The following is a 112,834-nucleotide window of genomic DNA, read 5'->3' on the forward strand; positions in this document are numbered from 1 at the left end:
GCGCCCACACTTATCGGCTGTTAATTTTTAAAGAGCAATCTGCGAGGAACTTCGTGTTTCCCGGCAGCGCTGCGTTTTCAGCAGCAGAGAAGCGAAATTATGAACCGTGTTTCGCAGCTCGTCAACAACTTTTTACACTACATCGTTGCGACTGCGGGGCTCAACTTCCAGGCCAGCCGCGCGCCCGACACTGCAGCACACCACCAGCTTTGCTTCCCTCTCCCGCGCCGCGTTTCCGTTAGCGCGAAAGAGGCGTGATTCTAAGCACCCGCCCTCATCCACGCAAGCCCTTTGTGAAAATATTTTGAAAAAGCCCCCGTGCGCTGACGCGCACGGGGGCTGGGGCTCGGCGGGCCGCCGGTGGCCATCGACCACAAGGGGGCCGGCGACACTTCCCTCTATATATAGACGCTCATTACTTGCCGCCCACCGCGGTCTGCAGTTGCTCAATCGGCACCGCGTCGGCCATCGCCGTGTATCCAGCGTCGCTCGGATGAATACCGTCGCCACTATCGAATCGACGCTGCAGCACGCTCGGGCGCGCCGGATCGCGCAGCACCGCGTCGAAGTCCACTACGCCGTCGAACCCGCCACCGCTCCGGATCCACCGGTTCACCTCGAGCCGGATCGCCTCGCGCCCCGCCGGCAGCCCGGCCGGCGTCAGCGTCGCGCCGAAGACCTTCACGCCCTGACGGTGCGCCGCGTCGATCAGTCGGCGGTAGCCGTCAATCAGCGATGCAGCCGTGACTTGCGTATGCGGGTGGTCGCAATCGAGCCCCGCGCGCGGCGGCATCGCCGCAAAGTTGATGTCGTTGATCCCGATCAGCACGATCGCCGCCTTTACGCCCGCGCGCGACAGCGCATCGCGCTCGAACCGCGACGCCAGCGACGTGCCATAGCAAGCCGAATCGCTGAGCAGCCGGTTTCCGCTGATCCCGAGATTCGCGACGCCGATCGATTCCGCGCCCGAGGCGGCCAGCCGACGCGTCAGTGCGTCCGGCCAGCGGCGGTTCCGGTTCACGCTCGAGCGCAGCCCGTCGGTGATCGAATCGCCGATCGCGGCTACGCTTGCGCGCGCGGAACCGGTCTCGACCGCGAGCTCGGTCACCCATGCAAATTGGGTAAAGCGGGTGCGGAACGCGGCAGCCCCCGGATCACTCACGTGCTCGCCCGGCACCGACACATAATTGAACTGGTTCGACACGCGGTGCCAGACCGTCATCCGCTGGTTCGGCCCCATCTGGAGGCTGATCGCATACGGCTGCCCGGCCCTGACGTCGATCCCCACCGGATCGCTTTCGAGTTCCTGGCCCGGCGCAAGCGTCACCGACACCTTGCCGCCGAACCGGACCGGCGCGGCCGCATCGCCGGACAGCGCCGCGCCTTCGCCAGCGCGCGCGACGCTCGCCGCCTCGACGACGAGGGGGGAACGACCGTATGCATTGCTGACGCGGATCCGTGCGGCGCGCCCCGACACTGTCGGATAGACGATCTGGCGCACGGTGCGACCGGCGACGTCGGGCGCGCGATAAAGCGGCGGCGGTGCGGCAAGGTCGGGAATCGGCTGCAACGCGGTCGCCCACGCGGCAACCCATCCCGCCGGCGCGGCCGAAGCCGACGCCACGAGCGGCGATACAAAAGCGGCCGCACCCAGCACGGCCGCGGCGATACTGCTTCGGAATGACATCGGCAAAATCCTCGTCGGAAAGCGGGCATTGTGCCGCAGAAGGCGCGGCTCCCGCGTGCCGGCCGCCATCACGCAGCACCATCGCGCCCCGATGTCCCTCGTTTACCCGAGTCTTTCCGCAAATCCGCAAGAAATTTATTAACCGACCGGTCGGTTGGTTTATACTTCGCACACATTCAACCGGACGAGAGCCTCGCCATGTACACGCAATCCCTCGACATCCCCGGCAACGTCGCGCCGCTCGACGCCGCAGCCGAGTCGCCCGAGCAGGCGCGGTTCGATGCGGTCATGGCCGCCGACGGCAAGATCGAACCGCAGGACTGGATGCCCGACGCCTATCGCAAGACGCTGGTCCGCCAGATCTCGCAGCACGCGCACTCGGAAGTCGTCGGCATGCTGCCGGAAGGCAACTGGATCTCCCGCGCGCCGAGCCTGAAGCGCAAGGCGATCCTGCTCGCGAAGGTCCAGGACGAAGCCGGCCACGGCCTCTATCTTTATAGCGCGGCCGAAACGCTCGGCGTATCGCGCGATTCGCTGATCGACGCGCTGCATGCCGGCAAGGCGAAATACTCGAGCATCTTCAACTACCCAACGCCGACCTGGGCCGACGTCGGCGTGATCGGCTGGCTGGTCGACGGCGCCGCGATCATGAACCAGATCCCGCTGTGCCGCTGCACGTACGGCCCGTACGCGCGCGCGATGATCCGCGTGTGCAAGGAAGAATCGTTCCACCAGCGCCAGGGCTTCGACGCACTGCTGTCGATGATGAAGGGCAGCGACGCGCAACGCGCGATGGTCCAGCAGGCCGTGAACCGCTGGTGGTGGCCGGTGCTGATGATGTTCGGCCCGAGCGATGCCGATTCGGTCCACAGCAACCAGTCCGCGAAATGGGGCATCAAGCGGATCACGAACGACGACCTCCGGCAAAAATTCGTCGACGCGACGGTCGACCAGGCGAAGGTGCTCGGCGTGACGCTGCCCGATCCCGACCTGAAGTGGAACGAAGCACGTGGCCACCACGACTACGGCACGATCGACTGGGACGAATTCTGGCGCGTGGTCAACGGCGACGGCCCGTGCAACAAGGAACGCCTCGCGACCCGCGTGAAAGCGCACGAGGACGGCGCATGGGTGCGCGAAGCCGCCCTCGCCCACGAAGCAAAGCGCCGCGCGCGCGCCGAACAGCACGCCGCCTGAGCGGCACACCATCGAATTCAGGATTCAGGAGAAAGTGATGAACAAGGAATGGCCGATCTGGGAAGTGTTCGTGCGCAGCAAGCAGGGGCTCGACCACAAGCATTGCGGCAGCCTGCATGCCGCCGACGCGTCGATGGCGCTGCGCATGGCGCGCGACGTCTACACGCGCCGCCAGGAAGGCGTGAGCATCTGGGTGGTGCCGTCGTCGGCGATTACCGCGTCGGATCCGAGCGAGAAGGCCGAGCTGTTCGAACCGGCGGGCGACAAGATCTACCGTCACCCGACGTTCTACACGCTGCCCGACGAAGTCAACCACATGTAACGCCCGCGCCATGACGATCACGCCCGAACACCTCTCCTACGTGCTGCGACTCGCGGACAACACGCTGATCCTCGGTCAGCGCAATGCCGAATGGTGCGGCCATGGCCCGATCCTCGAGGAAGACATCGCGCTCACCAACATGAGCCTCGACCTCATCGGCCAGGCACGCATGCTGTATACGCATGCGGCCGAACTCGAGCGCCAGCTCACCGGCGCGACGAAGACCGAGGACGACTACGCGTACTTCCGCACCGAGCGCGAGTTCGCGAACTTCACGCTCGCCGAACTGCCGCATTACGGCCCGCTCGCCGGCACCGCGCACGCCGACAAGGACTACGCGGTGACGATCGTGCGCAACTTCCTGTACTCGGCGCTGATGCTGCACGTGTGGAGCGCGCTGGAAACGTCGACCGACACGCAGCTCGCCGCGATCGCCGCGAAATCGGTGAAGGAAACCCGCTATCACGTGCAGCACGCACGCGAGTGGCTCGTGCGCCTCGGCGACGGCACCTACGAATCGCACCGTCGCGCGCAGGACGCGCTCGACTACCTGACGCCGTATACGCGCGAATTCTTCGCCGCCGATGCGATCGACGACGCAGTCGCGGCCGAAGGCATCGCCCCGGCACCGGCCACGCTCGAAGCGGCGTGGCGCGCGGACGTGGACGACGCGCTCGCGGAGGCGACGCTCACGCTGCCGGCCCCCGTGCAGCACGTGACGACCGGCAAGCAGGGCGAGCATTCGGAACACATGGGCTACCTGCTCGCCGAACTGCAAAGCCTCGCACGCCAGCACCCCGGCGCGACCTGGTAACCCCGACACCACGGAGCCCGACGATGTCCGTCCAGACCGCCCCCGCCAACGCCGTGCCTGCCGCGCGCCGCGACGATCCGCTGCTCGCCCGCGCATGGGACGTGCTCGAAGCCGTGCCCGATCCCGAGATCCCGGTCGTGTCGATCCGCGAGCTCGGCATCCTGCGCGACGTCCGCCGCGCGGACGACGGCCAGCTCGAGGTCGTGATCACGCCGACCTACTCGGGCTGCCCGGCCATGTCGCAGATCGCCGAAGACATCGCCGCCGCGCTGCAGGCCGCCGACCTGCCGCCGCACCGGATCGAGACGGTGCTCGCGCCCGCGTGGACGACCGACTGGATCACACAGGAAGCGCGCGACAAGCTGCGTGCGTACGGCATCGCGCCGCCGGTCGGCCAATGCGGCACCGCCGCGCCGCGCGAAAACGTCGTGCGCTTCGTGCCGCGGCCTGTCGCGGCGCCCGCGTGCCCGCGCTGCGGCTCGGCACGCACCGAGCGTCTCGCGCAATTCGCGTCCACGGCCTGCAAGGCGCTGTATCGCTGCGTCGACTGCCGCGAACCCTTCGACTACTTCAAACCCTACTAATCGATATGGCGACCCCGCAATTTCATCCGCTGCGTATCCGCGACGTGCGGCCCGAGACCGCCGACGCCGTGACCGTCTCCTTCGACGTGCCGCCCGAGCTGCGCGACGCGTACCGCTTCACGCAGGGCCAGTTCGTCACGCTGAAGACCCACATCGACGGCGAGGAAACGCGCCGCTCGTATTCGATCTGCGTCGGCACGACGGACTACGACCGTGACGGCGAACTGCGCATCGGCATCAAGCGCGTACGCGGCGGCCGCTTCTCGAACTTCGCCTTCGATACGCTGAAGCCCGGCCACACGATCGACGTGATGACGCCGGACGGCCGTTTCTTCACGCACCTGAACGCCGACCACGGCAAGCAGTACGTCGCGTTCTCCGGCGGCTCCGGGATCACGCCGGTGCTCGCGATCGTGAAGACGACGCTCGAACTGGAGCCCCGCAGCACGTTCACGCTGATCTACGGCAACCGCAGCGTCGACGCGATCATGTTCGCGGAGGAGCTTGAGGACTTGAAGAACCGCTACATGAACCGCTTCGTCCTCTATCACGTGCTGTCGGACGACCAGCAGGACGTCGAACTGTTCAACGGCGTGCTCGACCAGGCGAAATGCGCGGAATTCCTCGGCACGCTGACGCCGGCCGACGCGATCGACGAAGCGTTCATCTGCGGCCCGGCGCCGATGATGGACGCGGCGGAAGCCGCGCTGAAGGCAGCCGGCGTGCCGCAGGCGAAGGTGCACGTCGAGCGCTTCGGCACGCCGCTGCCGCAAGCCGGTGCGCCGGTCGTCGAAATCACCGACCAGACGCCGGCCGCCGACCTCGAAATCGTGCTCGACGGCAAGAAGCGCAAGCTGCGGCTGCCGTACGAAGGCGTGAGCCTGCTCGATATCGGCCTGCGGGCGGGCCTCGCGCTGCCCTACGCGTGCAAGGGCGGCGTGTGCTGCACGTGCCGCGCGAAGGTGCTCGAGGGCGAAGTGCGGATGGAGAAGAACTACACGCTCGAGGAGCATGAAGTGAAGGACGGCTTCGTGCTCACGTGCCAGTGCCACCCGGTCAGCGACAAGGTCGTCGTGAGCTTCGACGAGCGTTGAGCGACGTCGCGTCGCGGCGCCGGACGGTTTCTCGCCGTCACACATCTCGCTTACACTAGGGGCCGCCGGCCGGCTGGACATCGCAACGTCCGCCCGGCCGGCGGTTTTCTTTTGTTGACGACAGGCCGATGAGTACCATTCATGTGATTCAGGGCGGCACCGCCGCCGCGTCGCTGCACGAGGCACTCGCGCAAGCCGGGCGCGACGAGCATGTGGTCGGATTGCTCGACGATCTCGGCGTCGGACCGCTCAAGGGCGCCGACGAGACGCCCGACACGCGCGCAGCCTTCTGGCAGCGCGTGCTCGGCGACCAGATTCCCGACTGGAACGCAGAGATCGAAGCCGAATTCGCACGCCTCGACCAGCTGGCGACGGAGACGGGCCAGGTGGTGGTGTGGCATGCGCCGAGCGTCGGCGACAAGCTGCTGCTGCGGCGCGTCGCCTATCACCTGCGCAATGTCCCGCAACGCCTGAACGAAGTGCGGCTGTCGGCCGCCGACCTCGATCCGGCGCAGCGCGCGTCGCTGTCGCGCACCGACCAGGCATGCGCGACCGGCATGTTCTCGCCCGCCGAACTGGCGCGCAAGCGTCCGGTGGCCGCGCCGATCTCGGTGCTGCGCATCGGCCGCCTCGCGCTCGAATGGCAGGAGGCGAAGCACCAGAACGCCGAACTGCGCTACTGGGTCAGCAACACGATCAAGAGCGGCCACTATGAAGAACTCGACGCGCTGATCCTCGCGCGCGCGGAAACCGACTGGCTGCCCGCGCGGCGCCTCGTCGGCAGCATCATGGCCGACGCCGATCGCGGCGGGCTGTTCGTCAGCGACTCGATCGCCTGGTGGCGCTGCCGCGAACTCGCGGCGGCCGGCCGGCTCGAGCTGCAGGACGACACGCCCGACGCCCTCTCTTCCACGCAGGTGCGCGCGGCCCGCGCGGCCGCCACGCACCGCTAATCTTCCGCATTCGACCATGGCCCGTACCCGAGCGCCCGACCACGAATCCCAGCGCGAGCAGATCCTCGATCTGGCCGCCGACAAATTCGCGCAGACGAGCTATCCGAGCACGTCGATGTCCGATCTCGCGACCGCGAGCGGCACGTCGAAAGCACGCCTCTATCACTATTACGAGAGCAAGGAAGCGATCCTGTTCGACCTGCTCGACCGCTACACGAAACGGCTGATGCTGATCATCGCCGAGGTCGAAGGGGCGAGCCAGCGGCGCGGCCTCAGCGAGCGCGACGCGTTCGCGGAGCTCGTGCGCGCGTTCCTCGCCGAATACGAGACATCGCACAGCCGCCACGTCGCGCTGCTCAACGACGTGAAGTATCTCGAGGACGCGCAGCGTGAAATCGTGCTCGACCGCCAGCGCGACATCGTCGCGGCATTCACGCGACAGCTGGCGCGCGCGTACCCGGACCGCATCTCGAAGGAAAACCAGACTTCCGTGACGATGATGGTGTTCGGGATGATCAACTGGACGTTCACGTGGCTGAAGCCCGGCGGCCGCCTCGGCTACCGCGACTTCGCCGAGCAGGTGATCGACCTGATCGAACGCGGGCTGTCGACGGCCGCCTGATTGCCGCGCAGCAGCAAGCGTTGCGCGACGGGCACACTGCGACCGCCCGCCGCGCGTTTCATATGATGAATTTTAAATCCATTTAAAATCAAATAGATAGCAGATTAACTAAGCGGATTTAGAATTCATCCTCCAGCTCAAACATCGTTAAATACGGGTTTTCCCCAATCCGAGGGCTGACGGTCGGGTAAAATGCTGCTGCATTGCACAACCCGCTGTACGGTCACACATTGAGGAACCCACGATGAACACGCGATTCAACGGCTCTGCCGATGTCGTCGGCACCGCCGGTACTGCGCCGGTTCTCGTCAGGGAACTGGCTTCCAAAGACCGTGAGCAGATGCTCACCCACTTTCTCTCGCTCGACGAAGAGGACCGCCTGCTGCGCTTCGGCCAGATGGTGCCCGACCACGTGCTCGAGAACTATGTCCGCACGATCGACTTCGGTCGCGACACCGTGTTCGGCGTGTTCGACCACGACCTCGAACTGATCGGCGTCGGCCACCTGGCCTACCTGCCGGCCGAGGGCGACAAGCGCACGGCCGAATTCGGCGTGTCGGTGCTCGAAAGCGCACGCGGCCGCGGTGTCGGCTCGAAGCTGTTCGAACGCGCGGCGATCCGCAGCCGCAACACGCACGTGACGACGCTGTACATGCACTGCCTGTCGCGTAACGCGACGATGATGCACATCGCGAAGAAATCCGGGATGCGGATCGAGTATGCGTACGGCGAAGCCGATGCGTACCTGTCGCTGCCGCCGGCCGACCACTCGACGATCATCGCCGAGATGCTGCAGGAGCAGGCCGCGGTGTTCGACTACGCGATGAAGCGCCAGGCGCGCCGCACCACGAAGTTCATCGAATCGCTGATGCCCGCCGCCCTGACGGCGTAACGTCAGCCAGCCGGGCCGCGCCTTCCGCGCGCCCGGCCCCTCCCTCCCCGCCGCGCAACTAGCGCACCGACCGAATCGGCAACGCCGTCGTCTCCTTGAAGCATTCGAGCGAAAAGCTCGTCTTCACGTCGATCACCGACGGGTGATGCAGCAAATGCTCCTGCACGAAGCGGGAGAAATGCGCCATGTCCTCGACCTGCACGCGCAGCAGGTAATCCATGTCCCCCGTCATCGCGTGGCACGCGACCACTTCCGGCCAGGTCTGCACGGCCGCGCGAAACAGCTCCGCATGGGTCGCGCCCGCGCGCGCCGACGTTTCGTCGACCCGTACCGGCGCCAGGCCGCCGCGTTTCTCGAGCCGCACGCTCACGTACGCGAGCAGGTCGAGCCCGAGCTTCTGCGGATTCAGCAGCGCGACATAACCGGTGATCACGCCGATCTCCTCGAGCCGCCTGATCCGCCGCAGGCACGGGCTCGGCGACAGGTTCACGCGCTCGGCGATCTCCTGGTTCGACAGGCGCCCGTTCTCCTGAAGAATCGCGAGAATCCGCCGGTCGATGGCATCCAATTCGGCGCGCGCCATCTTCTGCCCTCCAATGATTATTTCAAGACTGGAAATTGCGCCATCGTAGGTCCGGGCGATCAAGTTCGCAAGTTTACGCTCGCGACTGCCCGCTACACTCTGTCGCACGTACCGATTCGTCGCGCACGCCGCCGCGTGTGCCACGTTCGACATCGAACCAGGCCGGACAGGCGCACGTCGCCGCGGCCGATCGCCCCCACAGGAGACACGCCATGCAGATCCCGAACTGGGACAACCCCGTCGGAACCGACGGCTTCGAATTCATCGAATACACGGCGCCGGACCCGAAAGCGCTCGGACAGCTGTTCGAACGGATGGGTTTCACCGCGATCGCGCGCCACCGCCACAAGGACGTGACGCTGTACCGCCAGGGCGACATCAACTTCATCATCAACGCCGAACCCGATTCGTTCGCACAACGCTTCGCGCGCCTGCACGGCCCGTCGATCTGCGCGATCGCGTTCCGCGTGCAGGACGCCGCGAAGGCGTACAAGCGCGCGCTCGAACTCGGCGCATGGGGCTTCGACAACAAGACGGGCCCGATGGAGCTGAACATCCCGGCGATCAAGGGCATCGGCGATTCGCTGATCTACTTCGTCGACCGCTGGCGCGGCAAGAACGGCGCGCAGCCGGGCGCAATCGGCGACATCAGCATCTACGACGTCGACTTCGAGCCGATCGCCGGCGCGAACCCGAACCCGGTCGGCCACGGCCTCACCTATATCGACCACCTGACGCACAACGTGCATCGCGGCCGCATGCAGGAATGGGCCGAGTTCTACGAGCGCCTGTTCAACTTCCGCGAAGTGCGCTACTTCGACATCGAAGGCAAGGTGACGGGCGTGAAGTCGAAGGCGATGACGTCGCCGTGCGGCAAGATCCGCATCCCGATCAACGAGGAAGGCTCGGATACGGCCGGCCAGATCCAGGAATACCTCGACGCATACCACGGCGAAGGCATCCAGCACATCGCGCTCGGCGCCAGCGACATCTACCGGGCGGTCGACGGCCTGCGCAGCAAGGAAGTGAAGCTGCTCGACACGATCGACACGTATTACGAACTGGTCGACCGCCGCGTGCCGAACCACGGCGAATCGCTGGACGAACTGAAAAAGCGCAAGATCCTGATCGACGGCGCGCGCGACGATCTGCTGCTGCAGATTTTCACCGAGAACCAGATCGGACCGATCTTCTTCGAGATCATCCAGCGCAAGGGCAACCAGGGCTTCGGCGAAGGCAACTTCAAGGCGCTGTTCGAATCGATCGAGCTCGACCAGATCCGTCGCGGCGTCGTGCAGGACAAGGCCTGACGCATCCGGCGGGCGGCTGCCCCGGGGCAACCCGGCAACCCGCCCGATCCGGCGGCACAAAGAAAAAGGGCGGGAATCCGAGGATTCCCGCCCTTTTTGCATTCCGGCGCGGCCCGCCGGCCGCGCGAACGGATCAACGCGCGTTCGCCTTCGACGCGACGGCACGCTCGGCCGACGGCTGCGCGACGGCGTCCTGGGCCGGCGCGATCTGCTGCATCTGCGCGCCGGCTGCCGCCAGTGCGCTCGCGCCTCGCGCGTGCACCGGGCCGGTCATCGAGAAAAACGCGGCGGACACGATCAGGAAACTCTGGATATGACGTGTGTTCATTGCACCTCCTGTAAAACTGCCGGCGCCTCCCCGATGCGTCGAAACAGACCGACGCGACCGGGCACCTCCGGCAGGCCGACAAGATTAACGGCATTTGCGCGCAGATGAACGCGGCCTTACATGCTTTTACATGATGTAACGCATGATTCAGCCCCTCTTTTACGGTGCGCCGCCGCGGTTCTCCCCGCATTGCAACCGATGGGCGGCGGGTTTGCCCCAGTGCTACCATCGCTTAAAACCGGCGAACATGCCGGCCACTGCCGACGCATCCAAAAGATGCCGACGCAACCGAAGTTTTGGTGATCCCAGACCGGGTGGAGGAGACAGTTAATGAATGCCCCGCTAGACGCAGACCAACGCGCGTCGCTAGAAGCCGCGCTGAAGTCCGTCACGCTTGACGACAAATACACACTTGAGCGCGGTCGCGCGTACATGAGCGGCATCCAGGCCCTCGTGCGCCTGCCGATGCTCCAGCAGGAACGCGACCGCGCCGCCGGTCTCAATACGGCCGGCTTCATCTCCGGCTACCGCGGCTCGCCGCTCGGCGGCCTCGATCTGTCGCTCTGGAAAGCCAAGCAGCACCTGGCGGCCCACCAGATCGTCTTCCAGCCCGGCCTCAACGAAGATCTCGCCGCCACCGCCGTGTGGGGCTCGCAGCAGGTGAACCTTTACCCCGGCGCGAAGCACGACGGCGTGTTCGGCATGTGGTACGGCAAGGGCCCGGGCGTCGACCGCACCGGCGACGTCTTCAAGCACGCGAACTCGGCCGGCTCGTCGCAGCACGGCGGCGTGCTGGTGCTCGCCGGAGACGACCACGCGGCGAAATCGTCGACGCTCGCGCACCAGTCCGAACACATCTTCAAGGCCTGCGGGCTGCCCGTGCTGTTCCCGTCCAACGTGCAGGAATATCTCGATTTCGGCCTGCACGGCTGGGCGATGAGCCGCTACTCGGGCCTGTGGGTCGCGCTCAAGTGCGTGACGGACGTGGTCGAATCGTCGGCATCGGTCGACATCGACCCGCATCGCACCGAGATCGTGCTGCCGACCGACTTCATCCTGCCGGAAGGCGGCCTGAACATCCGCTGGCCCGACCCGCCGCTCGTGCAGGAAGCGCGGCTGCTCGACTACAAGTGGTACGCGGCGCTCGCCTATGTGCGCGCGAACAAGCTCGACCGCATCGAAATCGATTCGCCGAACGCGCGCTTCGGGATCATGACCGGCGGCAAGGCCTACCTCGACGTGCGCCAGGCGCTGACCGACCTCGGCCTCGACGACGAAACCTGCGCGCGGATCGGCATCCGGCTCTACAAGGTCGGCTGCGTGTGGCCGCTCGAAGCGCAGGGCGCCCAGGCGTTCGCGCGCGGCCTCGACGAAATCCTCGTCGTCGAGGAAAAGCGCCAGATCCTCGAATACGCGATCAAGGAAGAGCTGTACAACTGGCCCGACGGCCAGCGGCCGCGCGTGTTCGGCAAGTTCGACGAAAAGGACGGCGCCGGCGGCGAATGGTCGGTGCCGATGGGCAACTGGCTGCTGCCCGCGCACTACGAGCTGTCGCCCGCGATCATCGCGAAGGCGATCGCGACGCGCCTCGAGAAGTTCGAGCTGCCGTCCGACGTGCGCGCGCGCATCGCCGCGCGGCTCGCGGTGATCAACGCGAAGGAAATGGCGCTCGCGAAGCCGCACGTGCAGACCGAGCGCAAGCCGTGGTTCTGCTCGGGCTGCCCGCACAACACGTCGACCAACGTGCCGGAAGGCTCGCGTGCGATCGCCGGCATCGGCTGCCACTACATGACCGTGTGGATGGACCGCAACACGAGCACCTTCAGCCAGATGGGCGGCGAAGGCGTGCCGTGGATCGGCCAGGCGCCGTTCACGGACGAGAAGCACGTATTCGCGAACCTCGGCGACGGCACCTATTTCCACTCGGGCCTGCTGGCGGTGCGCGCGGCGATCTCGTCGAAAGCGAACATCACCTACAAGATCCTCTACAACGACGCCGTCGCGATGACGGGCGGCCAGCCGGTCGACGGCGTGCTGACGGTGCCGCAGATCACGCACCAGCTCGCGTCGGAAGGCGCGAAGAAGATCGTGATCGTCACCGACGAGCCGGAGAAGTACGACAGCCAGAAGGCGCTGCTCGCGCCGGGCGTGCCGATCCATCATCGCGACCAGCTCGACGACGTGCAGCGCGAGCTGCGCGAGATCGAAGGCACGACGATCCTGATCTACGACCAGACCTGCGCGACCGAGAAGCGCCGCCGCCGCAAGCGCGGCACGTATCCGGATCCGGCGAAGCGCGTCGTGATCAACGACGCGGTGTGCGAAGGCTGCGGCGACTGCTCGGTGCAGTCGAACTGCCTGTCGGTCGAGCCGCTGGAAACCGAATTCGGCACGAAGCGCCAGATCAACCAGTCGAGCTGCAACAAGGATTTCTCGTGCGTGAAGGGCTTCTGCCCGAGCTTCGTCACGGTCGAGGGCGGCCAGTTGAAGAAGCCGAAAGCCGTGTCGGTCGACGGCAACGCACTGCCGCCCATTCCCGAACCGACGCTGCCGGACATCGACCGCGCATACGGCGTGCTCGTCACGGGCGTCGGCGGCACGGGCGTCGTCACGATCGGCGCGCTGCTCGGGATGGCCGCGCACCTGGAAAACAAGGGCGTGACCGTGCTCGACGTCACCGGCCTCGCGCAGAAGGGCGGCGCCGTGATGAGCCACGTGCAGATCTCGCACGCGCCGACCGACATCCACGCGACGCGGATCGCGATGGGCGAAGCCGACCTCGTGATCGGCTGCGACGCGATCGTCACGGCCGGCGACGAGTGCACGTCGCGGATGCGGCACGACGCGACGCGCGTGGTCGTCAACAGCGCGCAGACGCCGACCGCCGAGTTCATCAAGAACCCGAACTGGGCGTTCCCGGGCCTGTCCGCCGAGAACGACATCCGCGCGGCGGCCGGCGAAGCGGTCGACTTCATCGACGCGAACCGCTTCGCGGTCGCGCTGCTCGGCGACGCGATCTACACGAACCCGTTCGTGCTCGGCTACGCATGGCAGAAAGGCTGGCTGCCGCTCACGCTCGTGTCGCTCGTCCGCGCGATCGAGCTGAATGCGGTATCGGTCGAGAAGAACCGTGCGGCATTCGACTGGGGCCGTCGCGCCGCGTACGACCTGGCGAGCGTGAAGCAGGCCGCGGCCGGCGACGCGCGCCCCGCGCAAGGCGCCACGGTGATCGCGCTGCACACGAAGAAGGCGGTCGACGCACTGATCGCGAAGCGCGTGGAATTCCTCACCGCGTACCAGAACGCCGCGTATGCGGCGCGCTACGCGGCGTTCGTCGACAAGGTGCGCGCCGCCGAGCGTGCACTGGCGGATGGCGACACGGTGCAGGAGCAGCTGACTGAAGCAGTCGCCCGCAACCTGTTCAAGCTGATGGCGTACAAGGACGAATACGAGGTCGCGCGGCTGCAGTCCGATCCCGCGTTCCTCGCGCGCCTGTCCGCGCAGTTCGAAGGCGACTGGAAGCTGAAATTCCACCTCGCGCCGCCGCTGTTCGCGAAGACGGACGCACACGGCCACCTGGTGAAGAAAGCGTACGGCCCGTGGATGATGACGGCCTTCCGCTGGCTCGCGAAGGCGAAGTTCCTGCGCGGCACGGGGCTCGACCCGTTCGGCCGCACCGAGGAACGCCGCTCCGAGCGCGCGCTGATCGGCGAGTACGAAGCGCTGATCGACGAAGTGCTGGCCAGGCTGAACGCGGCCAACCGCCCGCTCGCCCTCGAGCTCGCGGCGCTGCCGGACGGCATTCGCGGCTACGGCCACGTGAAGGAGAACAACCTGCGCGCGGTACGCCAGAAGTGGAGCACGCTGCTCGCGAAGTGGCGGGCGCCGGCAGGCGGCCAGTCGCACCAGCAGGTCGCGTGACGGCCGGCCGACGGGCGCGGGCATTCGCGGTTCGAACGCCCGCCCCGGCCGGCGATTCGCAATAAAAAAACGCCACGGAACGCAGGTTCCGTGGCGTTTTTCCTTGCGCCGCGCCTGAAGCGCGGCACACGCGGGCGTGGACTTACTTCGTGTTCACGTTCGCGGCGGCAACGGCCGTCATGTTGATGATCCGGCGCACGGTCGCAGCCGGCGTCAGGATGTGGACCGGCTTCGCCGCGCCGAGCAGGAACGGACCGACCGTCACGCCTTCGCCGCCGACCATCTTCAGCAGGTTGTACGCGATGTTCGCCGCTTCGACGTTCGGCATGATCAGCAGGTTCGCTTCGCCCGACAGCGTCGTGCCGGGGAACGCCTGCTTGCGGATCATTTCCGACAGCGCCGCGTCGCCGTGCATTTCGCCGTCGACTTCCAGGTTCGGCGCACGTTCGACGATCAGCTTGCGGGCCTCGCCCATCCGGCGCGACGACGCCGACGGCGCGCTGCCGAAGTTCGAGTTCGACAGCAGCGCGGCCTTCGGCGTGATGCCGAAGCGCTCGATCTCGGCCGCGGCCTGGATCGTCATGTCGGCGAGCTGTTCGGCGCTCGGCAGCTCGTTCACGTACGTGTCGCACACGAACAGGTTGCGGCCCGGCAGCATCAGCAGGTTCATCGCGGCGAAGTGCTCGGCGCCCTTCGCGCGGCCCAGCACCTGCTCGATGAACTTCAGGTGGCTGTGGAACGTGTCGATCATCCCGCAGATCATCCCGTCCGCATCGCCCAGGTGCACGAGCATCGTGCCGATCAGCGTGTTGAACTTGCGCATCGCGGCCTTCGCGACTTCCGGCGTCACGCCGTCGCGCGCGCCGATCTCCTGATACGCCTGCCAGTAGCGGTGGTAGCGCGCATCGTCTTCCGGATCGACGATTTCGAAATCGGTGCCGGCCTTGAGCTTCGAGCCGATCTTCTGCAGGCGCATGTCGACGACCGACGGACGGCCGATGATGATCGGCTTCGCGATCTTTTCCTGCAGCACGAACTGCGCGGCGCGCAGCACGCGCTCGTCTTCACCTTCGGCGAACACGATGCGCGCCTGCTTCTGCTTCGCGGTCGCGAACACTGGGCGCATCACCATGCCAGTGCGGTAGACGGTCGCGCCGAGCTGCTCGCGGTAGGCGTCCATGTCCTGGATCGGACGCGTGGCGACGCCCGAATCCATCGCGGCTTGCGCGACGGCCGGCGCGATCTTGATGATCAGGCGCGGATCGAACGGCTTCGGAATCAGGTAGTCCGGCCCGAATTCGAGCGAGTGGCCTTCATACGCCTTCGCGACTTCCTCGCTCTGGTCGGTTTCTTCCGCCAGTTCGGCGATCGCGCGCACGCACGCGAGCTTCATTTCTTCCGTGATCGTCGTCGCGCCGACGTCGAGCGCACCGCGGAAGATGAACGGGAAGCACAGCACGTTGTTGACCTGGTTCGGGTAGTCCGAACGGCCGGTCGCGACGATCGCGTCCGGGCGCACGGCCTTCGCGTCTTCCGGGCGGATTTCCGGTTCCGGGTTCGCGAGCGCCAGGATCAGCGGCTTGTCGCCCATCGTCTTGACCATGTCCTGCTTCAGCACGCCCGCGCTCGAGCAGCCGAGGAACACGTCCGCGCCGACGATCGCGTCGGCGAGCGTGCGTGCGTCGGTGGTCGCCGCATAGCGCTGCTTCGACGGATCGAGATTGCCGCGCCCTTCGTAGATCACGCCCTTCGAATCGGCGACGAGGATGTTCGACTTCGTCAGGCCGAGATTGACCAGCAGGTCCAGACACGCGATCGCCGCGGCGCCCGCGCCCGAGCACACGAGCTTCACTTCGGCGAGCTTCTTGCCGACGACCTTCAGGCCGTTCAGGATCGCGGCCGACGCGATGATCGCGGTGCCGTGCTGATCGTCGTGGAATACAGGGATCTTCATGCGCTCGCGCAGCTTCTGCTCGATGTAGAAGCATTCCGGCGCCTTGATGTCCTCGAGGTTGATGCCGCCGAGCGTCGGCTCGAGCATCGCGATCGCCTCGACGAGCTTGTCGGGGTCGGATTCCGACAGTTCGATGTCGAACACGTCGATGCCCGCGAATTTCTTGAAGAGGCAGCCCTTGCCTTCCATCACCGGCTTCGCGGCCAGCGGGCCGATGTTGCCGAGGCCCAGCACGGCCGTACCGTTCGTGATGACGCCGACGAGGTTGCCGCGCGACGTGTACTTCTGCGCATCGAGCGGATCGGCGTGGATCGCTTCGCACGCAGCGGCGACGCCCGGCGAATACGCGAGCGACAGGTCGAGCTGGTTCGACAGCGGCTTGGTCGGGGTGACCGAAATCTTGCCGGGTTTCGGATTCTGGTGATAGGCGAGTGCCGCCTGCTTCAGTTGTTCGTCCATGATTGACCTGCGAGAGACATGCGAAATATTGACGGTTCAGTACACAGCACCTTGGGCCGCGTCTGCTTGAATCGAGGGGATGGTCGACTGCGAGACGGCACGCAGCGCGCCGGGTCGGCACGCCATCGAACCTTGGCGGATGGCAAGAGGAAAGTACAAAGTACTGAACGATTTCTAAGGGTCGCCTAGTGTACACCCCCTAAATGACCTCCGTTGGTGCAGCGCCGCATCCTCCGCATCAGCGCGAGCGGTCCCGCCCCGTTTGTTTCGCCGGTGGTGAGCCGAGCGGCGAACCCGCGTGAATTCCGCCGAAAACCGGCCTGAATCGGGTAAAATAGCCGGCTACGCGCGCAGCGATGCGATTGGCCCTCCGATCGCGCCCCGGCCCCCAGGGCAGGTTCCCCTTGCTGCGCCACCGGGCCCGCGCCCGCTCTTCGCTCATCACCCAAGGAATGCCCATGACAGGCTACGATCGTCAGTCGATCTCGGATACGACCGCCAAAATCCTGCTCGAAGTGCAGGCAGTGCACTTCAACGCAGAAAAACCGTTCATCTTCACGTCCGGCTGGGCAAGCCCCGTCTATATCGACTGCCGCAAGCTGATTTCGTATCCGCGCGTGCGCCGCGCGCTGATGGAAATGGCAGAAACGACGATCACGCGCGACATCGGCTTCGAGCAGATCGACGCGGTGGCGGGCGGCGAGACGGCCGGCATCCCGTTCGCGGCATGGATCGCGGACCGGATGATGGTGCCGATGCAGTACGTGCGCAAGAAGCCGAAGGGTTTCGGCCGCAACGCGCAGATCGAAGGCCATCTGGAAGAAGGCTCGCGCGTGCTGCTCGTGGAAGACCTGACGACCGACAGCCGCAGCAAGATCAACTTCGTCAACGCGCTGCGCACCGCGGGCGCGACCGTAAACCACTGCTTCGTGCTGTTCCACTACGACATCTTCAAGGAAAGCGTGTCGGTCCTGAAGGACATCGACGTCGACCTGCACGCGCTCGCCACGTGGTGGGACGTGCTGCGCGTCGCGAAGGCTTCGGGCTACTTCGAGACGAAGACGCTCGACGAAGTCGAGAAATTCCTGCACGCACCGGCCGAGTGGTCGGCGGCGCACGGCGGCGCGACGGCCCCGAAGGAATGACGCCGCGCCGGCCCGCAGGCCGGCGTCCTGGCTGAACAAGCCGCCCGCTTCATCGCGGGCGGTTTTTTTGTCCGCCGATTCGCGCAGCAAACGATCGCGACCATGGGTCGCGGCGTGCATCGCTCATCGAACCCTAATGCTAGACTTGATCCATCGTCGCCATCAGCTGCGCGGGCAACGCACAACGCCAACAACGCCGGAAGCATCGATCCGGCCCACGTGACGGGAGAAGCGCCATATGCGTGTGGATCGCCGGATCACTCCGCCTGCGCCATCGGGTCGCCCGTCGCCGTTCCTTGCCGCCCTCCTCGCTCTCTTCGCCCACCTCGTCCTCCTTTATGCCGCCGCGTTCGCCGCCGTGCCCGCGCATGCAGAAGGCGCGTTCACCGTGACGAGCGACGACCTCACGCCGGGCGGGCGCGTCCGTGCCGCGAACGTGTTCGACCGCGGCGACTGCAAGGGTGGCAACCACTCGCCGCAGCTCGCCTGGCACAACCCGCCGCCCGGCACGCGCGGCTACGCGGTCACGATCTTCGATCCCGACGCGCCGGGGCACGGCTGGTGGCACTGGGCCGTGGCGGGCATTCCCGCGACAGTCACGAGCCTGCCCGCCGACGCGAGCGCATCCGGCTTCCTGCGGCGCATCGGTGCAAGCGAAGCGCGCAACGACTTCGGAATCGACGGTTACGGCGGCCCGTGCCCGCCGCCCGGCAAGCCGCACCGCTACGTGGTCACCGTCTACGCGCTGAAGGGTGACGACCTGCGCGTCGCGCAGGGGCGCCCCGCGCCGATGTTCGAGCACGAGATCGGCACGCTGGCGATCGGCACCGCGCAACTCACGGTCAACTACGGGCAATAACGGGTGACGGGTGACGGGCACCCGGCGGCGGGCATCGCCCCCTGCCGCGCGCCGCCGCGATTGCCTGCCGCCGCGCACTGGCGTACTCCGGGCGTATTCCGCGCCCGCGTGTTTTCGCGTCATTTCGGCTTGCTAGACTCGTCGTCACCGGTCGCGGCGCCACGCCGCGCATCCGTCGCGTCGCCGGCCGGCGACGCGTGACCCGGCGTGCCGCAACGGCCGCCGTTCCCGTTCCTTTCCGGAGAACGCCTCATGTCGAACATCGTCATCGTCTATCACAGCGGCTACGGTCACACGCAGAAACTGGCCGAGGCCGTTCACGCGGGCGCGCAGGACGCCGGCGCGACCGTGCGCCTGCTCGCGGTCGGCGACGTCGACGACGCGGGCTGGGCCGCGCTCGACGCGGCCGACGCGATCGTCTTCGGGGCACCGACCTACATGGGCGGCCCGTCGGCGCAGTTCAAGCAATTCGCCGATGCAACGTCGAAAGCGTGGTTCACGCAGAAATGGAAGGACAAGATCGCCGCGGGCTTCACGAACTCCGCGACCATGAACGGCGACAAGTTCTCGACGATTCAATACTTCGTCACGCTGTCGATGCAGCATGGGATGGTGTGGGTCGGCACGAGCCTGATGCCGGCCAACTCGAAGGCGGCCACGCGCAACGACATCAACTACCTGGGCGGCTCGACGGGCCTGCTCGCGCAGTCGCCGGCCGATGCGACGCCCGACGAAGGCCCGCTGCCGGGCGACCTCGAAACCGGGAAGGCATTCGGCCGGCGGGTCGCCGAAGCGACGGCCCGCTGGGTCGCCGGCCGCGGCTGAGCACGCGCCGGCGAGCGCGCCGGTGTGCGTCAAAGGGACACAAGACGGCCCGCCGGCCGTCTTTTTTTTCGACCCGCGCGATGCAGGCCCGCCGGATGACGTCTTAAAATGGCGGATTCAGGGCGCGGGCCCCGTTTCATTCAGTGAGAGCGAAATGAGCACCAAAGTTTTTGTCGACGGCCAGGAAGGCACGACCGGCCTCAAGATCTTCGAATACCTGTCGGCACGCAGCGACATCGAGATCCTGCGCATCGATGAAGCGAAGCGCAAGGACGTCGAAGAGCGCCGCCGCCTGATCAACGCGTCGGACGTCACGTTCCTGTGCCTGCCGGATGTCGCGTCGCGCGAATCGGCGTCGCTCGTCGAGAACCCGAACACGACGCTGATCGACGCGAGCACCGCGTTCCGCACCAGCGCCGACTGGGCCTACGGCCTGCCGGAACTGACCCGCGCGCAGCGCGATAAGATTCGCACGTCGAAGCGCATCGCGGTGCCGGGCTGCCATGCATCGGCCTTCGTGCTCGCGATGCGTCCGCTCGTCGATGCGGGCATCGTCGCACCGACGTTCGCCGCGCACAGCTACTCGATCACCGGCTACAGCGGCGGCGGCAAGTCGATGATCGCCGACTACGAAAGCGCGGCGCCGGGCGGCAAACTCGCGAGCCCGCGCCCGTACGCGCTCGGCCTCACGCACAAGCACCTGCCGGAAATGGCCGCGCACACGGGCCTCGCGAACCCGCCGATCTTCACGCCGATCGTCGGCCCGTTCCTGAAGGGCCTCGCGGTGACGACCTACTTCACGCCCGGGCAGCTCGCGAAACGCGCGACGCCGCAGGACGTGCAGCGCGTGTTCGCCGAGTACTACGCGGACGAAGCCTTCGTGCGCGTCGCGCCGTTCGATGCGGACGCGAACCTCGACGGCGGCTTCTTCGACGTGCAGGCGAACAACGACACGAACCGTGTCGACCTGTTCGTGTTCGGCAACGAAGAGCGCTTCGTCACGGTCGCGCGCCTCGACAACCTCGGCAAGGGCGCATCGGGCGCCGCAATCCAGTGCATGAACCTGAACATCGGCGCGGCCGAGGATGCGGGTCTCAAACGCTGATTCAACATCGCATGCAATGCAAAGCCGGCCACTGGCCGGCTTTTTATTTACCGGTATCACGCAATATATAAAAAAATTACCGATCGCGCATTTACAAATATTTACAAGCTTTCGATTGCGCGATTACCAGTGAATTAATTCCACCCCCTCTTTATCCAGTCAATCCCGAATAGGGATAAACCGGATACCGACCGCTTTAAACGCTGCCGTTATACGTAGGAAGGCTCTTCGCCGGCCTGTCCGGCGTCGCACATTCCCCTCTCCGGCAGCTTCAGGCAGCCTGTCGCACGTTTTAATTCTTACTGAATACCGTGTCAGACAAGGATTCAAAACACGATGCCCGTTTCAATCGCCTTTTTTAGACGGGTTCATCAATTGACAGCAAAAATCCAGGCAGCGACATTAGCTCGCACAATTAAACGATTGGAGACAGCGGCATGTCGCACGCCTTATCGAAGGGGGTGGCAACGGCCTTTGCCATTGCCCCTTTCCTGGTTGCATGTGGTGGGGGGGACGGCGGCGCACCCGCGCCGATCAATGCGCCCCAATGTTCCGGATCGAGCTGCGGCACGCAAGGGCCGCCGCCTTCGCAGCCCGTCAACGGCGCGCTGTGCCCGGCCAACGCGGACATCGTGAAGAGCACGTACCTCGGCGGCGCCGGTAGCGGCGAGATCGTCAGCGTCAACATCGACGCCGTGGCGATGACCTACACGCTCAAGTGGCTCGAATCGCCGATTCCGCTCGCGACCGGCACGGTCACGCCGAGCCGCGCCGGCACGACGATCACCGGTGCGGTCATGCACCCGCCGACCGGCACGCTGCCAACCGCCGAGCAGACGCGCTGCGCGTTCATCCTCACGCCGGGCACGGGCAAGGCGCCGGGCGGCGCCACGTACTCGACGGCCGCCGACTTCAACCGGGCGAACCCGCCGATGCTGCTGGTCGGCATGGGCGTCGCGGGCGGCGGCATTCCCGGCGCGACGATCCAGTACGACGGGCTGACGATCGCCATCGGCCCGATCGTGGTGGCAAAGGACGTCGGCAAGGTGCCGAACCGTCACTTCGACTTCTATCCGTTCCTCGGCTTCGCGAACACGACGACCGACCTGTCGAAGCTGCCGGGCACGTACAACGCGCTGATCTACCACCTGGTGCCGTCGGGCGACTACGCGACGAAAGGCACGAACTCGAGCGAGACGTTCGATGCGAACGGCGCGTGCACGTCGAGCGGCGCGGGCGGCTGCCAGACGACCGGCGACCCGTGGAAGACGAGCGCGAACGGCGGCTACTTCGACAGCACGAAGGCGCCGCAGACGCTGCCGCAGACGCAATTGCCGATCGTCGGCGCGACCGGCAAGTCGGCCACCGCGCATATGGTGATCGGCCAGCTCAACGGCGCGACGGTGCCGGTGATCGTGCGTACGGGCAACGTGAACCTCGGCACGCCGCCGCTGCATACCGACGCGCAGGTCGACGACGAATCGGGCATCGCGGTGCTCGGTGCGGCAACGGCGATCCAGTCGGGCGCGATCGACGGCGGCTACGCGGGCGCGGACTCGAACTTCAAGTACACGGCGGCCCTGATCCGCGGCAGCAACGCGTCGTTCATCAACCCGAGCACGCAGGTCGAGGAAGACGGCTTCTCGCTCGACTACGGCCAGGCGACGCCGGGCCTGCTGAACGCGACGACGACGCCGAAGCCGCCGCCCGGCACGAACTACCCGTCCGCAACTGGCGTCGTGATCGCGACGGGCGGGCTGTACGCGGCGCTGATCCAGGGCACGGTGAACGGCGGCGTCACGTCGACGTCGGCGAACTCGACGACTTCGTCGACACCGTACTTCGGCGTGGGCGCGCAGATCAGCAAGTAGCGGACGAGGACGCGACGGCGGGCTGGCCGCCGTCGCGTGACGCACGAGCGCGCGGCACGGCGCAAGCAGGACGAGCACAAGCAACAGAAGCGGCCGACAGGGAGCTGGCCGCCGCACAAGACAAATCTGGAGGAGCAACATGAAGCGCAACCTCATTCTGGCGGCGGCCCTTGCCGCCCCCCTTCTTTCTGCCTGCGGCGGCAGCGGCAGCGGCGGCGACAATCCGCCCCCGCTCGTCGAAGACCGGCTCTGCCCTGCCTCGCTCGACTACACCACCGTGTTTACGGGCGGCGCGGGCAGCGGCGAGCTCGCCAAGGTCCAGCTCGACACGACCAAGATGACCTGGCAGGTCACCTATGTCGAATCGCCGGTTCCGCAAACGACCGGCACCGTCGTGCCGACCCGCGCGGGCACCGTCGACAGCGGCACGCTCACGCAGGAAACGCTGCTGCCGACCAACAAGCTGAACCAGTGCGCATTCCGCCTGAACGGCGCGAGCCTCGATCCGTCGCGCCCGGCGCGCATCTTCGTCGGCATGGGCGTCGCGGGCGGCACGATTCCCGGCAAGGAGATCCAGTTCAACGGCGTGCTCGGCCAGGCCGCGGTGCCCGACACGAAATTCCCGTACTACCCGTTCATCGGCTTCTCGTCGATCGAAACCGACATCACGAAGGTGGCGGGCACGTACAGTCACACGGGCTTCGGTGAAGTGCCGTCGCAGAACTTCGCGCCGGCATCGATCGACGCGAAGGTGACGATCAACGCCGACGGCACCTGGACCAAGTGCGACTCGACCGGCCAGTTCGCCGGCGGCGCGTGCACGCAGCGAGGCACGAACTTCGTGCAGTCGGCGGACGGCAGCGGCGCATTCCAGTCGAACAACTATGCGAGCCAGCTGAAACCGACGCTGTCGACGACGCCGCAGGGCAAGGCCTTCATGATCGTCGGCAAGCTGCGCAACCAGCTCGTGCCGATCCTCGTGCGCACCGGGGTGGCGAACCCGAACCCGACGCCCGACAGCAACGGAGTGCCGGGCCTCACCGCCGACGACGAATCGAGCATCTCGATCCTCGCGCCGCAGACGGCCATCGCGGCCGGTTCGCAGAACGGTGAATACATCGGCGTCGACAGCCAGTTCGATTACCGGACCACCGCGCTGATCGACAAGCAGGCCACGCTGCTCGATCCGTTCCAGCCGTCGCAGGCATCGCTCGCGACCGCGCTCGACCTGGACTACACGCAGAAGGTGCCGGGCACGGTCACGACAATCCACACGGGTTCGGGCAGCACGTCGCCGACCGGCAAGTTCATCTTCTCGGGCGGCGTGTTCGGTTTCCTCGACAACGCGGGATCGACGCCGTATTTCACGATCGGCGCATTCGTCCAGTAAGCGGAGGGAAATGCCGTGATGAAGAAAACCCTTCTCTGCGCGGCGGCCGGCGCCGCCGTGCTGGCGCCGCTCGCGGCGCACGCGCAGAGCGCCGGCAGCAACGTCGTCACGCTGGGCTGGTTCCACGTGATGCCGCAGCAGAGCAGCACGCCGATGACGACCAACGTCGCACCGACACCGATCAACACGCCGCTGCGGCTGCCGCCGTCGTTCACGTCGCCGGGCACCGGGCTGCACACGAGCGGCGCCGACACCGTCGGCCTGACGGTCAGCCACTTCCTGACCGACCACATCGCGGTCACGTCGGTGGCCGGCGTGCCGCCGGTGTTCAAGGTGTCGGGCCAGGGCACGATCAGGCCGCCCGGCCCGGCCGGCGCGCTCGGCACGCAGAACATCGGGCTCGCGTCGGTCAACCCGATCGTGAAGAGCGTGCGGCAGTGGAGCCCGGCCGTGCTGCTGCAGTACTACTTCGGGCAGGCCACGGCGAAGTTCCGGCCGTTCCTCGGCCTCGGCGTGTCGTACAACTGGTTCAGCGACCTTCAGCTCAACACGAACTTCATCAAGCAGACCCAGGACAACCTCGGCGCGATTCTCGCGGCGGGCGCGGGCAAGCCGGGTACGACATCGGTGGAGGCGAAGGCGTCGTCGTCATGGCAGCCGGTGTTCAACGCCGGCCTGCAGTACAACATGACCGAGCATTTCGGGCTGATCGCGTCGGTGACGTACATCCCGCTGAAGACGACGTCGACGGTGACGATCAAGGCGGCCGACGGCACGGTGCTCTCGGAATCGAAATCGGACCTGAAGGCTGACCCGATCATCAGCTACGTCGGGATGACGTACAAGTTCTGAGCGCCGCGACGGACGACGCATGGCATGCCGCGGAAAATCGCAGGCAAAAAAAAGCCCGCCTAAGAGGCGGGCTGAATCCATATCAGAGGAGACATGGAGGAGACAGGTGCAATTCTAGCGAATCGGTTTCCGCAATGCAACATTTCCGTAGAGAAAATACGGACTTTCCCTCGAATGCCGACTCTAGATCGCCTTCACTGCATCTGACCCCACCCTGTTTTCCCGGTCGAGCACTTCGCCGAGCGCATCGCGCAGCAGCGCGACGGGCCGCACCAGCCGGCCCGGCAGCGCGCCGTGCACGATCCACACGTTGATCCGCGTCTCGAGTCCCGCCGTTTCCACCACCCTCAGCGCGTCGCGGTGCGCGCTGCGCGCCAGCGCGTTCGGCGCGGCGATGCCGATGCCCGCGCCGCGCGCGACGAGCGACAGCTGCAGCTCCGAGCCGAATGCCTCGACCGCGACGTCGAACGGCAGCCCGGCCGCGCCGAGCGTGCGGCTCAGCGCCGAACGCATCCCGCAGCCGTCCTGGCTCAGCACCCACGGAAAACGCGACAGCATGTCGATCGACAACGGGCCGTCGGGCAGCGGAAAGTCGCGCGCGGCGACGAGCACCGTCGGCTGGGTGCCGAGCAGCGTCGACGTGAACGTATCGGGCAGTACCGAACTCGCCGGCACCATCACGGCCGCGACGTCGAGCGTGCCGCGCTCGACGCCCTGCATCAGCGCCGGCGACCAGCCGGCCGTCACGCGCAGCGTGAGGCGCCCGAACGCGTCGCGCAGCCGGTCGATCGGCTGCTCGAGCGCCAGCTCGGACAGGAACGGCGGCACGCCGATGCGCAGCTCGCCGGACGGCTCGCTGTCCGGCGCGCCCGCCGCCATCAGCTCGTCGACCGCGCCCAGCACGTTGCGCGCGAGCGCGTAGACGTCGCGCCCGGCGGCAGTCGGCTTCAGTGGCTTGCTTTGCCGTTCGAGCAGCGACATGCCGAGCAGCGTTTCGAGATTCTGCACGCGCCGCGTCAGGCCCGGCTGCGTCAGGTGGAGCTTCGCGGCCGCGGCGACCATCGACCCGCTGTCGACCACCGCGACGAACGCCTGGAGATCACGCGTATTCAAAACAAACTCGCATAATCATGTTAGAGATATTTCAATTGTCGCATAAACATCAGACACCTACGATGGGGACTCCTTCGACTCACTCGCCAGGCTTCCGATGAACTGCCCCGCCAACCCTTGCCCCGCCGCCGTCCGCATGCCCGAAAGCACGCCCGCCGGCACGCCGCCCGCGTTGAGCGCGGGCATGACGCTGTTCTTCGCCGCGACGGTCGGCGTGATCGTGATGGACCTGTTCGCCGCGCAACCGCTGACGGGCCCGATCAGCGCCGATCTGCATCTGCCGCCCGGCCTTGCCGGCCTCGTCGCGATGTTGCCGCAGCTCGGCTACGCGGCCGGGCTCGTACTGCTCGTGCCGCTCGTCGACCTGCTCGAGAACCGCCGCCTGATCGTCGCGACGCTGGCCGCATGCGCGGCTGCACTCGCGCTGCCCGCATTCACGCGCTCGGGCACCGTGTTCCTGCTCGCCACCCTCGTGGCCGGTGGCGCATCGAGCGTGATCCAGATGCTCGTGCCGATGGCCGCGTCGATGGCGCCCGAGGCGCAGCGCGGCCGCGCGGTCGGCAACGTGATGAGCGGGCTGATGCTCGGCATCCTGCTGTCGCGGCCGCTCGCGAGCCTGATCGCGGGCTCGGCAGGCTGGCGTGGCTTCTATCTGCTGGCCGCGCTTGCGAACGCTGCAATCGCCGTCGTGCTGGCCCTGTGCCTGCCGTCGCGCACGCCGTCGATCACGGCCGGCTACCGCGCGCTGCTCGCGTCGATGGGGCACCTGCTGGCCGACGAGCCGGTGCTGCGCCGGCATGCGCTGTCGGCCGCGCTCGCGATGGCCGCGTTCAGCGCATTCTGGACCGCGGTCGGGCTGCGGCTCGCGCAGCCGCCGTTCGGCCTCGACCTGCACGGGATCGCATGGTTCGCGTTCGCCGGCGCGAGCGGCGCGATCGTCACGCCGCTCGCGGGCCGCGCCGGCGACCGCGGTCACGGGCCGGCCGCGCAGCGGATCGCGCACGGCACGATGCTCGTGGCGCTCGCCCTGCTCGGGATCGCGGGTGCGGGCTGGTTCGGCTTCGACGCGCACGCGCATCGCGGCCTCGCGCTCGCGCTGCTGGCCGGCGGCGCGGCGCTGCTCGACGCGGGCGTGATCGTCGACCAGACGATCGGCCGCCGCGCGATCAACCTGCTGAACCCGGCCGCACGCGGCCGCCTGAACGGGCTGTTCGTCGGGCTGTTCTTCATCGGCGGCGCGCTCGGCGCGGCGCTCGCAGGCAGTGCGTGGGCGTGGGGCGGGTGGAGCGCGGTGTGCGGCGTCGGGTTCGCGTTCGCCGGCGCGGCCGCCGTCTTCGGGCGCTCGGCCGGACGCGGCGCCGGCACAGCGGCGTTGACTCGCCCGCGCGCGTGAAGCGAGCCCCAAAAAGCGGAACGCCCCGCCCTCTCACGAGGGACGGGGCGTTCGGCGCACCGGTGTCGGATCGAAATCAGTGACGGACCAGCGCCATCATCGCACCGAAGCCGACGAACAGCCCGCCCGTCAGCCGGTTGAAGATCTTCGCAACGCTCTGGCTCTTCAGCGTCGCGCCGATGCGCGTGCCGAACGACGCGTAGACGAGATACCAGCTCACCTCGATCACCGCGAACGTGACGACGAGAATGCCGAATTGCGGCAGCGTCGGCTCGGCCGCGTTGATGAACTGCGGCAGCAGCGCGGCCGCGAACAGGATCGCCTTCGGGTTGCTGCCCGCGACCAGGAAACCGTTGCGGAACAGCACTCCGCGCGATCCCGGCGTGGCCTGGCGCGACACGGTTTCGACGTCGGCGGCAGGCTGCTCGTCGTCCACGCGTGCGCGCCATGCCTTCACGCCGAGGTAGATCAGGTAGGCCGCGCCCGCGAAGCGCAACGTGTTGAACATCGCCGGCCAAGCCTCGAGCACGGCTCCGAGGCCCGCCGCCGACACCGACAGCATCAGCACCAGCGCGGAGAGGCAGCCTGCCATCGTCCATGCCGAACGCCGCAGCCCGTGGCGCGCGCCGTGCGTCATCACCAGCAGCATGTTCGGGCCCGGAATCGCCGACACGACGAACACCGTCGCCACGAAAAGCCACCACGTATGCAAGTTCATGAACGCCTCTGCCTCGATGCAAGGAAAACGAAACGTCGATTATGCCGGTGCGCCCGACTTCTGTCGCGGGGCGGATCAGCGGCCCGCGCGGCGCAGCGCGACTTCGCCGAGCACCGCGAAATCCTGTTCGCCGCCGCCGTGCGCAAGCGCGTCGAGCAGGTTGTCGCGCACGACGCTCGCCACCGGCAGCGGCACCGACACGGCGTCGCCGGCTTCCAGCGCCAGGCGAACGTCCTTCAGCCCGAGGCGCGCCTTGAAGCGCGCAGGCTCGTAGCGCCGCTCGGCGATCATCGAGCCGTAACCCTCGTAGACGGGCCCCGGAAACACGCTGCCGGTGATCACGTCGAGGAAGTCGCGCATCGCGACGCCGTGCGCGCCCAGCAGCGCGGACGCCTCGCCGAGCGTCTCGATCGCCGACGCGAGCGTGAAGTTCGCGGCGATCTTCGCGACGTTCGCGTGCTGCGGCAGCGAACCGAACCGCCAGGTCTTCTGGCCGATCGCGTCGAACAGCGGCTGCACGCGGTCGATCGCCTCGGCCGGGCCGCCCGCCATGATCGTCAGGCGCGCGGCGGCCGCGACATCGGGGCGCCCCATCACCGGCGCGGCGACGTAATGGATGCCGCGCGACGCATGCGCGTGCGCGAGCGATTCGGCCAGCGCGACCGACACGGTCGCCATGTTGACGTGGATCAGCCCGCGCGGCGCCTGCGCGAGCAGCGCATCGTCGAAGATCTCGCGCGCGGCGGCATCGTCGGCCAGCATCGAGAACACCGCGTCGCCGCGAAACGCGTCGGCCGGCGTGTCGACGATCTGCGCGCCGACCGCGGCCAGCGGCTCGGCGCGCTCGCGCGACCGGTTCCAGACCCGCACCGTGTGTCCGGCCTTCAGCAGGTTCGTCGCGATTGCCTGCCCCATTTCGCCCAACCCGATAAATCCGAGATCCATTTCCCGCTCCTTCGCTCCGTGAAGCGGGGAGTTAAACACAGATGCGGGGTGCCTGCAGGGCACGCGGCCGGCCATGCGCGGTGCCATACTGCGCGCATGGCGATCGCGACCTTCCGCTTCCACGACGAACTGAACGCGTTTCTCCCGCGCGCGCAGCGCGACCGCGCGTTCGGGCACGCCTGCGCGCGCGACGCGACGGTGAAGCACGCGATCGAGGCGCTCGGCGTCCCGCATACCGAAATCGGCCGGCTGTGCATCAACGACGCGCCGGCCGCGCTCGACCGGCCGCTCGACGACGGCGACCGGGTCGAAGCCTTTCCGGAGCGCGCGCAACCGGCAGCCCGCGGAGTCGCCGCGCCGCCACCGGGGCCATGGCGCTTCGTCGCCGACGCGCATCTCGGCGGCCTCGCGCAACTGCTGCGCCTCGCGGGCTTCGACACCTGCTACGACAACCACTACCGCGACGACGAACTGGCGGCGCTCGCCGCGCGCGAGGGCCGGATCGTGCTGACCCGCGACCGCGAGCTGCTCAAGCGGCGTGCGGTCGAGCGCGGCTGCTACCTGCACGCGCTGCAGCCGGCCGACCAGCTGCGCGAACTGTTCGAGCGGCTCGATCTCGCGCCGCACATGCACCCGTTCCGGCTATGCCTGCGCTGCAACGCCCCGCTGCATCCGCTCGACGCGGCCGCCGCCGCGCCGCGCGTGCCGGCCGGCGTCCGGCAGCGGCACCGGCGCTTCGCCGCGTGCGACGTGTGCCGGCGCGTGTTCTGGGAAGGCTCGCACTGGCGGCGCATGCGCACGGTGGTCGACGCGATGCGCGCGCCGCCGCCCGTCCGGCTCGACGAACCGGGCGAATCGGGCGAATCGGGCGCCTGAAAAAACAAAACCCCGCATGCCGGAGCATGCGGGGTTGGCCGACCGATGACCGGCAACGCCGGCCGTGGCGGCGAGCCGCTCAGTTCTGCGTGCCTGCGTCGTTCGTGCCGGCGGCCGATGCGGCTGCAGCCTTCGCCTGGCCCTTCTTCGAACCGTGGTGCTTCAGCTGGTGCTTCGGCTTGCTGTGATCCTTCTTGGCGGGTGCGGCAGCCGACGTGTCGCCTGCCGGTGCCGATGCTGCTTCCTGTGCGAATGCCGAAACCGATGCGAGCGCGAATGCTGCAGCGATGATCGAAGCGAGCGTCTTCTTCATTGTTCTTCCTTTAGCGGAGAAAAAATCAAACGTACCGGTAAGTAAAGATGCGAGGCATTCGCATCGGAGCCCCAGGCCGCGAGGCCGGCTTCCGCCGTTCCGTCGCGACAAAACCTGACGCACTGGTTCCATAACGCACCGCATTCGCGGCGAGTTGACACGTTGCTTGCACCCTTCGGGTTTCCCCGGAGGCGTACCCGTATTTCCCTGTCCGTGACCGGTTCGGCCGCCGCCGCCGCCGCGCCGCAAACGCGCTCGCACGCCGCCGGGGCGACGCTTATACTGGCGTCCATCCGTCCCTTTCCCCGGAAACCGGATCGCGGCCGGCCCCAATACCCATACGGGGCCGCCGCCGTCTCGAGGCGCTCAAATTGCCCGATCACAATCTGGACAAACTGAAGATCGACCGGCGTCCGCTCGCATCGGCGCCCCGCCCGCGCCGGTGGCCCCGCTATGCGGCCGCCGCCGCGATCGTCATCGTCGCGATCGCCGCCGGCCTCGCGCTGACCGGCCGGCCGGCCGTCGATACCACCACCGTCACGTCCGCCTACCCGTACCAGAACGACACGCAGCTCAATGCGACCGGCTACGTCGTGCCGCAGCGCAAGGCCGCAGTCGCGTCGAAGGGCCAGGGGCGCGTCGAATGGCTCGGCGTGCTGGAAGGCACGCGCGTGAAGAAGGACGAAATCATCGCGCGGCTCGAAAGCCGCGACGTCGAGGCGTCGCTCTCGCAGGCGCTCGCCCAGGTGAAGGTCGCCCGCGCGAACCTCGGCGTGCAGCAGGCCGAGCTGAAGGACGCCGAAATCGCGTTCCGCCGCACCGCGGCGCTCGCGCCGAAGGGCGCCGTGCCGGCCGCGCAGCTCGACATCGACACGGCCCGCGTGAACAAGGCGCGCGCATCGCTCAGCAGCGACCAGGCCGCGATCGCGTCCGCCGAGGCCAACGCGCAGGCCGCGCAGGTCGCGGTCGACCAGACGGTGATCCGCGCGCCGTTCGACGGCATCGTGCTCGCAAAACACGCGAACGTCGGCGACAACATCACGCCGTTCTCGTCCGCGTCGGACAGCAAGGGCGCGGTCGTGACGATCGCCGACATGGACACGCTCGAGGTCGAGGCCGACGTCGCCGAATCGAACATCGCGAAGATCCGCGCCGAGCAGCCGTGCGAGATCCAGCTCGACGCGCTGCCCGACATGCGCTTCGCGGGCCGCGTGTCGCGCATCGTGCCGACCGTCGACCGCTCGAAGGCCACCGTGCTCGTGAAGGTGCGCTTCGTCGACCGCGACGAGCGCGTGCTGCCCGACATGAGCGCGAAGATCGCGTTCCTGTCGAAGCCGGTGTCGGCGCAGGACCGGCAGCCCGTGACGGCCGTGCAGGCGAGCGCGGTGGTCGAGCGCGACGGCCGGCCGGTCGTGTTCGTCGTGAAGGACGACGTCGTGCATGCAACGGCCGTGACCGCCGGCATGCGGATCGGCGAGCTCGTCGCGATCCGCGGCGTGAAGCCCGGCGACACGGTCGTGCTCGCGCCGGGCACGAAGCTGAAGGACGGCGCGAAAGTGACCGTCGCGAAGAAGTAGCGCACGCGTGAACGACGCCCCGCCGCCCCTCGTCGAGCTCAGCCACGTCGCGAAGTCGTACCGGCGCGGCAACCAGATCGTGCCCGTGCTGACCGACATCACGCTCGACATCGGCGAAGGCGACTTCGTCGCGCTGATGGGGCCGTCCGGCTCCGGCAAGAGCACGCTGCTGAACCTCGTGGCCGGCATCGACCGGCCCGACAGCGGCGAGCTGCGCGTGGGCGGGCTCGACATCTCGCTGCTCGCGGAGGCGCAACTGGCCGAATGGCGCGCGGCGAACGTCGGCTTCATCTTCCAGTTCTACAACCTGATGCCGGTGCTCACCGCGTTCGAGAACGTCGAGCTGCCGCTGATGCTCACGCACCTGTCGCGCCGCGAGCGGCGCGAGCGCGTCGAGCTCGTGCTCGACATGGTGAACCTCGGCGACCGCACGAGCCACTACCCGTCCGAGCTGTCGGGCGGCCAGCAGCAGCGCGTCGCGATCGCGCGCGCGCTGATCACCGACCCCGTGCTGATCGTCGCCGACGAGCCGACCGGCGACCTCGACCGCGCGTCGGCCACCGACGTGCTCGCGATGCTGCAGCGGATGAACGCCGAGCTCGGCAAGACGATCATCATGGTGACCCACGACGCGCACGCGGCCGGCGCCGCGCGCTCGCTCGTGCACCTGGAAAAAGGGGAGCTGATCGATGGGCACGCCGGCTGACCGGCTGCGGGAGCGCGCGCGATGTACGTGCTGAAGCTGATCGCGCGCAACGCGCTGCGGCACCGGCTGCGCACGCTGCTGACCGTGCTCGGGCTCACCATCGCGGTGCTCGCGTTCGGGCTGCTGCATACGGTGGTCGACGCGTGGTACGCGGGCGCGGCCGCCGCGTCCAGCGGGCGGCTCGTCACGCGCAACGCGATCTCGCTCGTGTTTCCGCTGCCCGTGAGCTACGAGAACCGGATCCGCGGCGTCGAAGGCGTGACGGCCGTGGTCCGCTCGAACTGGTTCGGCGGCATCTACCGCGACCCAAAGAACTTCTTCGCGAGCTTCGCGGTATCGGACAACTACCTCGACCTGTACCCGGAATTCATCGTGCCCGGGCAGCAGCGCGCCGACTACAACCGCGACCGGCGCGGCTGCCTGGTCGGGCGCCAGCTCGCGGATCAGTTCGGCTTCAAGGTCGGCGACGTGATCCCGCTGAAGGGCACGATCTATCCGGGTACGTGGGACTTCGTCGTGCGCGGGATTCTCGACGGCCGCGACGATTCGACGATCACGCGCCAGCTGGTGTTTCACTGGGAATACCTGAACGAGACGGTGCGGCAGCGCACGCCGAAGCAGGCCGACCAGGTCGGCGTATTCGTGCTCGGCGTCGCGAACCCCGACGACGGCGCGGCGATCGCACGCAACGTCGACGCGGTGTTCAGGAACTCGCTCGCCGAGACGCTGACCGAAACCGAGCAGGCGTTCCAGCTCGGCTTCGTCGCGATGTCGAACCAGATCATCGCGGCGATCCGCCTGGTGTCGTACGTGGTGATCCTGATCATCATGGCCGTGATGGCGAACGCGATGGCGATGAGCGCGCGCGAACGCACGGCCGAATACGCGACGCTGAAGGCGCTCGGCTTCGGCCCCGGATTCCTCGCGCTGATCGTGTTCGGCGAATCGGTCGTGATCGCGGTGGCCGGCGGCGGGCTCGGGATCCTCGCGACACCGCCCGCCGCGAGCCTGTTCAAGCAGGCGGCAGGCGGCATCTTCCCGGTGTTCAAGGTGTCGACCGGGACGGTCGCGCTGCAGGCCGTGTGCTCGGTCGCGGTCGGCTTCGCGGCCGCGATCGTGCCGGCGTGGCAGGCGGCGCGCGTGCGTGTGGTCGAAGGCCTGCGGGCGATCGGATAACGACACGCATGGCCATCCCGCTCAACTACATCGCGCGCAACCTGTGGACCCGGCGGCTCACCACCGCGCTGACCGCCGGCGGGATGGCGCTCGTGATCTTCGTGTTCGCGACGGTGCAGATGCTCGACGCGGGGCTCACGAAGACGCTCGTCTCGACCGGCGAACCCGACAACGCGGTGGTGATCCGCAAGGGCGCCGAAACCGAGATCCAGAGCTCGATCGACCATCAGCAGGCCAATGCGCTCGAGATGCACCCGGCCGTCGCGCCCGGCCCCGACGGCCGGCCGCTCGTGTCGAAGGAAGCGGTCGTGCTGATCTCGCTGGTGAAGACGTCGACCGGCAAGCCGTCGAACGTCGTGATCCGCGGCGTGTCGCCGGCCGGCCTCGCGCTGCGCCCGCACGTGACACTCGCCGCCGGCCGCATGTTCGCGCCCGGCTCGTCGGAAATCATCGTCGGCAGCGCGATCGCGAAAGGCTTCAGCGGCACGCAGCTCGGCGACAGCCTGCATTTCGCGCAACGCGACTGGACCATCGTCGGCATCTTCGACGCGGGCGGCAGCGGCTTCGATTCGGAGATCTGGGGCGACGTCGACCAGCTGATGCAGTCGTTCCGGCGCACCAGCTATTCGTCGATGGTGCTGCGCATCCCGAGCGCCGACGGCTTCGCGCGCTTCAAGGCCGACATCGACGTCGACCCGCGGCTGACCGACGAGGCGAAACGCGAGCAGACCTTCTACGGCGACCAGTCGAAGGCGCTGTCGAAGTTCATCAACATCCTCGGCATCACGCTGTCGACGATCTTCTCGATCGCCGCGATGATCGGCGCGATGATCACGATGTACGCATCGGTCGCGAACCGCGTCGCCGAGATCGGCACGCTGCGCGCGCTCGGCTTCAAGCGCACGAACGTGCTCGCCGCGTTCCTGCTGGAAGCGCTGCTGCTCGGCTTCGTCGGCGGCGTCGCGGGGCTCGCGTGCGCGTCGCTGATGCAGTTCGCGTCGTTCTCGACGACCAACTTCCAGACCTTCGCGGACCTGTCGTTCCGCTTCGTGCTGACGCCCGCGATCGTCGTGAAGACGCTGCTGTTCTCGCTCGTGATGGGGCTCGTCGGCGGGTTCCTGCCGGCGATGCGCGCCGCGCGGCTCAAGATCGTCGACGCGCTGCGCGCGCAGTGACGCGCGCAGCCGCTCACGTTCGACGCTCGCGCGGCACCCACGCGCCGTGGAACCCGGCCGGCACGCGGCGCGGCAGGTGCACGGTCGCGACCGGCCCCGCGTCGATCGCGCGCGCATCGAGGATCACGACGTCGCTGGTATCCATCGCCGCGCGGTAGACCATCACCAGCAGCCAGCCGTCGTCCTCGTCGACGCCGCCCGGGCGCGGCACGAACACCGGCTCGCTGTTCTGGTCGCCGGCCGGCACCGCATAGCGCGTCGTCGTGCCGCTCGCGTGGTCGAAGCGCATCACGCCGCGCATTTCCGCATTGTTCGGCTGTTCCACCGCATACAGGTAGCGGTAGCGGCGCCCCGTGCGGCTTTCGTTGATGCGCGGCATCTCGATGCCGCCGTCGGCGAGCGGCCCTTCGTCGATCAGCCCGTTCGCCGTATCGATCACGTAGCGCCACAGCTCGCCGACCGGGTTGTCGGCGAAGCGGCCCGTGCGCGCGTCGAGCCGCAGGAACCACGGATAACGCACCGCATCGAGCACGATGCACGACGCGTCGCAGTCGTACGCGTTCACGACGTGCTGGATGAAGCACGGCTCGATGCCGAACCAGCGCACCGCGCCGCCGTGGCGCGGGATCACGCCGATGCGCGCGGGCCGGTCGTCGTGCCAGCGCAGCGGCATCCGGTGGCCCTGCTTCAGCAGCGAGAAGTCGTAGCCGACGTTCAGGTCGAGCAGCAGGCTGCGGGTTTCGGTGATCGCGAGGTCGTGCATCATTGACGGCGCGTTCAGGTCGATTTCGATCTCGACGCGCTGCACGCCCTGCGCGTCGGCCACGCCGTAGCGCAGCCACGGCGCACGCCAGTCCGCTCGAAAAGCAATCAGCTCGCCCGTTACCGGATCGACCTTCGGATGCGCGGTCATCCCGCCGCCAAGGCCCGCGTGCCGCGCCGGCGCGCCGAGCGAATCGAGCGCGGCCGTGATCGCGAGCGGCGCGCCGCCCTCGGCCAGCGCGAGCAATTCGCCCGCATGCTGCAGCACGTTCACGTTCGGATTGGTGTCGGGAAGATGCGGCGCCTGCCCGGGTGCATGCACCGCGGCCCAGCGCTGCGTGCGTGCCCAGCGGTTGCGGTAGCCGGTCGCGCGGCCGCCTTCGAACGCGATCGCGTGCAGCATCGCGGCTTCCGGCCACCACGACAGCATGTCGTTCCCTTCGAAGCGGCCGCCCGGCGGATTCGGGCCGTTGCGCAGCAACGTGCCGTCGAGATCGTGCGGGACGGCGCCGGTCACGCGCAGGTCGACGAGATCGGCCTCGTCGGCCACCGGCGCAATCGCGCCACGGTTCAGGTCGAATACGGTCATTGCGTCGGAAGCTCCTTTCAGCAGTCGTCGGTGGACGGCGGCAGAACGCCGCGCGCCAGTGCGAGCGCATGGTCGCGCACGTCGTCCGGCCAGCCGGCGATCAGCCCGGCGAGCCGCGCCAGGTCGTTCGCATACAGCGCGCGCGCGGCCTCCTCGAAACCGGGCAGGTCGCCCGCCATCGCCGACATGAAGTGGTAGGCGCGCGCCTGCGCGTCGCGCAGACGATCGGCCGCCGCATGCGTGCGCCGCGCGTCCTCGACGAGCTTGCGCAATGCGACGGACGCGCCGCCCGGCTGCGCGGCAAGCCATTCCCAGTGACGCGGCAGCAGCGTGACCTCGCGCGACACGACGCCGAGCTTCGGCCGGCCGCGGCCGCGCGGTTCGCCCGCGCCGGCCGGCTCGCCGACGGCCGCGGATGCGTCGTCGCCCGACGGCGGCGCGAAGCGCGCGCGGATCTCGTCCGGCGTGCCGCGCAGGTCGAGGTCGATCGAGCGGCCGGTCGCGTCGTCGAAGATCAGGATCGTGCCGGCGGCCGCGTCGCCGGCCTCCCGGGCCGCGAGCGCGACCGACACGAGCGGGCCCGTCGCGAGCCGCCGGTGGCCGTCGAACACCGTGTACGAAGGAAGAAGCGTGGAGGTTGTCATCGTGGTCGCCTGCAGGCAGGAATCGGAATGGCGCTATTTTTATCCGGGTATAAATTGAATGTCAATATCATCCGGGTAAAAATATCGCCAGCCTCCCGCCGTGCGGGCGACCGCGTGGCGCGGTCAGTTCTTCAGTGCCGGCGTCGCCGCGCCGCGCACGCTCGCGAGCACGTCGCCGAGCGACACATGGCCTCCGAACGCCGACGAAGCCGGCAGCGGCAGGCCTTCCTCGACGGCGTGCGCGAATCGCACGCCGGCATCGTCGGCGAGCCGCGCCCGCAGCGCGGCGATGCGCGGGAACGCGTCGCGGCCGATCGATTCAAAGACTGAATCGATCAAGTCAGTAATTGGCATGAAAGCGCAAATATCGACATGACAGAATGATCCGGACGCCCCGCTCCGGCTCGCACGGGCCTCGGCGTCCGGCCTCCGGCCGGCAGCACCGTCACCCAGAAACGCGCGCTTTCGACGCGCCAGCCGCACGACGGCACCTTCCGCCCTTCGGAGGAGACAGTCATGAATCCGCTTCACGCGCTGCCGGCGTCCGCGTCGGCAACGGCCCGGCGCACCCGCGTGCGCTGGCTGGTGCTGGCCGTCCTGTTCGCGGTCACGACGATCAACTACGCGGATCGCGCCGCGATCGCGATCGCGGGCCCGAGCCTCGCCCGCGCACTGCACCTGAGCCACGTGCAGATCGGCTTCATCTTCTCCGCATTCGGCTGGTCGTACGTGGTCGCGCAGCTGCCGGGCGGCTGGCTGCTGGACCGTTATGGATCGCGCATCGTCTATGCGTTCAGCATCTTCTTCTGGTCGCTGTTCACGCTGCTGCAGGGCACGATCGGCTTTTTCGGCGGCGCGGCCGCGTTCGCGCTGCTGTTCGGGCTGCGCTTCCTGGTCGGCGCAGCCGAAGCGCCTTCCTTCCCGGCCAACAGCCGGATCGTGTCCGCGTGGTTCCCGGCCGCCGAACGCGGCACCGCATCGGCGATCTTCAATGCCGCGCAGTACGCGGCGACCGTCGTGTTCGCGCCGCTGATGGGCTGGCTCGTGCACGCGTTCGGCTGGCAGTCGGTGTTCGCGGTGATGGGCGTGCTCGGCTTCGCGTTCGTCCTGGTGTGGAACCGCACGATGTACGACCCGAAGGACCACCCGACCATCAACCGCGCGGAACTCGACTACCTCGCCGAAGGCGGTGCGCTCGTCAACATCGACCAGGCGACGGGCGGCCGCGACGGCGGCCCGTCGATGCGTCACGTGAAGGCGCTGCTGAGGAACAGGATGCTGGTCGGCGTGTACGTCGCGCAGTACTGCATCAACGCGCTCACCTATTTCTTCATCACGTGGTTTCCCGTCTATCTCGTGCAGGCGCGCGGGATGTCGATCCTCAACGCGGGGCTCGTCGCGTCGATCCCGGCCGTGTGCGGGTTCCTCGGCGGGATTCTCGGCGGCATCGTGTCCGATGCGCTGCTCAGGCAGGGCCGCTCGCTGTCGGTCGCGCGCAAGGTGCCGATCGTGTTCGGCATGCTGCTGTCGATGTCGATGATCGTCTGCAACTACACCGATTCGCACGTGCTCGTCGTGCTGTTCATGGCGCTGTCGTTCTTCGGCAAGGGACTCGGCGCGCTCGGCTGGGCCGTCAACGCCGACACCGCCCCGCGCCAGATCGCGGGATTGAGCGGCGCGCTGCTCAACACGTGCGGCAATCTCTCCAGCATCACGACGCCGATCGCGATCGGCTACATCGTCGACCGCAGCGGCTCGTTCAACGGCGCGCTCGTCTATGTGGTCGCGCACGCGCTCGTCGCGGTGATCTGCTACGTGTTCGTCGTCGGCGAGATCCGCCGCGTCGAGCTTCGATGAACGGCGCGGGCCGCGCCGGCCCAGCCGGCGGCCCGTGCACCACCGGAACCAGGAGCGAACCGATGTCCGAATCCCGCCATGCCGGCACCCCGCGCGTCACGCGCATGCGGGTGATTCCCGTTGCCGGCCGCGACAGCATGCTGCTCAACCTGTGCGGCGCGCACGCGCCGTACTTCACGCGCAACCTCGTGATCCTCGACGACAGCAGCGGGCACACGGGTGTCGGCGAAGTGCCGGGCGGCGAAGGCATCCGGCACGCGCTCGAGCGCATGACGGATCTCGTGGTCGGCCAGTCGATCGGACGCTACCAGGCCACCCTCAACGCGGTGCGCGCGGCGCTGTCCGGCGCGGGCCCGGGCGCGGGCCGCACGATCCGGCACGAGGTGACGTCGGCCGGCGAGGCGGCGGTACTGCGCCAGCCGCACGAGATCAACCTGCGGCTCGACAACGTGATCACCGCGATCGAGGCGGCGCTACTCGACCTGCTCGGGCAGTTTCTCGACGTGCCCGTCGCCGCGCTGCTCGGCGAAGGGCAGCAGCGCGACGCGGTGCCGATGCTCGCTTATCTGTTCTACATCGGTGACCGCGGCCGCACCGACCTGCCGTATCGCGACGAGGCGCAGGCGCGCGCCCCGTGGTTCCGGCTGCGCAACGAGGAAGCGCTCACGCCGGCCGCGATCGCGCGTCAGGCGGAAGCCGCCGTCGAGCGTTACGGCTTCGCCGATTTCAAGCTGAAGGGCGGCGTGATGGCCGGCGCCGACGAGATGGAAGCGATCGCCGCGATCAAGGCGCGCTTCCCCGACGCACGCGCGACGCTCGACCCGAACGGCGCGTGGTCGCTCGACGAGGCCGTCGCGCTGTGCCGCGGCCAAGGCCACCTGCTTGCGTATGCGGAGGACCCGTGCGGGCCGGAAGGCGGCTATTCGGGCCGCGAGGTGATGGCCGAATTCCGCCGTGCGACGGGGATTCCGACCGCGACCAACATGATCGCGACCGACTGGCGGCAGATGGATCACGCGGTGCGGCTGCAGGCGGTCGACATCCCGCTCGCCGATCCGCATTTCTGGACGATGCAGGGCTCGGTGCGGCTCGCGCAGCTGTGCCGCGACTGGGGGCTCACGTGGGGCTCGCATTCGAACAACCACTTCGACGTGTCGCTCGCGATGTTCACGCATGCGGCGGCGGCCGCGCCCGGCACGATCACCGCGATCGACACGCACTGGATCTGGCAGGAAGGCGACGCGCGGCTCACGCGCGAGCCGCTCGCGATCGTCGGCGGCAAGGTGGCCGTGCCGGAGCGGCCGGGGCTCGGGATCGAGCTCGACATGGCGCAGGTCGAGGCCGCGCATGCGTTGTACAACGCGGTCGGCGGGACGGCGCGCGACGACGCGGTCGCGATGCGGTATCTCGTGCCGGGGTGGACTTACGATCCGAAGCGGCCGAGTTTCGGGCGGGGGTGAGCCTGACGGTGGGCGGTGGTTGCCAAACACCGGAAACGCCCGCATCCTGCCGGCTGCCTGAGCCGGCCCGCTTGGCGGACGGTTCGGCGCCCCTCCCACCCAACGTGAAGCGCCCACCATGACGTCTCCCGACCCAACACCGCGGCAGATCATCGTCTTCGTGCTGTATTCGGTGCTGTGCCTGCCCGCGAGCATGACCGTCGCTGGTTATGCCGCGACCCGGATCACGCAGAACGTATCGAATTTCGAAGGCGGTGCAGGCTACGCCGCGCTCTGGTGGGTCCTCATTCTGACCTGCGTGTTCTGCGGACTGTCGATCGCCCTCTTCGCGCTGCTGCGCAAGAGGATCGCGATCCTTGCGGCCATCACGGTGGGGTTCGCCGTGCTGTCGGTGCCGGCGTTCAGGTTCATTCACGAGCTGGCGACCTAGGCGCGGCGAGTTTGCGCATCACGTCGAAAGCGGCGCACCCGACGGTGCCGCCCACGCCCACCGTCGCAGCCGAACCCAAAAACAAAAAGGCCCGATCTTGCGATCGGGCCTTTCGGATTCCGTTGGTGGAGCGGAGGAGGATCGAACTCCCGACCTTCGCATTGCGAACGCGACGCTCTCCCAGCTGAGCTACCGCCCCAACAGTCGACCATCATACACACGCATTTCTGCGCTTGGCAATAGGGGTTGAGTCACCCCCGATGCCTTACTTTGACGGCGCGCCAGCCAGGACCCATTCGACCACCGAACGCGCGTCGGCGTCGCTCATGCGCGGATGCGCCGGCATCGGAATCGCGCCCCAGACGCCGGAGCCGCCCTCCTTCACCTTCTTCGACAGCTTTGCCACGGCCTGCGGATCGGCCTTGTAGCGGGCGGCGATTTCCTTGAACGACGGGCCGACGAGCTTGCGGTCGACCGCGTGGCAACCCATGCACGCATTGCCGCGCGCCACCTTCAGGCCGTCGCCGACATCCGCGTGCGCGGCGCCCAGCGTGCCCGCCACGAGCGCCGCGGCTGCGGCGCCCTGCATCATCCACGGTTTCAATTGCTTCATCTGCGTGCTCTTCATTGCGACGGTGCCTTCGGGTTGCCCGGGTGCACGCTCGACGAATTCGAGATCGGCGCGGGCGGCTGCAGCGGCGTGGACTGCACCGACGCGTCGGGCACGGCGCCCACCGTCGCGGTATCCGTCGGCGCGGCGGCCTGCGCACCGGACGCGCCGCTCGCGGGCGACGCCGCCTGCAGCGCCTGCGCGTCCTGCGGCTTCACGTACTGGAACACCTTCACGACCTTCTCGACGCCGGGCACCTGGCTGGCGGCTTCCGCGCCGCGATTGCCCTCGTCGACCGTCACGAGCCCCATCAGGTAAAGGTTGCCGCGTTCGCTGACCACCTTGTAGTAGTTCGCCGAGATGCCCTTCGTCGCGATCAGCTCGGACTTCACGCGCCCCTCGAGGTACGAGTCGTTGGCGCGCGACGACAGCGACGACACCGGCTCGACCGACAATTCGTTGACGATGCCGTTCACGTTGTTGATGCCGCGCACGATTTCCTCGGCGCGCTGCTTCGATGCATCGTTCGGCACCTCGCCCGTCAGCAGCACGCGGCGGTTGAACACTGTGACGTTCACGTGCGACTGGTCGGGCAGCCCGTTGTTGATCTGCGTCAGCGACTTGACCTGGATCTCCCGGTCCTCCGTCTGCGCGCCGAGCGTACGGCGGTCGGTCGCGACCAGCGCGCCGCCGCCGGCCGCTGCGCCGACGATCCCGAGCACACAACCCTGCAGCGACACGGCGAGACCCGCCGTCAGCGCGGCGAGCAGCGTGGTTCTGACGAGCGTCTGTTTGACGCGGCTTTGATTCATCGACGGCTCTCCTTCGTTCAATCCTCACCCAGCAGCATCGCGTCGATGCCGTCGCACAGGCAGTGGATGGTCAGCAGATGGACTTCGTGGACGCGCGCCGCACGAACGGCGGGCACGTTGATCGGAATATCGGTGTCGGACAGCGCGGCCGCGACTGCATGGCCGTCGCCGCCCGTCAGCGCGACGACGGTCATCTCGCGCTCGTGCGCTTCGTCGATCGCCGCCAGCACGCGCGGCGACGCGCCGCCCGGATCGAGCACCAGCAGGATGTCGCCGGTCTGGCCGAGCACGCGCACCTGCTGGGCGAACAGTTGCTCGGCGGACACCGCACCCGCGAGGCCGCCCTGCGACGCATCGGTGGCCAGCGCGATCGCGGGCAGGCCCGGACGCTCGCGCTCGAAGCCGCCGACGAGCGACACGGCGAGGTAGTGCGCGGCGGCGGCCGACGGGCCGTCACCACACGCGACGATCTTGTTGCCGTTCGCCAGCGCGGCGAACATCGCATCGACCGCGGCTGCGATCGGCAGCGACAGTGCATCGGCCGCTTCGGCGTGAAGCGCGGCGCTGTCGTGGAAATGTTGCTGAATACGTTCGACTGACATCGATTCCTGGTGAACTGGGCGCGCGGCACGCATCGCGCGACATCGTGGGTGCGGCGAGTTTACCGTACTCCGGCACGCTCTCCGGGGGTCCGGCAAGAACTCTTTACATCTCGTCACAGCTCGCGGCTACGCATCGTCGGCACGAAATGCGTCGCGCAACCACTCGAGCCGCCCGGCCTCGAACGCGACGACGTCGAAGCGGCACGCGGCACCGGCGCCGTGGCGCGCCCAGAACTGGAGCGCGGCCGCCACCAGGCGCCGCCGCTTGCGCCAGCCGACGCTCGCGGCCGCGCCGCCATGCCGGACGCTGCGCCGCGCGCGCACCTCGACGAACACGAGCATGCCGTCGGCCTCGCGCATCACGAGATCGAGCTCGCCGCCGCGCATCGTCACGTTCGCCGCGACGAACACGAGGCCGCGGCGTTCGAGAAACTGCCGTGCACGCTGCTCGAACGCCGCGCCGACCGGCCTGGATCGCGCCGCGCCGGAAAAGTTGTCGCCCGCGCGCGGCAAACCGCGCCCGACGCCCGGCCGCGCCGGCGCCGCGTGGCACAATGCCGTCCTTGTTCCGCTTGCGCCGCGATTGCGCGCATTGCCTGCCATGACTGCCCTCCTCGAACTCGCGCAAACGCAGCACTACCCGGAAGCCGCGCTCTACGTGGTCGCCACGCCGATCGGCAACACCGCCGACATCACGCTGCGCGCGCTGCACGTGCTCGGCCTCGCCGACCGCATCGCGGCCGAAGACACCCGCAACACGGGCCAGCTGCTCGCCCGCTACGGGATGTCGAAGCCGCTCCTCGCCGTGCACGAGCACAACGAACGCGAAGCCGCGCAGCGCGTGATCGAACTGCTGCGCGGCGGCGAACGCGTGGCCTACGTATCGGACGCCGGCACGCCCGGCATCTCGGACCCCGGCGCGCGGCTCGTCGACGCGGTGCGTGCCGCCGGCTTCGCGGTGATCCCGCTGCCGGGCGCGAGCGCGGCGGTGACCGCGCTGAGCGTGGCCGGCGACTGGGCCGGCGCGTTCACGTTCGCGGGCTTCCTGCCGCCGAAGGCCAGGCAGCGCGCGACCGCGCTGCAGGCGCTGGTATCGCACCCGTATGCGCTGGTGTTCTACGAAGCGCCGCACCGGATCGCCGAAACCGTCGCCGCGCTCGCGGATGCGTTCGGCCCCGCGCGCCGGCTGCTGATCGCGCGCGAGCTCACCAAGCTACACGAGCAGCTGTTCCAGGGCACCCTGGCCGAAGGACAGACGTGGCTCGCCGGCGATGCGAACCGGCAGCGCGGCGAATTCGTGCTGGTCGTCGAAGGCGCGCCGGCGACGAGCGGCGAAGCCGACGACACCGCGCACGACGCGCTGCTCAGGCTGCTGCTGGAAGAGGTGCCGGTGAAAAGCGCGGCGAAGCTCGCGGCCGCGCTGACGGGCGCGTCGCGCAACACGCTGTATGCGCGTGCGCTCGCGCTGAAGGATGAAAGCTGACGCGCGAGCCGGCCGGCACCGGGACACCGGTGCCGACGTCGCGCCGTGCAGGAAAGACAAAGGGCTGCCCTCGGGCAGCCCTTTTGCATGAGCGGTCGATCCGCCGCGTTACTTCGTCGAGACCGACGCGAGCATTTCGTCGCGTGCCTCGCGCGCTTCCTGCGGCGACAGCCCTTCGATCTTCACGCGGCCCGTGCCGGCGTGCACGAGGCCGATCATCTTGGCAGCGGCATACGACAGGTCGAGCACGCGGCCGCGCTTGAACGGCCCGCGATCGTTGACCTTCACGACGACCCACTTGCCGGACGACGCGTTCGTCACCTTGATGTACGACGACAGCGGCAGCGTGCGGTGCGCGGCGGTGAGCGCGTTCATGTTGAAGCGTTCGCCGTTCGCAGTGCGGCGGCCGTGGAAATCCCGCCCGTACCACGATGCACGGCCCGTCTGGCGGAAGTCGGACACATCCTTGCCGTCGATCGGCTCGGCGTCCGCCAGCGACGACTTCTTCGCGTCCTTGGCGTCGGCAGCCGGCATCGACGCCAGTGCGGAATCGAAATTCAGTTGCTGCTTGTCGTTGTCCGCCTTCGCGGCACCGGCGGTCTTGTCGACCGCGTTCTTCTGGTTCGCGCTTCCGGTGGTCTGGCTGGGTGGCACCGCGCAGCCCGTCAACGCGAAAAATAATGCAATGGTCCCGAAACGAGTCGGAAATCGTACGTTCATCGACGTGTCGCCTTCTGGTTCGGGCCGCTCCTTCGTCACGCCGCTTCACAGCGCGGACACGCGGCCCGGACGGCAAATGCGTGCACGCCCCGCTCGGATGCGAGCAGGCGGCTAGCATGGGCGCGGCTTTCGTCTATGCCGCAACCGTCCTGATTAGCTTTCACGTCTGGCGCAACCTGTCCCCAACAGCCTGACCAGACCCCACATGCCGCCATCGAACATGGCTTTCACGTTCGCGCGCGTCGAAACGACCAACGCACAGGAACGGCGGCACAGGCCTCATCCGGCGGCGCGGCAGCAGGGCCGCAGGCGGGCGCGCAGCACCCGGCCGGACAAGACGTGAGCACCGAATGCTCGGTGCTGGATACACCGCCGGACTCCCCGGCGGCTGATGCTTGACGGTGCTTCCGACACCCCTTTTTAACGGGGCCGAAACACCAGCGAATGGCGTGAAACTCACGCGCAATGGAGCGCATTATACATAAATCAAAACGCTGTCCTGAAAAGCACCGCCGGCGGACCATTGATTCTCACTATGGCTGTAACAATCGACATGCTCCGGGAATGCCCGGAGGCGCGCACCGCGACGCGCGTCGCGCGGCCGGCAAGCGGCACGCGCGACCGGTACAATCGCTCCTTTTAGCCGCCGGTGCCTCCATGAAAGTCACGCTCATTCCGGTCACGCCGTTCCAGCAGAACTGCTCGCTGCTCGTCTGCGAGAAGACGGGCCGCGCCGCCGTCGTCGATCCGGGCGGCGACCTCGACCGGATCCAGCAGGAAGTCGCGCGGCAGAACGTGCAGGTCGAGAAGGTGCTGCTCACGCACGGGCACATCGATCACTGCGCGGGCGCGAAGACGCTCGCGACGCACTACGGCGTGCCGATCGAAGGGCCGCAGGAAGAAGAGCGCTTCTGGATCGAGAAGCTGCCGATGCAGAGCGAGCGCTTCGGCTTTCCGGCCGCCGAAACCTTCGAGCCGGATCACTGGCTGAACGACGGCGACACCGTGCAGTTCGGCGACGAGACGCTCGAGGTCTATCACTGCCCGGGCCACACGCCCGGCCACGTCGTGTTCTTCAGCCGCGCGCATCGCGTCGCGATCGTCGGCGACGTGCTGTTCGCCGGCTCGATCGGCCGCACCGATTTCCCGCGCGGCAATCACGAGGATCTCGTCCGCTCGATCAAGGAGAAGCTGTGGCCGCTCGGCGACGACGTGACGTTCGTGCCGGGCCACGGCCCGGTGTCGACGTTCGGCGACGAGCGCCGCACGAACCCGTTCGTGTCCGACAAGGCATTCGGATGAACCAGACCGCCATCCCGGAAATCTACGTCAGCACCGACGTCGAGGCCGACGGCCCGATCCCCGGCCCGCACTCGATGCTGAGCTTCGCGTCGGCCGCCTATACCGAGGACAAGCAGCTGATCGCGACCTTCTCGGCCAACCTCGAGACGCTGCCGGGCGCGCAGGCGCACCCGGTGCAGGAAGCGTGGTGGAAGACCGAGCCAGAAGCATGGGCCGCGTGCCGCCGCGACCTGCAGGCGCCCGAGGCGGCGCTCGTCGCGTACGTCGACTGGGTCGAGGCGCTGCCCGGCAAGCCGGTATTCGTCGCGATGCCGGCCGGCTTCGATTTCACGTTCATGTTCTGGTACATGATGCGCTTCGCCGGGCGCTGCCCGTTCTCGTGGTCGGCGCTCGACATCAAGACGCTCGCGTTCGCGATGACGGGCCTGCCGTACCGCAAGGCGATCAAGCCGCGTTTTCCGAAGCACTGGTTCGACGACCATCCGCACACGCACGTCGCGCTCGACGACGCGATCGAGCAAGGCGCGCTGTTCTGCAACATGCTCGCCGACCTGCGCCGCCAGCAGGCCGCGCTCGCTGGCCTCGCGGTATCGGACACCGATCGGTCGGAAAACGCGGGGGCGGGACAAAACCCCACGGATCCGCGAGCAAATTAGCGAATCTCGCTCAGCAACGCGACGCCAGATTGCCTTTCCTTTCCCGGCCCTCTAACATTCAGCATGTTGTTGCTGCCGCATGGAGGCGCAGGTGACGCTCGATTCCTTTTCGCAAAAAATCCTTCGCCTGTTGCAGCTCGACGCGCGCCGTTCCGTTCAGGAAATTTCCGACCAGGTCGGCCTGTCGAGCACGCCGTGCTGGCGCCGCATAAAGGACATGGAACAGTCGGGCGTGATCCAGCGCTACACGGCGCTGCTCGATCGCGAGAAGCTCGGCCTGCACGTCTGCGCGCTCGCGCACGTGCACCTGACCCGCCACAACGAAGGCGGCGTCGAGCAGTTCGAGCGCGAGATCGCGACCTGCCCGGAAGTCACCGAGTGCTACAGCACGACCGGCGAGGCCGATTACATCCTCAAGATCGTCGCGCCGGACATCAAGGCCTACGACGTGTTCCTGCACGAACGCATCTTCAAGATCCCCGCCGTGTCGCAAGTGCGCACGAGTGTCGTGCTGCGCGAGATCAAGTTCGACACGCAGCTGCCGCTGTAACGGCTGTCACGCGCACTCACGCGCGCACGGCCCGCCGGCGGCAGGTCACGCCTGCGCGGGCATCGTGCGCGTGAAGCCGATCCGGCGCGCGCCGAACTCGCGCTTCAGCGCGTCGGCGTCGAGCCGGCCGGCCAGCGCCGCATCGGTGTCGTGCGGATCGCACGCAAGCGTCACGTCGATCTCGAGCCCCGTGCTCAGGTAATGCAGGTTGATCGCCGCCGCATGCAGCCCGCGCTGCGCGAGCGCGGCCTCGAGCCGCGCCGCGATCTCGCCGCGCGGCGGCAGCGCGAGCGCCGGACGGCGCGCCGCGTCGTTCTCGGGGTCGACGTGGATCAGCGCGTCGAGCACGCGCGGGTCGCGCAGCACGCGTGCACGTGCGGTTTCCGCGATGTAATGCCCTTCGGAGACGGAGATCATCGGATCGACGAGGATGTGCGCGTCGACGAGCGCCGCATCGCCCATCTTGCGCGTGCGCAGGTCGTGCACGTCGCGCACGCCCGGCGTCGCGGCGAGCAGCGCGCGGATCTCGGCCGTATCGGTGGTGTCGAGCGCGCGGTCGGAGAGATCCTGCAACGCGTCATAGCCGAACGTCCAGCCCATGCGCGCGACCATGAAGCCGACGATCGCCGCCGCGATCGGATCGAGCAGCCGCACGCCGGCCAGGCTGCCGACGATGCCGATCGCGACGACGAGCGACGAAGCGGCATCCGAACGCGCATGCCACGCGTTCGCGACGAGCATCGCCGAGCGCACGCGCCGCGCTTCGCGCAGCATGTAGCGAAACAGCGCCTCTTTCGACACGAGCACCGTCAGCGCGACGACCAGCGCGGAAAAATGTACCGCCGGAATGTTTTCGAGATTAACTAGACGGTCGCCGGCCCGCCACAGCATGCCGACGCCGACTGCAATCAGGATTGCGCCGAGAAACAGCGACGCGACGGTCTCGTAGCGGCTGTGCCCGTAATTGTGGTCGGCGTCCGGCGATGCGCCGCTATGCCGATTCGCAACCAGCACGACAAAATCCGAGATCAAATCGGAAATCGAATGCACCCCGTCGGCAATCAATGCTTGCGAATGCGCAATCGTGCCGACGACGATCTGAAATGTCGCAAGCACGACATTCAGCACAATACTGACGAACGTACTCTTGCGTGCAACCGCGTGCTTATCTGCGCTCTGCGCGTCGCCGGAAAACGTGGACATGAAATATGAGATATCGGTGTGCGGTACCCAATTCTATCAAGGGCGCCCCGCGAATCCCGCCAATACCCGTAAATTTCTTATTCAAATCAATCGCTTATGCGAACAGGTCGTATTCCCATTCGCACCCTCGATTATTACATTTCCATGACAACGCCATGCGCGTGGCGGCCGCTGAAAACAAAAAAGCCGCGCTCCTGAACGGACACGCGGCTCTTTTGAAGCGCAGGCGACTTAAACAGACGTTTAAATCGCAAACTGTTCGCGGTTCTTGCCCGCGATCCAGCGCGGCGGCTTGCCGCGGCCCGACCACGTCGCGCCCGTTTCCGGATCGCGGTATTTCGCGGCGACGCCAGCGCGCGGACGGCCAACCTTGCCTGCCTTCGCGCGGCTGAGACCGAGTTCGGCGAGCGAAAAGCCGTAGTCGGCAATTTTCTGCTTCACGTCATTCAGCACTTCAGCGTATTCACGCGACTTCGCTTCTTCGATTTGCTTCTCCAGCTTCTCCCGCTGGGCCAGCAGGTCCTTGTAAGAAGACATAGTTTCCCTTTCTATCTGACTAATGGCGCCGGTCTGCAGCCAGCTCACCATTCATGAAATATATGTGCCTCGGATTTTCGAAGGCAGAGATTAGCACAAAAAAGATTTGATAGAAGCGAGATTCATGAAAATACCGAGATCAATTGAAATTCACTCGTGTCATTTTGACCGGCCGCGGCCTTTTCTCAAATTTTTACGTTCCTACACAGAGATTAGGACATTAGCCATTGGCTATTAGGTCTATCAACATACGCAATTACCCTGCATTCGGAAAAATAGAAGCTTTCATCGGACGACAGTTTTACGAAAATCGGACGGCGCCGCACGCTAAACGGACAAACCGCGGACAAGCCGGCACCGCGGCGTCACGTCACATCCCGCGCGCACGCAATCAGCCGCTCGCGCAACGCGCCCACGTCGGCCAATGGCGTATCGAACGGCGTGCGCACATGGCGGCCTTCGTGTCGCCAGTCGGCGCCGTGACGATCGACGCCGAGCAATTCGAGCCCGTCGCGGCGCGCCGCGCCGCCGTCGTACGCGTCCCATAACGCCTGTTCCTCGTCCAAGGCGAGCGGCGGCAGCGCATCGAGATGCGTGCCGTCGACCCAGCCCATGCGCCCGAAACCGCCGATATAGCGCAGCCGCTCGACGTCGAGCGCCCAGAACGTGAAATCGCCGAGCGCCAGATAGCGCGCGGCGTCCGGCTCGTAGCGCAGGTAGCGCGCGGTGACGTGCGGATCGTCGCCGAGCGGCACGAACCGGCCGAGCAGCGTCGCGCGCTCGGCGTTCAGCACGTCGCCGCCGGACGCGTCGACGACGAGGAAGCCCGCGCGCGGATCGGCGGCCAGGTTGCGCGTGTGCTCCGCGAGGCCGCTCACGAGGATCACCGGACGATGGCTTGCATCGGGTGCAAACGGAACGACCGTCGGATACGGGAAGCCCTGCGGATCGCGCGCATGGGTGGCGAGCGTGCCGAGCGCGCAGCGGTGCAGCAGATGCAGGGCGAGAGCGGGATCGATGTTCAAGAGGACTCCTGCGGTCGAAGGGCGGCGCGCCGGGCACGCCATGCGCTTCGATGTTACCCGCGGGCGCGCTACGCCGCGCATCGGCCGAACGGCCAATGCGGCGAATACCGGGCACCACGACCGCCCGATCATCGGCCAAGCGGCCAAGCGGCCATCGCCCGGCAGGATCGTAAGCGGTTCGATAGAATCGGACGGGTCCGACGGGCGCCGCGTGCGTCCGCGCATTTCCTTTGACGAGCCTTTCCGTGTCCGAATCCTCCTCCCCCGAATCGTCCTCCCCGTTCGCCGCGCCGCCCGACGCGCATCGCGTGCTGCCGCTGCCGGCCCGCCAGCGCGCGCGCACGGCGTCGATGGCGCTGTTCTTCGTCGCCGGCATGATGTACGCGTCCTGGGGCGTGCACGTGCCGACCGTGCGCGACAAGTTCGCGCTGAGCCCCGGCCTGCTGTCGATCGCGCTGTTCGCGGTCGCCGGCGGCTCGATCGCCGCGATGCTGACCATCGCGCGCTGGATCACCCGCGTCGGCTCGCGCACCGCGTGCCTCGCCGGCGGGCTCGTGATGTCCGCGTGCGCGGCGCTGATCCTCGTCGTGCCCGACTACTGGATGCTGCTCGCGGTGCTCGCGCTGTTCGGTTTCTCGATGGCCACGCTCGACGTCGCGATGAACGCCGAGGCCAGCGCCGTCGAGATCGCGCTCGGCAAGCCGATCATGTCGTCGCTGCACGGGATGTTCAGCATCGGCGGGATGGCGGGCGCGGCCGCCGGCGGCGCGCTGCTGTCGGCCGGCATGGCGCCGGTCGCGCATCTCGCGCTCGCGGCAGCCGTGAGCGCCACGGTGCTCGTGGCCGCCAGCCCGGCCGTGTTGCCGCACGTGCCGCACCACGAACACGCGCATGGCGGCGGCAACCGCTGGCGCTCGCCCGCGTTGTGGATGCTCGGCGGCATCGCGCTGATCGCACTGGTCGCCGAAGGCGCGATGTACGACTGGGCGACGGTCTACATGCGCGACGTCGTCGCGGCGAGCCCCGCGCTCGCGAGCGCCGCGTATGCGGCATTCTCGGGCGGGATGGCCATCGCGCGCTTCGCGGGCGACGCCGTGCGCGCGCGCTTCGGCGCGCCGCAGCTCGTATTCGCGAGCGCGTCGCTCGCATGCGCGGGGATGATCGGCGCGCTGCTGCTGCCGAACCCGGTCGCGGTGCTGACCGGCTTCACGCTGATGGGCCTCGGCCTCGCGAACATGATGCCCGTGCTGTTCGCGGCCGCCGCGCGCGTAAAAGGCATCCACGCGGCCGAAGGGCTTGCGCACGTGGCGGGGCTCGCGTATTTCGGGCTGTTGTTCGGCCCGGTCGTGATCGGTGCGGTCGCGCAGGCCGCGAACCTGACGATCGGCCTGTCGGTCGTCGCGCTGTGCGCGGCGCTCGTCGCGCTGGTCGCGCCGAAGGTGCTCGCACACCTGAAGATCTGACGGTGCGGCGCTCGCCGCGCCGAACGGTCAAAGGGAAACAAAAAGAAAACGCGCATGCGTTGCCGCATGCGCGTTTTCACCCCTTCTGTTGACCGCCTGTTGCGTTACATCTTCACTTCGTCGAGCAGCGACTTCTTGCCGCCCTTGTAGTTGTACAGCGAGATCACGCCGTGCTGCAGGTCGCCCTTCGAGTCGAAGGTCGTCGTGCCGATCACGCCCGAGTAGTTCGTCGCCGGCATCGCGGCGAGGATCTTCGCCGGATCCGTCGAGTTCGAGCGCTTCATCGCGTCGACGATGATGTACACGGCGTCATACGTGAACGGTGCGTAGATCTGGATCGGCTGGCCGAAACGCTTCTCGTACTTCGCCTTGAACGCCGCGCCGCCCGCCATCTTCTCGAGCGAGGCACCGGCTTCCGAGCACACCACGTTGTCGGTCGCGTCGCCGGCCAGGTCGGCCAGCTTTTCCGTGCACACGCCGTCGCCCGCGAAGATCTTCGCGCGCAGGCCGAGCTGCTTCGCCTGTTTCGCGAACGGGCCGCCGGTGGCGTCCATGCCGCCGTACATGATCGCGTCCGGGTTCTCGCCCTTGATCTTGGTCAGAATCGCGCGGAAGTCGACCGCCTTGTCGTTCGTCGCGTCATGCGACATCACCTTCAGGCCGAGCGCCTTCGCCTTCTTCTCGAACTCGTTCGCGAGACCCTGGCCGTAGGCGGTCGAATCGTCGACCACCGCCACGCTCTTGATGCCCTTCGAGTGCGCGTAGTTCGCGAGTGCCGGGCCCTGCTGCGCATCGGTGGCCACCACGCGGTACGTGGTCTTGAAGCCCTGCTGCGTGTAGGCCGGGTTCGTGGCCGACGGCGAGATCTGCACGATGCCCGCATCGCTGTAGATCTTCGAGGCCGGGATCGACGTGCCCGAGTTCAGGTGGCCGACCACCGCGACGACCTTGTCGTCGACGAGCTTCTGCGCAACCTGCGTGGCCTGCCGCGGGTCGGCCGCGTCATCCTGCGGGTCGAGTTGCAGCGTGATCTTCTGGCCGCCGACCGTAAGACCCTTCGCGTTGATTTCCTCGACGGCGAGACGCGCGCCGTTTTCGTTGTCCTTGCCCAGGTGTGCAATGCCGCCCGTCAACGGCGCGACGTGGCCGATCTTGACGACTTGATCGGCTGACGCGTTGCTTGCAGCTGCAGCGCACAGCATCGCTGCGGCGGTGATCGGCAACAGCTTTTGCATCTTGATATTCATGTAAGTCTCCAGTTCGGTCCCAAAAAACGCCATCGCCCGGTGCCCCGCTGCCATCCCTGTGTTTGCAATCACTGGACGATTCGCCGGATGCATCGTTCATGCACTTGGCCTCAAGCACGTGAAAACCGCCGCTTTTAGCGGCCGCCCGTCCGTACTTGCGCGCAAGTGTAGGTGATCAAATTAATTTGTGGGACTTTTTTGGGGTAGTGGTAACACTACCGATATGCGCACTTTGGAACGACTACTCGAATATCGCTGCAAGCCCCGCCGGATAAGGGTTTCCGCTAATTCCCGAGGCTTCGCCGAAAGGTCGCTTCAACGCATTCCCGGGGCATTTCGATTCGGTATTTTGTGCCCGGGATCATTGAATGAAACGCGCGTGACAGCGCGCGTTTCGTCGTCCGGCATGAACGATTCAGGCAGCCGCCGCACGCCATTCGGCATCGAGCGCGGCGACGAGCTGCGACGTCGTCAGCGCATCGCCGCGCCGCCGCGCGAGCGGCGCGCCCTGCCCGGCCCACAGCGACAGGTAGTCGCCGTCGTTCGCGCGCGCGGCGGCCTGGCGCAGCGGCTGCGTCAGCGCGTTCTGCACCGGGTACGGCGCGACGTCGGCCACGCGCTCGCCGAGCCGCGCCATCAGCGTATTGCGCAGCCCGCGCGCGTGGCGGCCGGTGATCGCGCGCGTGACCTGCGTCGACGTATCGGTGCTCGCGAGCAGGCGCGCTTTCCAGTCCGCCGCGATCGCGCTTTCCGTGCAGGTGAGGAACGCGGTTCCGAGCTGCGCGCCCTGTGCGCCGAGCGCAAGCGCGGCCGCGATCCCGCGGCCGTCCATGATGCCGCCCGCGGCGAGCACGGGCAGGCCCGTCGCGTCGACCAGTTGCGGCACGAGCGCGAACGTGCCGATCAGCGCGTCGTCGGCGGAACCGATGAACGTGCCGCGATGGCCGCCCGCCTCGGCGCCCTGCGCGGACAACGCGTCGGCGCCGGCCGCCTGCCATGCGAGCCCCTCGGCCACGTGCGTCGCCGTGCCGATCACGTAGGTGCCGGCGGCCTTCAGGCGCGCGACGTCGGCCGCGTCGAGCACGCCGAACGTGAAGCTGGCAACGGGCACGCGCAGCGCCACCAGCGCATCGAGTTGCGCACGGAAATCCGGCGCGTAGCGCGCGGGCGCGGTGCCCGGCGGCAATCCGAGCGCCGCGTTCAGCGGGTCGATCGCGGCCAGCGCGCGCGCGACGGTCGCCGCGTCGGGCGTCGCGTCCGGCAGCACGAACAGGTTGATCGCGAACGGGCGGGCGGTCGCCGCGCGGATGGCTTCGACTTCGCCCGCGATGCGCTCGGGCGCGAACGCGGCGGCGCCGAGACTGCCGAGCGCGCCGGCATTCGATGCGGCGGCGACCATCGCGGCCGTGGTCGCGCCGACCATCGGCGCCTGCACGAGCGGCACGCGCAGGCCGAAGCGTTCGGAAAAGGGCGTGGAAAACAGGCGGGCAGACATGGCGAATCCTTCGATGACGATGCGCGAAAGCGCTTTGTAAAGGCTGGCACATCGACTCTATCGAAGCGGCGCCGCGCCGAAAAATGAATAATCGAGATCGAAACGATCGCTGCGCGAGAAGCAGGCACGTGTCCTGCGCCGATACACGATCGGCGGCACATGAGGCCGCCTCCCTCACCCCGGGGGGCGCGTCCTGCACCGTCACACGATCGGTGGCACACTAGGCCGCCTCTCTCACCCCCGGGGCGCGCATCGCGCACCCCGTTCGCCAGGAGTTCAGAACGTGACTGCCCAATGGATCGACATCCCGATCGGTAACGACAGCTTCGGCGGCTATCTCGCGCTGCCCAAGCGCGGCACTGGCCCTGCCGTCATCATCATCCAGGAGATCTTCGGCGTGAACTCGCACATCCGCGCGGTCGCCGACCAGTACGCGTCCGACGGCTTCGTCGCGCTCGCGCCGGACGTGTTCTGGCGCACGCAGCCGCGCGTCGAGCTGACCTATGAAGGCGCGGATCGCGACAAGGGCATCGAGCTGATGAAAAAGACCGACGTGGGCCTCGCGGTCGCGGACATCGGCGCGGCCGCCGATGCGTTGCGCGCGCGCCCCGAAGTGGCCGGCAAGATCGCCGCGATCGGCTACTGCTTCGGCGGCCAGCTCGCGTACCGCGCGGCCGCGACCGGCAAGATCGACGCGGCCGTGGCCTACTACGGCGGCGGCATCCAGAACGCACTCGACCTCGCCGGCAAGGTCACGCAGCCGATCCTGTTCCACTACGCCGAAAACGACCACGGCATCCCGCTCACGGCCGTCGACCAGGTGAAGGCCGCGTTCGCCGGCCACGGCCATGCGTCGTTCCACGTCTATCCGGGCGCCGAGCACGGCTTCAACTGCACGGATCGCGCGTCGTACAACCAGCGCGCATCGGCGCTCGCACACGGCCGCACGCTGACCTTCCTCGCCGAGCACCTCTAAAAACGGGCGGCAGCGGGCCCCTTGCAGCGGGCCCGCGTTATGCTGCCGACATCGCCACGCGTCACAACGGGGGTGACTGCGATGCACTCGGACTATCTCGCGCACGACGCGATCGGCCTCGCCGCACTGGTACGCGAACGCAAGGCGAGCCCGCGCGAACTGCTCGACGCCGCGATCGGCCAGGCCGAAGCGGTCAACAGCGCGATCAACGCGATCGTGCTGCAGGACTATGAAGCCGCACGCCAGCGTGCGGTCGCCGCGCCGGACGGCGGCGCCGACGCGCCGTTCGCCGGCGTGCCGTATCTGGTCAAGGATCTCGGCGCGGCGGTGGCCGGGCTGCCGCTGTCGATGGGCAGCCGGCACTACCGGTATTTCGTGCCTGACGACGATTCGCCGGTGATCGCGCGAAGCCGCGCGGCCGGGCTCAACGTGTTCGGCAAGACCAATACGTCGGAAATCGGCCAGATGCCGTACACGGAACCCGAACTGTTCGGCGCGTGCCGCAATCCGTGGAATCTCGACCACACGCCCGGCGGCTCGAGCGGCGGCGCGGCCGCGGCCGTCGCGGCCGGCATCGTGCCGCTCGCGCATGCGTCCGACGGCGGCGGCTCGATCCGCATTCCGGCGTCGTGCTGCGGGCTGTTCGGCCTGAAGCCGACCCGCAACCCGGTCCTCGTCGACCGGCCGTCGAACGGCGAGCTGGTCGTCCAGCATGCGGTCACGCGCAGCGTGCGCGACAGCGCGCTGCTGCTCGACGTGACGACCGGCCAGACCTTGCCGACCGGCGCGCCCGGCACGTTCCTCGGCGAGCTCGACACGCCGCCCGGCCCGCTGCGGATCGGCCTCGTGCTCGACCCGATGCTCGCGCCGGCGCTCGCCGACGACACCCGCGCGGCGCTCGACGACGCGGCCGCGCTGCTCGAATCGCTCGGCCACCACGTCGAGCCGGCGACGCTGAACGTCAACTACGCACGCACGGCCGAAACCTTCCTCACGCTGTGGGCGACGATCGCCGAGGAGATGGTGCTCGGCGCACGCGCGCTGACCGGCCGCACGCCGAAGCGCGGCGAATTCGAAGCCGCGACGTGGGCGATGGCCGTGGTCGGCCGGCGCCTCGCGCGCACCCGCCTGCCGGACGTGCTCGAATGGCAGCGCCAGCTCACCGTGCAGGTCGCCGGCATCGTGTCGCGCTACGACGCGATCCTGTGCGCATCGCTCGCCGGGCCGCCGGTGAAGATCGGCGAATTGCAGCCGACGCCGTTCGAATCGGCGCAGATGAAGGTGCTCGCCGCGCTGCCGGTGAAGCCGCTGCTGAAGGAAATGCTCGCGAGGTCGTCGGAAAAGGCGTTCACGTGGGCCGGCTGCACCGAGCTGTTCAACCTGACCGGCCAGCCGGCGATGTCGGTGCCGCTCTACTGGAACGCGCGCGGGCTGCCGATCGGCGTGCAGTTCGCCGCGCGCCACACCGACGACGCGTTGCTGCTCAGGCTGGCACGGCAGCTCGAACAGGCGCGGCCGTGGTTCGACCGCCGCCCGCCGCTGATGCAGGCGCAGCGCTGACGCGCGCGGCCCCGCTCCGCAACCCTCGAAAAAAAGCCCCGCCGGCAGAACCGGCGGGGCTTTCGCACATGCAGTCGCGTGACCGCGCCTACACGTCGAGCCGTTCACAGATCGTCCGCGTCGCGGCCGCCGTGTTCAGCGTGTAGAAATGCAGCCCGGGCACGCCCGCGTCGACCAGACGCTGGCACAGGCCCGTGACGACGTCCGCGCCGAACGCGCGGATCGACTCGCGATCGTCGCCGAAGCTCTCGAGCCGGCGCGCCACCCAGCGCGGCACTTCGGCACCGCACATCTCGGAGAAGCGCATCAGCTGCGAGAAGTTCGTGATCGGCATGATGCCCGGCACGATCGGCACGTCCACGCCCAGCTTGCGCGCATCGTCGACGAAGCGGAAATACGCGTCGGCGTTGAAGAAGTACTGCGTGATCGCGGAATTCGCGCCGGCTTTCACCTTGCGCGCGAAATTCTCGAGATCGGCCTTCGGCGAACGCGATTGCGGGTGGTACTCCGGGTAGCCGGCGACCTCGATGTGGAACCAGTCGCCATGCTCGGCGCGGATGAAGCTGACGAGCTCGGACGCATAACGCAGCTCGCCGACCGCGCCCATCCCGGACGGCAGGTCGCCGCGCAGCGCGACGATGTGCCGGATGCCGTACGAGCGGTACTGGTCGAGGATCGCGCGCAGGCTGTCGCGCGACGAGCCGATGCACGACAGGTGCGGCGCGGCCTCGAGGCCGTCCTTCTGCATGTCGAGCACGGTATCGAGCGTGCCCTGCTGCGTCGAGCCGCCGGCGCCGAACGTCACGGAGACGAATTTCGGCTTCAGCGGCATCAGTTGCGCACGCGTGGCGCGCAGCTTCTCGACGCCTTCCGCCGTCTTCGGCGGGAAGAATTCAAACGAGAGTTCGATCGGTTTCATGATTCGGTGGGAACAGGCTCAGGCCTCAGCCGATGTCGCGCTGACCGAAGATCAGTGCGGACAGCAGCCACGACACGATGCTGTACAGGATCGAACCGAAGAACGCGGACCAGAACCCCGACACCTCGAAGCCCTTCAGCAGCGACGACGCGAACCAGAAGCACAACGCGTTCACGACGAGGATGAACACCCCGAGCGTGACGATCGTGACGGGCAGCGTCAGCAGGATCAGCACCGGGCGGATCACCGTGTTGATCAGGCCGAGCACGACCGCGATGATCAGCGCCGTGCCGAAGCTCTTGATGTGGATCGACGGCACGAGGTACGTGATGATCAGCAGCGCGAGCGCGTTGATGACCCAGGTGAGGATGACGCTCATGGAGTGCTCCGGTTCGGTTGTCGATCGGTACGATCAGTGGCCGCCGCCGGCCGTCGCGGGTGCCCGAAGGCGCGCCGCGGCAGCCGGCGATCCCGCGCCGTGCCGCCGTACCGGGTGCGCGTCGGCGACGCGCGCACGGCACCGCGGCGGCGGCGCATCGGATCAGTAGCGGTAGTGGTTCGGCTTGAACGGGCCGTCCTTCTGCACGCCGATGTACGAAGCCTGCTCGTCGGACAGCACGGACAGGTTCGCGCCGATGCGCGCGAGGTGCAGGCGGGCGACCTTTTCATCGAGGTGCTTCGGCAGCACGTACACCTTGTTCTCGTACTCGTTGCCGCGCACGAACAGCTCGATCTGCGCGAGCGTCTGGTTCGCGAACGAGTTCGACATCACGAACGACGGGTGGCCGGTCGCGCAGCCGAGGTTCACGAGGCGGCCTTCCGCCAGCAGGATCACGCGCTTGCCGTCCGGGAAGATGATGTGGTCGACCTGCGGCTTGATGTTTTCCCACTGGTACTGGCGGGTCGACGCGACGTCGATTTCCGAGTCGAAGTGGCCGATGTTGCAGACGATCGCGTTGTGGCGCATCGCCTTCATGTGATCGTGGTTGATCACGTGGTAGTTGCCGGTGGCCGTCACGAAGATGTCGGCCTTGTCGGCCGCGTATTCCATCGTCACGACGCGGTAGCCTTCCATCGCCGCCTGCAGCGCGCAGATCGGATCGATTTCGGTGACCCACACGGTCGCGCCCAGGCCGCGCAGCGACTGCGCGCAGCCCTTGCCCACGTCGCCGTAGCCCGCGACGACCGCGACCTTGCCCGCGATCATCACGTCGGTCGCGCGCTTGATGCCGTCGACCAGCGATTCACGGCAGCCGTACAGGTTGTCGAACTTCGACTTCGTGACCGAGTCGTTCACGTTGAACGCCGGGAACGGCAGGCGGCCGTCCTTTTCCATCTGGTACAGGCGGTGCACGCCGGTCGTGGTTTCCTCGGTCACGCCCTTGATGTGCGCGAGGCGCGTCGAGTACCAGGTCGGGTCCGCGTCGAGGTGCTTCGCGATCGACTTGTACAACGCGACTTCTTCCTCGTTGGTCGGCTTCGCGATCACCGAACGGTCCTTCTCGGCCTTCGCGCCGAGGATCAGCAGCAGCGTTGCGTCGCCGCCGTCGTCCAGGATCATGTTCGCGAATTCGCCGTTCGGCCATTCGAAGATGCGGTGCGAGAACTCCCAGTATTCGTCGAGCGATTCGCCCTTGAACGCGAACACCGGCGTGCCGGCTTCGACGATCGCGGCAGCCGCGTGGTCCTGCGTCGAGAAGATGTTGCACGACGCCCAGCGGACGTCGGCGCCGAGCGCCTTCAGCGTCTCGATCAGCACGCCGGTCTGGATCGTCATGTGCAGCGAACCCGCGATGCGCGCGCCCTTCAGCGGCTGCTGCGCCTTGTATTCGTCACGGATCTGCACGAGGCCCGGCATTTCGGTCTCGGCGATGTTCAGTTCCTTGCGGCCCCAGCCGGCCAGCGCCATGTCGGCGACGACGAAATCGTTGGAAGCCTTGGAATCGATAATGGCGTTCATCACGCCCTCCTTTCTAAAAAGTTTCTAGATTGGTGACGTGAGCGCCGTTCAGGAAGCGGGGCCGGTGCGACGGTCGCGATACGCGCGCCGCACGGCTGCTTGGTGAAGCTTTCCGAGCCTGGCGGACGCAGAGGTCCGTCGCAACGCTCCTCGGAAAACGGAGGGGATTGTAGCAAATCGGCGCGCGGAATGCGCACACGGATGCAGATGCCGAACGCGCGGCGTCGACGCGCGCGGCCGTCAGGAACGGTAAAGGGTCAGGATTCCGCGCCGACCCACGCCTGTTCGCGCAGCCGCGCGCGCAGGCGCGCGACGGCCTGGCTGTGCAGCTGGCATACGCGCGATTCGCTCACTTCGAGCACCGCGCCGATCTCGCGCAGATTCAGACCCCGTTCGTAGTACAGCGACATCAGCAGCTTCTCGCGCTCCGGCAGCCGCTCGATCGCCTCGACGAGCGCTTCGCGCAGGTGCTCGTCGAGCAGTGCCGACAGCGGGTCCGCGTGGTCGACGCGGTAGCGGTCGAGGAACGGCTCGTCGTCGGCCGCGCGGTCGAAATCCTCGTAGTAGATCAGCTGGCTGCCGTGCAGGTCCTGCAGCATCCCCTGGTACTCGTCGAGCGGCATGTTCAGGTGCTGCGCGATCTCGGTCTCGCTCGCCGAGCGGCCGAGATGCTGCTCGACCTGGTGCACCGCGTGCTCGACCTCGCGCGACGTCTTGCGCAGGCTGCGCGGCAGCCAGTCGTTGCTGCGCAGCTCGTCGAGCATCGCGCCGCGGATGCGCTGCGTCGCGTAGGTCTCGAACTGCGCGCCCTGGTCTTCCTTGTAGCGGCCGGCCGCGTCCATCAGGCCGATCATGCCGGCCTGGATCAGGTCGTCGAGGTCGACGCTCGCCGGCATCTTCGCGACGAGCTGCAGCCCGAGGCGGCGCACGAGCGGCGCATATTGCGCGAGCACGTCGGCCTGGGACATCTTTCCTTGAGCGTTGTACATCATGGCTCTCTCCTTCCGGTGGCACTCACGCGGCGTGTGCCGCGCCCGCCTCATACGACGGCTTGCCGCCCGCGTGCACGGCGCGGCCCGCACCCGAACGCGGGCGCATCGGCCAGTACAGCAGGTCGGCGGCAATCTGCCGGTAGTCGCGCGCGGCGGCCGACGACGGGAATGCGTCGACCGCGGCACGCGTCAGCTCGCGCGCATGCTCGACGAGCGGATCGGCGCTCACGCAGCCCGCGTCGGCGATCGACACCGTCAGGTAGCGGCTCGCGACGCCCGCGAGGTTGTCGAACGCGACCTTCGCGTCCGCGTGGCTGCCGACGTGATTGGTCAGCACGCGGAACTGCGCGAACGCATGCGCGAAATGCAGCCGCTTCATGCACGCGTATGCCTCGGTGATCGCCTGCGCCGCGACCCGCGTCACGACCAGCACGTCGTGCGCTTCGCGGGCGAGCGCCGAGAACGAACCGTCGGCGCCGAGCTGCGCGTCGACGAGGACGATGTCGGCCGGCCCGTCGATGAAATCGCTGAGCTGCGCGTCGGTGTAGCCGGCGCGCGCGAGCCGCGCGGCGGCGCACAGGCCGAAGCCGGCCGCGACCCGCGTGCGCTCGCCGTCACGCAGCCACGCGCCCGCGAGCGTCGCGCTGGCCGAATGCACGTCGGCGCGCTCGTCGACGACGAGCACGTCCTTGCCGAGCGACGCGAGCGCCGCCGCGAGGTTCACGACGGTGGACGTGCAGCCGACACCCGCCGGCCCGCCCGTCACCGCGACGATGCGCGACGCGCGCCCGGCCAGCAGGCGCCGCAGCCCTTCGGCCTGGTCGATGATTTGTTTATCCAAATCGCACCTCGTGCAGCTCGGCGGTGGAACGTGCGGTCAGTGCGGAAAGCAGCGTCGGCATGTCCTCGTCTTGCGGCACGAAGGGCGAGCCGTCGCGCGGCACACAGAACGCGCTCTTCAGCAGGAATCGGGTCGATGCGACGTACAGGTTCTCCGGCACCTTCTGGCCGGTCGACACGTAGTGGATCGGCAGCTTGTAGCGGATCACCGTGTCGAGCACGCCGCCGAGGTGGGTCGCCTCGTCGAGCTTCGTGAGGATGCAGCCGGCCAGGTCCGGATGCTCGCCCGCGCTGCGGTACGCCTGCACGACCTCGTTGAGCGTGTCGCCATGGCTCGTCGCGTTGAGCAGCAGCAGGCGCTGCACCGGCGCGTTCGCGCCGTGCAGCATCGCGATCTGGTCGGATACCGCGCGGTCGCGCTGGCTCATGCCGATCGTGTCGATCAGCACGATGTGCTTGTTGCGCAGCTCGGACAGCGCGAGCGCGAGATCGCCCGCATCCTTCACCGCGTGCACGGGCACGCCGAGGATCTTGCCGAAGATGCGCAGCTGTTCGTGGCCGCCGATCCGGTAGCTGTCGGTGGTCAGCAGCGCGACCTTGCTCGCGCCGAAGCGCATCACGCAGCGCGCGGCCAGCTTCGCGGTGGTGGTGGTCTTGCCGACGCCCGTCGGCCCCATGAGCGCGAACACGCCGCCGCGCTCCATCAGCGCGTCCTCGCTGTCGAGCACCGGCAGGTTCGCCGCGAGCACCGACTGCGCCCATTCGGCCGCCTGTTCGAAGCTCTGCGCGCCGTCGCCGGACGGCATGTTGTCGACCAGCATCCGCACGAGCTGCGCGGAGAAACCGGCCGAGAACAGGTGCTTCGTCAGCGCGCCATGCACGGCGCTGCGACGCTGGCGGTCGTGCCACATCAGGCTGTCGAACTGCTCTTCCATCATCCCGCGCAGCTCGCCGAGCTCCTGCATCACCGTGTCGTTGACGATGCGCTCGATGCGCGACTTCACCGCATCGGCCACCGCGGCGGCGGCGTCGGCGGACAGGCGCGTGCGCTCGGCCGCCTTCGCGGCCTGCGCAGCGCCCGGGTCCGGCACGCGGGTCGCGGCGGCCGGCATCCGGCGTTCGGCGTCGCGCACGATGTCGCGCGCCCAGCCGGGCGGCGTCGCGCTCGCGGCGGCCTGCGGGGCCGGCGGGCTCGGCTGCGGCGCGGCGGGCGCCGCCTGCGTGCGCGCCATCAGCGCATCGCGCTGCTGGGTCAGGCGCTTCGCGTGCTCGACCAGCCACGGTGCGGGTTCGGAAGTCGCGGCCGGCGCACCGGCGGCGGCGCCGGCCAGCGGGTCCGCCTCGAGCGTCGAGGCTTGCGCGGCCGAGTCATCCGAGCCCGAGTCCGCGTCCGCCTCGGCGCTGGCGCCGAACACCGACGAGAACACGTCCGGCAACCCGCCTTCGCCTGCCGCATACGGATTGGCGGCCGGGCGGGCGAGCGCCGCGCCCGGGCGCGACACGATGCCCGGCACCGCGGCGGCGGGCACCGATTCCGGCACGCGCGGCGCGGCCATGCGTGCGCGCGCCGCGGCCGGCGGCGCCACGGCGGCCAGGTCCGAATCGGCGAGGGCGACGATTTCCACGCTGCCGTCATCGAGCGTGCGGTTCGACAGCACGACCGCGTCGGCGCCGAGCGCCTCGCGCACGAGACGAAGTGCGTCGCGGCTCGTTGCGCCGGTGAATTTGCGAATGTTCAAGCGGAACCCCCGATGACGTTAACGACTTTGATCGTGCGTGTGTCCGGCACTTCGGCGTACGACAGCACTTTCAATTGCGGCAGGCTGCGGCGCAGGAAACGCGCGAGCATCGCGCGCAGCGCGTGCTGCACGAGCAGCACGGGCGGCAGCCCGAGATTCTGTTGACGCAGCATCGCCTGCTGCGTGCCGGTCAGAAGGTTGTGCGCGAGGCCGGGTTCGAGGCCCGGGTTCGCGCCGGTGGCGAGCGCCTGCGACAGCACGCGTTCGAGATTTGCGTCGAGGCCCATCACCTGCATCTCGCCCGCGCCCGGATACCACTGCTGCGTGATCGCGCGGCCGAGCGCGAGCCGCACCGCGGCCGTGATCTCGAACGCGTCGCCGCGGCCCGCGTGTTCGGACACGGCCTCGAGGATCGTGCGCATGTCGCGGATCGGCACGCCTTCCTCGAGCAGGTTCTGCAGCACCTTCTGCAGCGTCGTCAGCGAGATCGTCTTCGGCACGAGGTCCTCGACGAGCGACGGCGCGTCCTTGCCGGTGCGCTCGACGAGCGCCTGCACTTCCTGGCGGCCGAGCAGCTCGGCCGCGTGCTGGACGACCAGATGGTTCAGGTGCGTCGCGACGACCGTGCTCGCGTCGACCACCGTGTAGCCGTACACCTGCGCCTGTTCGCGCATCGCGACGTCGATCCACACGGCCGGCAGCCCGAACGCGGGATCCTGCGTGACGGCGCCCGGCAGCGCGGCCGTCACCTGGCCGGGGTTGATCGCGAGCCACTGGCCCGGGAACACTTCGCCGACGCCGATCTCGACGCCCTTCAGCGCGATCCGGTACGCGTTCGGCCGCAGTTCGAGGTTGTCGCGGATATGGATCACGGGCGGCAGGAAGCCGATTTCCTGCGCGAATTTCTTGCGGATGCTCTTGATGCGCTTGAGCAGTTCGCCGTCGCTGTTCTTGTCGACGAGCGGGATCAGCCGGTAGCCGACTTCGAGGCCGAGCGGGTCGATCAGCTGCACGTCGTCCCAGGTCGCCTCGTGGCTGTCGGACGGCAGCACGGCGGGCGGCGCGATGTCGGTCAGGTCGCCGGCCGCCTTGCGGGCCGCCGCGCGCTTCGTCTGCGTGCGGGCCAGCCAGATCGCGCCGCCGCCGAGCGCGAGGAACGCGAAGTGCGGCATGCCCGGGATCAGCCCCATCAGCACGATGATCGCGCCGGTGATGTTCAGCACGCGCGGGTTCGTGAACAGCTGGCCGGTGATCTGCGTGCCGATGTCCTCGTCGGTCGCGACGCGCGACACGATCACGCCGGCCGCGGTCGAGATCACGAGCGACGGGATCTGCGCGACGAGGCCGTCGCCGATCGTCAGCAGCGTGTAGTTCGTGCCGGCCGCGGCGAACGTCATGTCGTGCTGGACCATCCCGACGATCAGCCCGCCGATCACGTTGATCGCCATGATGATCAGGCCGGCGATCGCGTCGCCGCGCACGAACTTCGACGCGCCGTCCATCGACCCGTAGAACTCGGCTTCCTGCGAGACGGCCAGGCGGCGCTTGCGCGCCTGCTCTTCGTTGATGAGGCCCGCGTTCAGGTCGGCGTCGATCGCCATCTGCTTGCCGGGCATCGCATCGAGCGTGAAGCGCGCGGACACTTCGGCGATCCGCCCCGCGCCCTTCGTGATCACCATGAAGTTGATGATCATCAGGATCACGAACACGACGATGCCGACCGCGAAGTTGCCGCCGACGAGGAAGTGGCCGAACGCCTCGATCACCTGGCCGGCCGCGTCCGGCCCGGTGTGGCCCTCGAGCAGCACGACGCGCGTCGACGCGACGTTCAGCGACAGGCGCAGGAGCGTCGAGAACAGCAGCACGCTCGGGAACGCCGCGAAATCGAGCGGCTTCATCGTGTACATGCTGACGAGCAGCACCATCACGGACAGCGCGATGTTGAACGTGAACAGCAGATCCAGCAGCATCGGCGGCAGCGGCAGGATCATCATCCCCAAAATCATGCAGATGAGGATCGGGCCCGCGAGCGCGCGCAGGTTGGTGCCCGCGAACGGATTCTGGCGCTTCGCGAACAGGCCGGTCGGGGTGCTCATGCCGCGCCTCCGTTACCGAGCGTGTCTTCGGCTTCCTCGCGTTCGTCGTCGGCGGAGACCGACGCGCCCTTGTCGAGGTCGGCCGGCACGTCCAGGTCGACCGGCACCGCCGGGAACGCGCCGCCTTCCGAACGGAAGCGCTTAAGCTGGTAGACCCACGCGAGCACTTCGGCGACGGCCGAGTACAGCGAGCCGGGAATCTCGCGTTCGAGTTCGACGTTGTGATACAGCGCACGCGCGAGCGGCGGCGCTTCGAGCAGCGGCACGTTGTGTTCGGCCGCGAGTTCGCGGATGCGCGCGGCGACGAGGTTCACGCCCTTCGCGACGACCTTCGGCGCGCGCATCTCGCCGTCCGTGTATTGCAGCGCGACGGCGAAGTGCGTCGGGTTCGTCACGACCACGTCGGCCTTCGGCACGGCCGCCATCATCCGGCGCCGCGCGATCGCGCGCTGCTGCTGGCGGATCCGCCCCTTCACGTGCGGATCGCCTTCGTTCTCGCGATGCTCGCGCTTCACTTCTTCCTTCGTCATGCGCAACTTCTTGTTGTACTGCCAGATTTGGTAAGGCACGTCGAGCGCGGCGACCACCAGCATCCCGGCGACCGTCGTGCCGCAGCACACCGCGACCAGGTGCAGCGCATCGGGCAGCGCCACGCCGAGCGGCTGCGTCGCGAGACCGAGCAGCTCGTCCTTGCTGCGCCAGATTGCGATGCCGCCGATCCCGCCGACGACCAGCGTCTTCGCGATCGACATCCCGAGCTGGATTGGCCCCTGGATCGAGAAGATCCGGCCGAGGCCCGAGATCGGGTTCAGGCGGTCGAACTTCAGTTCGAACGTCTTCTGCGAGATCAGCCAGCCGCCGAGCGCCATCGGCGCGAGCAGCGCGGCGACACCGGTGAGCGCGAGCAGCGGCAGCAGCGCGGCGAAGCCTTCGAGGCTCGCGCTGCCGGCCGCCGACAGCATCCGGTTCGTGTCGAACGCGGTGGCGCGATCGAACATGAACGCGCCGCGCAGCATCGCCTGCAGATGCCCGCCCGACGGGCCCGCGAGCAGCCAGGCACCGTAGAACCCGGCCGCGAGCAGCGCGAACGAAGCCAGTTCGCGCGAACGCGCGACCTGCCCCTCCTCGCGCGCCTTCTCGCGGCGCCTGGGAGTGGCGGCTTCGGTCTTGTCGAGATCGCTCTCGTCTGCCACGGGGCCTCCAGTCGGGTACGGCGGAATGCCGCTTTCCAGTGACACCGATTATTCATGGAGGCGTCAAACACCGATCGGTCGAGCAAAGCCGGGAAAGGGGGGTATTTCGGGGAATCGGGCGAGCCGGTGCAAACGCGGCCGGACGGGGCCGGAAGGGGGACGGAACGGGGTGCGGCGAGGCGGCGAAACGGGGCGGCCGGTGCGATGGCGGGGGTGGGCGCGGGGCGCGGGGCGCGGGGCTTCGGGCTTGGGGCTTGGGGCTTGGGGCTTCGGGCCGAGCGACGACGGCGCGAAGCTGGGAAATGGTGAAGCGGTTGGTGAAGCGGTGAAGCGGGACCGGCGCGAAACCAGGCCCCGACGCGACGGCGTCGCGCGCCGGGGCAGGCGTCGGTCAGGCCGCCGCGATCGGGTCCGCGCCGAAGCGGTTCGGGCCTTCGGTGCCGCGCGAGCACATCCACACGAGCAGCAGGATCCCGCCGACGATCGGGATCAGCGCCAGCAGCAGGAACCAGCCCGAGCGGCCCGTATCGTGCAGCCGGCGCACGCTGACCGCGATGCTCGGAATGATCAGCGCGAGCGAAATCAGGCCGAGCACGACGAGCAGCAGCAGCGTGATCAGGCCCGCGTCGTGGCTCCCCGCGCCGACGACCTGCGCGACGATCGACAGCACGCAGGTGAGCAGCGCGAAATACCAGTATTCGGCACGGCGCGCGCGGCCTTCGAATGTCGCGTATTTATTGAGTACGGAACGAACGGCTTCTGAAAAATTCATCTTATTACCCTCCTGTTTTATATTGACGACCCCGGAAACAACGCCGGCATTATATGTTTGAATTTCGGCGGACTCCAATCTATTTTCACATGGCGGGTAATGCGCACGCCCGGCTGCAGCGCGCGCCGGCACGGCGCGGGAACGGCTGCCGCAGCGGAATGCGGCGCCGCAGGCTTGCATGCCGCGTCATTTTAATAATCTTGAACACCTGACATAAACGACAGCCCCCCGATAATCCAGCACCTGATTACATCCGAATGAAACCGGGGCGATCGATAATCGCCGCGAGTACCGCATTCGATTAACCGGCCGGTATTACGCCGGCGCGCAAAGCGCGCTACGCTTCGTCATTTCCGATTCCGGTCGAACCGCACCATGCTCCGTCATCCGTTCGTTCCGTCGCTGTCGCTTGCCTGCGCGCTGGCAGCCGGCTGCGCGGGCACGCCGGCCCTGCCGCCCGGCGCGCAGGCGCCTGACGCACCCCACCCCGGCACGATCGCCCTGCACCATGCGTGGAACGGGTCGACGCAAACCCTGCGCGCGCAGGATGTCCCCGCGAGCGTCGCTTTCCGCTGCGCCGACGCGCGCGGCGAACCGTCGGAACGCGCCCGCGCGGCCTGGTGCGTGCCGGTCGTCGAGATCGAATCGGTGTCGGTCGATGCCGCCGGGCGCCCGGTCGCGCCGGCCGATGCCGTCCGGATCGAAAGCACCGCGTACGGGCCCGGCCACCGCTTCCTCGACCATACGCAGCTGATGCGTACCGGCCGGCCGCCGGTCTAGCGCCCGTATGCGGCGATCACGGGCTTTCTCTCCCCTTGCCGGCCATTGCGCACCGCGAGGCCCCGTTCACGCCGATAACAGGCCGGCGCACGCGCCTAGCCCGCCGCCCGCTGCAGCGCGGCGAGATCGAGCTTCTTCATCGTCATCACCTGCGCCATCACGCGCTCGGCGCGCGCGGGATCGCCCGCCATCAGTTCCGGCAGCTGCACCGGCACGACCTGCCACGACACGCCGAACCGGTCGCGCAGCCAGCCGCACTGTTGCGCGCGCTCGTCGCCGCCTTCGGACAGGCGCGCCCAATAGCGGTCGATTTCGTCCTGGTCCCGGCAGTTGACGACGAACGACACGGCCGGCGTGATCTGGAACACGGGGCCGCCGTTCAGCGCGATGAACGCCTGCCCGTCGAGCTCGAACGCGACGGTCATCACCGCGCCCTCCGCGCTGCCGGATGCGTGCGCGCCGGCCTTGCCGTAGCGCGCGACGTGCACGATGCGCGCGTTGTCGAACACCGACACGTAGAAACCGGCGGCCGCCTCGGCGTCGCGGTCGAACCAAAGGAACGGGGTGATGCGTTGTATGCGCGAGCTCATGACGCTGCCTCCTCGATGTCGTGCCGGCACGGCCGCCGGTATTACATCGTAGGCGCTGTGCCCGCACGCGGCGGCGCTCCGGCCCGGCCGGCCGTGCCGTGCGCGGCCGCCGGATAAAAAAAGGGGGCGATCTCTCGCCCCCCGTTCCCTTCAGCGTGCGGCCCTGCCGCGTCAGAACGCGACGAAAGGCGCCGCGCCGCCGGTCGAGGTCTTGTCCATCCCGAAGTAGATCGTCCTGCCGTAGAAGTGCGGCATGCCGATGTCGAGCCAGCTGGACGAACCGAACGGGCCCGCGATGTCGTTGAACGCGTACGTCGACGGGTTCGAGAACAGCGAATCCGCGTTCGCGATGGACATCGACACGGTCGCGGCCACGCCGTTCTGGCCGCTCAGCGTCGCCGAGTAGCTGGCCGGCGGCGATGACGGGCAGTAGAACTGCGTGTTCTTCGAGCAAACCGTCTGCCCCGAATCGTTGAAGAAATACGCGTTCGAGCCCGTATCGAAGAACGCGGTCACGTTGCGCCCGAGGAACGTCGCGCTGACGTCGCCCGTCGTGGTCGACGTCATCACGGTCTTCCCGGTCAGGTCGGGCAGGCCGAACGTCAGCGTCCCGGTGGAGCTGGCCTGCCCGCTGTTCGAGATGCCCGGCATCGTCACGCTCACCCCGCTGCTGTCGGCGAAATGATGAACCGGGTTGGCCACCTGCTGCGCCACCGGCACGAGCGCGACCGCGCAGTTCGCGTTGTCGCCGTTCGGGCACGCGTAGTAGTTGTTGCTCGACGACGTCGACGTCGCGCAGGTCGTGCCGCAGTCGACCGGCGCCGGCCCGATGCCGAGAATCCCGTTCGCACCGAGCGCGCTCGCCGAATTGGCCGACGCACCGCCGTTCGTGCACGAGGCCGGCACGTTCGTCGTGCCGAGGTCGCCGATGATCTGCACGGGCAGCGAGCGCGCCTGCTCGGCGCCGATCGACAGGTCGACCGTGCGCACCGAACCCCACGTATAGCTCGACACGAACTTGCCGCACTCGGCGACCGGCGCGCCGCCGCTCGTCACCTGCGGGAGGCTGCCGAGCACGCCCGACACCGCACTGCCGACGAGCCGCAGCCCGTAGGACGCGGTATCGACGAGCACGTTGCTGACCACCTGGCAGTTCGACGTGCCCGGCGCGCAGACCTTCACGCTGATGGTCGGGATGTTGATCACGTTCGCCACGCCGGCGTTGACGTTGACGACGGCCGTGTTCCCGGAGTTGCCGTCCGAGCCGCCCGAACCGTTGTTGCCGTTGTTGCCCGAGTTGCTGCTGCCGCCGCCGTCGCCGCCGCCGCCGCATGCGGTCACGAGGACGGCCGTTGCCGCCGCGAGGCCCAGCACGCCGAGCCAGCGCTTGAATGTACGAGGAATGCTCAAGATCGCTCTCCCGCTGTCACTGGATGTCGGTGCCGGCCAGGCCGGCAGGCAGCGCCGCCGGCAGCCAGGCCTGGCCCGAGAAGGCGCCCATGTGGCCGCCCGTCCGGATCACGAGGCCGCTCGTGTCGACGGACACGGGTGCGCGCCAGCCGCGCGCCTTGTGCGCCGCCTGGACGCCGGCGGTGTACTGCGGGAAATAGCTGCCGAGCAGCGACGCGAGATCCGGCATCGTCGGCCCTTGCCATGCGAGGCCGAACACGCTGCCGGCGGCCGACGTGTACTCGTGAATGACGGTGCCCGACCCGAGCGTGATTTCGCGGACGGTATAGGCGGCGGTACTCGCCTGCACGCCGTCCGCCGAACGCATCGCGCGCTGCAGCGCGCGCACGCTTGCGGCCTGATCGTCCGCCGGCGGCGACATCGGTGCGCCGCCCAGTTCGGCGTGCGCGTGGACGGCCCACAGCACACCCGTTGCAGCCGTCGCGTGCGCGACGGCGCGGCCCAAGCGTTTCAGCTTCACATTCCCTCCCACGGGACTGGCTTCGTGGCGGCGTGCGCGGCGATCATGCCCGCGCCGCCTGCCGACGTATGAGTCGTATGAATGACGCTTCGTTGCTGCTGACGCGTAGTATGCCTGCTGAGTGTGTCGAAGTGTCAATTCGACGCAGGCCGACCGGCGCGTGCGCAGGCGGCTAGCCCGGGTAAACGTGGTGGCCGTTGTGGGAACGGCGCGACGCATGCATCGCGCAGCCCCGCGAAACGGAGGCGCGCCGATGCACGCGGCAGGGTCAGAAGCCCAGGCTGGCGAGCAGGTCGTCGACCTGCCCCTGGTCCTGGACCACGTCGGATTTGCCTTCCGGCGCGATCTGCGGGCCGTTCAGCAGCGACTCGGGGCTGCCGGTCGAGCTCATCTGCTCGGCGGCGAGCGCGGCCGCGGTGGCCGCGAACTGCTCGCGCCGCTCGGGCGCGATGTTCTCGACGAGCACCGTGAGGAGCTGCTGCTCGATCAGGTAGACCATGTCCATGATCTTCTTGATCACCTGGCCGGTCAGGTCCTGGAAATCCTGCGCGAGCATGATCTCGAGCAGTTGCGCGCTGGTCGCCGACGTCGATTCGGGCAGCGTGCGCAGGAACGTGCGCGTATCGTCCATCAGCTCGCGCACTTCCGCGTGCTCGATCGGCGCCGCATACCACTGCGCCCAGCGCGCGTCGAGCGCTTCGGCTTCGTTCTGGAGGCGCGCCTGCATCGGCTTGGCCACCTCGATCGCATTCAGCACGCGCTCGGCGGCCTGCTCGGTCATCGTCGCGACGTAGCGCAGCCGGTCGCGCGCATCGGGCACGGCTTCGGCCGCCCGCTCGACATGCTTGTCGAGCCCGAGCTCGCGCATCGAATCGCGCAGCGTGCGCGTGACATGGCCGATGCGCGCGAGGATGCGGTCGCTCGCGTAATCGGCACCTTCGGCCTGGCCGTCTGCGCTGAACCCGGCGCCCGTCAGCGCGGCATGGATCGGCTCGTTCACGTCAGCTCCCGGCCTTCGCCATCTTGTCGATGATCTTGTTCAGCTTCTCGTCGAGCGTCGCGGCCGTAAACGGTTTCACGACGTAGCCGCTCGCGCCGGCCTGCGCCGCCGCGATGATGTTCTCCTTCTTCGACTCGGCCGTGACCATCAGCACCGGCAGGTGCGTGAGCGTCGCGTCCGCGCGGATTTCCTTCAGCATCGCGAGGCCGTCGAGGTTCGGCATGTTCCAGTCCGAGATCACGAAGTCGTAGCCGCCGCCGCGCAGCCGCGCGAGGCCGGCGAGGCCGTCCTCGGCCTCGTCGACGTTCGAGTAGCCCAGCTCCTTGAGCAGGTTGCGGACGATCCGGCGCATCGTCGGGAAATCGTCCACCACCAGGATTTTCATGCTCTTGTCCATCGTCGTTCCTTTCCAGATTCGTTTCCGTCGGGACGCGTATCGTGGCACGCGCCCCGTGACATTCCATTCAAACGCGCTGCACGCGATCGCCCATCGTCGCCAGGCGCGCCATCACGCGACGGCTCATGTCGGCGAGCGGCGCGATCTCGTCCGCGCCGCCGAGCGCGATCGCCTCGCGCGGCATCCCGAACACGATGCAGCTTGCTTCGTCCTGCGCGAACGTGTGGGCGCCCGCGCGTTTCATTTCCAGCAGGCCGGCCGCGCCGTCGCGGCCCATCCCGGTCAGGATCACCCCGATCGCGTTCTTGCCCGCGTGCGTCGCCGCCGAGCGGAACAGCACGTCGACCGACGGGCGGTGCCGGTTGACCGGCGGCTCGTCCGACAGTTGCGCAATATAGTTCGCCCCGCTCCTCGCAAGCAACAGGTGCGCGTGGCCCGGCGCGATATACGCGTGGCCCGGCAGCACGCGCTCGCCGTGCTCGGCTTCCTTCACCGCGATCCGGCACAGGCCGTTCAGCCGCTGTGCGAACGATTTCGTGAAGCCCGGCGGCATGTGCTGCGCGATCAGCACGGCCGGCGCGTCCGGCGGCAGCGGCGTCAGCACTTCGCGGATCGCCTCGGTGCCGCCCGTCGATGCGCCGATGATGATCAGCTTCTCGGTACTGACGAGCGGGTTGTTGATCATCGGCGCGGCCGCGTGGCTGTCCGCCGCGCGCGCGACGGCCTGCGGCTGCGGCGCCTGGCGCACGCGCGCACGCGACGCCGCGCGGATCTTGTCGGCGAGCTTTTCCGCGTAGTCGAGCATCCCGTCGCGAATCCCGACGCGCGGCTTCGTGACGAAATCGACCGCACCGAGCTCGAGCGCGCGCAGCGTGATTTCCGAGCCGCGCTCGGTCAGCGACGACACCATCACGACCGGCATCGGCCGCAGGCGCATCAGCTTCTCGAGGAAGTCGAGCCCGTCCATGCGCGGCATTTCGACGTCGAGCGTGAGCACGTCGGGGTTGTGCTGCTTGATGAGCTCGCGCGCGACGAGCGGATCGGGCGCGGTCGCGACCACCGTCATGTCGGGCTGGCTGTTGATGATCTCGGTCATCAGGCTGCGGATCAGCGCCGAATCGTCGACGCACAATACTTTGATCTTCTGCACTGCGGTCATGCCTCCTGCTTTCTTGATAGGTTCGCCGCATACGGGCTGCCGGCTGGCGGGTTCGCTGCCCGTGAGCCGCTGGAGCCGCTGGAGCCGCCGGCACCGCCCGGCGCCGCGCCGCGCGCGCCGAACAGCTCGATACGCGGGCGCGCCGGCTGCGGCGCGGCCGGCCGTTTCGCCGCAAACAGCTCGACGTGGGGACGCGGCCGCGCGGCGCGCAGGCGGTCGGCCTCGCGCGCGAGCGCGGCTTCGCGCTCGGTCACGCCCGGCACCTGCAGCCGCAGCTTCTTCACCATCGCGCGGCCCGTGCGCGGCATGAATGCGACCTTGCGCGGATGGACGTCCTGCAAGTCCTCCGCGGTGATGCGGATGCGTTCGAGCGCCAGGTAGCGGCGCACGAAATCGGCGTTGCGATCGCCGATGTTGATCGTCGTCATGCCGGCCAGCACGGCCGCGCCGCCGAACACCTTCGCCTCGAAGCGCTCGCGGCGCCCGCCGGCCTTGATCAGCTCGTTGATCAGCACTTCCATCGCGTACGCGCCGTAGCGCATCGAGTCGGACGCGGCCGCGCCCGCATCGGCGCCGTCGTCGGGCAGCATGAAGTGGTTCATCCCGCCGATGCCCGCGTACGGATCGTGAATGCACGCGGCGACGCACGAGCCGAGCACGGTCATCAGCACCATGTCCTCGGACGTCGTGTAGAACTCGTTCGGCAGCAGCTTCACGCCGGGCAGGCCGAAGTGGCTGTCGAAGTAGCGATTGGTCGCGATCGGCAGTGCGCTCATCCGCGCTCTCCAAAGGCGGGCGCGGCGCCCGCGGCCCGCGCACGCACCGGCGACGCCGTCGCGGCCGCCGCGGGCGCCTGCGCGCCACGCGGCCGCGCGCCCTGTGCGGCGTCGCGGGTCAGTTCGTACACCGTCTGCCCGCGCAGCCGGAACGCCTGCGTGACGTACGTGAAGTTTTCCGAATGGCCGGCGAACAGCAGCCCGCCCGGCTTCACGAGCGGCTCGAAGCGCGACAGCACCTGCCCCTGCGTCGGCTTGTCGAAATAGATCATCACGTTGCGGCAGAAGATCGCGTCGAACGGCTTCGCGATCCCGTAATCCGCATCGGTCAGGTTCAGCTGCTCGAAGCGGATCATCGCGCGCAGCTCGGGGCGCACCTTCACGCGGCCGGCCTGCGCGCCCGTGCCCTTCAGGAAGAAGCGCTTCAGCCGCTCCGGCGCCAGGTGCTTGACCTGGTCATACGTGTAGATGCCGGCCTCCGCCTTCGCGAGCACCTGCGTGTCGAGGTCGGTCGCGAGGATCGACGCGCCGCGCGCGGCCGATTCGCCGAGCGCCTCGATCAGCGTGATCGCGATCGAGTAAGGCTCCTCGCCGGTCGACGCCGCCGAACACCAGACCGATACGGGCGCCGGCCGCCCCTTCACGAAATCCGACAGGATCGGGAAATGGTGCGACTCGCGGAAGAACGCGGTCAGGTTCGTCGTCAGCGCATTGGTGAACGCTTCCCACTCGAGCGGATCGTCTTCCTGCTCGAGCAGGTCGAGGTAGTCGCGGAACGTGTCGAGGCCGCGTGCCCGCAAGCGGCGCGCGAGACGGCTGTACGCCATGTCTCGCTTGTGCTCGGACAGCGAGATCCCCGCGCGTTGATGGATCAGCGCGCGGATGCGTGCGAAATCCGCGCCCGTGAACGCGAAGTCGCGCCCCGGCTCGCCCGCGCGAGGCGAGGCATCCGGTGCATCGGGTCGAAACGGCGCGCGCGCGTGCGACATGATTTAGAAGGTCTCCCAATCGTCATCGGACGTGCCGGACGTGGCCGGCGCCGGCTTCTCGCCGTTCAGCGCCGGGCGCACGAGCGCGGGCTTCGCGGCCGGCTTGTCGGCCGGCGCGGCGGTTTTCGCGAGACGCGGCCCGTAGCCGCCCGCGGCGGCGCCGCGGGAAGCCGGCGCGTCCTTCTGCGCATGCGCACCGGCATCGGCCGCGCGCTTCGGTTCGTGACCGGCGCCCGACGCGGCCGCGGCACGCGGCGCCGGCGCGGCACGCCGTGCCGGTTGGGCGGCGGCCTGCGGGGCCGGCAGCGCGGCGACCGGCGCCGCGTCGAAACGCGGCGCCGACGTCAGCGCCGGCGCATGCGCCGGTTCATGCGCGACCGGCCGCGCGACACCGCGCGACGGCGCGAGCACGATGCCGCCCGCGACGCGCCAGCCGGCCACAACCGTCTTCATCTGGCGCGTCTGCTCCTCGAGCGACGCGGCCGCGGCGGCCGCCTGCTCGACGAGCGCCGCGTTCTGCTGCGTGACCGAATCCATCTGGCCGACGGCGCGGTTGACCTGCTCGATGCCGGTCGACTGCTCGTCCGACGCGGCGCTGATCTCGCCCATGATGTCGGTCACGCGGCGCACGGCCTGCACGATCTCGTCCATCGTCGAACCGGCGCGCGACACGAGCGCCGACCCGCTTTCGACCTTCTCGGCCGAATCGCCGATCAGCTGCTTGATTTCCTTCGCGGCGCTCGCGCTGCGCTGCGCGAGCGAGCGCACCTCGCCCGCGACCACCGCGAAGCCGCGGCCCTGTTCGCCCGCGCGCGCGGCTTCGACCGCCGCGTTCAGCGCGAGGATGTTGGTCTGGAACGCGATGCCTTCGATCGTGCCGATGATGTCGACGACCTTGCCCGAGCTCGCCGCGATGTCCTGCATCGTCGACACGACCTGGCCGACCACGTCGCCGCCCTGCGTCGCGATGTCGGACGCGTTCACCGCGAGCTGGCTCGCCTGCCGCGCGTTCTCCGCGTTCTGGCGCACGGTGCCCGTCAGCTGCTCCATGCTCGACGCGGTTTCCTGCAGCGACGCGGCCTGCTCCTCGGTACGCTGCGACAGGTCGGTGTTGCCGGTCGAGATCTCGCGCGCGCCGACGTCGATCGACTCGGTGCCGCGATGCACGGCCTGCACCATCGTCGTGACGGCGTCCTGCATCCGCTTGATGCCGCCGAACAGGCGGCCGATCTCGTTGGTGCTGAACACGTTCACCGGCTCGGTGAGGTCGCCGCCGGCGATGCGCTCGAAGTGCGCGATCGCGTCCTCGAGCGGCTGCACGATCAGCCCGCGCAGCGCGAAGCGGATCGCGATCACGACGACGAACGCGATCGCGATGCCGGCCGCGATCAGCCCGATCATCAGCGAGATCTGCGATTGCGTCGCGGCCTGGCGATCTTCCGCGCGCTTCTGCAGCGACGCGACCACGGCCGCTGCCGCCTGGTCGTACGCGACGAACATCGGGCTGATCTTGGTATCGGCGACCGCGTGGTACGCGGCCATGTCGCCCGCGCGCGCGGCCGCGAATTCGGGCTCGACGCCTTCCTTCACGATCGTCGCATAGCGTGCGGCGAGTTCGTCGACGAGCGCCTGCTCGACGCCGAGCTTCGGCGTGGCCTGGAACGCCTGCCAGTTCTGGTTCGACTTCGCGTACAGCTCCTGCGCGCGGTCGAGCACCTTGGCCGCGTCGGCCGTGTTGCCGGCTTCGGTCAGGGTGCGGAAGCGGTCGAGCGCCACGCGCGCGCGCAGCAACTGCGCCGACGTGTCATCGAGCGCATGGATCGCCGGCAAGTCGACGTGCGCGATCTCGTCGAGCGAGCGGCTCGCTTGATTCAGCGCGTACAGGCCGAGCCCGCCGACGGCTGCGGCCAGCGCCACGAGGATGAGTCCGACCGCCGTGAGCGTCGTGCGGATCGACCAGTTATGCAACATTGCAGATTCTCCCGAAATTCCTGCGCGCGCGGCGCGCTTACCCGCCGAGCGTCTCGATCAGCGCCATTTCACGGCTCGACATCAGCTTCTCGATGTCCATCAGGATCAGCATCCGGCCGTCGACCGTGCCGAGGCCCGTCAGGTACTCGGTCGTCAGCGTCGCGCCGAATTCCGGCGCAGGCATGATCTGGTCGGTCTGCAGCGTCAGCACGTCCGACACGCCGTCGACCACCATCCCGACCACGCGATGCGCGACGTTCAGGATGATCACGACCGTCTGGTGGTCGTACTCGACGCGGCCGAGATGGAACTTGATCCGCATGTCGACGATCGGCACGATGATCCCGCGCAGGTTGATCACGCCCTTGATGAAATCCGGCGCGTTCGCGATGCGCGTGACGCTGTCGTAGCCGCGGATTTCCTGCACCTTCAGGATGTCGATCCCGTATTCCTCGTCGCCGAGCGTGAACACCAGGAATTCCTGGCCCGTCGCGTCGCCTTGTTCCGCGTCGCGGCGGCTCGTTGCCGCGTTCGCCGCGGCCGGATTGATCATTTGGACTTCAGCAGACACGTTTGCCCCCAATCGGTTGAATGGCGAGAGACATCAGAACATCGCGAGCTCGGCGCCGGCACGGGCGCCGTGCGTCGCACGGGTTTCGCGGTTCAGCGCCGCGACGTCGACGATCAGCGCGACGCTGCCGTCGCCGAGGATGGTCGCCGCCGAGATGCCGTGCACCTTGCGGTAGTTGGTTTCGAGGTTCTTCACGACCACCTGCTGCTGGCCGACCAGTTCGTCGATCAGCATCGCGAAGCGGCGCCCCTCGGTTTCCATGATCGTGACGATCCCCTGCGTCGGGTCGGTGCGCGCGTCATCGACCGAGAACACCTCGTGCAGCGCGACGAGCGGCAGGTATTCGCCGCGCACGCGCACCACGCGCTCGCCGTTGCCGACCGTGTAGATGTCGTCGTTCGACGGCTGCAGCGACTCCATCACGAAGTTCAGCGGCAGGATGAAGATCTCGTTGCCGACCTTCACCGACATCCCGTCGAGGATCGCGAGCGTGAGCGGCAGCACGATCCGCGTGGTCGTGCCGCGGCCGGCCTGCGACGTGATCTCGACGTGGCCGCCCATCGACTGGATGTTGCGCTTCACGACGTCCATCCCGACGCCGCGGCCCGACACGTCGGTCACCGTCTCGGCGGTCGAGAAGCCCGGCGCGAAGATCAATTGCCAGACTTCGTCGTCGCTGATGTTGTCGGATACCTGCATGCCCTGCTTCGCGGCCTTCGCGAGAATGCGTTCGCGGTTCAGGCCCGCGCCGTCGTCGCTCACCTCGATCACGATGTTGCCGCCGTGATGCGCGGCCGACAGCACGAGCTGGCCGACCGCGTCCTTGCCGGCGGCGACGCGCTTGTCGACCGTCTCGATCCCGTGGTCGAGGCTGTTGCGCACGAGGTGGGTGAGCGGATCGATGATCCGTTCGATCAGGCTCTTGTCGAGCTCGGTCGCCTGACCGAACGTGACGAGCTCGACCTGCTTGCCGAGCTTGCCGGCGAGGTCGCGCACGAGCCGCGGGAAGCGGCTGAACACGTAGTCCATCGGCATCATCCGGATCGACATCACCGCTTCCTGCAGGTCGCGCGCGTTGCGCTCGAGCTGCGCCATCCCGTTGAACAGGCGGTCGTGCAGCGCCGGATCGAACGCGCTCGCGGTTTCCGCGAGCATCGCCTGCGTGATCACGAGTTCGCCGACGAGGTTGATCAGCTGGTCGACCTTCTCGACGCCGACGCGGATCGAGCTGCCTTCGGCGCCCGAAGCGGCCGCGGCGGCCGGGCGCGCGCGCTTGTCGTCGTGATGCGCGGCGGCCTGCGGCGCGTGGTCGGCGTGCGCTTGCTGGGCCGGCTGCGGCGCGGGCGCGGCGGCGGCCGGCGCGGCGGGCGCGGGCGGCGGTGCCGATGCCGGTGCGGCCGGTTGCGCGGCGGCCTGCGGCGCGAAGACCTCGGCGCGCACCGGCTGCGCGGCGGCGGCCGGTTCTGCAGCGGGAGCCGGTGCCGCAGCGGGTGCCGCGGCTTCATGAGCGGCGGCCGGCGCGGCCGGCGCCGTGCCGTGCGCGACGCGGATCTGGCTTTCGTCGATCACGAAGCAGCACACGGCGACGATGTCGTCGGACGGCACGTCCGATTCGACCCACAGCGTCAGGTCGGCGCCCGCTTGCTCGCGGCCCACGATCCGGCCGAGGTTGCCGAGTTCCTCGGTCAGCAGCTCCTGGTCCTTCGCGTCGACGCCCACGAGCGTGATCTTCAGGTGCGGGCCGCCTTCGTCCGCGCCGGCATCGGCCGCCGGATGCGCAGCCGCGACGGCCTGCTCGACCACGTGGTCGGGCGCGCGATCGTCGCCGGCGGCCGTCTCTGCGGCCGGCGCGACCGGTTCGGCGACAGCGGCGACCGGCGCGGCAGCGGCAGCCGGCGCATCCGCCCCGCTCTCGGCCTTCAGCCGCTCGAGCTTCGCGCAGATCGTCGCGGCGGCGGCCGCGTCCGGTTCGGCGCTCGCACGGTAGTCGACGAGCTGGTCGGACAGCACGTCCTTGGTCTCGAGGAACGCGTCGACCATTTCCTTGGTCAGCGTCAGCTCATGGTTGCGTGCGCGGTCGAGCAGCGATTCGAGGATGTGCGTCGTATCGGTCAGCGCGGAAAAGCCGAACGTCGCGGCGCCGCCCTTGATCGAATGCGCGGCACGGAAGATCGCGGCCAGATCCTCGGGGTCGGGCGAACCGACGTCGAGGTTCAGCAGCAACTGCTCCATCTGCGCGAGCAGCTCGTCCGCTTCGTCGAAAAATGTCTGGTAGAACTGAGTGATGTCGAGAGTCATGCCCGGTCCCGGGTTGAATGCGTCGCGTGAATGTCAGGAGGCGGCCGGTTCGGACAGCGTCGCGACCAGGTCGACCAGCACGGCGGGGTCGATCGGCTTCTCGATCCAGCCGGTCGCGCCCGCGTCGCGCGCGGCGTCCTTGAATGCGTCGCTGCCTTCGGTCGTCAGCACGAGGATCGGCGTTTCCGTATAGGCGGTCAGCTTGCGCAGCGCGGCGATCACTTCGAGCCCGCTCTTGCGCGGCATGTTCTGGTCGGTCAGCACCAGGTCGTACGGCACGGTGGCCGCCAGGTCGAAGCCGGCCTCGCCGTCCGGCGCCACCGTCACGTCGTAGCCGGCCTGCGCCAGCGTCGCCTGGAGCAGCGCACGCATGGTCGCGGAGTCGTCGATGGCGAGAATGGTTCGGATCATGTCTGTCTCGGAATCTTTTAAGCGTCAGGGTTTCGGCACGGCGACGGCGGACGCCGCGAGCGCCGGCCGCGCGGCCGGCGCCGGGCCGGCCAGCTGCTGCGCGAGCTGCTGCGAGCCGGCCGCATCGGCCGACAGCGTCGTGGTCGTCGCATCGTCGCGCATCAGCGCCTCTTCGGATTTGCGGTTCAGCACGATCACGCTGATCCGGCGGTTTTCCGGATCGAGCGGGTCGGCCTTGTTCAGGTTCTGCGTCGACGCGAGGCCGAGCACCCGCAGCACCTTCGCCTCGTCCATGCCGCCGGAGATCAGCTCGCGGCGCGACGCATTCGCGCGGTCGGCCGACAGTTCCCAGTTGCTATAGCCGCCCTCGCCGCCCGCGTACGGCACGGCGTCGGTATGGCCCTGGACGATGATCCGGTTCGGCACGTCGTTCAGCGTCTTGCCGATCTCGCGCAGGATGTCGCGCATGTACGGCTCGACGTTGTCGCTCGACATCGCGAACATCGGCCGCTTCTGCGAATCGACGATCTCGATGCGCAGGCCCATCAGCGTCGAATCGATGCGGATCTGCTGCTTGAACTGGCGCAGCGTCGGGTTGGCCTCGATCGCGGCCATCAGCTTGATCTGCAGGTCGTGCAGGCGCGCCTGCTCGAGCCGGTCCTGCGCACCCTGCGCCTGCGACCGGGAATTCTCGTCGCCCGCTTTCGCGAGGCGCTCGGCGAGCTGCGTCATGCCGTCGGTGCGGCGCAGCGTGCCGGCGTCGACGCTCGACAGGTCGCGGCCGCCGCCGTTGATGATGCTGGAATCCTGCGAGCTGCGGTCGCCGCTGCCGAACAGCGCGGCCTTCAGCGGCGTGTTGAAGTATTCGGCGATCCCCTTCAGCTGCACCGGCGTGACCGAGCTCAACAGCCACATCAGCAGGAAGAACGCCATCATCGCGGTCATGAAGTCCGCGTACGCGAGCTTCCATGCGCCGCCGTGGTGGCCCTTCTTCGCCGGGGCCACCCGCTTGACGACGATTGCGCGATCCTTGCTCTTGCTCATTGGCGGCTCCGCGTCACTTCGCCTTCACGCGGCGCACGTGCTCTTCGAGCTCGGAAAACGACGGGCGCTCGGTCGAGAACAGCACCTTGCGGCCGAACTCGACCGCGATCGCCGGCGCATAGCCGTTCAGCGTCGCGAGGATCGTCACCTTGATGCACTGGAACATCTTGGTCGACTCGGCGACGCGCTGCTCCGCGAGGCTCGCGAGCGGCCCGATCAGCCCGTACGACAGCAGGATCCCGAGGAACGTGCCGACCAGCGCCTGCGCGATCATCGCGCCGAGCACCGCGGGCGGCTTGTCGGCGGACGCCATCGTGTGCACGACGCCCATCACGGCCGCGACGATGCCGAACGCCGGCATCGCGTCGCCGACGCGCATCAACGCATGCGCGGGGCCTTCGCCTTCCGCGTGGTGCGTCTCGATCTCCTCGTCCATCAGGCTCTCGATCTCGAACGCGTTCATGTTGCCGCCCACCATCAGGCGCAGGTAGTCGGTCAGGAATTCGACGATGTGGTGATCGGCGAGGATCTTCGGGTATTGCGTGAAGATCGGGCTTTTTTCCGGGTCGTCGATGTCGGCCTCGAGCGTGAGCGTGCCTTCCTTGCGTGCCTTCGCGAGCAGCACGTAAAGAAGCGCCATCAGCTCCATGTAGACATCCTTCGTGTATTTCGAGCCCTTGAAGAGCGTCGGCAGCACGCGCAGCGTCGCCTTGATGGTCTTGCCGCCGTTGCCGAGGATGAATGCGCCGACGCCGGCACCCACGATCATCAGGATCTCGACGGGCTGGATCAACGCGCCCAGATGCCCGCCTGCCAGCGCATAACCGCCGAAGACGGACAACAGCGTCACGAGTGTTCCCACGATAATCAGCACTGCCTGTCCCTCACGAATGACCGGCGGGGAGACCGCCGTTAAACAGGTTTACGGCAGTCGGCAGGAAAACTTTCGCGGCCGCCCGGCGGCGGCCCGACGGTGTTTACCAGCAATTCACAGACGATTCGCGGACGATTCACGGGCAATTCGCGCCGCCCGGCGCGGCCGCTCGCGCCCGCCCGGCCCGGCGCTCAGGCCGCGGCGGCGGCCAGTTCGGCGCGCGCGGCGGCGGCCTTGCGGGTCTTGCCCGCGCGCGACGGCGGCTGGCAAAGGCCGCAGACGAAACCTTGATGTGGATCATGCGCATGCGCGACGAAGTGGCCGCCGCAGCGCGTGCAGGGGGTCATCTGCAGCATCCCCGAATCGAAGAAACGCACGAGCGTCCACGCGCGCGTGAGGCTCAGCGCGGCCTCGTCGCCGGACAGGTTCACGTGCTCCTGGTAGAGCCGGTACGCCTTCACGATCGACTGGATCGGCTCGCAGCGGCCGTGGTCCTGCATGAACCGGTAGATGTTGTAGAACAGCGACGAGTGGATGTTCGGCTGCCACGTCATGAACCAGTCGGTCGAGAACGGCAGCATCCCCTTCGGCGGCGACACGCCCTTCAGTTCCTTGTACAGCTTGATCAGACGATCCCGCGACAGGCTCGTCTCCGCTTCCAGCAACTGCAGCCGGGCGCCCAGTTCGATCAGTTCGATGGCGAGGGTGATTTCCTTCACCTCGATCACGACGCTTTTGCTTGCCATGGTGATAACCGTCCGCTTGACGTGATTCGGATGGGTGGCCAATACGCTGTCCGCCGGCGCGACACGCCGGGACTCAACGCAAGGCGGGGTGATGGATCAGCGGACGCCTTCGACCTGCTGCCCGGCCATCAGGATGGCCGAGTGGGCGTGCGCGACGACATCGCTGCGGCCCTTGTCGGCGAGCGACGACAGCAGCGCGTGATCATCGAAGCGGAAGCGGCACAGCATCTGGTTGGACGCGGCGAGTTTCACGGTCTGTGCGAGCGTGAGGTTCCCGAGCACGTCGGCCAGTTCCTGGGAAATTCCCATGCGGAACATGCCCATCGCCTTGTCTTCCCGCAGCAGGCGTTGCGCGAGGAGGAGGTACGACAGGTTGACCTCTTTGATCTCACTGAGCATTTCGCTGGTAGCGCTCATGATTCCCCCGTTAAAGAGCTTTCTTTGGCCATTCGTGTTATGAAAACGTTTGCTCGATCAGGGCGCTCTGGGCGCGCAGTCGGCTCGTTTATAGTCTTACAGGGCGAATTTTGGCCAAACGGCATTTATGCCGGTATCAGCGAAGTGGCGTATGCCATGCAGGATTTGTCTGTAAACCGTGTAGGAATTTTTCCGACAAGGCGAATTGAAAGCTTCAGTCGGGAAAGCAAGTGCCGGCGCGGGTTCGGCTGTGATGGATCCAATGGCCTCGGTGCAATAACGAAAGGCTTTCCGGGCAAGGCTGCCGGCAATCGAATCGGTAAAAATTATAGTGCTTTTTCACGATGACGCAACAATAGTTGCATCTGTCTCCATTCCTGATTCCGCGCCCTTTTTCTCGGGGTTTTTGCGTATTTCATCGTGTAACAAGCCTTAAGTGTTTGAAAAAACACTCGAACCCCTCAGGGCGATATCGATAATGGACTCCAATGGGCGGCGGCGCGAGCCGTGCCGGCCCGCCCCGCAGCTTGCCGTCCGGCGCCCCGCGCACCCCGCCCAGGGCACGGCCACGTACCGCCAACCGCGTGCGTCGGCGAGTTCCGCAACCTTGCACGGGATCCGCATCGGCACCCTCGTGCCCCCGGATCAAACAGGAGAACACCCATGCGAATTGCCCAGATCGCGCCGCTTTACGAAGCCGTTCCGCCGAAACTCTACGGCGGCACCGAGCGTGTCGTGTCCTACCTCACCGAGGCGCTCGTCGAACTCGGCCACGACGTGACGCTGTTCGCCAGCGGCGACTCCGTCACGTCGGCGCGCCTCGAGGCGGCCTGGCCGCGCGCGCTGCGGCTCGATCCGTCGATCCGCGATTCGATGGCGCCCCATATGCGCCTCCTCGAGCAGGTCGCCCGGGTCGCGCACGAATTCGACGTGCTGCACTTCCACCTCGACTACCTGCCGTTCCCGCTGATGTCGCGCCTCGACACGCCGTACGTGACGACGCTGCACGGCCGCCTCGACCTGCCGGAACTGCAGCCGGTGTTCGACGCGTTCCCCGACGCGCCGGTCGTGTCGATCTCGAACAACCAGCGCAAGCCGCTGCCGCAGGCTGCGTGGGCCGGCACCGTGTATCACGGGCTGCCCGACACGCTGCTCACGCCGCAGCCGGGCGTGAAGCCCGAATACCTCGCGTTCCTCGGCCGGATCTGCCCCGAAAAGCGCGTCGACACCGCGATCCGGATCGCCGCGCAAAGCGGCCTGCCGCTGAAGATCGCCGCGAAGGTCGACAAGGCGGACGCCGACTATTTCAAGGAAGTGATCGAGCCGCTGCTCGGCGAGGCGCACGTCGAATTCATCGGCGAGATCAACGAGGCGCAGAAGCCCGCGTTCCTGTCCGGCGCGAAGGCGCTGCTGTTCCCGATCGACTGGCCGGAGCCGTTCGGCCTCGTGATGATCGAGGCGATGGCCTGCGGCACGCCGGTCGTCGCATTCAACCGCGGCTCGGTGCCGGAAGTGATCGAGGACGGCGTCACGGGCTTCATCGTCGAGGACGTTCAGGGTGCGGTCGGCGCGCTGCACCGGATCGACAGCCTGTCGCGCACCGCGATCCGCGAACGTTTCGATACGCGCTTCAGTTCGAAGGCAATGGCGCAGCGTTATGTCGAAACTTACGAATCGCTTTGCACGGGAGCGCGCCAACCGGCATTGCGCCGCGTCGCCGGCGCCTGATACGGAAATCCGCGAAGAAATATTTCGTAATCCAATCCGCGCCGCAATCGGCGCGCCAAACAAAAGAGCCGCATCTCGATGCGGCTCTTTTGTTTGGGTTTTCGGTCATTCGGTCATTCGATCAGGAAACGATCGCGGTTTTTACCGACGATCCAATTCGGCGGCTTGCCGCGCCCGCTCCAGGTCGCGCCCGACTTCGGATCGCGGTATTTCGGCGGCAGCGGCGCCTTCTTCGGCGGGCGCCCGCGCTTCGCTCGCTCCGCGAAGCCCAGATCCTGGGCAGTCAGTCCATATTCGGCAATCTTTTGCTGGACTTCGGCAATCACTGCCGCCACTTCCTGGCGGCGCACATCATCCGCCTGGGCCTGCAGATCCGCGATCTGCGCCTTGAGTTTCGCGTATTGAGACATTTTTCGACTCCCCTTTTGATGATGCGGCCCCGGCGAATCCGGCCGGGACACCAACATCCGTTACGCCATCCGCACTGCCGCCCTGCCCTTCGAAATTAATGCTGCCATCTTTAACCGATTCGACTATATCGAGAATGCGGACTTATTCTAATAAGGGCATTCGTCAGCCATTAAAATTTAACAATCGTTGACCCTCCCCCACCCGATTCATTTCCTATAATCCAGACCAATTCCGGATGACGGTTTAAATCCGTCGCATCGTCCGGTCGCCTTCAATCCACTTGAACTTGAACGAGGTCCTTACATGAATCTTTCTCAGCGTCTCGCTGCAGAGGCATTCGGCACGTTCTGGCTGGTGCTCGGCGGGTGCGGAAGCGCCGTGCTGGCCGCCGCCTTTCCGGGCCTCGGCATCGGCTTTGCCGGCGTCGCACTTGCCTTCGGCCTGACCGTGCTGACGATGGCATTCGCAATTGGCCATATTTCGGGCTGCCACCTGAATCCTGCGGTGAGCGTCGGCCTGACGGTCGCCGGCCGCTTCCCCGCACGCGATCTCGTGCCGTACATCGTCGCGCAGGTTGTCGGCGCGACGCTCGGCGCATTCGTGCTGTACCTGATCGCGACCGGCAAGCCGGGCTTCGACGTCGTCGGCAGCGGCTTCGCGACGAACGGCTTCGGCGAGCGCTCGCCCGGCCACTACGCACTCGGCGCGGCGTTCATTTGCGAAGTCGTGATGACGGGCTTCTTCCTGTTCGTGATCCTGGGCGCCACCGACAAGCGCGCACCGGCCGGCTTCGCGCCGATCGCGATCGGCCTTTGCCTGACGCTGATTCACCTGATCTCGATTCCGGTCACCAACACGTCGGTGAACCCGGCCCGCTCGACCGGCCCCGCGCTGTTCGTGGGCGGCGAAGCGATCGGCCAGCTCTGGCTGTTCTGGGTGGCGCCGATCATCGGCGCGGCACTCGCCGGGATCATCTACCCGCTGGTCGCCGGGCGTGACAACGCCGTCGACCTGCTGCCGGCATCCGCTCGCACAAGCGAATAAATCACTACGGGGTCAAGCGAGCAGAGCAGCGAGCCTCACGCTGTCCAAGAAGATAGAGGCAGGTAATTTCGACGGGCGCCGCTGGCGCCCGTTTTTCATTTCCGCCCGGGGCGGACGCTCAGGACGCGGCGGCGTTGCCTTCGAGCGAGAACAGCGTGCGCAGGTGACGGGCGACGCCCGCGTCGAAGTTGTTGCCGATCCGCGGGATGTGCGGCAACCGCGCGACCAGGTCGGGGTTCGCGTTGTTCATCATGAACGCGTGGCCGGCGGTCTCGAGCAGGTCGATGTCGTTCATGTTGTCGCCGAATGCGATGCAGTGGCCGGTGTCGACGCCGAGCCGCGCGAGCACCGAGCGCAGCGCGCGGCCTTTCGACACGTTCGCGGTCATCACTTCCAGGCAGTCGGGCAGCGAGTACGTGACATACAGCGCATCGCCGAAGCGCACGCGCATCTGCTCGGCGACGACCGCCAGATCGGCCGGATCGCCGATGTACAGCACCTTCGCGATATCCGTGCCGTCGTGCGCGGCCATGTCGATCACGTTGTAGCGGAAGCCCGAATCCTGGTGGAATTCGAGCAGGTGCGGCGCGTCGCGGTCGATCAGCCAGCCCTGGTCGGTGAACAGGTTGACGATCACGCGGCCGTGCGCACCGACGATATCCGGCTGCACGAGGCCGCGGACGATTGCCGGATCGATGTCCTGCGCGTGGATCGTCGTGTCGTCCGGCGCATGCACGCGCGCGCCGTTCGACGTGATCAGGTACGGCCGGATGCCGAGCACGTCGCGAATGCCGGCGACGTCCGCGTAGTGGCGCCCGGTGGCGATCACGAACTGCAGGCCGTCGCGGTCGAGCCGGCGGACGGTGTCGATCGTGTACGGATCGAGCTGGTGGTCGCTGTTCAGCAAGGTACCGTCGAGATCGGTGGCGATGACTTTGTACATGGGACGGAAGAATGGCGCTCAGGGCTCTGCGGAACGGCCATTCTAACGTCGTGCCCGGTTGCCCGCCGGACGGTTCCCGGTCGATCGCCGCCGTCGGCCCGGTTTCGGTACGCGTTCAGCTGTCCTCAAATGCCTTCAGTTGCTCAGTTGCCTTCCGCCTCGTGCAGCGCCTGCAGCGCGAGCCGCAGCGCGCCGTGCGCCGAATCGTCGAGCGGCGCGCGCAGCCGGGCGGCGTGGCGCGCCGGCACGGCCGGAGCCAGTGCGTCCGCCAGGCCGCCGCACAGCGCGACCGGCAGCGCCTGCTGCGGATCGAGCGCGTCGATCATCTTGCCGATCTCGTCGCCCGCCTGCGCGATCAGCGCGCCCGCGACCGGATGCGAACGGTGCGCGAACACGATCGGCGCAAGCCGCGCGTAGATCGTCTGGTTCGCATCGCACGACCACTGGACGAGCGCGTCGCGATCCTGCGCGCCCGTTTCCGCGAGCAACGCGTTCGCGAACGCATCGCGCGGTACGCGGCCGTCGAGCGCCTGCTGCGCATACGCGAGCGCGCGCACGCCGAGCCACGCACCGCTCGCCTCGTCGCCGGACGGAAAGCCGAAGCCGCCCGCGATCCGGCAGGCGCCGGCCGCATCGAGCGCCGCCGCGATGCTGCCGGTGCCGAGCGCGACGATGAGCCCCGGCGCGCCGCCGTGTGCGCCGACGACGGTCGTATATGCGTCGCTCTCGACCGCGAGCGCGCCGAGCGGCGCCTGCGCGCGGAACGCGGCGAGCCACGCGGCATTGTTGACGCCCGCGAGCCCGCAGCCGAGCGCGCACTGCGGCCAGTCGAATGCGAGGCCGGCCTGCGTGAACGCGTCCGCGCAGGCCGCGCCGATCGACGCCCACGCGCGCTCGATGCCGAGCCCGAGCCCCGACGGGCCGCCGCGCCCCTGCGCGAGCTCGCGCCCGTGCCGGTCGGCCAGCACCGCGCGCGTGCCCGTGCCGCCACCGTCGATCCCGATCGCAAAAAGTAATGCAGCCATGCCTTCATCCCGCTGATTCGAACAGGCGCCAAGCTTAACCGGATCGGCGCCGCGCGCCCATCTGCCGTTCGGCCGGCTGTTCCGTGAAAAGGGCTTCCGCTATGCTGGCACGATCGAATCGACACTGAAAACGAGGCAGACGATGTCGCAGCGGTGCAACTGGGTGAAGACTGAAGCGGATGCTCACTATCACGATACCGAGTGGGGCGTGCCGTCGCACGACGATCGCCACCTGTTCGAAATGCTGATCCTGGAAGGGGCACAGGCCGGGCTGTCGTGGTCGACGATCCTGAACAAGCGCGCGGGCTATCGCGACGCCTTTGCGGATTTCGACGTCGATGCCGTCGCGCGCTTCACGCCGAAGCGTATCGAAAAGCTGCTCGAGAATCCCGGCATCGTGCGCAATCGCGCCAAGGTCGAATCGGCGGTCACCAATGCGCGTGCCGTGCAGCGCATCCGGGAAGAGCACGGGTCGCTCGCCGCGTTCCTGTGGTCGTTCGTCGGCGGCACGCCGGTCCAGAACGCGTGGCAGTCGTACCGCGACGCGCCCGCGTCGACCGAGCAGTCCGACGCGCTCAGCAAGGCGCTGAAGGCGTACGGCTGCAAGTTCGTCGGTTCGACGATCTGCTATGCGCTGATGCAGGCCACCGGCATGGTCAACGATCACGAGGTCGGCTGCCCGTGCCACGCGCAATGCGCGGCGCTCGGCGGCAAGCAGCCGGCACGCCGGCGCAAGGCGGGCTGACGGCGCGGGCATCCGCCGGCCGCCCATCGTTCGCCGCGGCCCTGCGGCGGTTATGCCGGTTATGCCGGTTATGCCGGCAATTCCGGCCAGGCCGCCCGCCGCCCCCTCACGAAACGATGCGCAACGCGCAACCGCTCACCTGGCGGCGCGCGACGGCGCCGGCGCAACCGCCCGCGCACTGCGTGCGGCCCGCACGCGCGCGCTGCGCTTCTTCACCAAGATGCAGATGCCCGTCACGCTCAGCATCGCGATGACGATCCCGAGCACGCTCACCGCGGCGCGGCCCGCGACGCCGGCGATCCGCCCCGAGTGCAGCGGAAACTGCGCCTGCATGAACAGGTCGCCGGCCGAGCCGCGGCCCGGCACCTGGGTGGCGACGGGCTTGCCGGTCACCGCGTCCCAGTAGAGCCACGCGTTGCCGAGCCCGACGTCGCCGTGATCGTTGCCGGGCGTGAAGAACCCGACCGCGTAGGCATTCATCGCCGGCGCGAACAGCAGCGCGCCGGGCGGCGCGGCGATCCCGGCGTCGCGCCCGGCCGCGCGCGCGATCTCGACGATCCGCTCGCGCCGCAGCATCGTGCTGCCCGGCGGCGCGGGCGGGAAGTGTTCGGGGTTCGTGTACGGCGTCTCGGCGAGCGGCGACACCAGCGATACCAGCGGCCGCACGACGGGCACGGCGAGATTCATCGAGATCGACGTGACCGCGACGACCAGCAGCAGCCCCCACACCCACACGCCGCCCGAGCGGTGCAGGTCGAACACCAGCGGATAGCCGCCGCGCCGCACACGGAACGCGAACGACTTGCGCCAGCTTTTCAGGTTCGGAAACGCGAGCACGAGCGCGATCAGGCTGTCGATCGCCCACACGATGCCGACGACGCCCATCACCCAGAACCCGAAGTTGATCCCGCCGTACACCGGCAGGAACAGCGAATAGTGCAGCCGGTAGATGAACGGCATCAGGTCGAGCCGCGCGAGCGACAGCGCGCCCCATTCGCGGCGCCCCTGCACCGCGCCGGTCGCGGGATCGACGGCGATCTGGCTGAAGTCGAGCGCGTACGGCCGGCCGGTCGCCGGATCGGTGCGCGGCATCACGCCGGCCTGCAGCGTATGGCCCGGTTCGATCGCGAGCGGCAGATAGGTCACCTGCACGCGCGGGTCGGCGGCCTCGATGCGCGCCGCGAGCGCGAGCGGATCAAGCGGCGCCGCATCGCTGCGTGCGGTGTAGAAGTCCGGGTTCAGTAGCGCGTCGATCTCGTGGTCCCACGCGATCAGTGCGCCGGTCAGCCCCGCGACGAACAGGAACAGCGCGATCGCGAGGCCGAACCAGCGATGCAGGCGGACGAGAAACGGTCGCAGGAACGCATTCATCGCGCCCCCGGCAAAGGGAAAGCAGGCCGGCACGAGCGGCCCCGGATCAACGAAATGCAGGTCATTTGAGGTCACGCGCCGCGCACGAGCGGTGCCGGCCGTCGCTGGCGAGGCCGGATGCCCTTGCGCGCGGCATGGAATTGTTGCGCGTTCGACGGGTTTTGGTACGATGCGCGGCATTTTATCGCAATGCGAATGATTCTTACTTGCATTTTTACTTATCCACGATGACCACCAGCCTCGCCCGCCCTCCCGTCCGCCCACGCCGCATGGCCGCCGCCCTTGCCTGCGTTGCCGCGTCGCTCGCGCACGCGGACGATTCTCCCGGCGGCGCCACGGTGCTGCCTGCCGTCAACGTCACGGCCGCGCACGACTCGCCGCAGCACCTGACCGACACGGTCTCCACCGGCGCGCTCGGCACGCGCCGCCAGCTCGACACGCCGTTCTCGACGACGATCGTCACGTCGGAGGAACTCGAGGCACGCCAGCCGTACAAGCTCGGCGACGTGTTCGCGAACGACGCGTCGGTGTCCGACAACAGCGGCGCGTACAGCGCGTGGGCCAGCTACATGACCGTGCGCGGCATGCAGCTCGACTGGCAGAACGGCTACAAGATCGACGGGCTGCCGTTCGTCACGTACGGGATCACGATGCCGTACGAGCAGCTCGATCGCGTCGAGCTGCTGAAGGGGCTCGGCGGTTTCCTGTACGGCTTCGTGACGCCCGGCGGCGTCGTCAACTACGTGACGAAGCAGCCCGGCGCCGAACCCGTGCGCAGCGTCGACGTCGGCTACCGGAGCACCCATGTGTGGACCGAGCACGTCGATCTCGGCCAGCGCTTCGGGCCGGACGGCAGGTTCGGCGCGCGGCTGAACGCGACGCACGAGGAAGGCGGGACGTACAACGACGGCAACATCCGCCGCGACAGCGTATCGCTCGCGCTGCAGGCGAACCTGACGCGCGACCTGTCGGTGAATGTCGGCGCGCTGTACCAGGATCGCCGCACGACGGGCCAGACGCCGTCGATCTTCACCGGCAGCTTTCCAGGCGGCGTGCTGCCCGCGACGATCAGCGGCGGCACGACGAACCTCGGCGGCAGGGACCAGTACCTGAACACGAACCTGCAGCTCTATACGGCCGGGCTGCAGTACCAGTTCGCGCCCGACTGGCAGCTCGACGTCGCGTACAGCTACAGCAAGGCGACGCGCCGCCGCAACGAAAGCACGCTGTACCTGCAGGATGCAGCCGGCAACTACACCGACAGCCGCTACGTCGGGATGGAGGATCACCGCTTCAGCCAGTGGCGCGCGATGGTCGAGGGCAAGGTACGCACGGGAGCGTTCAGCCACCAGATCGTGATCGGCGCGTCGTGGCAGACGCAGGCGAACGACTATTCGGCGAACAGCGTGTTCGTGCCGCTCGGCGCCGGCAACCTGTATACGCCGAATCCGTACCGCTACGACAGCCCGCACGGCTTCGTCCAGTACCGCACGAGCGAGATCGTGCAGAAATCGCTGTTCGCGAGCGACACAGTGCAGCTCACGGCGCGCTGGTCGGTGCTCGCCGGCGTGCGCTACATGAACTACGAGCAGCGCTCGTTCCAGGCGAGCGGCGCCGAGGATCCCGGCTATCGCCAGAACGGCGTGGTGACGCCGACGTTCGGGGTGATGTTCAAGCTCGCGCCGACGACCACCGCGTACGCGAGCTACGCCGAATCGCTCGAGCCCGGCAGCCGCGTGAACGACGTCTACGCGAACGCCGGCCAGGTGCTCAAGCCGCTGCGCAGCAAACAGTACGAACTGGGGATCAAGAGCGAGCACGCGCGCTGGAGCGCGACGGCCGCGTTGTTCCGCATCGAGCGCAGCGCCGAATATGCGAACGCGGCGAACGTCTACGTGCAGGACGGCGAATCGGTCATTCAGGGGATCGAGTTCGGTGCGCGCGCGAAATTCGGCGCGCGCTGGAACGCGGGCGTCGACGTGATGCTGCTCGACGCGTGGTACGCGAACGGGATCGGCAACAACGGCAACCGCGTCGCGGGCGCACCGCGTTTCGTGCTCGCCGGCGACGTCGGCTATGCGGTACCCGGCGTGCCGGGGCTGACGCTCGGCGTCGATGCGAAATTCACCGGCGCGACGCCGCTGCGCGCGGCCGGCGGCCTCGACGCCCCGGGCTTTCTCGTCGTCAATGCGGGGGCGCGTTACCTGACGCGGATCGGCCGCCACGACGTGACGCTGCGCGCGTCGATCGACAACGTGCTGAACCGCCGTTACTGGGAATACCAGTACGCGGACTACGTGAAGCCGGGCGACCCGCGCACGGTGAGCCTGAGCGCGAAGATCGACTTCTGAACCCCGCGCCGGCGGCCGCAGGCCGTCGGCTGCCGGCCGGCATGGCCGCACCGCGGCGGCCTCGGGATTTTCCCGAGCCGCAAAAGCAAAACGGCGGAGCGGCTTCTTTCGAAGCTCGCTCCGCCGTTTCGCGGCGAACCGTCAGACGCTCTTAGTGGAGCTTCTTCGGCAGCATCTGGCTGCGCAGGCGCTTGTGCAGGCGCTTGACGGCTGCTGCCTTCTTGCGCTTGCGGACTGCGGTCGGCTTTTCGTAGGACTGGCGTTCGCGCAGTTCAGCGATCAGGCCATTTTTTTCGATAGCACGGCGAAAGCGGCGAATCGCCACTTCGAACGGCTCGTTTTCTTTCAGAAGAATCGTCGTCATGTCGTTCCTAAATTGCTTAAACGGTCAAAAACGTAGCGGCCAAGCGCCACGCACCGGCCATCCGAGCGTCCCCACAAACAGGCGAAACGAGCGGAAATACGGCCTCGGAGGCCGGAAAAGAGAGGCGGAAAGCACCGCGAGTACGCTTCACAAGCCGCGTGCAGCGCCGCGTTTGACTGCCAGCAGACACGCCGAAAACGGCAGAGGCTTGACAGAAATCTCAATTCAGCCCGCCATCATAGCAGGGAATCACAGACAAAACCACCCTTTTGTCGATTGCGTGTGCACAGGCGAACGACTGCGTGGCGAGACCGCCCTTAAGCCCCGTCCATCCGGCATCGCGCCGGATCGGTCCGAAATGACAAAGAAGGATAAAAAATCGGGCCGAATCTCAACGCGCCCCTCAAGTTTTGTTTTGGTGCGCCGAAATCCTGCTCTGAGGCGGCCAGCAATGAACGAGTGCTTCCGCCGACGCCAAAACGGCTTTCCAGGGCTTTCGGCTTACACAGGAGATTTTTCCATGCTCGGAATTAACAGCAACATCAACTCGCTGGTTGCACAGCAGAACCTCAACGGCTCGCAAAACGCCCTGTCCCAGGCAATCACCCGCCTGTCGTCGGGCAAGCGCATCAACAGCGCGGCAGACGACGCAGCAGGCCTCGCGATCTCGACCCGGATGCAGACCCAGATCAACGGTCTGAACCAGGGCGTGTCGAACGCGAACGACGGCGTGTCGATGATTCAAACGGCATCGAGCGCACTGTCGTCGCTGACGAACAGCCTGCAACGTATCCGCCAGCTGGCCGTCCAGGCATCGACGGGCACGATGTCCTCGACCGACCAGGCGGCACTGCAACAGGAAGTTGCGCAGCAGATCCAGGAAGTGAACCGTATCGCGTCGCAAACGACGTACAACGGCACGAACATCCTGAACGGCAACGCAGGCATCGTGTCGTTCCAGGTCGGCGCGAACGTCGGTCAGACGATTTCGCTGGACCTGAGCCAAAGCATGTCGGCTGCCAAGATCGGCGGCGGCCTGGTGCAGAAGGGTCAGACGGTCGGTACGGTGACGGGCCTGAGCCTCGACACCGCCGGCGTGTACACGTCGTCGGGCGCGGCGATTACCGCGATCAACGTGCTGTCGGACGGTCAAGGTGGCTACACGTTCACCGACCAGAACGGCGGCGCCATCGCGCAAACCGTTGCTCAGTCCGTGTTCGGCGCAAGCGCAACGACCAGCAACGGCACGGCAGTCGGCAATCTGTCGATTCAAGCGAGCGCAACCAGCACGAGCATGTCGTCGGCGGCGCTCACCGCAATCACGAACGCAGTTGCGCAGATCAACGCCGTCAACAAGCCGGCAACCGTGTCGGGCCTCGACATCAGCACCGTCAGCGGTGCGAACGTTGCGATGGTGTCGATCGACAACGCGCTGCAAACGGTGAACAACGTTCAGGCACAGCTCGGTGCGGCACAAAACCGCTTCACGGCAATCGCCACGGCGCAGCAGGCAGAATCGACCGACCTGTCGTCGGCACAGTCGCAGATCACCGACGCGAACTTTGCGCAGGAAACCGCGAACATGTCGAAGAACCAGGTGCTGCAACAAGCTGGCATCTCGGTGCTCGCACAGGCAAACTCGCTGCCGCAGCAGGTCCTGAAGCTCCTGCAGTAATCGCGTAGCAACCCACGGCCGGGCCCCGCGTAACGCGCGGCCCGGCCGTCGTCACTTGGCGCGCGGGGCGTTGCCCCGCCGCCAGGTCCTTATCCAGAATTTCACGGACTACCCGCCGCACGGAGCACTACGATGTCGACGATCAATCCCGCCGTCACCGCCGCCAACAGCTCGGCCAACAGCGCGCTGCAACAGGCTGCCCAATCGATCATCAGCGGATCGACCGGCAACTCGTCGATGGACGTCAACTCGCTCGTGACGGCACTCGTCAATGCGAAGACCGCCGGCCAGACCGCCGCGCTCAGCGCGCAGCAGGCCAGCGACAACACCCAGATTTCCGCGTACGGCGCCCTTTCGGCCGCGCTGAGCGCACTCCAGGCCGGCGTCACGACACTGTCGAACGGCTCGCTGCAGAACACCTTCACCGCCACCGCGAGCGGCACCGGCCTGACCGCGACCGCGGGCGCCGGCGCCGTCGCCGGCAGCTATTCGGTCGGCGTCACGCAGATCGCAACGTCGCAGTCGCTGTCGTCGGCCGCGTTCGGTGCGTCGACGACGCTCGGCACCGGCACGATGACGCTGTCGCTCGGCAGCAAGTCGTTCACGGTCAACGTGGGCAGCAACAACAACACGCTGTCCGGCATCGCCGCCGCGATCAACAACACGACCGGCAACCCGGGCATCGTCGCGTCCGTCGTCAACGGCAGCGACGGCGCGCACCTCGTGCTCAGCTCGACGCCAACCGGCGCGGCGAATGCGATCAGCGTCACGGTCAGCAACGTGACCGGCGACAACGGCCTCTCCAGCCTCGGCGTCACGTCGACGGCCAGCACGACGGGCGGCCAGTCGTCCATTGCGTCCGCCAACAGCAGCGCCGCCTGGAAGCAAAGCACCGCCGCGCAGGACGCCGCCTTCACGATCAACGGCATCGCCGCGACGAGCGCGAGCAACACCGTGACGGGCGCGATCACCGGCGTCACGCTGAACCTGACCTCGGCCGCCGTCAGCGGCACGCAGCCGCAAACGCTGACGGTCGCCACCGACACGAAGACGCAAGCGTCGGCGATCAACAACTTCGTGACGCTCTACAACACGCTCGTCACGACGATGGGCTCGCTGTCGAGCTTCACGGCCGGCGCGTCGTCGCAAGGCCCGCTGCTCGGCGACTCGACGCTGAACACGATCCGCAACGCACTCGCGTCGGTCGTCGCGGGCGGCGTGAGCAGCAACGGCTCGACGGTCAACCTCGCGTCGATCGGCGTCACGCTGCAGGCCGACGGCACGCTGCAGGTCGACAGCACCGCGCTCAACTCCGCACTGCAGAACAACCCGACCGGCGTCGCATCGCTGTTCAACTCGACGAACGGGATCGGCCAGCAGCTGACGAAGGACATCACGAACTACACGCAGACGGGCGGGCTGATCGCCGCACGCACGACCGCGCTCAACAACGACCTGAAAAGCGTCGCCACGCAGCAGACCAACCTGTCGAACTACGTCGCGCAGCTGACCAGCCAGTACCAGGCGCAATTCACCGCGCTCAACACGCTGATGGCGACGATGAACAGCAACTCGCAGTACCTGACGCAGCTGTTCGGCGGCACGAACAGTGCCGGCGCGCTGTCGAGCAACAAGAGCTGACCGCCGGCCGGACAGGAGAGCCACGATGGAACAGACCGAACTGATCGCCCAGCTCGACGCGCTCACCGACGCGATCGAACATGCGGCCGCGATGGCCGACTGGATCGAGGCGGCGCGCCTCGTCGACCTGCGCGAGCCGCTCGTTGCGTCGCTCGCGGCCGATCAGCCGCCGGCCGGCATCGCCGCGATCCGCCGGATTCAGGCCAGCAACGCGCGCATCTTCGCCGATGCGCAACGCGCGCAGCAGGAGCTGACCAACGAATACCAGGCAGCGATGGGCCGCGTGCAGGCCGTCGGCCAGTACCAGAGCATCGCGAGCCGTTAAATCGCGCCACGCGGCGCCGACACGCGCGCGCCGCCAACCTGACAACAAGAACTACGCGCTGATGTGAGGGCGTGCTCGTTCGCCTCCGCCCGCCTCGTGCGGGCGTTTTTTTTGGGGTGCCGCCCGGCCCCGCGGCGGGCCGTTCAATCGGCCAAACTGACCGGGCTTTTACCGTCATCTCGCGGTATCGGCGCAGCGGCACGCTACCCATAATGGTATCGACCGACTTTCCGCAGATCCCATCATGTTCTCGACCGAACTGCCCGCCTCCGCCGCGCTCACGCCCGAACAGCAGCTTGCGCAGGACATTGCGCTCGTCATGGACAACGCGCTCGAGCGCCATCGCAGCGGCGCGTTCGACGACGCCCGGGCGCTGTACGAGGCCATCCTCGACGCGGTGCCCGCGCATGGGGATGCGCATTACAACCTCGCGGTGCTGCTGGCCGATACGGGCCACGCGGCCGACGCGGTGCCGCATTTCGAAGCCGCCCTCGGCGCGAGCCCGGACAACGGCTACTACTGGGTCAGCTACATTCACGCGCTGCATCGCAGCGGGCAGACGGCCGCCGCGTGGATCGCGGTCGAAATCGCGCAGCAGCGCGGCGTGCACGGCCCCGCGCTGAACGGCCTGATCGCCCAGTTGGCGTCACCCGACATCGTGCTCGCAACTGCAGCGGTCGCGGCCGCCCCAAGCGGCATCGACGCGGCGATCGTCCTGGAAACCGCGGCCGGGCGGAGCGACTCAGGCAAGTCTGCCCGCCGCCCCAATCAGACGCTGCTGCAAAAGCACGCAGCGCTGTTCGACAAGAACAGGCACGCGGAAGCCACCGCGCTTGCACGAAAACTGGTCGCCGACTATCCGGAAGACGGCGCATGCTGGCGCGCGCTGTCCGCCTCGCTTCACCGGGAAGGCCGCTTCCCGGAGATGATCGAGGCCGGCTTGCGCACGGTCGAATTGCTGCCGAACGAAGTCCTCGTGCGCATCCTGCTGGCCGATACGCTGCGGGCGATGAACCGTCTCGCGGAAGCCGACGAGCAGTGCATGCGCCTGTACCAGCTTCAGCCCGATCACCCGGAGGCCATGCGGATCCGAGGTCTCGTGCTGTTCGCGCTGCGCCGCACGGATGAAGCGCTCGCGGCCTGCCGGCGTGCGGTCGAACTCGCGCCCGGCGCGGCCGCGCCGTGCGGCACGCTCGGCTTCGTGCTGCTCGAACTGGGCGCAACGCAGAAAGCGATAGGCTGGCTGAAGCGCGCGATCGAAATCAACCCGACCGACAGCGTCACCCATAGCAGCATGCTGTTCTGTATCGCGCACAGCAGCGAATTCGATCCGCAGGCGCTCGTGGCGGAGCACCGCAAGTTCGGCGAGCGCTACGACAATCAAAAGCGCAAGCGTGCGGCCGTGTTCTCGAACCCGCGCGATCCGGCGCGCAAGCTGCAGGTCGGCTTCGTGTCGGGCGACCTGTACAGCCACGCAGTCGCCTCCTACGCGGTGCCCGTGATCGAGCATCTCGCGGCCGACCCCGGCATTGCGATGCACTTCTATCACAATCACTTCGAGGAAGATCACACGTCCGAGCGCTTCAAGGCCCACGCCACGACCTGGCGCAACGTCACCGGCATGAGCGACTCGGCCTTCCTCGAACGCGTGCGCAACGACGGCATCGACATCGTGATCGACCTGTCGGGCCATACCGGCCGCAACCGGCTCGTTGCGCTGGCGCAGCGCGCCGCGCCGGTTCAGGCGTCGTGGATCGGCTATCCGGCCACGACCGGCCTCACCGCGATGGACTACTACCTGACGGACCGCTTCGTCGCGCCGCACGGCGCATTCGACGACCAGTTCGTCGAGCAGATCGTGCGGCTGCCCGCGATCGCGCCGTTCATGCCGCCGCCGAACTGCCCGCCCGTCAACGTGCTGCCGGCGCTGCACAACGGCTATACGACGTACGCCAGCTTCAACCGCCTGAACAAGCTGAGCCCGCACGTGATCGAGGTCTGGGCGCGCGTGCTGCATGCGGACCCGACCGCACGCATGGCGCTCGGCGCGATCGGCAACGACGGCGACCAGCAGACGCTGACCGAATGGTTCGCAGCCGCCGGCATCGATGCCGGCCGCCTGACGTTCCACCGGCGCTCGAACATTCCCGTCTACATGCAGCAGCATCACGGCGTCGACCTCTGTCTCGACGCGTTCCCGTACACCGGTTCGACGACCACGCTGAACGCGCTGTGGATGGGCGTACCGACCGTGACGATCCCCGGCGCGACGATGGCCGGGCGCGGCAGCGCGGGCTGGCTGCAGCACGTCGGGCTCGACGCGTACATCGCGACCGACGAGGACGACTTCGTCGCGAGGGCGCTGGCGCTCGGCCGCGACACCGCCGCGCTGCAGGCGCTTCGCGCCGGCCTGCGAGCGCGCTGCGGAGAGTCCGCCGCGTTCCGGCCGGCTGTCGTCGCGGCCGGGCTGTCGTCGGCGCTGCGCACGATGTGGACCCGCTGGTGCGCGGGCGAACCCGCGACCGCATTCGATACGCCGCTGTTCGACGACACGACCACCGCACAGGCCGCGGCAGAGGCCTGAACCTCACGTCAGATCGAGAGAGACCATCATGACCGCCAGCCTGCCCGCGTCGTCCGTCGCGCAACTGCCGCACGAACGCATCTACGTCACGCAGCCGCACCTGCCGCCGCTCGACGAATTCCTGCCGTACCTGGAGAAGATCTGGGAGAGCCGCACGCTGACCAACGGCGGCCCGTTCCACCAGCAGTTCGAGCGCGCGCTGTGCGAGTATCTCGGCGTGCCGCACCTGTCGCTGTTCGCGAACGGCACGCTCGCGCTCGTCACCGCGCTGCAGGCGCTGCGCATCAACGGCGAAGTGATCACGACGCCGTATTCGTTCGTCGCCACCGCGCATTCGCTGCTGTGGAACGGCATCAAGCCGGTATTCGTCGACGTCACGCCCGGCACGCTCAACCTGGACCCCGCGCGCATCGAGGCGGCGATCACGCCGCAGACCACCGCGATCATGCCTGTGCACTGCTACGGCAATCCGTGCGATGTCGACGCAATCCAGAAGATCGCCGACAACTACAACCTGCGCGTGATCTATGACGCCGCGCATGCGTTCGGTGTGCAGAACACCACCGGCAGCGTGCTCACCCACGGCGATCTGTCGGTGCTGAGCTTCCACGCGACGAAGGTGTTCAACACGTTCGAAGGCGGCGCGATCATCTGCCCCGACGCGAAGACCAAGCAACGGATCGACCACCTGAAGAACTTCGGTTTCGTCGACGAAGTCACGGTCGTCGCGCCCGGCATCAACGGCAAGATGAGCGAAATCAACGCCGCGTTCGGGATGCTGCAGTTGCAGCACATCGACGGCGCACTCGCGCGCCGCCGCGAAATCGACACGCTGTACCGCACGCTGCTCGCCGACGTGCGCGGCATCCGCTGCGTGCCGCTCGGCGGCCAGACCGTCGCGAACCACGCGTATTTCGCGATCCTCGTCGACGAAGACTACCCGCTCGATCGCGACGGGCTGTACCGGAAGCTGCGCGACTACGACGTGTACGCGCGCCGCTACTTCCATCCGCTGATTTCGGAATTCCCGATGTACCGCGGGCTGCCGTCCGCCAACCGCGACAACCTGCCCGTCGCGACCGAGGCCGCGCGCAAGGTGCTGTGCCTGCCGATCTACCCGGCGCTCACCGACGACATGGTCCGCCGTATCGTCGAGCTGATCGCGCGCTGACGCGCGACGCCTACAGGTAACGCTCGCCGGCCGCGCGCGCGCGGATCCGGCGGGCCGGGTTGCCGTACACGACGGTGTACGGCTCGACGTCGTGCAGCACGACCGCGCCCGCGCCCACGACGCCGTGCTCGCCCACCGCGATCCGGTGCCGCAGCATCGCACCGAGGCCGATCGCCGCGCCGCGGCCGATCCGGCAGTTGCCGCCCGTGACGACGCCTGGCGCGAGGCTCGAGAAATCCTCCATCGTGCCGTCGTGATCGAGCGACGCGTTCGTATTGACGATGCACCCGCTGCCGATCGTGCAGCACGGGTTGATCACCGCGCCGGCCATCACGACCGTCCCCGCGCCAATCGTCGACGCCTTGCCGATGCATGCGGCCGGATGCACCGCCGACACGCACGGCAGGCCCGGCACGAGCGCCGCGAGAGCGGCAGTCACGTTCTCGCGCGCGTGGTTGTCGCCGATGGCGACCAGCAGCCCGGCGATGCCGTGCGCACCGACCAGATCCGGCAGGTCGCGTTCGGCGCCCAGCACCGCGTAGCCGAGGGTCTCCTCGCCGCGGGGCCGGAACGAATCGATCAGCCCGGCGATCCGGTACCGGCCAGCCTGTTCGACGATGTCGATCACGACCTTGGCGTGACCGGACGAGCCGACGATGACGATGTTTTCCACAAGGGCCTCGATTGATCTGAAAGCAGGGGCGGCCTTGCCGCGTTCCCCGCAGTATGCCGCGTCGCCATACCCGCGCGGCGCGCGCCATCATGTCAGACGACCTGCGCCGTCTCGTCCGCCGTCACGCGACCAGCTGCAAAATGCGCGGCAAACGCCGCCCGCAAGCGCTCGGCCAACCGGATCCAGCTCTCGTCGCGCCCGCGCCGGAACAGCCGCACCGTGCCCGGATACCACGGCGAATCGTCGCGGCCGTGCATCCAGCGCCAGTCCACGTCCTGATTCGGCAGCAGCACCCAGCAAGGCTTGCCGAGCGACGCGGCCAGATGCGCGGTGGACGTGTCGACGCACACCACGAGATCGAGTTGCGCGACGATCGCGGCCGTATCCGCGAAATCGTCGATCTCCGAGCCCAGATGCAGCAACGGCAGGCCGCCCGGCGGCTGACGCGCCTCGTCCTCGCCCTGCCCTTTCTGCAGACTCACGAAATTCACCCCCGGCACGCTCCAAAGCGGCGTCAGCAACGCAAGCGACGGCAGCGAGCGGTGCGCGTCGTTGTGATGCTTCGGGTTGCCTTTCCACACGAGGCCGACGCGCGGGCCGGCCGGCAATACATCGAGGCTTGCGCGCCAGCGCGCGACGCGGGCCGGATCGGGCGTGAGCCGCACCGGCGGCGGGATCGTGTCGAGTGTCGTGCCCGCGTGCATCGGCGCGCTCAGCAGGCTCGTCCAGTAATCGAACTGCGCGGCTTGCGCCGTCGCCGTCTCGTGATCGAGCACCGCGTCGACGCCGTCGACCGTCGCCATCAGCCGATGCAGCGCGGGCTGGCACGCGAACACCACGCGCGCCGCGTGCCGCTCACGAAATTCCGCGAAATAGCGGCTGAACTGCAGCATGTCGCCCAGGCCGTCTTCCTGCCAGACGAGCAGCGTCTTGCCGACGAGCGGCTCGCCCTGCCACTGCGCGCACCGCAGCACCTCGCGGGTCCGGCGGTGCACGAACGCCGTGTGTTCGTAGCGCGATTCGTAGCGCCGCCAGCCTTCTTCGAACCGGCCCAGGCCGAGCAACAGCGTCGCCAGGCCGAAACGCGCATCGCCATAGTCCGCACGCAGTTCGAGCGCGCGGCGGTACGCGCGTTCGGCGTCGTCGTGGCGGCCGGCATGCGCGAACGTGGTGCCGAGGTTGTAGTGCACTTCGGCCATGTCCGGAGCGAGCGACAGTGCCTCGGCGAACACGGCCATCGCTTCGTCGTGACGACCCTGCGCGCGCAGGACGCAGCCGAGATTGTTGTGCGGCTGCGGCAGGCCGGGACGGCAACGGATCGCGTCGCGATAGGCCGCTTCGGCTTCCGGCAGGCGATCGAGGTTCTGCAACGCGACGCCGAGGTTGTAGTGCGCCTCCGGGTGATCCGGGCACAGCGCGAGCGCCTGGCGGCTGGCGGCTTCCGCTTCCGGCAGCCGCTGCATGTCGACGAGGATCGCGCCGAGATTGGCGTGCGCAAGCACGGAGTCGGTGCGCACGGTAATCGCGAGCCGGTAGGCGAGTTCCGCTTCGGCGTGGCGGCCGAGCACACGCAACAGGTTGCCGAGATCGGTCAGCACGTCGGCCGACTGCGGCTCGATCAGCAGTGCCTGCCCGAATGCCTGCTCGGCTTCATCGAGCCGGCCGAGCGCTTCGAGCACCTTGCCGAACCGGTGATGGTGCGACGCCCGCAGCGGCGTGACGGACGCGAGCTGCCGGCGCAGGAGCGCCTCGGCATCGGCCAGGCGCCCTTGCGACACGAGCAACGCGCCGAGGCCGTCGCTGGCCGGCTCGAACGCCGGCATCGCGTCGATCGCGCGCCGCCACCATGCTTCCGCGTCGGCCAGCCGGTTCAGGCCGAGCGCGCAGACGGCCGCGATGTGCAGCGCCGCGACTGCCGGCGCCGGCCGGCCGAGCAGGGGCGCGACGAGCGACAGCGCGTCGGCGAACTGTCCGTTCTGGCACCGGGTTGCGGCGTGTTGAACCAGCGCGGATTCGTCGGAAGCAGGGGTCATGTCATGCGGCGCCGCACGGCGCGCGGCGCGAACGGACGTTCAGACGGACGCCGGCACGGCGGCCGGTTGGCCCGGCTGGCTGACGGCCCGGTCCCTGGCTTCCTGGAGCGCCGCGAGCGTGTCGAGTGCACGCCCTTCGTCGGCGGTGAGATCGACCAGAAATGCATCGTTGTTCTGCTTGATCCAGTCGAGCGGCATGTCCCACCACGCGAGCTGCAGCAGTCGTTCGCGCACTTTTTCCGTGAAACGGAAGCGCACCAGACGGGCCGGCGAGCCGGCATAGATGCCGTACGCCTCGGTGCGGAAATTGGGCGGGATGACGGCCCGCGCGCCGATCACGCATCCGCTCTCGATCTGACTGCCACCGAGAAACAGCGCTTCGTCGCCGATCCAGACGTCGTTGTGGATCACGGTGTCCGCGTATTGCGGCATCGGCGGATTCTCGAGGCCGTTACCGTAGAGGCTGAACAGGCTCGTGGAAATGGTCCGGATCTCGTGCTGGCCATTCAACAGGAATCGCAGACGCATTCCGCCAGCCACGTGCTTGCCGATCACGAGTTTCTGAACGTCCCGATCGTACTTTGCGATCGAACCCACACCGATCGACGAGCACCGGCCGATATGACACGTCCCCATCGGCGCCTCTTCATCGACCCAGTTGCGGAAAAAATTGTTCGGAATCGCCGAAAAGGCACCATCCCGGTAGCCGAGCACGATGAAATGCTTCGCCCACGGATGGTCAGGCAGCACGCCAATACAATCGTCGGAGGTCGTAACGTTCATTCGCGGTCGCAAGTGTGCCGGTGCGGCGGCTCGATGCCGGGCCGCTCGAAACGGCGGTGGAAAACGTCGCGGCACATCGGCCACGAACAGGGACGATGCAGTATAGAAAGCCGGCGACGGCAACCGACAACGAATAAGAACGGCGTTCTGGCTTCTGTTCCGGAGATAGGGGCTGGTGGGGTCTCGCGTCCGCGGCCCGGATGCGGCGCGCGTGGGCGTGGAATTGCCGTCGCCGGCCGATGACGGGTGCGTGCATCATTCGGCGCTCGGGCATTGGCGCCCGGTTTTCCTTCGTGATGCTCACACGTCGGCGGAGGCGCCGCTTCGATCCGGCCAGCACGTTCCGTCACCGGAGCCGGCCGCCGTGGCGATGTGCTGCCGCCGCCTTCACCAACGGTGCGCGCCGCTCACTCTCCCGCACTCAATTACTCGACGAACACCCGCCGCAACTACTCGAACTGCAAGAGCTGGAACTGCACGAACTCGACGAACTGCAGCTCGACGACGAGCAACTGCTGTCCGATGCATCGAACGAACTACCGCTGCCCGCTTTCAGGGCGGCGAGCGACGACATCCGCGACGCGGTCTGCACGGTTTGCGAATACACCGACCAAGCGGTGCCGGCCAGCGCACCCGCACCGAACAGCGCGGCAGTCCACAACAACGGGTCCGGGTCGTCGCGTTCGCGGTCCTGCGTCTGCTGCGTTGCGTGCGCATCGGGTTGCGAGGATTGCGGGCGCTGCGGATTTCGCGCGGCGCGCGGATCGTGCGCGATCCGGCGCGCAAGCAGCGCGGCCCGCCCGGCAGCCGTCGCCCCACCGCGCCCGAAACCGGTCAGCCGCCGCACGACGATCCGGTACGCGACCGCGAACACCACCATGCAGACCGCGAGCAGCAACACGGGCCGCCCGCGGCTCAGGCCGATCGCGAGTTTCGCGGCCCCCGTGCCCAGTACGATCAGCACGATCGCACGCGCGGCCAGGCGCGACGCGCGCATCTCGCCGGGTGCCCACAGCCAGCCTTGTGCGCGCATTCCGTCGACGACCTCCTGCGCATACCCGGCGAGTCGCTTGCGAAACACGTCGTAGCTCACGGTGCCGGACGGCTGCTCCTTGAGCCACGCGCAGTGGTCGTCATGGCGCCCCGCACGTTCCATGTCGGCGATCTGCACGTAGCCGCCCTGCCCGGGGGCGGTCCACAGGTCGACCGCGCCCGCCTGCGCGAGCGACATCGTCACGACCTGGGCGACCCGTGCCTCGCCGCCGGTGAGATAGGCGACTTCGTCGGTGCTCAGGTCGGCCGACGCCTTGCGCGTACGCCCGCCCCAGCGTCGACAGCGGAACTCGATCGCCTGAAGCACGACGATCAACAACAACGCGACGACGCACGCCGGCACATAGAACGCGAGAAACTGCGGCCCCGCGTAGTTCAGCACGTTGAAGTCCTGCGCCGATGCGCAGGTCGCCGCGACGCTCGCGGCGGCAGCCGGCCAGGCGAGTTTCGGCAGCCGGTCGCGCCAGGTCCTGCGCGCCGGCACGGCGGCCGGCGAATTCGCGTCCCCCGCCCCGTTCGCGGCCGACGGTTCCGGGGGCAGCGATCCGGATGCGGCACGCAGGCCGGCAGGCCGCGGCCAGATCAACTCCGGCGGCTCGCAGCCGAACAACCGGCGATAGCTGTCCAGCGTGTCGCGATAACGCTGCGCGTACACGGCGGCCTCGTCCGGCGCGCCCGTGCCGGGCATGTGATGCAGTTGCGCGCGCAGCACGCCGGCGCAGAAGACGTCCCAGTATTCGAGCGTGTATTGCAGGTGGAAATGCCACGCGGCATCGATCGCGACCGACGGCGTGACCGGGTGTCCGGCCGCCTGCGCGAGAAACGCGAAGCGCTTGTATTCGTCGATCACGGCCAGCGCGTGCGCATGCGACCAGCCTTCGGCTTCGGCAAGACGCCGGCTGTACGGCAGCGGCGCGTTCGGGTCGTCAGGGGAATACGCGTGCAGACGCGCGAGCAGCGCGTGCTGAGCATCGGTCAGCGCGCGGGCATCGACTGCGGTCGAGGTAGACGGAATGGCAGCCATCGGGAGTCGGCGCGATGCGCGGACGGCCGCCGCGATCGACGCTTGGAGTTGTCGTTGCGCGGGATTCTCGCACATCGGCGAGGCGGCGCGACGGCATGCCGGGCCTGCATGCAGGGCCGCTTGCGGCGCTGCGCCGCGGGTCAGAAAGTCAGAAATCGAGCTGCGCGATCGTGATGTCGAGCGCGGCCGCAACCTTCTTGCGCAGCTTCTCGCGCTTTTCCTGTTTGGCGTAGTCCGAGCGACTGATGCCGATCCGCCGCGCGACCTCGGCCCGCGTCAGGCCGAGATGCTCGCGCCACGCGCGCGCGGGCGAGCTTCCGTCGAACACGACGCGCGTCACGAGCTCGTGCGGAATCAGGTCGCGTGCGGCGCACCGCTGCGCGACATAGTCCGCGTACGGAATCACGACGAAGGCTGGCGCGCCGTCCGGGCCGTTGATGATCTGGACTGGGAGGGATTTGCTCATGCGGTGATCGCGGCGCCGGTTTCCGGGCGGCTGTTCGTCGTTTCGGTCGACATGTTCAATCGGCGTTTCAGGCGGGCTTCGGGTGCGTCGAACGACATCGGTGCAAGGTTTCGCCCGGTCGAATGCACGCGATCGGAAACCGCCATGCTGATAGCCGGCCGGAATATTACTGCAAGCGGGGAAATGGTGATGCGGATGAGATGGCGAAACCGCCAAGCGCCTGAACAGGCATGTTTTGGCGCGCCCGGCTGGGATCGAACCAGCAACCCCTGCCTTCGGAGGGCAGTACTCTATCCATTGAGCTACGGGCGCGTGTGACAGTGAAACGACCCCAATATACAGGCCGCCCACGATTGGCAAGACGGCAAGGATACCCGGTTTCCCATGACGCGTCCACCTTGCCCGACGAATCCCCGCCGCACCGCGCTGCGTGCGGGTAAACACGCGCCATCGCGCCGCTCGCCGTGATGTAAACGTTCCGTCTATAATCGTCCGTGCTTCATTGGACTGCCATTTTGCCGTTGTACCGCGCTCACAATTCCTATTCACGGAGACGAGGCAAGCATGAGCGAAGCACCCCACGAATCTCCCGTCAAAACCCCCGGGCAGCTGATTGCCGTCATCATCGCGTCGTTCGCGATTCCGATCATCCTGATCGTCCTGTTCGCCAATTATGCGAACCATGCGTTCCGCGCCGGCGCCGGCACGGACGCGCTATCCGACGAGCAGGTCGCCGCGCGTATCGCCCCGCTCGCGCAGGTCGAAGTGAAGGACGCCAACGCACCCCGCACGTACAAGACCGGCGAGGCAGTCTACAAGGCCGTCTGCGTGACCTGCCACGGCACGGGCGCCGCCGGCGCGCCGAAATTCGGCAACAAGGACGACTGGGCACCGCGCATCTCGCAAGGCTTCGACACGCTGCTGAAGACGGCGCTGGCCGGCAAGGGCGCGATGCCGCCGCGCGGCGGCACGAGCCCCGACGACGTCAGCGACTATGAAATCGCCCGCGCGATCGTCTACATGGCGAACAACGACGGCGCGAACTTCCCCGAACCGGCCGCACCGGCCGCCAACGCGGCGCAGCCCGCCAGCGGCGCGGCAGGCGCGGCAGGCGCATCGGGCCCGGCCGACGCCGCGAGCGCGCAGATCGCCGCCGCGCAGGCCGCGATCGCCGCGATCCCGAAGGCCGGCGAACAACCGGCGGCCGCCCCGGCCAGCGCCGATGCCGCAACGGCCGGCAAGGCACTGTACTCGTCGACCTGCGTGGCCTGCCACGGAGCAGGCGTGCTCGGCGCGCCGAAGTTCGGCAGCAAGGAAGACTGGGCGCCGCGCCTGAAGGACTCGATGGACACGGTCTACAACTACGCGCTGCACGGCAAGGGCGCGATGCCGCCGAAGGGCGGGTCGAACGCATCCGACGCCGACGTGAAGGCCGCCGTCGACTACATGGTCAACTCGGCGAAGTAACACCGGCCGGCCAGAAAAAACCCCCGCGGCGCACGCGCACCGCGGGGGTTTGTTTTTTGCCTGACCGGCTGACTGTCGGATCGTCGGTTAGTCGCAACACCGCACGCCCGACGGCGCCGCCGCCTCACTTCTGCAGCAACGCCTTCAGGCTGGCGAGCCGGTCCTTCGGCGACATCGGCGCCTCTTCCGGGGTAGGCGGCGGCGCATCGTCGAGCCCCATCTCCGGAATGAAGCGCGACGGCTCGCACACGACCGTCTCGCGCGCCCGCTTGCGCTTCTTGCACCAGTTCAGGTGCAGGCTGCGCTGCGCACGCGTGATCGCGACGTACATCAGCCGGCGCTCCTCCTCGATCCGCTCGTTGTCGATCGGGCCGTCGTCCTCGCTGCCGCCGCGGTGCGGCATGATGCCTTCCTCGACGCCGACCAGGAACACGTGCGGATACTCGAGCCCCTTCGACGCATGGACGGTCGACAGCCGCACGGCGTCCGGATCCTCGTCCTTGCCCTCGAGCATCGACATCAGCGCGACGGTCTGGATCAGGCCGAGCAGGTTCTTGCCGGTATCGGCGAGCCCGTCGGCGTTGTGGAAGCCTTCGGCCTCGCCGTCGACAGCCTCCGTCTCGGGCTTGGTGCCCTTGCGCTTCAGCCATTCGAGGAATTCGAGCACGTTCTGCCACTTCGACTGCGCCTGGCGCTCGTCGAACGCGTCGTACAGGTACGCCTCGTAATGGATCGCCTCCATCATGTCGTCGAGCACGACGGTCGCGGGCTCCTTGTCCGCGCGTTCGGTCAGGCGCTGGATGAAGTCGCAGAACATCCGCAGCGGCTCGACCTGGCGCGCCGACAGCCGCGCCTCGATGCCGCCCATGTATACGGCCTCGAACAACGACACCTTCGCCTGGCCCGCGAACGAGCCGAGCGCCTCGAGCGTCGTGTTGCCGATCCCGCGGCGCGGCGTCGTGACCGCGCGGATGAACGCGGGATCGTCGTCGGCGTTCGCGATCAGCCGCAGGTACGCGCACAGGTCCTTGATCTCGGCCTTGTCGAAGAACGACTGGCCGCCCGACAGCACGTACGGAATGCGTTCGCGCCGCAGCACCTGCTCGAAGATGCGCGCCTGGAAGTTGCCGCGATACAGGATCGCGTAGTCGCGGAACTGCGCGCGCCGCTCGAACTTGTGCGCGGACAGCCGGAACACGACCGATTCGGCTTCATGCTCCTCGTCGTTGCAGGGTGTGACGGTGATCGAATCGCCCATCCCGTGCTCGGACCACAGCTTCTTCTCGAACAGTTTCGGGTTGTTCGCGATCACGTTGTTCGCGGCGGTGAGGATGCGCACCGTCGACCGGTAGTTCTGCTCGAGCTTGACCAGGTGCAGCTTCGGGAAATCCTTGCCGAGCTGCGCGAGGTTCTCGAGCGTCGCACCGCGCCAGCCGTAGATCGCCTGGTCGTCGTCGCCGACCGCCGTGAACGCGGCGCGCGGGCCCGCGAGCAGCTTCAGCAGTTCGTACTGGCACGCGTTGGTGTCCTGGTACTCGTCGATCAGCAGGTAGCGCAGCTTGTTCTGCCAGCGGTCGCGCACCTGCTCGTTCTTCGCGAACAGCTCGGCCGGCAGGCGGATCAGGTCGTCGAAGTCGACCGCCTGGTACGCGTGCAGCGTCGCGACGTAGTTGCGGTAGACCAGCGCGGCCTGATGCTCGTCCTCGTTGGCCGCGATCGCCATCGCCTCGTCGGGCATGATCAGGCCGTTCTTCCACAGCGAGATGATGCTCTGGATCTTGCGGATCAGCCCCTTGTCGGTCGTGCCGAGCTGCTCCTGGATCATCCCGAAGCAGTCGTCCGAATCCATGATCGAGAACTGCGGCTTCAGGCCGACGTGCTCGGCCTCCTGGCGCAGGATCTGCACGCCGAGGGAGTGGAACGTGCAGACGGTGAGCTGGTTGACGGGCACCTTGCGCCCTTCCTTGCCGGGCGTGGTGAGCGTCTTGCCCTCGAGCAGCTTCCCCACGCGTTCGCGCATTTCGGCGGCCGCCTTGTTCGTGAACGTGACGGCCGCGATGTGGCGCGGCTCGAAGCCTTTCGCTTCGATCAGGTGCGCGATCTTCTGCGTGATCACGCGGGTCTTGCCGCTGCCCGCGCCGGCGAGCACGAGACAGGGACCGTCGAGGTAGCGCACCGCTTCGTTCTGGGCGGGATTGAGGCCTGCGGACATGATGGCGGATGGTGTTGCGGTTGACGGCGGAACGCCGGGAGGATGCCGTGCGCGGCGGGCCGGCGAAGCAGGCGGACACGCGGGGCAGGACGCGCATGTTAACACGTCGGCGGCGCGCTTTTCGGGAGCGCCGCCGGACGGGGCCGCGCGGGCGGATTCCGCCGCCGCCCCTTGTCCGTGCGGCCAATCCGGCCCCGTTCGCGCAGCGATCGGCCACAATATCTCCACCCGGCGCCGCCCCGCGCCCAACCGCCTGAATCGCCACCGGATCGACATCATGGGATACCCGTTCGCCACCGCCGCCCTTGGCCCGCTGCTGTTCGCGCAGGGGCGCTACGTGCGCCGCGTCACGCCGCGCCTGCCCGAGGCGGCCGGCCCGCGCGACGGCGTGGCGGGCGACGGCCCGCCGCTGCGCGTGCTGGTGGTCGGCGATTCGGCCGCCGCGGGCGTCGGCGTCGCGACGCAGCGCGACGCGCTGTCCGGGCAGCTGGCGAACGCGCTCGCGGCCACGCACCGCGTCCGCTGGAAGCTGCTCGCGCGCACGGGCCTGACCACGCGGGAGCTCGTCGACTGGCTCGCCGCCGAACCGGCCGAGCCGTTCGACGTGGCCGTCACGTCGCTCGGCGTCAACGACGTGACGGGCGGCGTGCCGCCGGCCCGCTGGCAGGCGCAGCAGGCCGAGCTCGTCCGGCTGCTCGCCACGCGCTTCCGGGTCGGCCACGCGATCCTGTCGGCGGTGCCGCCGATGGAGCGCTTTCCGGCGCTGCCGCAGCCGCTCGCGTGGTATCTCGGGTTGCGCGCGAAACGGCTCAACACGGCGCTCGCCGGCTGGGCCGCCACGCAGCCGCACTGCACGTTCCTGCGCGTCGAGCTGCCGCTCGAGCGCCATCTGATGGCCGCCGACGGCTTCCACCCCGGCGCTGCCGCCTGCACGGTGTGGGCCACGCAAGTCGCCGCCGCCGTGCTGCGCCGGACGGCCGCGTGACGCGGCACGGCGCCCCGGCACCGGCCTTTCACCGCGCGGGCCGGCACGCAAAACCCCGCACGGTCGGCACACGGTCCCGCGCAAAATGCCGGCTTTCCTTGCGCAAGCGCCGCATCGCACCGCGCGTGTCGCCCGAACGCCCCGGTACGAGCGGCGGCGCCATGCCAAAATAGCCGGTCGTCTTCGCGCCGTCTCGGCGCACCATCCTTTAGTTTCCTTCGCAGCCAGGGATTGCCATGTCGTCATTGCTCAGGATTGGTTTGATGGGTTTCGGTTTCGCCGGCGCGACGTTCCACGCGCCGGTCATCGCCACGAGCGGCCGCACTGAAGTCGCCGCGATCGCGACGGGGCAGCCCGATCGCGCGCAGGCCGCGTATCCGGGCGCGCGCGTCGTCCCCGATCTCGACACGCTGCTCGGCCTCGACGACATCGAATGCGTGGTGATCGCCACGCCGAACGACACGCACTTCGCGCTCGCGCGCCAGGTGCTCGAAGCCGGCCGCCACGTGGTCGTCGACAAGCCCGTCACGCTCACCGCCGACGAGGCGCTTGCGCTCGCGCGGCTCGCGAACGCACGCAGCCGGCTGTTCGCGCCGTTCCACAACCGCCGCTGGGACGGCGATTTCCTCACCGTGCGCCGCATCGTCGAATCGGGCGAGCTCGGCCGGCTCACGTATTTCGCGTCGCACTTCGACCGCTTCCGCCCGACGCCGCGCACGCGCTGGCGCGAGGAGCCCGCCCGCGGCGGCGGCCTGCTGCTCGACCTCGGCCCGCACCTGATCGACCAGGCGCTCGCGCTGTTCGGCCTGCCCGAAACGGTGGGCGCGACCGTCAAGACCCGTCGCGACAACGGCACGGCGCCCGATTTCGTGCACCTGCAGCTCGGTTATCCGGACAAGGAAGTGGCGCTGCATGCGAGCGCGCTGTCGGCGATCGAACCCGCGCGCTTCACGCTGCACGGCACACGCGGCAGCTACCAGAAGTTCGGGCTCGACACGCAGGAAGACCAGCTCAAGGCCGGCCTCACCGCGGACGACGTCGAATTCGGCGGCGGCAACCCGCCGGGCCTGCTGCGCGTGCTCGACGGCGAGGTCGAAGTCGAACGCCCGGTGCCGACACTCGACGGCCAGTACGCGGAGTTCTACCGCGCGCTCGCCGCGTCGATCCGCGACGGCGCGCCGTTCCCCGTCACCACGCAGGATGCCGTCGACGTGATGACGATCATCGAGCTCGCCGCGCAGAGCGAGCACGACGGCCGCCGGCTGCCGTTCGTGCGCCGCACGATCTGACACCGCGCGCCGGCCGGTCGCGGCCAGCCGGCACGCGCGCGGCCGGCCCGGCGGATTCGATTACAGGAACATTCGGTTACAAATGCCGGGGGAGCGAAAGTCAGCGTCCGACCGGTCTGACGCGTTTCTCGAAAAAGTCGATCCGACACCAATCCGTCTGGAGAATGTTGATGCAACGGTTGATTCGCGCAGCAGCGTGCTGCGTCCTGGTTTCCTCGCTTGCGGCCTGTATCGTGCAGCCGCAGCAGCCGGTTCGCCCGGCCCC

General features: G+C 67.9%; 105 protein-coding genes, 2 tRNA genes and 1 riboswitch (1 of these 108 cut by a window edge). Of the genes, 47 read left to right on the top strand and 60 right to left on the bottom strand.

What is annotated here, in order from left to right; translation table 11 throughout:
* Positions 1-415: 415 nt before the first annotated feature.
* A complete protein-coding gene (locus ABIC51_RS24080; RefSeq protein WP_175900161.1) occupies positions 416-1,687 on the bottom strand; it encodes an SGNH/GDSL hydrolase family protein in 1,272 nt (423 codons plus the stop codon).
* A 198-nt stretch (positions 1,688-1,885) separates the two neighbouring features.
* Between ABIC51_RS24080 and paaA the strand changes: the two genes are divergently transcribed.
* From paaA to ABIC51_RS24120, 8 genes are all read left to right on the top strand, one after another.
* Positions 1,886-2,884 carry a 1,2-phenylacetyl-CoA epoxidase subunit PaaA gene (gene paaA / locus ABIC51_RS24085; protein ID WP_027788584.1) on the top strand — a complete coding sequence of 333 codons (999 nt, stop codon included), beginning with the start codon at positions 1,886-1,888 and terminating at the stop codon, positions 2,882-2,884.
* Between the two features lie 37 nt (positions 2,885-2,921).
* The gene (paaB, locus tag ABIC51_RS24090) at positions 2,922-3,206 is read left to right on the top strand and encodes a 1,2-phenylacetyl-CoA epoxidase subunit PaaB (protein ID WP_027788585.1); all 285 of its coding nucleotides are present in this window, start codon (positions 2,922-2,924) and stop codon (positions 3,204-3,206) included.
* Positions 3,207-3,216: 10 nt separating this feature from the next.
* Positions 3,217-4,020 (top strand): 1,2-phenylacetyl-CoA epoxidase subunit PaaC, encoded by an 804-nt coding sequence (gene paaC / locus ABIC51_RS24095; RefSeq protein ID WP_175900164.1) that lies wholly within the window; start codon positions 3,217-3,219, stop codon positions 4,018-4,020.
* 23 nt (positions 4,021-4,043) lie between these two features.
* Positions 4,044-4,604: a 1,2-phenylacetyl-CoA epoxidase subunit PaaD gene (paaD, locus tag ABIC51_RS24100; protein ID WP_021158571.1), complete on the top strand. Its 561-nt coding sequence runs from the start codon at positions 4,044-4,046 to the stop codon at positions 4,602-4,604.
* Positions 4,605-4,609: 5 nt separating this feature from the next.
* Positions 4,610-5,698 (top strand): 1,2-phenylacetyl-CoA epoxidase subunit PaaE, encoded by a 1,089-nt coding sequence (paaE, locus tag ABIC51_RS24105; RefSeq protein WP_027788588.1) that lies wholly within the window; start codon positions 4,610-4,612, stop codon positions 5,696-5,698.
* A 128-nt stretch (positions 5,699-5,826) separates the two neighbouring features.
* Positions 5,827-6,651, top strand: coding sequence for a DUF1835 domain-containing protein (locus tag ABIC51_RS24110; protein ID WP_027788589.1), 825 nt, complete (start codon positions 5,827-5,829; stop codon positions 6,649-6,651).
* A gap of 16 nt (positions 6,652-6,667) precedes the next feature.
* Positions 6,668-7,273, top strand: a complete 606-nt coding sequence (locus tag ABIC51_RS24115) for a TetR/AcrR family transcriptional regulator (protein ID WP_011350658.1) — start codon at positions 6,668-6,670, stop codon at positions 7,271-7,273.
* 244 nt (positions 7,274-7,517) lie between these two features.
* Positions 7,518-8,165, top strand: a complete 648-nt coding sequence (locus ABIC51_RS24120; protein ID WP_027788590.1) for a GNAT family N-acetyltransferase — start codon at positions 7,518-7,520, stop codon at positions 8,163-8,165.
* Between the two features lie 58 nt (positions 8,166-8,223).
* On the opposite strand, the gene ABIC51_RS24125 is transcribed toward ABIC51_RS24120, so the two are convergent.
* On the bottom strand, positions 8,224-8,748 hold the full coding sequence (locus tag ABIC51_RS24125; protein WP_059709484.1) for an Lrp/AsnC family transcriptional regulator: 525 nt from the start codon (positions 8,746-8,748) through the stop codon (positions 8,224-8,226).
* Positions 8,749-8,960: 212 nt separating this feature from the next.
* On the opposite strand from ABIC51_RS24125, the gene hppD reads away from it, so the two are divergent.
* Positions 8,961-10,058 (top strand): 4-hydroxyphenylpyruvate dioxygenase, encoded by a 1,098-nt coding sequence (gene hppD, locus ABIC51_RS24130; protein ID WP_060175012.1) that lies wholly within the window; start codon positions 8,961-8,963, stop codon positions 10,056-10,058.
* Between the two features lie 133 nt (positions 10,059-10,191).
* Here hppD and ABIC51_RS24135 read toward each other — a convergent pair whose 3' ends face one another.
* Positions 10,192-10,386, bottom strand: a complete 195-nt coding sequence (locus tag ABIC51_RS24135; RefSeq protein WP_027788593.1) for a hypothetical protein — start codon at positions 10,384-10,386, stop codon at positions 10,192-10,194.
* A gap of 330 nt (positions 10,387-10,716) precedes the next feature.
* On the opposite strand from ABIC51_RS24135, the gene ABIC51_RS24140 reads away from it, so the two are divergent.
* Positions 10,717-14,307 carry an indolepyruvate ferredoxin oxidoreductase family protein gene (locus ABIC51_RS24140; RefSeq protein WP_060197124.1) on the top strand — a complete coding sequence of 1,197 codons (3,591 nt, stop codon included), beginning with the start codon at positions 10,717-10,719 and terminating at the stop codon, positions 14,305-14,307.
* A gap of 142 nt (positions 14,308-14,449) precedes the next feature.
* Here the strand turns inward: ABIC51_RS24140 and ABIC51_RS24145 are convergent, their stop codons facing one another.
* A complete protein-coding gene (locus tag ABIC51_RS24145; protein ID WP_146253969.1) occupies positions 14,450-16,720 on the bottom strand; it encodes an NADP-dependent malic enzyme in 2,271 nt (756 codons plus the stop codon).
* A 458-nt stretch (positions 16,721-17,178) separates the two neighbouring features.
* Here ABIC51_RS24145 and ABIC51_RS24150 point away from each other — a divergent pair, with 458 nt between their 5' ends.
* From ABIC51_RS24150 to ABIC51_RS24180, 7 genes are all read left to right on the top strand, one after another.
* Complete coding sequence (locus ABIC51_RS24150) at positions 17,179-17,865, top strand: orotate phosphoribosyltransferase (protein ID WP_011546659.1); 687 nt, start codon at positions 17,179-17,181, stop codon at positions 17,863-17,865.
* Between the two features lie 238 nt (positions 17,866-18,103).
* The gene (locus ABIC51_RS24155) at positions 18,104-18,724 is read left to right on the top strand and encodes a YbhB/YbcL family Raf kinase inhibitor-like protein (RefSeq protein ID WP_027788596.1); all 621 of its coding nucleotides are present in this window, start codon (positions 18,104-18,106) and stop codon (positions 18,722-18,724) included.
* A gap of 252 nt (positions 18,725-18,976) precedes the next feature.
* Positions 18,977-19,549 (top strand): flavodoxin family protein, encoded by a 573-nt coding sequence (locus tag ABIC51_RS24160; protein ID WP_021158582.1) that lies wholly within the window; start codon positions 18,977-18,979, stop codon positions 19,547-19,549.
* 154 nt (positions 19,550-19,703) lie between these two features.
* Complete coding sequence (argC, locus tag ABIC51_RS24165) at positions 19,704-20,654, top strand: N-acetyl-gamma-glutamyl-phosphate reductase (RefSeq protein ID WP_027788598.1); 951 nt, start codon at positions 19,704-19,706, stop codon at positions 20,652-20,654.
* 437 nt (positions 20,655-21,091) lie between these two features.
* Entirely contained in the window at positions 21,092-22,525 is a 1,434-nt protein-coding gene (locus ABIC51_RS24170) for a DUF2957 domain-containing protein (RefSeq protein ID WP_124544860.1), read from the top strand.
* A 139-nt stretch (positions 22,526-22,664) separates the two neighbouring features.
* Positions 22,665-23,915: a DUF2957 domain-containing protein gene (locus tag ABIC51_RS24175; RefSeq protein WP_027788600.1), complete on the top strand. Its 1,251-nt coding sequence runs from the start codon at positions 22,665-22,667 to the stop codon at positions 23,913-23,915.
* Positions 23,916-23,933: 18 nt separating this feature from the next.
* Entirely contained in the window at positions 23,934-24,767 is an 834-nt protein-coding gene (locus tag ABIC51_RS24180; RefSeq protein ID WP_027788601.1) for an OmpW/AlkL family protein, read from the top strand.
* 183 nt (positions 24,768-24,950) lie between these two features.
* On the opposite strand, the gene ABIC51_RS24185 is transcribed toward ABIC51_RS24180, so the two are convergent.
* Entirely contained in the window at positions 24,951-25,880 is a 930-nt protein-coding gene (locus tag ABIC51_RS24185; protein WP_060175006.1) for a LysR family transcriptional regulator, read from the bottom strand.
* 97 nt (positions 25,881-25,977) lie between these two features.
* Between ABIC51_RS24185 and ABIC51_RS24190 the strand changes: the two genes are divergently transcribed.
* Positions 25,978-27,273 (top strand): MFS transporter, encoded by a 1,296-nt coding sequence (locus ABIC51_RS24190; protein WP_354006656.1) that lies wholly within the window; start codon positions 25,978-25,980, stop codon positions 27,271-27,273.
* Between the two features lie 76 nt (positions 27,274-27,349).
* Here ABIC51_RS24190 and ABIC51_RS24195 read toward each other — a convergent pair whose 3' ends face one another.
* On the bottom strand, positions 27,350-27,991 hold the full coding sequence (locus tag ABIC51_RS24195; RefSeq protein WP_027788604.1) for a LysE family translocator: 642 nt from the start codon (positions 27,989-27,991) through the stop codon (positions 27,350-27,352).
* Positions 27,992-28,066: 75 nt separating this feature from the next.
* On the bottom strand, positions 28,067-29,023 hold the full coding sequence (locus ABIC51_RS24200) for an NAD(P)-dependent oxidoreductase (protein WP_306304901.1): 957 nt from the start codon (positions 29,021-29,023) through the stop codon (positions 28,067-28,069).
* A 9-nt stretch (positions 29,024-29,032) separates the two neighbouring features.
* On the opposite strand from ABIC51_RS24200, the gene ABIC51_RS24205 reads away from it, so the two are divergent.
* Positions 29,033-29,812, top strand: coding sequence for a Mut7-C RNAse domain-containing protein (locus ABIC51_RS24205; RefSeq protein WP_146253973.1), 780 nt, complete (start codon positions 29,033-29,035; stop codon positions 29,810-29,812).
* Positions 29,813-29,891: 79 nt separating this feature from the next.
* Here the strand turns inward: ABIC51_RS24205 and ABIC51_RS24210 are convergent, their stop codons facing one another.
* Positions 29,892-30,125 (bottom strand): invasion associated locus B family protein, encoded by a 234-nt coding sequence (locus tag ABIC51_RS24210; RefSeq protein ID WP_027788607.1) that lies wholly within the window; start codon positions 30,123-30,125, stop codon positions 29,892-29,894.
* 371 nt (positions 30,126-30,496) lie between these two features.
* Here ABIC51_RS24210 and ABIC51_RS24215 point away from each other — a divergent pair, with 371 nt between their 5' ends.
* From ABIC51_RS24215 to ABIC51_RS24230, 4 genes are read left to right on the top strand one after another with little or no spacing between them, the layout of a single operon-like run.
* Positions 30,497-31,702 (top strand): efflux RND transporter periplasmic adaptor subunit, encoded by a 1,206-nt coding sequence (locus tag ABIC51_RS24215; protein ID WP_222211272.1) that lies wholly within the window; start codon positions 30,497-30,499, stop codon positions 31,700-31,702.
* A 7-nt stretch (positions 31,703-31,709) separates the two neighbouring features.
* Positions 31,710-32,408 (top strand): ABC transporter ATP-binding protein, encoded by a 699-nt coding sequence (locus ABIC51_RS24220; protein ID WP_027788609.1) that lies wholly within the window; start codon positions 31,710-31,712, stop codon positions 32,406-32,408.
* A 21-nt stretch (positions 32,409-32,429) separates the two neighbouring features.
* Complete coding sequence (locus ABIC51_RS24225) at positions 32,430-33,584, top strand: ABC transporter permease (protein WP_354006657.1); 1,155 nt, start codon at positions 32,430-32,432, stop codon at positions 33,582-33,584.
* Between the two features lie 8 nt (positions 33,585-33,592).
* Entirely contained in the window at positions 33,593-34,759 is a 1,167-nt protein-coding gene (locus ABIC51_RS24230) for an ABC transporter permease (RefSeq protein ID WP_060062363.1), read from the top strand.
* 13 nt (positions 34,760-34,772) lie between these two features.
* Here ABIC51_RS24230 and ABIC51_RS24235 read toward each other — a convergent pair whose 3' ends face one another.
* The 3 genes from ABIC51_RS24235 to ABIC51_RS24245 all read right to left on the bottom strand — a co-directional run bounded on the left by ABIC51_RS24235 (position 34,773) and on the right by ABIC51_RS24245 (position 37,093).
* Complete coding sequence (locus ABIC51_RS24235) at positions 34,773-36,110, bottom strand: carotenoid oxygenase family protein (RefSeq protein WP_354006658.1); 1,338 nt, start codon at positions 36,108-36,110, stop codon at positions 34,773-34,775.
* 17 nt (positions 36,111-36,127) lie between these two features.
* Positions 36,128-36,754 carry a DUF2239 family protein gene (locus ABIC51_RS24240; RefSeq protein WP_146253976.1) on the bottom strand — a complete coding sequence of 209 codons (627 nt, stop codon included), beginning with the start codon at positions 36,752-36,754 and terminating at the stop codon, positions 36,128-36,130.
* Positions 36,755-36,877: 123 nt separating this feature from the next.
* Positions 36,878-37,093 (bottom strand): hypothetical protein, encoded by a 216-nt coding sequence (locus ABIC51_RS24245; protein ID WP_226129803.1) that lies wholly within the window; start codon positions 37,091-37,093, stop codon positions 36,878-36,880.
* Between the two features lie 177 nt (positions 37,094-37,270).
* On the opposite strand from ABIC51_RS24245, the gene ABIC51_RS24250 reads away from it, so the two are divergent.
* The 3 genes from ABIC51_RS24250 (at position 37,271) to ABIC51_RS24260 (ending at position 40,501) form a co-directional block, all read left to right on the top strand.
* A complete protein-coding gene (locus ABIC51_RS24250; protein WP_027788615.1) occupies positions 37,271-38,611 on the top strand; it encodes an MFS transporter in 1,341 nt (446 codons plus the stop codon).
* A gap of 62 nt (positions 38,612-38,673) precedes the next feature.
* Positions 38,674-40,071, top strand: a complete 1,398-nt coding sequence (locus ABIC51_RS24255; RefSeq protein WP_059694510.1) for an enolase C-terminal domain-like protein — start codon at positions 38,674-38,676, stop codon at positions 40,069-40,071.
* 118 nt (positions 40,072-40,189) lie between these two features.
* The gene (locus tag ABIC51_RS24260) at positions 40,190-40,501 is read left to right on the top strand and encodes a hypothetical protein (RefSeq protein WP_060174997.1); all 312 of its coding nucleotides are present in this window, start codon (positions 40,190-40,192) and stop codon (positions 40,499-40,501) included.
* A gap of 123 nt (positions 40,502-40,624) precedes the next feature.
* Here the strand turns inward: ABIC51_RS24260 and ABIC51_RS24265 are convergent.
* The 5 genes from ABIC51_RS24265 to ABIC51_RS24285 all read right to left on the bottom strand — a co-directional run bounded on the left by ABIC51_RS24265 (position 40,625) and on the right by ABIC51_RS24285 (position 43,080).
* A tRNA-Ala gene (locus tag ABIC51_RS24265) sits at positions 40,625-40,700 on the bottom strand.
* Between the two features lie 66 nt (positions 40,701-40,766).
* Positions 40,767-41,129 (bottom strand): c-type cytochrome, encoded by a 363-nt coding sequence (locus ABIC51_RS24270; protein ID WP_354006659.1) that lies wholly within the window; start codon positions 41,127-41,129, stop codon positions 40,767-40,769.
* The gene (locus ABIC51_RS24275) at positions 41,126-41,923 is read right to left on the bottom strand and encodes a BON domain-containing protein (RefSeq protein ID WP_354006660.1); all 798 of its coding nucleotides are present in this window, start codon (positions 41,921-41,923) and stop codon (positions 41,126-41,128) included. The genes ABIC51_RS24270 and ABIC51_RS24275 overlap by 4 nt, the downstream gene beginning before the upstream one ends.
* Positions 41,924-41,940: 17 nt before the next feature.
* Positions 41,941-42,525 (bottom strand): SIS domain-containing protein, encoded by a 585-nt coding sequence (locus ABIC51_RS24280; RefSeq protein WP_124816010.1) that lies wholly within the window; start codon positions 42,523-42,525, stop codon positions 41,941-41,943.
* A 126-nt stretch (positions 42,526-42,651) separates the two neighbouring features.
* Complete coding sequence (locus tag ABIC51_RS24285; protein WP_226231087.1) at positions 42,652-43,080, bottom strand: YraN family protein; 429 nt, start codon at positions 43,078-43,080, stop codon at positions 42,652-42,654.
* A gap of 46 nt (positions 43,081-43,126) precedes the next feature.
* Here ABIC51_RS24285 and rsmI point away from each other — a divergent pair, with 46 nt between their 5' ends.
* Positions 43,127-44,008, top strand: a complete 882-nt coding sequence (gene rsmI, locus ABIC51_RS24290) for a 16S rRNA (cytidine(1402)-2'-O)-methyltransferase (protein ID WP_027788622.1) — start codon at positions 43,127-43,129, stop codon at positions 44,006-44,008.
* 108 nt (positions 44,009-44,116) lie between these two features.
* On the opposite strand, the gene ABIC51_RS24295 is transcribed toward rsmI, so the two are convergent.
* Complete coding sequence (locus ABIC51_RS24295; protein ID WP_027788623.1) at positions 44,117-44,728, bottom strand: septal ring lytic transglycosylase RlpA family protein; 612 nt, start codon at positions 44,726-44,728, stop codon at positions 44,117-44,119.
* A 657-nt stretch (positions 44,729-45,385) separates the two neighbouring features.
* On the opposite strand from ABIC51_RS24295, the gene ABIC51_RS24300 reads away from it, so the two are divergent.
* The 3 genes from ABIC51_RS24300 (at position 45,386) to ABIC51_RS24310 (ending at position 47,236) form a co-directional block, all read left to right on the top strand.
* Entirely contained in the window at positions 45,386-46,030 is a 645-nt protein-coding gene (locus ABIC51_RS24300; protein ID WP_027788624.1) for an MBL fold metallo-hydrolase, read from the top strand.
* Positions 46,027-46,686, top strand: a complete 660-nt coding sequence (locus ABIC51_RS24305; RefSeq protein WP_027788625.1) for a 3'-5' exonuclease family protein — start codon at positions 46,027-46,029, stop codon at positions 46,684-46,686. The genes ABIC51_RS24300 and ABIC51_RS24305 overlap by 4 nt, the downstream gene beginning before the upstream one ends.
* A gap of 79 nt (positions 46,687-46,765) precedes the next feature.
* Positions 46,766-47,236 carry an Lrp/AsnC family transcriptional regulator gene (locus tag ABIC51_RS24310; protein ID WP_006477376.1) on the top strand — a complete coding sequence of 157 codons (471 nt, stop codon included), beginning with the start codon at positions 46,766-46,768 and terminating at the stop codon, positions 47,234-47,236.
* 45 nt (positions 47,237-47,281) lie between these two features.
* Here ABIC51_RS24310 and ABIC51_RS24315 read toward each other — a convergent pair whose 3' ends face one another.
* The 3 genes from ABIC51_RS24315 to ABIC51_RS24325 form a co-directional block, all read right to left on the bottom strand.
* Positions 47,282-48,439, bottom strand: a complete 1,158-nt coding sequence (locus ABIC51_RS24315; protein WP_027788626.1) for a cation diffusion facilitator family transporter — start codon at positions 48,437-48,439, stop codon at positions 47,282-47,284.
* A 243-nt stretch (positions 48,440-48,682) separates the two neighbouring features.
* Positions 48,683-48,976: an H-NS histone family protein gene (locus ABIC51_RS24320; RefSeq protein WP_006491875.1), complete on the bottom strand. Its 294-nt coding sequence runs from the start codon at positions 48,974-48,976 to the stop codon at positions 48,683-48,685.
* A gap of 365 nt (positions 48,977-49,341) precedes the next feature.
* Positions 49,342-50,001 carry a HugZ family pyridoxamine 5'-phosphate oxidase gene (locus ABIC51_RS24325; protein ID WP_354006661.1) on the bottom strand — a complete coding sequence of 220 codons (660 nt, stop codon included), beginning with the start codon at positions 49,999-50,001 and terminating at the stop codon, positions 49,342-49,344.
* Positions 50,002-50,246: 245 nt separating this feature from the next.
* On the opposite strand from ABIC51_RS24325, the gene ABIC51_RS24330 reads away from it, so the two are divergent.
* Entirely contained in the window at positions 50,247-51,464 is a 1,218-nt protein-coding gene (locus tag ABIC51_RS24330) for an MFS transporter (RefSeq protein WP_226161551.1), read from the top strand.
* 104 nt (positions 51,465-51,568) lie between these two features.
* Here ABIC51_RS24330 and ABIC51_RS24335 read toward each other — a convergent pair whose 3' ends face one another.
* Together ABIC51_RS24335 and ABIC51_RS24340 are read right to left on the bottom strand one after the other, a co-directional pair.
* Positions 51,569-52,711, bottom strand: coding sequence for a branched-chain amino acid ABC transporter substrate-binding protein (locus tag ABIC51_RS24335; RefSeq protein ID WP_059687857.1), 1,143 nt, complete (start codon positions 52,709-52,711; stop codon positions 51,569-51,571).
* Positions 52,712-53,126: 415 nt separating this feature from the next.
* Complete coding sequence (locus tag ABIC51_RS24340) at positions 53,127-54,206, bottom strand: NAD(P)H-dependent flavin oxidoreductase (RefSeq protein WP_354006662.1); 1,080 nt, start codon at positions 54,204-54,206, stop codon at positions 53,127-53,129.
* A 283-nt stretch (positions 54,207-54,489) separates the two neighbouring features.
* On the opposite strand from ABIC51_RS24340, the gene ABIC51_RS24345 reads away from it, so the two are divergent.
* Both ABIC51_RS24345 and ABIC51_RS24350 read left to right on the top strand, forming a co-directional pair.
* A complete protein-coding gene (locus ABIC51_RS24345) occupies positions 54,490-55,182 on the top strand; it encodes a dienelactone hydrolase family protein (RefSeq protein ID WP_226129783.1) in 693 nt (230 codons plus the stop codon).
* Positions 55,183-55,263: 81 nt separating this feature from the next.
* Positions 55,264-56,742, top strand: coding sequence for an amidase (locus ABIC51_RS24350; RefSeq protein WP_226129781.1), 1,479 nt, complete (start codon positions 55,264-55,266; stop codon positions 56,740-56,742).
* An 88-nt stretch (positions 56,743-56,830) separates the two neighbouring features.
* On the opposite strand, the gene metF is transcribed toward ABIC51_RS24350, so the two are convergent.
* The 9 genes from metF to ABIC51_RS24395 form a co-directional block, all read right to left on the bottom strand.
* Positions 56,831-57,661: a methylenetetrahydrofolate reductase [NAD(P)H] gene (metF, locus tag ABIC51_RS24355; protein WP_021164275.1), complete on the bottom strand. Its 831-nt coding sequence runs from the start codon at positions 57,659-57,661 to the stop codon at positions 56,831-56,833.
* 25 nt (positions 57,662-57,686) lie between these two features.
* Positions 57,687-58,040 carry a phage holin family protein gene (locus ABIC51_RS24360; protein WP_006477367.1) on the bottom strand — a complete coding sequence of 118 codons (354 nt, stop codon included), beginning with the start codon at positions 58,038-58,040 and terminating at the stop codon, positions 57,687-57,689.
* Between the two features lie 162 nt (positions 58,041-58,202).
* Positions 58,203-59,621, bottom strand: a complete 1,419-nt coding sequence (gene ahcY / locus ABIC51_RS24365) for an adenosylhomocysteinase (RefSeq protein ID WP_027788633.1) — start codon at positions 59,619-59,621, stop codon at positions 58,203-58,205.
* Positions 59,622-59,653: 32 nt separating this feature from the next.
* Positions 59,654-59,779, bottom strand: a riboswitch (S-adenosyl-L-homocysteine riboswitch).
* 99 nt (positions 59,780-59,878) lie between these two features.
* Entirely contained in the window at positions 59,879-60,613 is a 735-nt protein-coding gene (locus ABIC51_RS24370; RefSeq protein WP_006484033.1) for an RNA polymerase sigma factor FliA, read from the bottom strand.
* Positions 60,614-60,635: 22 nt separating this feature from the next.
* Positions 60,636-61,454 (bottom strand): nucleotide-binding protein, encoded by an 819-nt coding sequence (locus tag ABIC51_RS24375; RefSeq protein WP_027788634.1) that lies wholly within the window; start codon positions 61,452-61,454, stop codon positions 60,636-60,638.
* The gene (flhF, locus tag ABIC51_RS24380) at positions 61,447-63,192 is read right to left on the bottom strand and encodes a flagellar biosynthesis GTPase FlhF (RefSeq protein ID WP_354006663.1); all 1,746 of its coding nucleotides are present in this window, start codon (positions 63,190-63,192) and stop codon (positions 61,447-61,449) included. Before flhF ends, ABIC51_RS24375 begins: the two co-directional genes overlap by 8 nt.
* Positions 63,189-65,288: a flagellar biosynthesis protein FlhA gene (gene flhA / locus ABIC51_RS24385; RefSeq protein WP_021162676.1), complete on the bottom strand. Its 2,100-nt coding sequence runs from the start codon at positions 65,286-65,288 to the stop codon at positions 63,189-63,191. The genes flhF and flhA overlap by 4 nt, the downstream gene beginning before the upstream one ends.
* Positions 65,285-66,481, bottom strand: coding sequence for a flagellar biosynthesis protein FlhB (flhB, locus tag ABIC51_RS24390; RefSeq protein ID WP_027788637.1), 1,197 nt, complete (start codon positions 66,479-66,481; stop codon positions 65,285-65,287). Before flhB ends, flhA begins: the two co-directional genes overlap by 4 nt.
* Before the next feature lie 391 nt (positions 66,482-66,872).
* Positions 66,873-67,253, bottom strand: a complete 381-nt coding sequence (locus tag ABIC51_RS24395; RefSeq protein WP_060174989.1) for a DUF805 domain-containing protein — start codon at positions 67,251-67,253, stop codon at positions 66,873-66,875.
* A 375-nt stretch (positions 67,254-67,628) separates the two neighbouring features.
* Between ABIC51_RS24395 and ABIC51_RS24400 the strand changes: the two genes are divergently transcribed.
* The gene (locus ABIC51_RS24400; protein WP_059694423.1) at positions 67,629-68,033 is read left to right on the top strand and encodes a hypothetical protein; all 405 of its coding nucleotides are present in this window, start codon (positions 67,629-67,631) and stop codon (positions 68,031-68,033) included.
* Between the two features lie 95 nt (positions 68,034-68,128).
* On the opposite strand, the gene ABIC51_RS24405 is transcribed toward ABIC51_RS24400, so the two are convergent.
* From ABIC51_RS24405 to flhD, 16 genes are all read right to left on the bottom strand, one after another.
* The gene (locus ABIC51_RS24405; protein WP_354006664.1) at positions 68,129-68,623 is read right to left on the bottom strand and encodes a VOC family protein; all 495 of its coding nucleotides are present in this window, start codon (positions 68,621-68,623) and stop codon (positions 68,129-68,131) included.
* A gap of 171 nt (positions 68,624-68,794) precedes the next feature.
* On the bottom strand, positions 68,795-70,033 hold the full coding sequence (locus ABIC51_RS24410) for a DUF3443 family protein (protein WP_124672472.1): 1,239 nt from the start codon (positions 70,031-70,033) through the stop codon (positions 68,795-68,797).
* Positions 70,034-70,049: 16 nt separating this feature from the next.
* Positions 70,050-70,553 (bottom strand): DUF2844 domain-containing protein, encoded by a 504-nt coding sequence (locus tag ABIC51_RS24415; protein WP_027788642.1) that lies wholly within the window; start codon positions 70,551-70,553, stop codon positions 70,050-70,052.
* A 268-nt stretch (positions 70,554-70,821) separates the two neighbouring features.
* Positions 70,822-71,553 carry a protein phosphatase CheZ gene (gene cheZ, locus ABIC51_RS24420; protein WP_027788643.1) on the bottom strand — a complete coding sequence of 244 codons (732 nt, stop codon included), beginning with the start codon at positions 71,551-71,553 and terminating at the stop codon, positions 70,822-70,824.
* Position 71,554: 1 nt separating this feature from the next.
* Positions 71,555-71,950 (bottom strand): chemotaxis response regulator CheY, encoded by a 396-nt coding sequence (gene cheY / locus ABIC51_RS24425; RefSeq protein WP_006485893.1) that lies wholly within the window; start codon positions 71,948-71,950, stop codon positions 71,555-71,557.
* A gap of 67 nt (positions 71,951-72,017) precedes the next feature.
* Complete coding sequence (locus tag ABIC51_RS24430; RefSeq protein WP_027788644.1) at positions 72,018-73,109, bottom strand: protein-glutamate methylesterase/protein-glutamine glutaminase; 1,092 nt, start codon at positions 73,107-73,109, stop codon at positions 72,018-72,020.
* On the bottom strand, positions 73,106-73,885 hold the full coding sequence (gene cheD, locus ABIC51_RS24435; RefSeq protein ID WP_059694427.1) for a chemoreceptor glutamine deamidase CheD: 780 nt from the start codon (positions 73,883-73,885) through the stop codon (positions 73,106-73,108). The genes ABIC51_RS24430 and cheD overlap by 4 nt, the downstream gene beginning before the upstream one ends.
* Positions 73,882-74,874 carry a CheR family methyltransferase gene (locus ABIC51_RS24440; protein ID WP_060174986.1) on the bottom strand — a complete coding sequence of 331 codons (993 nt, stop codon included), beginning with the start codon at positions 74,872-74,874 and terminating at the stop codon, positions 73,882-73,884. Before ABIC51_RS24440 ends, cheD begins: the two co-directional genes overlap by 4 nt.
* A gap of 3 nt (positions 74,875-74,877) precedes the next feature.
* Positions 74,878-76,845: a methyl-accepting chemotaxis protein gene (locus ABIC51_RS24445; protein ID WP_175862293.1), complete on the bottom strand. Its 1,968-nt coding sequence runs from the start codon at positions 76,843-76,845 to the stop codon at positions 74,878-74,880.
* Positions 76,846-76,882: 37 nt separating this feature from the next.
* Complete coding sequence (gene cheW, locus ABIC51_RS24450; protein ID WP_021164320.1) at positions 76,883-77,398, bottom strand: chemotaxis protein CheW; 516 nt, start codon at positions 77,396-77,398, stop codon at positions 76,883-76,885.
* Between the two features lie 51 nt (positions 77,399-77,449).
* Positions 77,450-79,714 (bottom strand): chemotaxis protein CheA, encoded by a 2,265-nt coding sequence (cheA, locus tag ABIC51_RS24455; protein WP_354006665.1) that lies wholly within the window; start codon positions 79,712-79,714, stop codon positions 77,450-77,452.
* A gap of 33 nt (positions 79,715-79,747) precedes the next feature.
* The gene (locus ABIC51_RS24460) at positions 79,748-80,125 is read right to left on the bottom strand and encodes a response regulator (protein ID WP_021164383.1); all 378 of its coding nucleotides are present in this window, start codon (positions 80,123-80,125) and stop codon (positions 79,748-79,750) included.
* 24 nt (positions 80,126-80,149) lie between these two features.
* Positions 80,150-81,169 carry a flagellar motor protein MotB gene (motB, locus tag ABIC51_RS24465; protein WP_027788648.1) on the bottom strand — a complete coding sequence of 340 codons (1,020 nt, stop codon included), beginning with the start codon at positions 81,167-81,169 and terminating at the stop codon, positions 80,150-80,152.
* Between the two features lie 13 nt (positions 81,170-81,182).
* Positions 81,183-82,043: a flagellar motor stator protein MotA gene (gene motA, locus ABIC51_RS24470; RefSeq protein ID WP_011350592.1), complete on the bottom strand. Its 861-nt coding sequence runs from the start codon at positions 82,041-82,043 to the stop codon at positions 81,183-81,185.
* 191 nt (positions 82,044-82,234) lie between these two features.
* Positions 82,235-82,789 (bottom strand): flagellar transcriptional regulator FlhC, encoded by a 555-nt coding sequence (gene flhC, locus ABIC51_RS24475; RefSeq protein ID WP_011350591.1) that lies wholly within the window; start codon positions 82,787-82,789, stop codon positions 82,235-82,237.
* 96 nt (positions 82,790-82,885) lie between these two features.
* A complete protein-coding gene (flhD, locus tag ABIC51_RS24480; protein WP_027788649.1) occupies positions 82,886-83,206 on the bottom strand; it encodes a flagellar transcriptional regulator FlhD in 321 nt (106 codons plus the stop codon).
* Between the two features lie 663 nt (positions 83,207-83,869).
* Between flhD and ABIC51_RS24485 the strand changes: the two genes are divergently transcribed.
* Entirely contained in the window at positions 83,870-84,934 is a 1,065-nt protein-coding gene (locus tag ABIC51_RS24485; RefSeq protein WP_059528163.1) for a glycosyltransferase family 4 protein, read from the top strand.
* Between the two features lie 113 nt (positions 84,935-85,047).
* Here the strand turns inward: ABIC51_RS24485 and ABIC51_RS24490 are convergent, their stop codons facing one another.
* A complete protein-coding gene (locus tag ABIC51_RS24490; RefSeq protein WP_021162849.1) occupies positions 85,048-85,344 on the bottom strand; it encodes an H-NS histone family protein in 297 nt (98 codons plus the stop codon).
* Positions 85,345-85,648: 304 nt separating this feature from the next.
* Between ABIC51_RS24490 and aqpZ the strand changes: the two genes are divergently transcribed.
* Positions 85,649-86,389: an aquaporin Z gene (gene aqpZ / locus ABIC51_RS24495; protein WP_021162848.1), complete on the top strand. Its 741-nt coding sequence runs from the start codon at positions 85,649-85,651 to the stop codon at positions 86,387-86,389.
* A gap of 118 nt (positions 86,390-86,507) precedes the next feature.
* On the opposite strand, the gene ABIC51_RS24500 is transcribed toward aqpZ, so the two are convergent.
* Complete coding sequence (locus ABIC51_RS24500) at positions 86,508-87,332, bottom strand: Cof-type HAD-IIB family hydrolase (RefSeq protein ID WP_175862296.1); 825 nt, start codon at positions 87,330-87,332, stop codon at positions 86,508-86,510.
* 143 nt (positions 87,333-87,475) lie between these two features.
* Complete coding sequence (locus tag ABIC51_RS24505; RefSeq protein ID WP_175900209.1) at positions 87,476-88,357, bottom strand: glucosamine kinase nucleotide-binding domain-containing protein; 882 nt, start codon at positions 88,355-88,357, stop codon at positions 87,476-87,478.
* A gap of 142 nt (positions 88,358-88,499) precedes the next feature.
* On the opposite strand from ABIC51_RS24505, the gene ABIC51_RS24510 reads away from it, so the two are divergent.
* Entirely contained in the window at positions 88,500-89,102 is a 603-nt protein-coding gene (locus ABIC51_RS24510; RefSeq protein ID WP_059490251.1) for a DNA-3-methyladenine glycosylase I, read from the top strand.
* A gap of 135 nt (positions 89,103-89,237) precedes the next feature.
* Here ABIC51_RS24510 and ABIC51_RS24515 read toward each other — a convergent pair whose 3' ends face one another.
* On the bottom strand, positions 89,238-90,473 hold the full coding sequence (locus tag ABIC51_RS24515; RefSeq protein ID WP_175900211.1) for a PepSY-associated TM helix domain-containing protein: 1,236 nt from the start codon (positions 90,471-90,473) through the stop codon (positions 89,238-89,240).
* A 227-nt stretch (positions 90,474-90,700) separates the two neighbouring features.
* Between ABIC51_RS24515 and ABIC51_RS24520 the strand changes: the two genes are divergently transcribed.
* A complete protein-coding gene (locus tag ABIC51_RS24520) occupies positions 90,701-92,824 on the top strand; it encodes a TonB-dependent siderophore receptor (RefSeq protein WP_354006666.1) in 2,124 nt (707 codons plus the stop codon).
* A 151-nt stretch (positions 92,825-92,975) separates the two neighbouring features.
* Here ABIC51_RS24520 and rpsU read toward each other — a convergent pair whose 3' ends face one another.
* Positions 92,976-93,188 (bottom strand): 30S ribosomal protein S21, encoded by a 213-nt coding sequence (gene rpsU / locus ABIC51_RS24525; RefSeq protein ID WP_006401410.1) that lies wholly within the window; start codon positions 93,186-93,188, stop codon positions 92,976-92,978.
* A gap of 520 nt (positions 93,189-93,708) precedes the next feature.
* On the opposite strand from rpsU, the gene ABIC51_RS24530 reads away from it, so the two are divergent.
* The 5 genes from ABIC51_RS24530 to vioA all read left to right on the top strand — a co-directional run bounded on the left by ABIC51_RS24530 (position 93,709) and on the right by vioA (position 100,584).
* On the top strand, positions 93,709-94,863 hold the full coding sequence (locus tag ABIC51_RS24530; RefSeq protein WP_021161125.1) for a flagellin: 1,155 nt from the start codon (positions 93,709-93,711) through the stop codon (positions 94,861-94,863).
* Positions 94,864-94,995: 132 nt separating this feature from the next.
* Positions 94,996-96,504 (top strand): flagellar filament capping protein FliD, encoded by a 1,509-nt coding sequence (gene fliD / locus ABIC51_RS24535; protein ID WP_060174978.1) that lies wholly within the window; start codon positions 94,996-94,998, stop codon positions 96,502-96,504.
* Positions 96,505-96,529: 25 nt separating this feature from the next.
* Positions 96,530-96,829: a flagellar protein FliT gene (gene fliT / locus ABIC51_RS24540; protein WP_027788658.1), complete on the top strand. Its 300-nt coding sequence runs from the start codon at positions 96,530-96,532 to the stop codon at positions 96,827-96,829.
* Between the two features lie 244 nt (positions 96,830-97,073).
* Positions 97,074-99,413, top strand: a complete 2,340-nt coding sequence (locus ABIC51_RS24545) for a tetratricopeptide repeat protein (protein WP_146253992.1) — start codon at positions 97,074-97,076, stop codon at positions 99,411-99,413.
* 28 nt (positions 99,414-99,441) lie between these two features.
* The gene (gene vioA / locus ABIC51_RS24550; protein ID WP_027788660.1) at positions 99,442-100,584 is read left to right on the top strand and encodes a dTDP-4-amino-4,6-dideoxy-D-glucose aminotransferase VioA; all 1,143 of its coding nucleotides are present in this window, start codon (positions 99,442-99,444) and stop codon (positions 100,582-100,584) included.
* Between the two features lie 10 nt (positions 100,585-100,594).
* Here vioA and ABIC51_RS24555 read toward each other — a convergent pair whose 3' ends face one another.
* The 7 genes from ABIC51_RS24555 to ABIC51_RS24585 all read right to left on the bottom strand — a co-directional run bounded on the left by ABIC51_RS24555 (position 100,595) and on the right by ABIC51_RS24585 (position 106,928).
* On the bottom strand, positions 100,595-101,257 hold the full coding sequence (locus tag ABIC51_RS24555; protein WP_027788661.1) for an acetyltransferase: 663 nt from the start codon (positions 101,255-101,257) through the stop codon (positions 100,595-100,597).
* A 92-nt stretch (positions 101,258-101,349) separates the two neighbouring features.
* Positions 101,350-103,290: a tetratricopeptide repeat-containing glycosyltransferase family protein gene (locus ABIC51_RS24560; protein ID WP_175900217.1), complete on the bottom strand. Its 1,941-nt coding sequence runs from the start codon at positions 103,288-103,290 to the stop codon at positions 101,350-101,352.
* Positions 103,291-103,329: 39 nt separating this feature from the next.
* The gene (locus ABIC51_RS24565; protein WP_060205277.1) at positions 103,330-104,073 is read right to left on the bottom strand and encodes an LbetaH domain-containing protein; all 744 of its coding nucleotides are present in this window, start codon (positions 104,071-104,073) and stop codon (positions 103,330-103,332) included.
* Between the two features lie 421 nt (positions 104,074-104,494).
* Positions 104,495-106,150 (bottom strand): TIGR04222 domain-containing membrane protein, encoded by a 1,656-nt coding sequence (locus ABIC51_RS24570; RefSeq protein ID WP_175900220.1) that lies wholly within the window; start codon positions 106,148-106,150, stop codon positions 104,495-104,497.
* A 148-nt stretch (positions 106,151-106,298) separates the two neighbouring features.
* On the bottom strand, positions 106,299-106,616 hold the full coding sequence (locus ABIC51_RS24575) for a helix-turn-helix domain-containing protein (protein WP_354006667.1): 318 nt from the start codon (positions 106,614-106,616) through the stop codon (positions 106,299-106,301).
* The gene (locus tag ABIC51_RS24580) at positions 106,613-106,882 is read right to left on the bottom strand and encodes a hypothetical protein (protein ID WP_124533368.1); all 270 of its coding nucleotides are present in this window, start codon (positions 106,880-106,882) and stop codon (positions 106,613-106,615) included. The genes ABIC51_RS24575 and ABIC51_RS24580 overlap by 4 nt, the downstream gene beginning before the upstream one ends.
* A tRNA-Arg gene (locus ABIC51_RS24585) sits at positions 106,853-106,928 on the bottom strand. Before ABIC51_RS24585 ends, ABIC51_RS24580 begins: the two co-directional genes overlap by 30 nt.
* A 252-nt stretch (positions 106,929-107,180) precedes the next feature.
* Here ABIC51_RS24585 and ABIC51_RS24590 point away from each other — a divergent pair.
* Positions 107,181-108,083: a c-type cytochrome gene (locus ABIC51_RS24590; protein WP_175900369.1), complete on the top strand. Its 903-nt coding sequence runs from the start codon at positions 107,181-107,183 to the stop codon at positions 108,081-108,083.
* Positions 108,084-108,207: 124 nt separating this feature from the next.
* On the opposite strand, the gene ABIC51_RS24595 is transcribed toward ABIC51_RS24590, so the two are convergent.
* Positions 108,208-110,295: a UvrD-helicase domain-containing protein gene (locus ABIC51_RS24595; RefSeq protein ID WP_027788668.1), complete on the bottom strand. Its 2,088-nt coding sequence runs from the start codon at positions 110,293-110,295 to the stop codon at positions 108,208-108,210.
* Positions 110,296-110,572: 277 nt separating this feature from the next.
* Between ABIC51_RS24595 and ABIC51_RS24600 the strand changes: the two genes are divergently transcribed.
* The 3 genes from ABIC51_RS24600 to ABIC51_RS24610 all read left to right on the top strand — a co-directional run.
* Positions 110,573-111,280 (top strand): SGNH/GDSL hydrolase family protein, encoded by a 708-nt coding sequence (locus tag ABIC51_RS24600; protein ID WP_060084425.1) that lies wholly within the window; start codon positions 110,573-110,575, stop codon positions 111,278-111,280.
* A 236-nt stretch (positions 111,281-111,516) separates the two neighbouring features.
* Positions 111,517-112,569, top strand: a complete 1,053-nt coding sequence (locus ABIC51_RS24605) for an oxidoreductase (RefSeq protein ID WP_027788670.1) — start codon at positions 111,517-111,519, stop codon at positions 112,567-112,569.
* Positions 112,570-112,739: 170 nt separating this feature from the next.
* Positions 112,740-112,834: the 5' end (the start) of a hypothetical protein gene (locus ABIC51_RS24610; protein ID WP_027788671.1), read on the top strand. It continues 268 nt past the right edge of the window; only the first 95 of its 363 coding nucleotides appear in the window; the start codon lies at positions 112,740-112,742; the stop codon falls past the right edge of the window.

Origin of the sequence: Burkholderia sp. 572 (assembly GCF_040545135.1) — a bacterium.
Classification (GTDB): Bacteria; Pseudomonadota; Gammaproteobacteria; order Burkholderiales; family Burkholderiaceae; genus Burkholderia; species Burkholderia cepacia.

What these genes read in the sequence shown, in the direction of transcription:
- ABIC51_RS24080 (WP_175900161.1), bottom strand. Translation starts at nt 1,687, where the DNA reads ATGTCATTCCGAAGCAGTATCGCCGCGGCCGTGCTGGGTGCGGCCGCT.
- paaA (WP_027788584.1), top strand. Translation starts at nt 1,886, where the DNA reads ATGTACACGCAATCCCTCGACATCCCCGGCAACGTCGCGCCGCTCGAC.
- paaB (WP_027788585.1), top strand. Translation starts at nt 2,922, where the DNA reads ATGAACAAGGAATGGCCGATCTGGGAAGTGTTCGTGCGCAGCAAGCAG.
- paaC (WP_175900164.1), top strand. Translation starts at nt 3,217, where the DNA reads ATGACGATCACGCCCGAACACCTCTCCTACGTGCTGCGACTCGCGGAC.
- paaD (WP_021158571.1), top strand. Translation starts at nt 4,044, where the DNA reads ATGTCCGTCCAGACCGCCCCCGCCAACGCCGTGCCTGCCGCGCGCCGC.
- paaE (WP_027788588.1), top strand. Translation starts at nt 4,610, where the DNA reads ATGGCGACCCCGCAATTTCATCCGCTGCGTATCCGCGACGTGCGGCCC.
- ABIC51_RS24110 (WP_027788589.1), top strand. Translation starts at nt 5,827, where the DNA reads ATGAGTACCATTCATGTGATTCAGGGCGGCACCGCCGCCGCGTCGCTG.
- ABIC51_RS24115 (WP_011350658.1), top strand. Translation starts at nt 6,668, where the DNA reads ATGGCCCGTACCCGAGCGCCCGACCACGAATCCCAGCGCGAGCAGATC.
- ABIC51_RS24120 (WP_027788590.1), top strand. Translation starts at nt 7,518, where the DNA reads ATGAACACGCGATTCAACGGCTCTGCCGATGTCGTCGGCACCGCCGGT.
- ABIC51_RS24125 (WP_059709484.1), bottom strand. Translation starts at nt 8,748, where the DNA reads ATGGCGCGCGCCGAATTGGATGCCATCGACCGGCGGATTCTCGCGATT.
- hppD (WP_060175012.1), top strand. Translation starts at nt 8,961, where the DNA reads ATGCAGATCCCGAACTGGGACAACCCCGTCGGAACCGACGGCTTCGAA.
- ABIC51_RS24135 (WP_027788593.1), bottom strand. Translation starts at nt 10,386, where the DNA reads ATGAACACACGTCATATCCAGAGTTTCCTGATCGTGTCCGCCGCGTTT.
- ABIC51_RS24140 (WP_060197124.1), top strand. Translation starts at nt 10,717, where the DNA reads ATGAATGCCCCGCTAGACGCAGACCAACGCGCGTCGCTAGAAGCCGCG.
- ABIC51_RS24145 (WP_146253969.1), bottom strand. Translation starts at nt 16,720, where the DNA reads ATGGACGAACAACTGAAGCAGGCGGCACTCGCCTATCACCAGAATCCG.
- ABIC51_RS24150 (WP_011546659.1), top strand. Translation starts at nt 17,179, where the DNA reads ATGACAGGCTACGATCGTCAGTCGATCTCGGATACGACCGCCAAAATC.
- ABIC51_RS24155 (WP_027788596.1), top strand. Translation starts at nt 18,104, where the DNA reads ATGCGTGTGGATCGCCGGATCACTCCGCCTGCGCCATCGGGTCGCCCG.
- ABIC51_RS24160 (WP_021158582.1), top strand. Translation starts at nt 18,977, where the DNA reads ATGTCGAACATCGTCATCGTCTATCACAGCGGCTACGGTCACACGCAG.
- argC (WP_027788598.1), top strand. Translation starts at nt 19,704, where the DNA reads ATGAGCACCAAAGTTTTTGTCGACGGCCAGGAAGGCACGACCGGCCTC.
- ABIC51_RS24170 (WP_124544860.1), top strand. Translation starts at nt 21,092, where the DNA reads ATGTCGCACGCCTTATCGAAGGGGGTGGCAACGGCCTTTGCCATTGCC.
- ABIC51_RS24175 (WP_027788600.1), top strand. Translation starts at nt 22,665, where the DNA reads ATGAAGCGCAACCTCATTCTGGCGGCGGCCCTTGCCGCCCCCCTTCTT.
- ABIC51_RS24180 (WP_027788601.1), top strand. Translation starts at nt 23,934, where the DNA reads ATGAAGAAAACCCTTCTCTGCGCGGCGGCCGGCGCCGCCGTGCTGGCG.
- ABIC51_RS24190 (WP_354006656.1), top strand. Translation starts at nt 25,978, where the DNA reads ATGAACTGCCCCGCCAACCCTTGCCCCGCCGCCGTCCGCATGCCCGAA.
- ABIC51_RS24195 (WP_027788604.1), bottom strand. Translation starts at nt 27,991, where the DNA reads ATGAACTTGCATACGTGGTGGCTTTTCGTGGCGACGGTGTTCGTCGTG.
- ABIC51_RS24200 (WP_306304901.1), bottom strand. Translation starts at nt 29,023, where the DNA reads ATGGCACCGCGCATGGCCGGCCGCGTGCCCTGCAGGCACCCCGCATCT.
- ABIC51_RS24205 (WP_146253973.1), top strand. Translation starts at nt 29,033, where the DNA reads ATGGCGATCGCGACCTTCCGCTTCCACGACGAACTGAACGCGTTTCTC.
- ABIC51_RS24210 (WP_027788607.1), bottom strand. Translation starts at nt 30,125, where the DNA reads ATGAAGAAGACGCTCGCTTCGATCATCGCTGCAGCATTCGCGCTCGCA.
- ABIC51_RS24225 (WP_354006657.1), top strand. Translation starts at nt 32,430, where the DNA reads ATGTACGTGCTGAAGCTGATCGCGCGCAACGCGCTGCGGCACCGGCTG.
- ABIC51_RS24230 (WP_060062363.1), top strand. Translation starts at nt 33,593, where the DNA reads ATGGCCATCCCGCTCAACTACATCGCGCGCAACCTGTGGACCCGGCGG.
- ABIC51_RS24235 (WP_354006658.1), bottom strand. Translation starts at nt 36,110, where the DNA reads ATGACCGTATTCGACCTGAACCGTGGCGCGATTGCGCCGGTGGCCGAC.
- ABIC51_RS24240 (WP_146253976.1), bottom strand. Translation starts at nt 36,754, where the DNA reads ATGACAACCTCCACGCTTCTTCCTTCGTACACGGTGTTCGACGGCCAC.
- ABIC51_RS24250 (WP_027788615.1), top strand. Translation starts at nt 37,271, where the DNA reads ATGAATCCGCTTCACGCGCTGCCGGCGTCCGCGTCGGCAACGGCCCGG.
- ABIC51_RS24255 (WP_059694510.1), top strand. Translation starts at nt 38,674, where the DNA reads ATGTCCGAATCCCGCCATGCCGGCACCCCGCGCGTCACGCGCATGCGG.
- ABIC51_RS24260 (WP_060174997.1), top strand. Translation starts at nt 40,190, where the DNA reads ATGACGTCTCCCGACCCAACACCGCGGCAGATCATCGTCTTCGTGCTG.
- ABIC51_RS24270 (WP_354006659.1), bottom strand. Translation starts at nt 41,129, where the DNA reads ATGAAGAGCACGCAGATGAAGCAATTGAAACCGTGGATGATGCAGGGC.
- ABIC51_RS24275 (WP_354006660.1), bottom strand. Translation starts at nt 41,923, where the DNA reads ATGAATCAAAGCCGCGTCAAACAGACGCTCGTCAGAACCACGCTGCTC.
- ABIC51_RS24280 (WP_124816010.1), bottom strand. Translation starts at nt 42,525, where the DNA reads ATGTCAGTCGAACGTATTCAGCAACATTTCCACGACAGCGCCGCGCTT.
- rsmI (WP_027788622.1), top strand. Translation starts at nt 43,127, where the DNA reads ATGACTGCCCTCCTCGAACTCGCGCAAACGCAGCACTACCCGGAAGCC.
- ABIC51_RS24295 (WP_027788623.1), bottom strand. Translation starts at nt 44,728, where the DNA reads ATGAACGTACGATTTCCGACTCGTTTCGGGACCATTGCATTATTTTTC.
- ABIC51_RS24300 (WP_027788624.1), top strand. Translation starts at nt 45,386, where the DNA reads ATGAAAGTCACGCTCATTCCGGTCACGCCGTTCCAGCAGAACTGCTCG.
- ABIC51_RS24305 (WP_027788625.1), top strand. Translation starts at nt 46,027, where the DNA reads ATGAACCAGACCGCCATCCCGGAAATCTACGTCAGCACCGACGTCGAG.
- ABIC51_RS24310 (WP_006477376.1), top strand. Translation starts at nt 46,766, where the DNA reads ATGGAGGCGCAGGTGACGCTCGATTCCTTTTCGCAAAAAATCCTTCGC.
- ABIC51_RS24315 (WP_027788626.1), bottom strand. Translation starts at nt 48,439, where the DNA reads ATGTCCACGTTTTCCGGCGACGCGCAGAGCGCAGATAAGCACGCGGTT.
- ABIC51_RS24320 (WP_006491875.1), bottom strand. Translation starts at nt 48,976, where the DNA reads ATGTCTTCTTACAAGGACCTGCTGGCCCAGCGGGAGAAGCTGGAGAAG.
- ABIC51_RS24335 (WP_059687857.1), bottom strand. Translation starts at nt 52,711, where the DNA reads ATGAATATCAAGATGCAAAAGCTGTTGCCGATCACCGCCGCAGCGATG.
- ABIC51_RS24340 (WP_354006662.1), bottom strand. Translation starts at nt 54,206, where the DNA reads ATGTCTGCCCGCCTGTTTTCCACGCCCTTTTCCGAACGCTTCGGCCTG.
- ABIC51_RS24350 (WP_226129781.1), top strand. Translation starts at nt 55,264, where the DNA reads ATGCACTCGGACTATCTCGCGCACGACGCGATCGGCCTCGCCGCACTG.
- metF (WP_021164275.1), bottom strand. Translation starts at nt 57,661, where the DNA reads ATGAAACCGATCGAACTCTCGTTTGAATTCTTCCCGCCGAAGACGGCG.
- ABIC51_RS24360 (WP_006477367.1), bottom strand. Translation starts at nt 58,040, where the DNA reads ATGAGCGTCATCCTCACCTGGGTCATCAACGCGCTCGCGCTGCTGATC.
- ahcY (WP_027788633.1), bottom strand. Translation starts at nt 59,621, where the DNA reads ATGAACGCCATTATCGATTCCAAGGCTTCCAACGATTTCGTCGTCGCC.
- ABIC51_RS24370 (WP_006484033.1), bottom strand. Translation starts at nt 60,613, where the DNA reads ATGATGTACAACGCTCAAGGAAAGATGTCCCAGGCCGACGTGCTCGCG.
- flhA (WP_021162676.1), bottom strand. Translation starts at nt 65,288, where the DNA reads ATGAGCACCCCGACCGGCCTGTTCGCGAAGCGCCAGAATCCGTTCGCG.
- ABIC51_RS24395 (WP_060174989.1), bottom strand. Translation starts at nt 67,253, where the DNA reads ATGAATTTTTCAGAAGCCGTTCGTTCCGTACTCAATAAATACGCGACA.
- ABIC51_RS24400 (WP_059694423.1), top strand. Translation starts at nt 67,629, where the DNA reads ATGCTCCGTCATCCGTTCGTTCCGTCGCTGTCGCTTGCCTGCGCGCTG.
- ABIC51_RS24405 (WP_354006664.1), bottom strand. Translation starts at nt 68,623, where the DNA reads ATGAGCTCGCGCATACAACGCATCACCCCGTTCCTTTGGTTCGACCGC.
- cheY (WP_006485893.1), bottom strand. Translation starts at nt 71,950, where the DNA reads ATGGACAAGAGCATGAAAATCCTGGTGGTGGACGATTTCCCGACGATG.
- ABIC51_RS24430 (WP_027788644.1), bottom strand. Translation starts at nt 73,109, where the DNA reads ATGACCGCAGTGCAGAAGATCAAAGTATTGTGCGTCGACGATTCGGCG.
- cheD (WP_059694427.1), bottom strand. Translation starts at nt 73,885, where the DNA reads ATGAGCGCACTGCCGATCGCGACCAATCGCTACTTCGACAGCCACTTC.
- ABIC51_RS24440 (WP_060174986.1), bottom strand. Translation starts at nt 74,874, where the DNA reads ATGTCGCACGCGCGCGCGCCGTTTCGACCCGATGCACCGGATGCCTCG.
- ABIC51_RS24445 (WP_175862293.1), bottom strand. Translation starts at nt 76,845, where the DNA reads ATGTTGCATAACTGGTCGATCCGCACGACGCTCACGGCGGTCGGACTC.
- cheW (WP_021164320.1), bottom strand. Translation starts at nt 77,398, where the DNA reads ATGATCAATCCGGCCGCGGCGAACGCGGCAACGAGCCGCCGCGACGCG.
- cheA (WP_354006665.1), bottom strand. Translation starts at nt 79,714, where the DNA reads ATGACTCTCGACATCACTCAGTTCTACCAGACATTTTTCGACGAAGCG.
- ABIC51_RS24460 (WP_021164383.1), bottom strand. Translation starts at nt 80,125, where the DNA reads ATGATCCGAACCATTCTCGCCATCGACGACTCCGCGACCATGCGTGCG.
- motB (WP_027788648.1), bottom strand. Translation starts at nt 81,169, where the DNA reads ATGAGCAAGAGCAAGGATCGCGCAATCGTCGTCAAGCGGGTGGCCCCG.
- flhC (WP_011350591.1), bottom strand. Translation starts at nt 82,789, where the DNA reads ATGGCAAGCAAAAGCGTCGTGATCGAGGTGAAGGAAATCACCCTCGCC.
- flhD (WP_027788649.1), bottom strand. Translation starts at nt 83,206, where the DNA reads ATGAGCGCTACCAGCGAAATGCTCAGTGAGATCAAAGAGGTCAACCTG.
- ABIC51_RS24485 (WP_059528163.1), top strand. Translation starts at nt 83,870, where the DNA reads ATGCGAATTGCCCAGATCGCGCCGCTTTACGAAGCCGTTCCGCCGAAA.
- ABIC51_RS24490 (WP_021162849.1), bottom strand. Translation starts at nt 85,344, where the DNA reads ATGTCTCAATACGCGAAACTCAAGGCGCAGATCGCGGATCTGCAGGCC.
- aqpZ (WP_021162848.1), top strand. Translation starts at nt 85,649, where the DNA reads ATGAATCTTTCTCAGCGTCTCGCTGCAGAGGCATTCGGCACGTTCTGG.
- ABIC51_RS24500 (WP_175862296.1), bottom strand. Translation starts at nt 87,332, where the DNA reads ATGTACAAAGTCATCGCCACCGATCTCGACGGTACCTTGCTGAACAGC.
- ABIC51_RS24505 (WP_175900209.1), bottom strand. Translation starts at nt 88,357, where the DNA reads ATGGCTGCATTACTTTTTGCGATCGGGATCGACGGTGGCGGCACGGGC.
- ABIC51_RS24510 (WP_059490251.1), top strand. Translation starts at nt 88,500, where the DNA reads ATGTCGCAGCGGTGCAACTGGGTGAAGACTGAAGCGGATGCTCACTAT.
- ABIC51_RS24515 (WP_175900211.1), bottom strand. Translation starts at nt 90,473, where the DNA reads ATGAATGCGTTCCTGCGACCGTTTCTCGTCCGCCTGCATCGCTGGTTC.
- ABIC51_RS24520 (WP_354006666.1), top strand. Translation starts at nt 90,701, where the DNA reads ATGACCACCAGCCTCGCCCGCCCTCCCGTCCGCCCACGCCGCATGGCC.
- rpsU (WP_006401410.1), bottom strand. Translation starts at nt 93,188, where the DNA reads ATGACGACGATTCTTCTGAAAGAAAACGAGCCGTTCGAAGTGGCGATT.
- ABIC51_RS24530 (WP_021161125.1), top strand. Translation starts at nt 93,709, where the DNA reads ATGCTCGGAATTAACAGCAACATCAACTCGCTGGTTGCACAGCAGAAC.
- fliD (WP_060174978.1), top strand. Translation starts at nt 94,996, where the DNA reads ATGTCGACGATCAATCCCGCCGTCACCGCCGCCAACAGCTCGGCCAAC.
- fliT (WP_027788658.1), top strand. Translation starts at nt 96,530, where the DNA reads ATGGAACAGACCGAACTGATCGCCCAGCTCGACGCGCTCACCGACGCG.
- ABIC51_RS24545 (WP_146253992.1), top strand. Translation starts at nt 97,074, where the DNA reads ATGTTCTCGACCGAACTGCCCGCCTCCGCCGCGCTCACGCCCGAACAG.
- vioA (WP_027788660.1), top strand. Translation starts at nt 99,442, where the DNA reads ATGACCGCCAGCCTGCCCGCGTCGTCCGTCGCGCAACTGCCGCACGAA.
- ABIC51_RS24560 (WP_175900217.1), bottom strand. Translation starts at nt 103,290, where the DNA reads ATGACCCCTGCTTCCGACGAATCCGCGCTGGTTCAACACGCCGCAACC.
- ABIC51_RS24565 (WP_060205277.1), bottom strand. Translation starts at nt 104,073, where the DNA reads ATGAACGTTACGACCTCCGACGATTGTATTGGCGTGCTGCCTGACCAT.
- ABIC51_RS24570 (WP_175900220.1), bottom strand. Translation starts at nt 106,150, where the DNA reads ATGGCTGCCATTCCGTCTACCTCGACCGCAGTCGATGCCCGCGCGCTG.
- ABIC51_RS24575 (WP_354006667.1), bottom strand. Translation starts at nt 106,616, where the DNA reads ATGAGCAAATCCCTCCCAGTCCAGATCATCAACGGCCCGGACGGCGCG.
- ABIC51_RS24590 (WP_175900369.1), top strand. Translation starts at nt 107,181, where the DNA reads ATGAGCGAAGCACCCCACGAATCTCCCGTCAAAACCCCCGGGCAGCTG.
- ABIC51_RS24595 (WP_027788668.1), bottom strand. Translation starts at nt 110,295, where the DNA reads ATGTCCGCAGGCCTCAATCCCGCCCAGAACGAAGCGGTGCGCTACCTC.
- ABIC51_RS24600 (WP_060084425.1), top strand. Translation starts at nt 110,573, where the DNA reads ATGGGATACCCGTTCGCCACCGCCGCCCTTGGCCCGCTGCTGTTCGCG.
- ABIC51_RS24605 (WP_027788670.1), top strand. Translation starts at nt 111,517, where the DNA reads ATGTCGTCATTGCTCAGGATTGGTTTGATGGGTTTCGGTTTCGCCGGC.